The sequence below is a fragment of the Mycobacterium sp. 852014-50255_SCH5639931 genome (genome assembly GCF_001665605.1).
In the GTDB taxonomy this organism is placed as follows: Bacteria; Actinomycetota; Actinomycetes; order Mycobacteriales; family Mycobacteriaceae; genus Mycobacterium; species Mycobacterium paraffinicum.
In genome coordinates, this window is the sequence record NZ_LZSV01000010.1 from 1 (window position 1) to 113,334 (window position 113,334).

The following is a 113,334-nucleotide window of genomic DNA, read 5'->3' on the forward strand; positions in this document are numbered from 1 at the left end:
GGGGGGGCCCGGCCGTCCCCCCCCCCCCCCCCCCCCCCCCCCCCCCCCCCCCGCGGCCGGCCCCCCCCGGGGCGCCGGGCGGGGGTGGCGGCGGCTTGAACGGCGGACGGCGGATGGACGGAGCCGAGCGCTGGGCCTGCGGCACTGTGGCGGCCGCCCGATCGGCGTCGACGCGCCGAGGTGGCTGCGCCGGACTGACCGGCGGGCCCGGTGGCCCCGCCGACGGCGAAGGATGCTGAACGACTCCGCGAACCGAACCGCGGTTGCTCACACCTCCGGTATAACCGCTGAGGACCAGTCCGGAAACCACGAATTTGCGCCGACCGGTCCTAAGCTGGTCAAGCGTCGGGCAAATTCAGGCCGGCGTCAGCACAAAGCCACCCGCCGTTTGCCGAACCGGCCGGGATCACCCGAAGAAGGCGGCGGCGTCGTCGTAGCGACTCTCCGGCACCAGCTTGAGCTGGCGGACCGCATCGCCCAGCGCCACCCGCCCGATGTCCTGCCCCCGAAGCGACACCATCTGGCCGTATTCGCCCGCGTGCGCGGCATCGGCGGCGTTGACGCCGAACCTGGTGGCCAACACCCGGTCGTAGGCCGTCGGCGTCCCGCCGCGCTGGACATGGCCCAGCACGGTCACCCGGACGTCCTTGTTGATCCGCTTCTCCACTTCGGCGCCCAGCTGGGCCGCGACGCCGGTGAACTTCTCGTGGCCGAACTCGTCAATCCCGCCTTCGCGCAACGATATCGAGCCGGGGACGGGTTTCGCGCCCTCGGCGACCACGCAGATGAAGTGCGAATCCCCGCGCTGGAAGCGGCGTTTGACCAATCGGCACACCTCCTCGACATCGAAGGGCTGTTCGGGAATCAGCGTCATGTGCGCACCGGAAGCCAGGCCGGCGTTCAGCGCGATCCAGCCGGCGTGCCTGCCCATCACCTCCACCAGCATCACCCGCTGATGGGATTCGGCGGTGCTGTGCAGGCGGTCGATGGCTTCGGTGGCCACCGTCAACGCGGTGTCGTGGCCGAAAGTGACGTCGGTGCAATCGATGTCATTGTCGATGGTCTTCGGCACCCCAACCACGGGAACGTTCTCCTCGGACAACCAGTGGGCGGCCGTCAGGGTGCCTTCGCCGCCGATCGGAATGAGGACGTCGATGCCGTTTTCGTCCAGAGTCTGCTTGATCTGGTCGAGCCCGGCCCGCAATTTGTCGGGATGCACCCGGGCGGTCCCCAGCATCGTGCCGCCCTTGGCCAACAGCCGGTCATTGCGATCGTCGTTCTGCAGTTGGATGCGCCGGTTTTCCAGCAACCCGCGCCACCCGTCCTGGAAACCGACCACCGACGAGCCGTACCGGGCGTCGCAGGTGCGCACTACCGCCCGAATGACGGCATTCAGCCCCGGGCAGTCGCCGCCTCCAGTGAGAACTCCGATCCGCATGCCCTCATCTTGCCCTGCCCACCACTCGCACGGCGACGAAAGGTCAGATGGCGGATGGCAGCGGGCCGCGTGCGGCCTCGTAGGCGGCGCCGACCCGGTACAGGCGGTCATCGGCCAGCGCCGGCGCCATGATCTGCAGCCCGACGGGCAGGCCGTCGTCGGGCGACAACCCCGACGGCACCGACATGCCGCAGTGGCCGGCCAGGTTCAGCGGCAGCGTGCACAGGTCGAACAGGTACATCGCCAGCGGATCGTCGACCTTCTCGCCGAGCGCGAAGGCGGTGGTCGGGGTCGCGGGCGACACGACCACGTCGACGGACTCGTACGCCTTGTCGAGGTCGCGAGCGATCAGCGTGCGCACCTTCTGCGCCTGGTTGTAATACGCGTCGTAGTAACCGGCCGACAGCGCGTAGGTGCCGATCATGATGCGGCGCTTGACTTCCGGCCCGAAACCGGCGGCCCGGGTCAGCGCCATCACTTCCTCGGCGCTGTGCGTCCCGTCGTCACCGACGCGCAGCCCGTAGCGCATCGCGTCGAAGCGGGCCAGGTTGCTCGACACCTCCGACGGCAGGATCAGGTAGTAGGCGGCCAGCGCGTATTCGAAGTGCGGGCAGTCGACTTCGCTCACCTCGGCGCCCAATTCGGTCAGCTGGCCGACGGCCGCCTCGAACGAGGCCAGCACTCCCGGCTGGTAGCCGTCGCCGCGCAGCTGCTTCACGACGCCGACGCGCACGCCCTTGAGGTCACCCGCCGCACCCGCCTTGGCGCCCCCGACGACATCGGGCACCGCGGCGGCGACGGACGTGGAATCGCGGGGGTCGTGCCCGGCGATCACCTGATGCAGCAGCGCGGTGTCCAGCACCGTGCGCGCGCACGGGCCGCCCTGATCCAACGACGACGCGCACGCCACCAGCCCGTAACGCGACACCGTGCCGTAGGTGGGTTTGACGCCGACCGTCGCCGTCAGCGCCGCCGGCTGCCGAATCGAGCCGCCGGTGTCGGATCCGATGGCCAGCGGCGCCTGGAATGCGGCCAACGCCGCCGCGCTGCCTCCGCCGGACCCGCCGGGCACCCGGTCGAGGTTCCACGGGTTACGGGTGGGCCCGTAGGCGGAGTTCTCCGTCGACGAACCCATCGCGAATTCGTCCATGTTGGTCTTGCCGAGGATCGGGATGCCCGCGGCACGCAACCGCATGGTGATGGTGGCGTCGTAGGGGGAACGCCAGCCTTCGAGGATCTTGGAGCCGCAGGTGGTGGGCATGTCGACGGTGGTGAAGACGTCCTTGAGCGCGAGCGGCACCCCGGCCAGCGGCGACGGCAGCCGCTCCCCCGCGGCCACCGCCTCGTCGACCACGGCCGCCGCGCCCAGCGCCTCGTCGGCGGCCACGTGCAAGAAGGCGTGGTACCGGTCGTCGGTCGAGGCGATCTGGTCCAGGCACGCCTGGGTGACCTCGACCGACGACAGTTCCTTGGCGGCGATCCGGGCGGCCAGGGTCGCGGCGTCGGCGCGGATGACGTCGTTCACTCGCTGTCTCCCAGGATCTGCGGCACGGCGAAGCGGCCGTCGGCGGCCTCGGGCGCCTCGGCCAGCGCCTCCCGCTGGGTCAGGCAGGGGGTCGGCTCGTCCGGGCGGGTGACGTTGACGTCCTTGAGCGGGTTGTCGGTCGCTTCGACGCCGGTGACGTCGACCGCCTGCACCTGGCTGACATGGGTCAGGATGGCGTCGAGCTGGCCGGCGAAGCTGTCGAGCTCGCTATCGGTCAGCGCCAACCGGGACAGCCGGGCCAGGTGCGCCACCTCGTCGCGGGAGATCTGAGACACGACACGAAAGCCTAGCCGCGAGTGTGCGGGCGGGTTCAGGCCCGTTGGTTCTGCGCAGAAATGCAGTCCACGCATCGCTGTGTAACAGTGTTGGCCGTGCCGTCGTATCTGTTGCGCATCGAGCTGGTCGACCGCCCGGGCAGCCTGGGCTCCCTGGCCCTGGCGCTCGGTTCGGTGGGCGCCGACATCCTGTCGCTCGACGTGGTCGAGCGCAGCGCGGGGTATGCGATCGACGACCTGGTGATCGAGTTGCCGCTGGGGGCGATGCCGGACACGCTGATCACCGCCGCCGAGTCGCTTTCCGGCGTCCGGGTGGAGAGCGTGCGCCCGCACACCGGATTGTTGGAAGCGCATCGCGAGCTCGAGCTGCTCGACCACGTCGCCGCGGCGGGCGACAAGGCGTCGCGGCTGCAGGTGCTGGCCAACGAGGCGCCCAGGGTGCTGCGCGTCAGCTGGTGCACCGTGCTGCGCAGCACCGGCGATGAGCTGCAGCGCCTGGCCTTCAGCCCGGGTACGCCGGAGACGCGGGCGGATTCCGCCCCGTGGCTGCCCATCGAACGGGCCGCGACGCTGGACAGCACGGGCGAGTGGGTGCCGCAGGCGTGGCGCGACATGGACACCACGATGGTCGCCGCCCCGCTGGGCGATCCGCATACGGCGGTTGTGCTCGGCCGCCCGGGCCCGGAATTTCGGCCGTCGGAGGTGGCTCGCCTCGGCTATTTGGCCGGGATCGTGGCCACCATGCTGCGCTGAAGGCCGGCTACGCGGGCACCGGGTCCAGCAGGCTGTTGTAGATGGCGATGATCTTCTCGGTTTGCACGGATTGACGGCCGCTGTCGCGGTGTTCGGTGGCGACGCCGGACATTTCCCGCAATCGGTCGCGGTCCGAGGAGAGCGCACGAATCGCCGCCGCCAGTGCGGACGGGGACGGGTCGGCGGCCAGGATGCCTCCGCCTTCCGGAACGGTTTCGCTCAGCGCGGGGTCACAGTAGATGACGGGCGACGACATGGCCACCGCTTCCAGCAGGACGAGCCCCTGCGTGTCGAAATCGTATGAGGTGAACAGCAGCGCATCGCTCGATCCCATCGCGACCAGGCAGGCTTCGCGGTCGACCCGGCCGTGCAGGCGGATTCGGTGAGAGAGTCCGGCGGAGTGGATGAGTTTTTTCATCGACGCCTCGAGGTGGCCCTGGCCATAGATGTCGAGCGTGCAGTTGTCGACCTGGGCGACGGCCTCGATCGCTTCGAGAGCCCGCTTCTCCGACGATAGCCGCCCACACCAGACGAGTCGGAGCGGCTCGTCGTCCGACAAGGCGCCAACCACGGCCGTCCGGGCCCGGTCGACGACGTCATCGTCAAAGCCGTTGGAAATCGCCGATATTGGACGGGTCACCCCGCGTCTGGCCAGCGACCGCGCAAAATGCCGCGTCGGTGTGATCTGGTGGTCCACGGCTTGTGCGTTCGCAACCATGAACCGCCATGCCAGTCGGGAAGCCGCACTTTCCTTTTCGGGGGTCAGGTCGAATTCCTGCGCGAGGTATCGCTTTTGCACCCGACTGACCAACATCGCCAGGAAGAGCGGGGCCGGGGTGGCTTGCTCGAAATACGTGTCGTAGCGAGTGTGTTTGGTCTGAACCACCGGAACACCATGTCGGCGAGCGGCTTCCACGCCGGCTATCGCCACACCTAAGTCACCCTGGGTGTGCACGATATCGATGGGTCCGCGGCTGCCGAACGCCTCGTCGATGATCGCGCGATTCGCCTTGGAGGGCCACACCAGAACAAAGTCCTCATGCCTGCCCAATTTGCGCATGATCGGGTCGATGACGGGCACCGGCTTCAATTCGACGACGCAGGGGTCTGGATCGACCGCGCCGGGCATCGGTGCCGTGAAGACCGTGACCCGGTGCCCATACTGTTCGAGCGCACGACGCTGAGTGGCCACCGAAACCTGCGTCCCCCCGAGGCCGTCGGGGTGAAGATCGGTGAAAAGTGCGACATGCATGGGAGAACCTCGCGAAGAGTCGATTCGGGTGACGGTTGCCCATCGGATTGGTCGGCAACCTACGATCGCCCCGCCCGCTCTGCCACGAGGGAGACCAAGCGGTCGTCGGACGCATCCTACTGACCGGTCCGGCGACATCCACAGGGTGTGGCGCCGCGACGGTTGCGACCGCGCTAAATCAGCGCGCCTGCGAGTTCGATCGCGCCAGCACCGCATGGTCGTCGTCGTCCCACAGCAGCAGCTGTCGAACCGCCGGCCGCGGGCCATAGGGCCGCAGCATGGTGCTGGCCGGGCGAGGACGCACCCGCTGCGGCCACCAGAACCACCGCCCGAGAATTTTTGCGACAGAGGGTGTCATGAATGAGCGCACGATCAGCGTGTCGAACAGCAAGCCGAGGCCGATCGTCGTGCCGATCTGACCGAGAACCTGAAAACCGCTGAACACGAACGCACACATGGTGACGGCGAAGACGATGCCCGCCGAGGTGACCACCGATCCGGAGCCCGCCATCGCGCGGATGATGCCGGTGTTCAGGCCGGCTTGAATTTCTTCCTTGAAGCGTGAGATCAACAGCAGGTTGTAGTCGGATCCGACCGCCAGCAGCAGGATCACGGCAAGTGCGAGCACGACCCAATACAACTGGATGCCGAAGAGGTACTGCCACACCAGAACCGACAACCCGAACGAGGCGCCCAGCGACAGGGCAACGGTGCCCACGATGACAAGCGCGGCGATCAGGCTGCGCGTGATGATCATCATGATCAGCAGGATGAGACTCAGCGCGGCGAACGCCACGATCATCAGGTCGTACTTGGCGCCGTCCTGGATGTCCTTGTACGTCGAGGCGGTCCCACCGAGATAGATCCCCGCGCCCGCCATCGGCGTGCCCTTCAGGGCCTCGCGCGCGGCCTTGGCCATGGGATCGATGTGCGAAATGCCCTCTGGCGTCGCGGGATCTCCTTCGTGTGTGACGATCATGCGTGCGGCCTTGCCGTCGGGCGACAGGAACAGTTTCAGCCCGCGCTTGAAGTCGGGGTTGTTGAAAACGTCGGGCGGCAGGTAGAAGGTGTCGTCGTTCTTGGCGGCGTCAAAGGCCCGCCCCAACGCCGTCGCATTGTCGATCGCGGCCGCGGTCTGCGCGTAAATGCCGGACAGCGTGGCGTAATTGGCCAGCGTCAGATCGCGATTGGTCTGCTGGCTGTCAATCTGCGGAGGTATGAGCGCCACCAGTTTCGGCTGCAGCGCATCGAGCTTGTCGAGCGAAGCCGTGAGGCCTTCAAACTTTTCGGTGAGTTGGTCAATGCCGTCGAGCGCGTCGAAGAGTGATCGGAACGCGAAGCAGATGGGAATGTCGAAGCAATGCCTTTCCCAATAGAAGTAACTTCGCACCGGCCGGAAGAAATCGTCGAAGTTGGCGATCTTGTCGCGCAGATCCTGAATTGTGCCGAGAGTGTCGTGGAAGCTTTGCGTTTCGTCGTGCGTGGTGTTCGCCAGCTGCTGCTGCAATACGTATTGCTGTCGGAGGATGTTGATGGTTTTGTTCAGTTCATTGGCCTGCTTGAGCGCATCCTCGGCCCGATCTCGTTGATAGGTAAGGTTTTCCTGCTGCGCCGCGCTGGAATTGCTGACCACGAACGCGAGCGAGCTGTGGACCAGTGGGGTGCCCAAGGGACGGGTGATGGTCTGCACCTGCGCGACGCCGGGAACGTGAAATACCGCCTTGGCCACCTTGTCCAGGATGAGCATGCTTTCCGGGTTACGCATGTCGTGATCGGTTTCGACCATGAGCAATTCGGGCTCCAGCCGGGCCCGCGAGAAATGCTTCTCGGCGGCGGTGTAGCCGACATTCGCCGGTGCGCTGGCGGGCATGTAGGGACGAGTGTCATAACTGGTCTTGTATCCGGGCAAGGCGATCAGACCCACCAGGGCCAGCGCGCAGGCCGCGGCGAGAACGGCACCGGGCCAGCGCACGATGGCGGTGCCGATCCGCCGCCAGCCGCGGGTTCTGACCGCCCGCTTGGGGTCCAAGATGCCCACCCTGGCGCCCAGGGTGAGGATCGCAGGCCCCAGGGTGAGCGCGGCGAACAGGGCGACGAGGATGCCCAGCGCGGCAGGAATACCCAAACTCTGGAAGTACGGCAGCCGGGTGAAGCTCAGACACGCGACCGCGCCGGCCACGGTCAGCCCAGATCCCAGCACGATATGGGTGGTGCCGTGATACATGGTGTAGAAAGCTCTTTCGCGGTCTTCACCGGTTCCGCGCGCTTCCTGGTAGCGGCCGACGAAAAATATCGCGTAGTCGGTGCCCGCGGCAATCACTAAGAGCGTCAACAGATTCGTCGCATACGTCGACAACCCGATGACCCCGGCGTTCCCGAGAAATGCGACCAGGCCCCGCGCGGCCGACATCTCGATCAGGACCGTGGCGAGCACCAGCAGCGTGGTGAGCACCGAACGGTAGACGAAAAACAGCATCAGCGCGATCACACCGACGGTGATCGCGGTGACCTTCGCGGTTCCCTTGCTGCCGACATCGAACTGGTCGGAGATCAGTGGCGCCGCGCCGGTCACGTAGGCCTTGACGCCGGGCGGCGGCTTCATGCGCTCGACGATGTCGCGCAGCGCCCCGACGCCCTCGTTCGCCAACGCCGAGCCCTGATTACCGGCAAGGTTCACCTGCACGTAGGCGGCCTTGCCGTCGCTGCTCTGCGACCCCGCCGCGGTCAGGGTGTCGCCCCAGTAGTCCTGGACATGCTCGACGTGTTTTTTGTCCTGCTCGAGCCGGCGGATCATCTCGTCGTAGAAACGGTGCGCGTCTGCGCCGAGCGGCTTGTCGCCTTCCAGCACGATCATGGCCGAGCTGTCGGTGTCGAACTCGTGGAACTTTTCGCCGATGCGCTTGATGGCCTTGAGTGACGGGGCGTCGGGCGAGTTCAGCGCCACATTGTGCGTCTTGCCAACCTCTTCCAACTGCGGCACCGCGATGTTGGTGATCGCGGCCAGCGCCACCCAGAACAGCAGGATGGGCAATGCGAGCCGGCGGATGGTGCGAGGGACGCGGGCCCGCGACTGTTCGTGGTTGCTCATGGTGGATTCATCCAGACTTGTCCAGGCAGAAGGTGTAGGCGTCGGCTTTGTCAACGGTGCGTTGGTCTTTCACTTCCCCGTTGACGGTGATGCGGCAGCCGAGGCTGTCTCCGTTGCCCTGCGCGACGACGTTGCCGATGACCGCGGGCTCTGTTGTGGTGATCGTGAACGACCACGGCAACGGGGCGTCCTTGACTTGCTGCGGCTGGGCGTTGACATCAAGGTAGTTGATGGTCGCGGTTGCGCCAGGCCTGCCAAAGACCTCGAGCACCACCTGCTTGGGGTTGAACGGGACGATCTCGTTGGCCAGGCCGCTGTCGGCGGAGGTCTTGCTCTGGGAACCGAAGATTCCGTGCAGGCGATAGATGGCGAATCCCGCGAGCACAACGACCAGCACCGCCACCATCACCATCCACCCGCGTCTGACGAGGGCAGTCAACGAAATCCCCTTCACCCGTTCACCTTTCGATCATCGGGCGACACCATCACCCCCGAACCGACGGCGACTGCCGGCGGGACGGGCGTGATCGACAGGTATGACAGTACGGTACGGGACCGTACTGTACAAGAGACGCGAGCGTACACATTCCGTCTCGGCGGGTTAACCCCGCGTTACGCGGTGGTTCTGGTCAGACCCGGGATGAGGAACCCGTCGACTAGCGCTTGCACGGTGCGGCGGGTGGGTGGCCGGCCGGGGATGAGGGACCGGAAGATGAGGTACCCCGGCAACAGGTCCCAGAGTTCGTCGGTGATGACTTCCTCGCTGATCTCACCGCGGTCGACGGCCTGGTGCAGCACATGCTGAATCAGCGCCTTGCGCTGCTTGAGGAATTGCTCCTGCATAGCGTCGTTGAGCGCCGGGTGCCGCGACACCTCGACCATCACCGCGCGAATGGTGCTGGCGTGCTCGGTGCCGTGCTGACCGCACGTCTCCCCCAGGCTCAACAGATCGCCTCGCAGAGTGCCGGTGTTCGGCGGAAGCGCCACCTCGCGTACGCCTTCGATGAAGGCGGCCAGGACCAGCTCGGCCTTCGAGGGCCACCGCCGGTACACCGTTGCCTTGCTGGCGTGGGCGGCACCGGCCACGGCTTCGACGGTCAGTTGGTCATAGCCGTGTTCTTGCAGCAGCCGCAGGGTCACCGCCAGTATCTCGGCCTCGCGGGGTGACCACGGCGATGCCTGCGTGCACTCCTCGGCCGTCTGCGTCATAGCGCCCACGATAGGACCGGTACGGCGATGCGGGCCACTTTATGACCGGATAGCGGTGAGCGCCTGCTCGATGTCGGCGACCAGATCGTCGGTGTCTTCGATGCCCAGCGAGATGCGCGCGAACCCGTCGGCGACGTGATCGCCCCAGCGTGCGCGGCGGTCCACCGACGTGTGGAGGCCGCCAAAGCTGGTGGACGCGACGAGCAGCTCGCTGTTGTCGACGAGGGCGTGGACCGCGGCGGCGTCGGCCAATTCGACCGAGACCAGACCGCCGAACCGGCGCATCTGAACCATGGCCACGCGATGCGCCGGGTCTTCGGCCAACCCCGGGTAGCGCACCGCACGGACCGCGGGGTGGCGCGCCAACATCGTCGCCACCGCCCGGGCGTTCTGGCATTGACGCTCGAAGCGCAGACCGGCACTTGCCAAGCTGCGCAACAACAGCCAGGCCTCGAACCCGCCCAGGATCGCACCGGCGAGCAGCCGTTGGCGCTCCGCGCCGGCGAGCAACTCGGGATCGTTGGTGGCGACGTAGCCGGCCAGCAGGTCGCTGTGACCGGACAACGCCTTGGTGGCGCTGGCCACCACCGCGTCGGCGCCCAGCGACAGCGGCTGCTGCCCTAAGGGCGTGGCGGCGGTGTTGTCGACGATCAAGCGCGCGCCGCGGCCACGGCAGACGGCGGCCAACCGGTGCAGATCGATCACATCCAACGCCGGGTTGGTGGGAGTTTCGGCCAGCACCACGTCGGCGGCCGCGGCGGCGTCATAGATCTGCGAGCTCGATGCCTCGATGACGGTCACACCCGCGGGCGCCAGGTCTTCCCTGGCCAAGCGGCGCACTTGGTAGTAACCGTCGGCGGGCACCACCAGAGCCGATCCCGGCGTCACCAGCGCCCGCAGCATGGCGCCGATGGCCGCCATACCCGAGCCGAACACCAGCGCACCGGCCGCCCCTTCGAGCTGGGCGAGCGCCGACTCCGCTTGCCGCCATGTGGGATTCGAGCTGCGGCCGTAGCCATCCGACGCACCGGTTTCGTCGCTGGACAGGTGGTAGGTGGCGGCCAGCACCGCCTGCGGCGCCACCGGTTGCCCCGAAATCGCCTGCGGGCTGGCCGCTTTGAGGCTGCGGGTGGAATCGCCGTAGCGACCGCTCATCGGCCTAGTCCGCCGGTGCTTCCGGCGGACCCTCGGCCAACAGCTTCCGGAAGCCGTCCTCGTCGAGGACCGGCACGCCCAGCTCGATCGCCTTGTCGTACTTGGATCCCGGTGCATCCCCGGCGACGACGAAGTCGGTCTTCTTCGACACCGAACCGGCGGCCTTTCCCCCGCGCGCGATGATCGCCTCCTTGGCGTCGTCGCGCGAAAAACCGGCCAGCGAACCGGTGACGACAATCGTCAGCCCTTCCAGGGTGCGGGGCACGCTGGCGTCGCGCTCGTCGGCCATCCGCACCCCGGCGGCCCGCCACTTGTCGACGATCGCGCGGTGCCAGTCGACGGTGAACCACTCGGTCAGCGCGGCCGCGATCGTCGGTCCGACGCCCTCGACCGCGGCCAACCGCTCGGTGGACGCCGACATGATCGCCTCCAGGCTGCCGAATTCGGTGGCCAGTGCGCGCGCGGCGGTCGGACCGACATGCCGGATCGACAGCGCCACCAGGACCCGCCACAGCGCCACCGACTTGGCCTTGTCCAGGTTGTCGAGCAGCCTCCTGCCGTTGGCGGACAACGCGCCGGCCTTGGTCCGGAAAAGTTCGGTGCGCAACAGGTCTTCCTCGGTGAGGGTGAACAGGTCGCCCTCGTCGGCGATCACCCCGGCCTTCAACAGTGCGATGGCCGCCTCGTAGCCCAGCCCCTCGATGTCGAGCGCTCCGCGGCCGGCGACGTGGAAGACGCGCTCGCGCAGCTGCGCCGGGCAGCACCGGGCATTGGGGCAGCGGATGTCGGCGTCACCCTCCTTGGCGGGCGCCAGCGTGGTTCCACATTCGGGACACGTTGTGGGCATGACGAATTCGCGCTCGGACCCGTCCCGGAGGTCGACGACGGGACCGAGCACCTCCGGGATCACGTCGCCTGCTTTGCGGATCATCACCGTGTCGCCGATCAGCACTCCCTTGCGCTTGACCTCGGCGGCGTTGTGCAGGGTGGCCAGCCCCACTGTCGATCCGGCCACCTTCACCGGCGTCATGAAGGCGAATGGTGTGACGCGGCCGGTGCGTCCGACGTTCACCCGGATGTCGAGCAGCTTGGTCTGCGCCTCCTGGGGCGGATACTTGTACGCGACCGCCCAGCGCGGCGCCCGCGACGTCGTTCCCAGCCGGCGCTGCAGCGCAAAGTCATCGACTTTGACCACCACGCCATCGATTTCGTGGTCGATGTCATAGCGGTGCTCACCCCAATACCCGATCCGGTCCTCCACGGCGGCGAGGCCACGCACGCGCGCAGTCTCTTCGGCCACCGGCAGGCCCCAGGTTTTCAGCGCGGTGTAGGCCTCGTGCAGCGTCTTGGGTGCGAACCCGTCGGTGCGGCCGATGCCGTGACAGATCATTCGCAGCTTGCGCCGGGCGGTGACCGCCGGGTTCTTCTGGCGCAGCGAACCGGCCGCGCTGTTACGCGGATTGGCGAACGGTGCCTTGCCGTCCTCGACCAGGCTGGCGTTGAGCACCTCGAAATCGGCGAGCATGAAGAAGACCTCGCCACGCACCTCGAGCACGGCGGGAATCGGCAAATCGGCACTGGCAGTGAGCCGCTCGGGCACGTCGTCGATGGTGCGCGCGTTGAGCGTCACGTCCTCGCCCACCCGGCCGTCGCCGCGCGTGGCGGCCCGTTCCAGCCGGCCGTCGCGGTACACCAGCGACAACGCCACCCCGTCGATCTTGAGTTCGCACAAGTAGTGCGGCTCACGGCCGATCTCGTTCTCGACGCGGTTGCTCCAGGCGACCAGCTCGTCGCGGTCGAACACGTCGTCGAGGCTCAACATGCGCTCGAGGTGCTCGGCCTCGGTGAAGTCGGTGGCAAACCCCGCCCCGCCGACCAGCTGCGTCGGCGAATCCGGAACCCGCAGCTCCGGGTAACGGTCCTCCAGCGCGACAAGTTCGTTGAACATCTTGTCGAATTCGGCGTCGGAGACGATCGGCGCGTCCTTGATGTAGTAGCGGAACTGGTGTTCGCGGACTTCATCGGCCAGTTCCTGCCACTGTCGCCGGACCTCGGGCGCCACCGAATCAGCTTCTGGTGAGCTCACCCTCGCAGGCTATCCGAGAACGCCGACACTCCCGACTCAGTCCTCCACGTACGCCCGCAGCCGGTCCACCGCCGCATCCCACCGGCGCGACAACGCGGTGAGGTAGTCACTGGCCTGGGCCAAGGGAGCGGTCCGCACCGCCCAGACACGCTCGCGACCCCGCTTGCTGCTGGTCACCAAACCCGCCGACTCCAGTCGCTGCAGGTGTTTGCTGGCAGCCTGCCGGGTGACCGGGATGACGCCGGTGAGCTGCGATGTCGAGCTCGGGCCCAGATCGCAGAGCCGCACGATGATGCGCAGCCGGTTCGGATCACCGAGTGCGTCGAAGAGCGGCGCGCCCACGGCGACGCGACCACTCATTCGCGGGCTTCTTCCAGATACCTGCGCACCAGGCCCGACTGGATAGCCCACCCCTCGGCGTTGGCCTCGAACGAGGACGGGCGGCGCGCTTCGGGAATGTCTTCGAATCCGGATTCGGTGATGGTGAGCAGCACGCCATCGGGAGCCTCCGACAAGGTGAACTCGACCAGCGTGGTCGGCTCTCGCTCGTAGTCGACGTCCGGCTCGACGGCGAAGGGATGCCAGCGATAGGCGAACCGCCGCTGCGGCTCGACCGCGACGATGTGCCAGGTGCTTTTCACCCCGGCGTGCGGCTCCTGACGCTTGGCGACCTCGTCGTCGACCGTGGTCGGGCTGATCACCGCGGCGACCGAAGTCCCGGCGACGAATGGCCCGTCGAAGCGGACGCCGAACCAGCGGCCGAACTCGTCGGCGTCGCTGATGGCCCGCCATACCCGATCCAACGGTGCGCGCAGCGTCACGCTCTTCTCAATCCTCATACGCAACCTCCTGGTTGCCTATGAGTCCATCACGCCACCAGAAAAAGCGCAATATTTTGGTTGCCTTTCAGATGGCGTCGGGATCCTTGGCGAACGCCTCGGCCGCCTTGCGGGCCAGCTCGATCGCCAGGCGGGCCCACTCGGGCGTCGCACCGGCCAGGCCGCACGCCGGGGTGACGCCGATGCGGTCGCGCAACGCCGAGCGGGCGAAGCCGAGCCGATCCGTCACCGCAACGAGCGCGGCGGCCACCTCTTCGGTCGACGGCCGCCGTGGCGGTGCGCTGGCGGCAACCACACCCAGCATCACCGTGCGGCCCGATTCGACGAAGGCGGCGATACCGTCGAGATCCGTCGCGACCAAGGTGTTGGTGTCCACCGAAACCGCATTAAAGCTGCTGTCCTGCAACATCTTCCACGGCAGTTCCGGGGCGCAACTATGTAACAGCACCTCGCCTCCGACGGTGGCGACACAGGTGTCGAGCAGGGCGACGGCCACCGCTTCGTCGAGCGGGGCCACCGGGCTCAGCGCCGTCACACCGCCCAGCCGCCCGCCCAATGCCCTGGGCAGCGACGGCTCGTCGAACTGCACCACCACCGGTGTTTCGAGGCGGCGGGCCAGCGCCGCGCGATGGGCGGCGACGCCTTCGGCCAACGACGCCGCCAGATCCCGCACGGCGCCGGCGTCGGTGATCGCCCGGTGGCCGTTGGCCAGCTCGAGCTCGGCGGCCAGCGTGATCGGCCCGGGAGCCTGCACCTTGAGGACGCGGTCGGCACCGCCCAGGCCGGCTACCTCCCAGGCCTCTTCCAGTGCGTCCATGTCCTCCTCGAGGAGACTGACCGCGCGGCGGACGACCGCCCCCCGCCGAGCGGCAACGCGATAGCCGCGCGGCACGATGTCGATGGCCACATCGATCAGCAGCGCGCCGGCCCGGCCGAGCATGTCCGCACCCACTCCGCGGGCGGGCAGCTCGACGATGTGGGGCAGCCCGCCGGCCAGCTCCCCGACAACGACCTCGGCGGCCTCCCGGGGCTTGATGCCGGGCCACGACCCGATGCCGCTGCCGCTCGCGAAAACACTCACCCGCCCAACCGTATTCGACGCCACCTCGGACGCCCGTGGCCAGGGGTGTCTGCCGCGCGGCCGCACGGGTAGGTTCGACGCCAGAAGGGTGCGAAACGTGTCGCGGATGGCGAGATTGGCACGGCCGCTGCTGTGGTGCGGGGCAGTGGTGCTGGCTGCCGCGTGCACCCGGGTGGTGGACGGCGCGGCGGTGGCCGGATTCGGTGCCCCGCGCAGGGCCGTGCAGGGGGTCAATGTCGACACGGTCCTGCTGGACCAGTCGCGGATGCGCGCGATCACCGGCGCCGGCGAGCACCTCACGATCATCCCCTCCATGGACGGCACCAGCCTGGTTGACATCGACGCGCTCGCCGACACCACGCCGCACGAATGCCGATTCATCTACGCCGAGACGGCGACGTTCGGGCCCGAGGTCGAAGAGTTCCACAAGACGACCTTCCAGGACCCGCCCGACGGCGCGCTGATTTCTGAAGGGGCCGCGGCCTACCGGGACGCCGACACCGCACAGCGCGCGTTCGGCGCGTTGGTGAGCACGGTCGGGGACTGCGCGAACGACTCGTCCGGGCAGCAATACGTCGGCGACTGGACGGCCGACGCCGGTTCACTGCACCTGCGGCCGGGCGGCTGCGGCCGCGACTACCGGCTGCGTTCGGTGGCCATTCTGGAGGTCACGTTCTGCGGCTTTGCGCAATCGGTGTCCGACATCGTGATGACGAACATCGTCGCGAACGTGCCGAACTAGCGCGCGGTGTCGGCGATGATGGCGCTGCCGAGCACCTCGTCACCGTCCGAGTCGGGGCGGTACAGCACCAGCGTCTGACCGCACGCGACGCCGCGCAGCGGGGCGCGCAACCGCACGACCAGCTCGTCATCGACCAATTCCGCTACGGCACCTACGGTTTCACCGTGCGCCCGCACCTGCACCACGCACTCGACGGGACCAGACGGCGGCCGTCCCGCGGTGAAGACCGGCTCGCGCCCCCGCAACTCGCGTACGTCGAGGTCGGCCGCCTCTCCCACCCGCACGGTCGCGGTGTCGGCGTCGATGGCCGTCACGTAGCGCGGGCGGCCGTCGGGCCCCGGCCCGGCGATGCCCAGGCCTTTGCGCTGGCCGATGGTGAAGCCGTGCACCCCGTCGTGCTCGGCGAGCACCGCGCCGTCGGCGCCGACGACGGTGCCGCGGCGGACCGCGATGCGCTCGCCCAGGAATGCCCGGGTATTCCCGGAAGGGATGAAGCAGATGTCGTGGCTGTCCGGCTTTTCCGCGACCGCGAGGCCGCGACGGGCGGCTTCGGCGCGGATCTGCGCCTTGGGGGTGTCGCCGATCGGGAACGTGGCGTGGCGTAGCTGGTCGGCGGTCAGCACGGCCAGCACGTAGGACTGGTCCTTGTCGCTATCGACCGCTCGGCGCAGCCGCCCGCCGGACAGCCTGGCGTAGTGGCCGGTGGCCACCGTGTCGAAGCCCAGCGCAAGAGCTTTCGCCGACAGCGCCGAGAACTTGATCCGCTGGTTGCACCGCACGCAGGGGTTGGGCGTTTCGCCGCGCGCGTATGACGATACGAAGTCGTCGATCACGTCCGCCTGGAATCTTTCGGCGAAATCCCAGACGTAGAAAGGGATTCCGAGGACATCAGCGACGCGGCTCGCGTCCGAGGCGTCTTCTTTGGAACAGCACCCCCGCGAGCCGGTGCGCAACGTGCCGGGCGCGGTCGACAGCGCCAGGTGCACGCCGACCACGTCGTGCCCGGCGTCGACCATGCGGGCGGCGGCGACCGACGAGTCGACGCCACCGCTCATCGCGGCGAGGACCTTCACTTAAGGAGCTCCCGCGGCGGCCAGTGCGGCCCGGCGGGCGCGGTCCACCGCCGCGGGCAGCACCCGTAACACCGCATCGACGTCGGAGTCGGCACTGGTGTGCCCCAACGAAAGTCGCAAGGACCCGCGGGCGCTGGTCGGGTCGGCCCCCATCGCGAGCAACACGTGCGACGGCTGCGCGACGCCGGCGGTGCACGCAGACCCGGTCGAACACTCGATTCCGTTGGCGTCCAACAGCATCAACAGCGCGTCACCTTCACAACCGCGGAAGGTGAAGTGCGCGTTGCCGGGCAACCGCAGCGGGTCGCGGGCACCGTTGAGGCCGACGTCCTCGATGCCAGTCAGCACTCCCTCAATCAGGCGATCGCGCAACGCCCGCAGCCGCGCGCTGTTCGCCTCAAGGCCGTCCACCGCGATGCGGGCCGCAGCCGCCATGCCGACCGCGCCGGCGACATCGGCGGTGCCGGAACGAATGTCGCGCTCTTGTCCGCCCCCATGGGCCAGCGGCACACACGCCACGTCGCGGCGCAGCAGCAGCGCACCCACGCCGGGAGGACCGCCGAATTTATGCGCGGCCACGCTCATCGCCGAGAGCCCGCTGGCGGCGAAGGCCACCGGCAGCTGCCCCACCGCCTGCACGGCGTCGCTGTGCATCGGAACCCCGAATTCGGCCGCGACGGCGGCGAGCTCGGGGGCCAGCATGACGGTGCCGACCTCGTTGTTGGCCCACATCACCGACACCAGGGCGACGTCGTCGTGGCCGCGCAGCGCCTCGCGCAGCGCGGTCGCCGACACCGAGCCGTCGGCGGCGGTCGGCAGCCAGGTCACCTCGGCGCCTTCGTGTTCGACGAGCCAGTTCACCGAGTCCAAGACGGCGTGGTGTTCCACCTCGCTGGTGATGATGCGCCGATGGCGTGGTTCGGCGTCGCGGCGGGCCCAATAGATGCCCTTGACCGCCAGGTTGTCGCTTTCGGTCCCGCCCGCGGTGAAGATGACCTCGGACGGACGGGCGCCCAGCCGGTCGCCGATCAGCTCGCGCGATTCCTCGATGCGCCGCCTCGCCGTCCGGCCGCTGGTGTGCAGCGAGGACGCGTTGCCGACAGTGCCGAGCACCGCCGTCATCGCCTCGACGGCGGCGGGGTGCATCGGCGTGGTGGCCGCGTGATCCAGGTAGACCATGACGCGACCCACGATACCGGCTGGTCGAAGGGCCTCCGGAGTCGCTATTCGACTAGGAGGCCACCAGCACGGGCCCGAGACCAACCGTCCGGGTTGCTCCGACGCCCGCCACCGACTGGCAGCGGCTGGCCAGCGCTCGCCGATCGGTCCCCGGGAGCTGCAGAGATTCGACGTGCACCCGCGCCAGCGTGCGACGCCCGGCGAGCAGCCGGCGGATGGACCCGATCAGCGTCTCGTCGCCGACGAAGGCCGGCACGGTCGAGACGCTGCCGTCGACGTGGTGGTAGGCCAGCCGAAGCGGCTGCACCGGACGGCCGGCGTCGATCGCGGCCTGGAACATCGCCGGGTAGAACGCCCCACGGTCCCGCCCACACCAGGTGGTGCCCTCCGGGAAGCACACGACCGTCTGGCCGTCGTGCAGCCGGCGGGCGACGGTGTCCACCACGGCGGGCAGCCGCCGCAAACTGGACCGCTCGATCGGGATGATCTTGAGGATGCGGGCCACGATCCCCGTGGCGGGCCCGGTGAACATATCGGCCCGGGCGACGAACGAACCGGGCAACACCGACCCGATGGCGAAGACGTCGAGCCAGGACGTGTGCGGGCTGACCACCAAGACCCCGCGCAGGTTGCGTATCGGGCTGCCGGTGACCGTGATCCGGATTCCGAAACAGCGCAACACCATCCGGCAATAGATGCGCTGCACGCGGGTCCGGCCCGGCAGCGGCATCGCCAGCAGCACCACCCCCGGCGCCAGCAGCAGCGCCAGCATGACGCGAAGCGTCACCCGCAGCGCCACCAACAGCGGCGGCGATGCGGCCACCTCGCCGAGACTTACACAACCGGCGTCACACGATGCGCGCGGTAACCAGGAGTGCCCGGTGCGGGCGGGGGTGTTCATCGGTCGCCGCCTGCCAGCTGCGTGGCCGCCGACACCGAGCGCAGCCGCTTCAGATATCGGGTATCGGCCCGCCGCTTGTCCAGCAGGACGCAGAAGTCGCCCACCCCGAAGTCGGGGTCGTGCGCGGGCTCGCCGCACACCTGGGCGCCCAGCCGCAGGTAGCCGCGCATCAGCGCCGGGACCGACGGCCGTGTGGGGGCCGGAATGTCGTCGAGGGCCTTCCCGTCGATGATCACCGGCCGGTGCGGACGCACCCGGTACTGCGCCGGGGCGGCGTGCCGGCTCAGGATGAAGTCGCGGACGCCGCGGAGCTGACGGCCCGGCGCGCGGTTTTCCGGGTCGTCGGAATCTCCCCCGATGGGCACCGACACGCAGCCGGTCACGTAGTCGTAGCCGTAGCGGTCCAGGTAGGCCAGGATGCCCGCCCACATCAGCAGTACAACGGCGCCGTTGCGGTGACCCTCGCGCACCACCGCGCGTCCCATCTCCACCAGCGACGGCCTGAGCGGGTCGAAGGCACGGATGTCGAATTCCGTCGCGGTGTAGAGGCCTCCGGCCGCGATCGCGCCTGCCGGGGCCAGCATGCGGTAACAACCCACCAGCTCGCCGGTGTCATCGTCGCGGACCAGCAGGTGGTCGCAGTGCTCGTCGAACCTGTCAACGTCGCGTGGCTGGAAGTCGTTTGCCGGCAGTGCGAAGCCGGGCGTACTGGTGAACACGTCGTACCGGAGCCGCTGCGCGGCCTCGATCATGCTGGCGTCGGTGGACAGCAAGAGCGAGTAGCGGGGCCCGGCGGGCGAGCCGGCCACCGGGCTTTCCGGTTTGTCACTGGGTATGAGGACAGAAGCAATGCTCATGACACACAACGTGGCCGAGCCGATGAGCTAGTCGGCATCGGGGCCGTGACATGTCGGTGCACGTCAGATGACGAACTGTGGCGAAATCTGGGGTAAAGAAACAGCTGGTCAACGGCGGGGAAAACATTTGTCTAGCGGGTCATCTCCGACCGCGTGCGGGGTCAGGGATTCTGCAACGGCGCGCTCCAGCGGACGCGGGTGCCGCCCCCGGCCGGACTGGTGATCGCGCAATTGCCGCCGAGGTCTTTGGCGCGGCGGGCGATATCGTCCAGCCCGCCGCAGGAGTGCTGATCCAAGGCGGCGCCCCGCCCGTCGTCGGTGATCTCGATGAGCAGCTCATCGGTGACGGCGACCTCGACGGCGATAGTCGCGGCGCGCGAGTGCCGCACCGCATTGCCGAGCGCTTCGCTGACGACGGATTCGGCGGTTTCGGCGAGTTCGTCGCTGACCGCGGTCATCGTCCCCGCCATGCGCAGCGTTGTCCCCTCGTTGTCGTCGTCGGTGAGGCGCGCGAACGCGTCCTGAACGCGCTCGGCAAGACTGCGCCGCCGCGCCGGCGGGTGCTGCAGATCGAAGACCGTGCGCCGAATGTCGCCGATGACGGCCTGCAACTCGTCCACCGATTGGGTCACCCGCGCCGCGAGTTGCGGTGAGCGGAGGCGGGCGACGACGCCTTGCAGTTCCATGCCGACGGCGAAGACGCGGCTGATGACCTGGTCGTGCAGATCGCGGGCGATGCGTTCCCGATCGACCAATACGTTCAGATCCCGCGCGTTGCGTCGTTCGCTTGCCAGCGTGAGGGCGATCGCGGCATGGTCGGCGAAGTCACGAACGAGGTCGAGGTGCTCTTCGTCGAAGGGATGCGCGTCGGTGTTGCGCGCCACCACGATCACGCCCAGCGTCTGCTGGTCGGATCGAAGCGGCATCAAGATCGCGGGTCGCTCGCCGACGTCGGTGAACGCCGGGATGGGACGGCGGAACGTCTCGGTGAGCAGGGGGCGACCGGACCGAAACACCTCGCCAGTGGTGGATCCGTGGACCGGAACCTCCTGTCCCACAACCTCCTTGGCGTGCAGGCCGACCGCCGCGGACACCACCAAAAGGTCTACATCCTCGCTGGGTTGATCCGGGTCGGCCGGCACCAGGACGATCGCCTGCTCGGCTTCCGTCAGCTCCGCCGCCCGTTCGGCGATCAGTTGCAGTGGCGGCAGATCCGGGCGTGACTCCGAGAGCAGGGCGGTGCTGATCTCGCGGCTCGCGTCAGTCCAGCGGGCGCCCGCACGGACCCGGTCAAACAGCCGGGCGTTGTCGATGGCTACCGACGCCGCCGAGGCGAGCGCCCGCACCGTGACCTCGTCGGCCTCGCTGAAGGCGCGCCCGGGTCGATCGTCGGTGACATACAGGCTGCCGAACACCGCGCCGCGGATGATCACGGGCATTCCCAGGAAGGCGCCCATCGGTGGGTGGTGCTCGGGGAATCCAACGGCGGCCGGATGCTCGGACAACTGCGCCAGGCGCAACGGCTCGGTGCGGTCGCGGAGGGCGCCGAGCACCCCTTTGCCCACCGGCAGATGCCCGACCAACCGCACCGTGTCGGGATCCATGCCGCTGTGCACGAAGGACGCCAGGGTCCCCTCCGAACTCCACACCCCGATGGCCCCATAACGGGCGCCCGTCATACCTATCGCGGCGGCCAGGATGCGGTGCAACACCGCGTCGAGTTCAAGATCGGAGCCGATCTCGATCGCTACCTGCAGCAGCTGTCCCATCTGCTGACGCTCAGCGACCAGCTCGTCGAGTTGCTCGTGCATCCGGCTCAGATATTCGGGGCTACGCAACCCGAAAGCCGATTTACCCTCGTCTATCCGCATGTCCCGACCTCCCAGACTGGTGCCCGGTTGCCGGAGAGCTAAGTCGAAGCCCCAACTGAAAAAGTTTGCTGGGCTGGCCAATTCACCTTGGGGGCGGGCCTTGTTTCGCCGGTAGAAGCCACTCTAGCAGCCCAAAACCCGAAAGGTTCGATGTTGCTATGCGTTACGAATAGCCGTAACATGCCGTTATGGCCGCGCGCCGCTTGCAGTGCTGGGAGTGCGGCACGGCTTTTTACGGTCGTGCCGACGCCCGCTTTTGCAGTGGGGCCTGCCGACAGAAATCCCACCGCGCCGGCGCCCGGCGCCGCGCCGCCGAGGAGACGGTGCCCATGCCGGGCATGGCCGACGCCATCGCGCGGGCACGGGAGGCCCGCGAGTCGGCTCGCGTCGCGTGCGAACGCTCCAGGGCCGCGCGCGAAGCATTGGCAGTCGCCGCGGTGGCCCGGTCGAGCGCTGGCGACGAGCCGGCCCCGCGTCGGCGCTCCACGCCCGAGTGACACCGGCCCGATGTGACGGTGCGCGCAATCGCGTTGCGGCGCATCGCCGCAACGCTGACCGAGCAGCACACCGGGATCGATAGCGCGACGTGGACCGGCGCTGTCGAATTCGAGTTGATACGCGAGAGCCCCCGACACATTGGTGTCGGGGGCTCTTGGGCTAAGCGACTCAGCCCTTGCGTGCCTTGATGGCGTCGGTCAGCTGCGGAGCGACCTTGAACAGGTCGCCCACCACGCCGTAGTCGGCGATCTCGAAGATGGGCGCCTCTTCGTCCTTGTTGACCGCGACGATGGTCTTGGACGTCTGCATGCCCGCGCGGTGCTGGATGGCTCCCGAGATGCCCAGCGCGATGTAGAGCTGCGGCGACACCGTCTTGCCGGTCTGGCCGACCTGGAACTGGCCCGGGTAGTAGCCGGAGTCGACCGCGGCGCGCGACGCACCGACGGCGGCGCCCAGCGAGTCGGCCAGGGCCTCGACAACGCTGAAGTTCTCCGCGCTGCCGACCCCGCGACCACCGGACACCACGATCGTGGCCTCGGTGAGCTCCGGCCGGTCGCCGGCGACCGCCGGCTCGCGGGCCGTGATCTTGGTGGCGTTCTCGGCGGGCGCGGGTACCTCGACGGTCACCTGCTCGCCGGCGCCGGCCTGCGGCTCGGCGTCGATGGCGCCACCGCGCACCGTGATGACCGGGGTGTCGCCGTTGGCCTGCGACTCGACGGTGAACGCCCCACCGAAGATGGAGTGCACCGCCTTGTTGCCTTCCTGGACGCCGACCACGTCGACCAGCAGGCCGGATCCGATCCGGGCGGCGAGGCGGCCCGCGATCTCCTTGCCGTCCGCGTTGGCGGAAAGCAGGACGGCGGCGGGCGCGTTCGACTCGGCCAGCGCGGCCAGCACGTCGACCACCGGCGTAATCAGGTAGTTCTCGGCGTCGTCGGACTCGGCGACGTAGATCTTGGCGGCACCCGCCTCCTTCAACCCGTCCACCAGCGGCGCGGCCGTTCCGGGCTTGCCGACGACGACCGCGACCGGATCGCCCAGCGCGCGGGCGGCGGTGATCAATTCGGAGGTGACTTTCTTCAGTGCGCCTTCGGCGTGCTCAACGAGCACCAAAACTTCAGCCATGGTTTCTTCGCTCTTCTCGTCTGTGGGATGGGTGCTCGTCTAGATGATCTTCTGGCCAACCAGGTACTGGGAGATCTGGTTACCGCCCTCACCCTCGTCGGTGACCTTCTCACCCGCGGTCTTCGGCGGCTTCGGCGTCGACGACAGCACCGTCGACCCGGCGTTCTGAAGCCCGACCTCGTCGCTTTCGACGCCGATCTCGGCGAGGGTCAGCACCGTGACCTCTTTCTTCTTGGCGGCCATGATGCCCTTGAAGGACGGGAAGCGCGGCTCGTTGATCTTCTCGGTCACACTCACCACCGCGGGCAACGACGCCTCGAGCGTGAACACGCCGTCGTCGGTCTCGCGTTCGCCGGTGATCTTGCCGCCCTCGATGGACAGCTTGCGCAGGTGGGTCAGCTGCGGCAGGCCCAGGTACTCGGCGATGATGGCCGGCACGGCGCCGCCGGAGCCGTCGGTCGACTCGTTACCGGCGATGACGAGCTCGGTGCCCTCGATGGTGCCCAGCGCGCGCGCCAGCGCCCATGCGGTTTGCACCACGCAGGAACCGCGCATGCCGTCGTCCTTGAGGTGGACGGCCTTGTCGGCGCCCATCGACAGCGCCTTGCGGATCGCCTCGGTGGCGCGTTCGGGGCCTGCGGTCAGCACGGTCACCGAACCGTCGCCGCCCTCCCGCTCGCGAATCTGCAAGGCCTCTTCGACGGCGCGCTCGTTGATCTCGTCCAGCACCGCGTCGGCAGCCTCGCGGTCCAGCGTGTAATCGCCGTCGTTCAGCTTGCGCTCCGACCAGGTGTCTGGGACCTGCTTGATCAGGACCACGATGTTCGTCATGAGTGTGGTTCGTCCTCCTATTGAAGGAGCCTCGCAGCATTCGACCACGAGACTTTCAGTACGCGTTTAGCAGCGCACGGTCGTGTTACTACTCGGTAACTTTGTGCAGCCTGCATTCACACCATAGCGGGTCGTACTGCACGTTCTTGCGGCGTGTCTGCCCTCGGCGGCCGGGGGCGCCCGGCTCGCGGTTCGCGAATCCGACACTTCGCGTTAGCCTGCCTATGCGATGAGCGCAACCGTCCCCGACGACCCCCGACGCAGCCCCGGTGATCCCCCGCCGTCGGCTGACTCCGTGCTGACGTTGACGGGCGAGCGCACCATCCCGGATCTGGACGTCGAAAACTACTGGTTTCGCCGCCACCAGGTGGTTTACCAGCGGTTGGCCGGGCGCTGCGCGGGCCGCGAGGTGCTCGAGGCGGGCTGCGGCGAGGGGTACGGCGCCGATCTGATCGCCGGCGTCGCTCGCCGGGTGGTGGCCGTGGATTACGACGAGGCCGCGGTGGCACACGTGCGCGCGCGCTACCCGCGGGTGGAGGTGATGCGGGCGAACCTGGCCGAGCTGCCACTGCCCGACGCGTCGGTGGATATTGTGGTCAACTTCCAAGTCATCGAGCACCTGTGGGATCAGGCACAATTCGTGACCGAGTGCGCGCGGGTGCTGCGGCGCGGCGGGTTGCTGATGGTGTCCACCCCCAACCGGATCACCTTCTCCCCCGGCCGCGACACCCCGATCAACCCCTTCCACACCCGCGAACTCAACGCCGGCGAGTTGACCGAGTTGCTGGTCGACGCCGGCTTCCGCGAGGTGTCGGTCAGCGGGGTGTTCCACGGTCCGCGGCTGCGGGAGCTGGACGCCCGCCACGGCGGCTCGATCATCGAGGCGCAGATCGAGCTCGCGATGGCCGGCGCACCCTGGCCGGCCGAGCTGGCCGCCGACGTCGCCGCAGTGACGTGTGACGACTTCGAGATACTGGAAAGCGGCCGCCGTGACATCGACGACAGCCTGGATCTGATCGCAATCGCGGTAGCGCCGTGAGTAATTCGCATGAGCGGGTGCCCGGCATGTTCACCCTGGTCCTGCACACCCACCTGCCGTGGCTGGCACATCATGGGCGGTGGCCGGTCGGCGAGGAGTGGCTCTACCAATCCTGGGCGGCGGCCTATCTACCGCTGATGCGGGTGCTGACCACGCTGGCCGACGAGGACCGCCAGCGGCTGGTCACGCTCGGCGTCACTCCGGTGGTCAACGCGCAGCTCGACGACCCGTACTGCCTCGATGGCATGCATCACTGGCTCGCCAACTGGCGGCTGCGGGCGGCCGAGGCCGCCAGCGTGCGGTCCGCTCCCCGCTCAAAATCCGCCGGCTTCGCGTCATGCACACCGGAAGCGTTGCGCGACTTGGGCATTCGCGAATGCGCCGAGGCGGATCGGGCGCTGGACGAATTTGCCACCCACTGGCGGCACGGCGGCAGTCCGCTGTTGCGGGGCCTGATCGACGCCGGCACCGTGGAGTTGCTCGGCGGCCCGCTGGCTCACCCGTTCCAACCGCTGCTCGCGCCGCGGCTACGCGAGTTCGCCCTGCGCGAGGGGCTGGCCGATCCTCAGCAGCGGATGGCGCATCGCCCGACCGGAATCTGGGCGCCCGAATGTGCCTACGCGCCCGGCTTGGAGCACGACTACGCCGCCGCGGGTGTCACTCACTTCATGGTCGACGGCCCGTCGCTGCACGGCGATACCGCGCTGGGCCGGCCGGTCGGCGACACCGACGTGGTCGCGTTCGGGCGCGACCTGCAGGTCAGCTATCGGGTGTGGTCACCGAAATCGGGCTACCCGGGGCACGCCGCCTACCGCGACTTCCACACCTACGACCACCTCACCGGGCTCAAGCCGGCGCGGGTGACCGGCCGTAACGTGCCGTCGGAGGCCAAGGCGCCCTACGATCCCGAGCGCGCCGACCACGCGGTCGACAGCCATGTCGCCGACTTCGTCGACGTGGTCCGCAACCGGCTGACGAGCGAATCCGAGCGGATCGGGCGGCCCGCCCACGTGGTCGCCGCATTCGACACCGAACTGTTCGGCCACTGGTGGTACGAGGGCCCCACGTGGCTGCAGCGGGTGCTGCGCGAGCTGCCCGCCGCCGGTGTGCGGGTGGGAACGTTGAACGACGCCATCGCGGACGGATTCGTCGGGCGCGCAGTGCAATTGCCACCCAGTTCGTGGGGTTCGGGCAAGGACTGGCAGGTGTGGGCCGGCGACAAGGTGGCCGATCTCGTCCAGCTCAACAACGAAGTGGTCGACATGGCGCTCAGCACCGTCGACAAGGCGCTGTCGCAGCGGGCGTCGCTGGACGGGCCGCTCCCCCGCGACCACGTCGCCGACCAGATCCTGCGCGAGACCCTGCTCACCGTCTCCAGCGACTGGCCGTTCATGGTGAGTAAGGACTCGGCCGCCGACTACGCGCGGTACCGCGCCCACCTGCACGCCCACGCCACCCGCGAGATCGCGGGCGCGCTGGCGTCCGGCCGGCGCGACGCCGCCGGGCGGCTGGCCGACGGATGGAACCGCGCCGATGGACTTTTCGGCGCACTGGACGCGCGCAGGCTGCCCCGATGAGTGGGGCGACACCGTGAAAATCCTGATGGTGTCGTGGGAGTACCCGCCGGTGGTGATCGGCGGGCTCGGCCGGCACGTGCATCACCTGTCGACCGCGCTGGCCGCCGCCGGCCACGAGGTCGTCGTGCTGTCCCGCCAACCCACGGGCACCGACCCCAGCACGCACCCGTCGTCCGACGAGGTGGTCGACGGTGTCCGGGTGATCGCGGCCGCCCAGGACCCGCACGAATTCTCGTTCGGCGCCGACATGATGGCGTGGACGCTGGCGATGGGCCATTCCATGATCCGCGCCGGGCTGTCGCTGAAGAAGCGGGGCACCACCCGGTCGTGGCGTCCGGACGTCGTGCACGCGCACGATTGGCTGGTGGCCCATCCCGCGATCACACTCGCCCAGTTCTACGACGTGCCAATGGTTTCCACCATTCACGCCACCGAGGCCGGACGGCATTCCGGCTGGATCTCCGGTGCCATCAGTCGTCAGGTGCACGCCCTGGAGTCGTGGTTGGTTCGCGAATCCGATTCGCTGATCACGTGTTCGGCGTCAATGGGCGACGAGATCACCGAACTGTTCGGTCCGGGCCTGGCCGGAATCACGGTCATCCGCAACGGTATCGACGCCGCGCGCTGGCCGTTCGCCGAGCGGCGGGCGCGCACCGGTCCCGCCGAACTGCTCTACCTCGGGCGGCTGGAGTACGAGAAGGGCGTGCACGACGTCATATCCGCCCTGCCGCGGATCAGGCGCACCCATCCCGGGACCACATTGACCATCGCCGGCGAGGGCACCCAGCAGGAGTGGCTCGTCGAGCAGGCCCGAAAGCACCGCGTGCTCAAGGCAACTCGGTTCGCCGGGCACCTCGACCACGCCAAGCTGCTCGCGGTGCTGCATCGGGCCGACGTCGCGGTGCTGCCCAGCCACTACGAGCCGTTCGGGATCGTCGCCCTGGAGGCCGCCGCGGCGGGCACTCCGCTCGTGACGTCGAACATCGGCGGCCTGGGCGAGGCGGTGATCAACGGCCGGACCGGGGTGTCGTGTGCGCCCCGCGACATCACCGGGCTGGCCTCGGCCGTGCGGATCGTGCTCGACGATCCGGCTGCCGCTCAGCGCCGCGCCCGCGCCGCCCGCGAGCGACTCACCTCGGACTTCGACTGGAAAACCGTGGCCCGCGAGACCGCGCAGGTGTATCTGGCGGCCAAGCGCGCCGAACGGCAGCCGCGGGCGCGCATGCCCATCATCGAGAATCCCCTGCCGAACCGCTAACCTGCAGTATGGGGTTGGAATATTCGAGCGTGGTCGACGCGCCGATCGCCGACGTCTTCGCCTGGCATGCCCGCCCCGGCGCGTTCGCCCGGCTCTCGCCGCCGTGGCAGCCGATGCGACTGGTCACCGAGGCCTCGTCACTGAAGGACGGTCGGGCGACGCTGGCGCTACCGGGCGGCCTGCGCTGGGTCGCCGTGCACCAGGCGGGGGGCTACGACCCGCCGCGGCGCTTCGTCGACGCGATCGGTGGCGACGGCTTGGCCGCGCTGCCGGCACGAATGGCGGTGCGCTGGCGGCACACCCACGACTTCGAAGACGTCGGCGACGGCCGCACCAGGGTCATCGACAGGGTCGACACGCCGGTGCCCGGGTCATTGCTGCGCCCCATGTTCGTCTACCGGCACCGTCAGCTGGCCGACGATCTGGCCGCGCACCGGCTGGCCGCAGAGAATGGGCTGGCACCTGCGACGTTCGCGATCACCGGTGCGTCGGGGTTGGTGGGTTCGGCGTTGACGGCGTTTCTGAGCACCGGCGGCCATCGCGTCGTCCGGTTGGTTCGCCACGCCCCGCGGACCGACGACGAGCGGGAGTGGAATCCCGACGACCCCGACCCGGGACTGTTCGATCAGGTGGACGCGGTCATCCATCTGGCGGGCGCCTCGATCGCCGGCCGGTTCACCGAGAAGCATCGACAGGCCATCCGCGACAGCAGGATTGGCCCGACTCGCCGGCTGGCTGAAGCTGTGGGCCGCGGCCCACAGCGGCCGGCCGTGTTCATCTCGGCTTCAGCGATCGGGTTCTACGGATATGACCGCGGTGATGACATTTTGACCGAGGACAGCGACCGCGGCGAGGGCTTCCTCGCCGATCTCGTGGTGGATTGGGAGGCGGCGACCGCACCTGCGGCACAGGCCGGGGTGCGGGTGGTGCAGGTGCGCACCGGCATCGTGCAATCCCCACGCGGCGGCACGTTGAAGCTGATGCGTCCGTTGTTCAGTGCCGGCCTGGGTGGCCGGCTCGGCGACGGCAGGCAATGGCTCTCGTGGATCGGCATCGACGACCTGGTCGACATCTACCACCGCGCCCTATGGGACGAAGCCCTGGCGGGACCCGTGAACGCCGTTGCCCCTCAACCGGTTCGCAACAGCGAATACACCGCCACCCTGGCTCACGTCGTGCACCGGCCCGCGGTGTTCCCGGTGCCGGCGCTGGGGCCTCGGCTGCTGCTCGGCGAGCAGGGCGCCCGCGAGCTCGCGTGCGCCAATCAGCGAGTGACCCCGCAAAAGCTGACTGCCGCCGGGCACCGGTTTCGCCAGCCAGACCTCGACCAGGCCCTGCGTCACCTGCTCGGGCGCACCGGCTGAGGAAGAAGACCTACCGCTCTTGGGGCCTGATCAAGCCCAATCCGCGCGACTAGATGGTTCAATTTCTTAATGATCTCCGGTGCGCTGATCCGGCGCGCCCGTCGCACCAGCGCGGCCGCAATGTGCATCACCGCGGTGGCCGCCGCGATGCTTGCCCCGCGCCAGGCCCGCGCCGAATCCACGGAAGCGGACAGCACGACCGACGTCGCATGCGCAACCGAGACCCGGGCGGTTCCGACGACATGGTATTTCCCGAGCACGCCGCCGCTGGGATTGGTCTGGCTGCAGCACGGCTTCGTCGAGGGCGCGAAGGTCTGGTCCGCCTTCGCCGCCGAGGTCGCCGGCAGCGGCTACCTCGTGATGGCCACCAAGCTGTCCACCGTCAACCCCTTCGGCTGCACCGTGGAGCACCTCATCGACAACACGGGCTTCCTGAACAACATCGCCGATGTCCTTGCCCACAAAGACGATCCGAATGGCGCGTTGGCGTCGTCCTACGCGATGGCGGCCGCCAAGGCCGGCCGATCTGTCACGCCGCTACCCGAGAAGTTGGTATTCGTGGGGCATTCGGCAGGGGCCGAGGCCGTCGAATACGTCGCTGAGCGCCTGCACACGGCTTACCCGGACACCTTCGCCCAGATGCGCGGCATCGTCAGCGAAGACGGCGTGAAGTCGTTCCTGGGTTCCAATACCGACCAAGCGCTGGCAGGTCTGGCAGGCACCACGCTGCCTATCTACGCCACGGCGTCGCCCCATCTGCTGTGCAACTTTTTCCAACTCGGTACGAAGGCGATCGAACGGTTCCTGTCGGACCGGACATTTCATGGGGTGAAGATCGTCACCGGCGCGCACGGCGACGCGCTCGGCCCGTCGTCGCCGGCTTACGAAAACCTGGTGTGTGGCCGTCCGAAGCCGGGCAATGTCGCGGCGGTATGGGGCCTGACGCGAGGCTGGATCGCCGATATGTTCGCGGGCACACTGACACCCGATTTCTACCCGGGCGGAGGCTATTACACCGAACTCTTGACGGACGGCACCATCAGCACGCTGCCGTGACGGGTCAGGGCACCGGTCGGGCCGTAAGCGGCCCCGCGGATGCCTCACGGGCGACCGCGTCGACGAACGACCTCGAATCCAGGATCGCGCTCTGCGTGCCGGCTCCCTAGTTCGCGTCTCGGCCGTGACGGCTCCGCCGATAAGCCCGGGCCCGCAGATCGGCGAGCCACCGCGGGTGCAGGCTCACGCCGGGTGGAGTGTTGATGACGGGGTCGAACGATACGTCCCCCGCCCGTTCGGGGTCGATGACGCCGGTCAGCGTGAGCCGGCCCAGCGGTGTGAAATCGCCTGTGCCGCAAGCCTGATCGACTGACACCTCGATCTTGTCATGGTCGAACCGCTTGCGGACGCTGTCCAACGACAGGCCGGGGCCGTCGATCTCGCTCACGATCCGGGCCCTGAGCCACCAGTTTTCTCCCTGATAGTGCAGCGGCATCAGGGTGGTCAGAGTCTGACCGCTCCAGGAGATGGCCGGCCGCAGTGCCAGCGCCCGGGAAAGCACCCCTGAGCCCGAGGAAACGACCAGGATGTCCCACGGCCCGGGAGCCTGCGGCGGCGTTGACCGGAAGGCCAGGCCGATGAAGTCCGGCAAGGCGCCCGGGGTGCCCCCGGCCTTGGACACCCGCGCGACAATCTCGGACGACGAAATGGGCAGCCCCTGGCCGGAGGGCGCGAGACGTTCGAAGAAGCCGTCCGCCAGCACCCCGATGGGATGGAACAACCGTTTTCCCCGGATAGCGGAGCCCCACTGGAAGGGCGCCGCGACAAGATCGGAAACGTTCACCGGCGGCGGGTTCCCGTTTCCCGGCGAAGAAAACGCGGCGAGTTTCCGCTCGGGGCGTTGCTCTGGCCGAGCCGCAATGGTCCAGGGCGGTCACGCGGCCAGCCGACGTCCGATCATCCGCGCTTCACCGGGCGGTTGTTGCTGCTGATTCTGTGAGCGGCCGTCGATGTAGACCTGCTGCATGACCGCCTGCCACGACTCCATCTCGGGCACCGATCCCCATATTCCCTCGAACAACCCGACGATCACCGCCGAGTTGTCGTCCGTCAGCGCATAAACGGGACCGCCGAAGTCCCGGCTGTCCACGGCGACGTCAGCAATGATGAAGCGGCCACCGCTGACGGAGCTGATCGATCCGCACCACTGGCCGACCGCTCGGCGGAACTGGCACACCGGCAGCCCGGGTTGCGCGCGCAGGCCGGGCGATGACTTCAGTTGCCGGCCGGTCGGCAGCACGTCCGAGGCCGTCACGGACGCGCCAAGCGCAATGACTTCGTATTCGACGGGCAGCATCGCGCCGTTCGCCGCCGTGTCGTCGGCGGCCTGGCGGCGCGCGAGCACCACCGTTCCCACCGGGTTTCCGTCCCGGTCGGTGACCTCCGACGCTCCGCTCTCACATTGGCCGCTGGTCACCGCGACCCGCAGTCGGGGCTCCACCAGACCGACCATGCAAACCGTGCCGCCTTGCCGAATCTCCATACCGGGAAACACCGTGACGGCTTGATCGGCGCTCGCCGGGCTGGGGGATCCGACGACCATCACCGCAAACGCAAACGCGATCGCCAGGCGACCGCACCGGCAGCTGACCGCTTCCATTGGGCCACACCACCCCTCACGTAAGTCCGAGTGATTTTGCCGGACACGCTAATGAGCCGTGGATACCCGCCGGCAATGCCGTCAAACCGGCAAAAAGCCAGCTCGGAGGTCCCCCGATCAAGGCCGGGGCCCGCTTGCGTCGGCCTGGAATCGCTGCATCGCGTGGATCATCGCGCCGAGCACCCGATGGGCGGCCATCAAGTCCGCATCGGGCAGCTCCTCCAGGGCGACACGGGTGAGGGCGCCCAGCGGACTGAAGAAGGACCGGGCGGTGGCCAGGCCGGTTTCGCCATGACGCAGTACGACCTTACGACGATCGTCTGGGTGTGAATCGCGACGGATGTGTCCCGAATCGATCAACCGATCGACGAGGTAGGTGATGGCCGAACCGGACAGTCCCATCCGCTGGCTGAGATCACCCGAGGTCATCGGGCGCCCGGCGCCTTCTGCCACCATGACATACATCAATGCACGGAAGTCGTTGGGCCGCAGATGATGTGACATCGCGAACTGCCGACCGATCTGGTCGGATTCGGCTGATATCTCTCGCAGATCGGCAGAGATCAGCGACTCCAGCGCATCGCGGCTCCCGCGCTGCCCGTCAGCTTCCATAACACTGTGAGCATATCCCTGAACCGCCATACAGTTCAGTTCGTTAATGGTTAATTGACTGAAATGATCCTCGGTGACGACCTCGCCGGGAGCGCGAAGGGTTCACGACGATGCCGCTCCCGACTGGCGGACCGAGAAGAGTTTCAGTAAATTAATGTTTAAGTTATTGAAGGTGATGGGTAGGATCGTCCGAGGTTGAGAAGGGTCGATCGGAGCGGCTGCAGGGTTGCCGTAAGGCCGGTTTAACGCTCCGAGCAGCGGTGCTGACCGCGTGTGTTTGAGCCGATCTAGCCTGGGAATGCCAAGCCGTCCAGGAGGGAGCGCGTGGCCAAGATGGGTGCTTTGTCGTTGACACCCGCCACCGAGTCGCCGCTCATCGCGGCGGAACGGCCAGATATCCAGGACTTCGACGAATGGCGCTCGCACGTGCGGCACGCAGTTCTCGCCCACCTCGCCGACTTCGTCGCGCCACGGCGTCGCGAGCTCGACGACACGCGCGTCGATGCCGCGAGCGACATCCTGACGGCGTTCATCTCTGGCGGCAAATGCGTGCGATCGACGTTCGCGTACCTCGGATGGCTGTGCGGTGGCGCGCCCGGCGAATCCGCGTTGCGGGCGGCCGCCAGTTTCGAGTTGCTGCACGTGTTTGCGCTGCTGCAGGACGATGTCATGGACGGTTCGCCCGAACGGCGGGGGCGCCCCTCGGCACACCTTCAATTCGCCCAATGGCACCGCGAGCGCGGGTTATCCGGCTCAGCGCGGCGCTTCGGTGAATCGGCCGCCATCCTGCTGGGTGACCTCTGCCTGATCTGGTCCGAGCAGATGCTGCGCGAGAGCGGCGTCGAACCCGGGCGCCTGCAGCGGGCGTGGCCCCACTACGACACGATGCGCACCGAGCTGGCGATGGGTCAGTTCGGCGACCTGACGAGCGACGTCCGACACATGCCTACGCTGGACGCCGTGCTCGACGTGGCGCGGCGCAAGTCGGGTAACTACACCGTGCGGCGACCGCTGGAAATCGGCGCGGCGATGTCCGATTGCGACGATCGAACAATGACACGGCTGGGCCGGTACGGCGCCGACGTCGGGGAAGCGTTCCAGCTTCGCGACGACGTCCTCGGCATCTTCGGCTCGCCGGCGACCACGGGAAAGCCGTGTGCCGGAGACCTGCTGGAACGCAAGGCAACTAGCGTCGTGGTGACCGCACACCAGCTGGCCGATCCGACCACCCGCGCCGAAATGAACGAACTGATGAACGGCCACGTCCTCGACGACGATGCGCTCGACCGGTGGAAGGCGCTGATCGTCAAGACCGGGGCCGTCGCGATGATCGAGGAGATGATCAACGACCGGGTCGCGTCGGCGCGCGAACACCTCGGCGACGCACCGATCGAGGAGCCCGTCCGTGCCGGGCTGGACGAAATGGCGGCCGCGTGTACGGATCGCGCCGTATGAGTGCCACAAGTTTGGGAGCATGCTGATATGCGGACTGTCGGAGGACGCAGCGAGCAAGTGGTGGTGATCGGCGCCGGCCTGGCGGGCCTGTCCGCCGCGTTGCACCTGGCCGGACGGGGGCGGGCGGTCACGGTAGTTGAGCGCGAGCCGTGGCCGGGCGGCCGTGCCGGCCGGCTCGACATCGACGGCTACCGCATCGACACCGGGCCGACGGTGCTCACGATGCCGGACATCATCGATGAGACTTTGGCGGCCGTGGGCCGCAGCCGGTCGGGCCGGCTGGAGCTGCTGCCGCTTGATCCGGCCTACCGGGCGGTGTTCGCCGACGGCAGCGCGCTTGACGTGCACACCGATCCGGACCGGATGGCAACCGCCATCGAAGAGTTCGCTGGCTTCGGGCAGGCAGCGGGCTACCGGAGGCTGCGCGAGTGGCTGAAGCGGTTGTACCGGATCGAATTCGACGGGTTCATCGCCGCGAATTTCGATTCCCCGCTGTCGTTGCTCACGCCGCAGTTGGCGCGGCTGGCCGCGATCGGCGGGTTCCGCAAATGGGATCGCGTGGTCAGGCGCCACATCAGCGATCCCCGGCTGCAGCGGGTCTTCACGTTTCAATCGCTGTACGCCGGCGTGGCGCCGCGCAACGCTCTGGCCGTCTACGCGGTCATCGCCTACATGGACACCGTCGCGGGCGTGTTCTTTCCGCGTGGCGGTGTTCGCGCGCTCCCCGACGCCCTGGCCTCGGCGGCCGCCGAGGCCGGGGTCCAGTTCCGTTACAACGCGACGGTGACCGGGCTCGACCGCGTCGGAGGGCGGGTCAGCGCCGTGCGAACGGATCGCTTGGACCCCATCGCCTGCGACGCGGTGGTGCTGACCACCGAACTGCCGAAGACCTACGAATTGTTGGGCCGCACCCCGCGTCGCCCCGTGCGGCTGCGGCACGCGCCGTCGGCGGTCGTGGCTCACCTGGGCTGCCGCCGCGTCGCGTCGGACACGGCGCATCACACCATCCTCTTCGGTGACTCCTGGGATCAGACGTTCACCGACATCATCCGCGACGGACGGCTGATGCAAGACCCGTCGCTCCTGGTCACCCGCCCCACCGCGACCGATCCGACGCTGGCCCCCGACGGGCGCGATCTGCTGTACGTGCTCGCCCCGGCGCCGAACCTGGATCGCGGGAACATCGACTGGGGCAGCGTCGGCGATCTCTACGTCCACGACCTCATCGGCGATGTGGCGGCGCGGTTGTTGCCCGGGTTGCCCGACGATGCAACGGTATTGGACGTGGTCACACCCGCCGACTGGGCGCGGCAGGGCATGGCCGCGGGCAGCCCCTTCGCGCTGGCCCACACCTTCGGGCAGACCGGTCCGTTCCGGCCGGCCAACATGGTGCGCGGCGTCGAGAACGCGGTGCTCGCCGGGTCGTCGACCGTGCCCGGTGTCGGTGTGCCCACCACACTGATCTCGGGCCGGCTCGCCGCCGACCGCATCACCGGCCCGAATGCCGGGCGAGCCGACCGGATAGCGACACACCACGACATGGGAGCCGGGCTGACATGATCCGCAGCGAATTGGACGCGGCCGGAATCGATGATCCGCGCCTGCGTGCAGGGTATCGGCGCTGCCGCGAACTCAACGCCGCGCACGGGCGCACCTTCTTCTTGGCCACCCGGCTGCTGGCGCCCGACCAACGGCCGGCGGTGCACGCCCTTTACGGTTTCGCGCGCTACGCCGACGACATCCTCGACGACCTGGATCCCCAGCTGCGCACCGACATCCGCGCCCAACGACTCCAGCAACTGGCCGACCAGTTCTTTGCGGGCGGAGACCACCTGGACAATCCCGTGCTCGCCGCGGTGACCCACACCGCGCGCCGGTACCGGATCGGCACCGAGTTGTTCGACGATTTCCTGGCGTCGATGCGGATGGATCTCACGGTCACCGACTATCCGGACCGTAAGGCGCTCAACCTCTACATGCGCGGTTCCGCCGAAGCCATTGGGCTGCAAGTACTTCCCGTACTGGGGACGGTGGTGCCGGTCGAGGAGGCCGCGCCCTATGCCGCCGCGCTGGGCAGGGCATTCCAGCTCACCAACTTCCTGCGCGACATCGACGAAGACCTGCTGCGGCAGCGGGTCTACCTGCCGGCCGACGAACTCACCGCCCATGGCGTCGACCGCGAGCTGTTGACCTGGTGTCACGAACACCGCCGCACCGATCCGCGGGTCAAGGAGGCGCTGGCGGCTCAACACGAGATCACCCGGGAGACTTACCGTTTCGCCGCTCCCGGCATCGCGATGCTCAGCCCCCGTTCGCAACCGTGCGTCGCGGCCGCGGCAGCGCTGTACTCGGAAATCCTGGACCGCATCGAAGAAAGCGACTTCGCGGTCTTCAATCACCGGGCGACGGTCGGCAGGGCTCGACGACTGCGGGTCGCCGGCATCGGGCTGATACGGTCGTGGCGGGCGCGCAATGGTTCGCCCGGTGTTTCGGATCGCCCGGGGGCCGCATGACCGATCGCTGGCAATATCTGTTGGTCCTGGCCGCATGCCTGGCGATCACCGCGCCCCTGGAGATGTTCGGTCCCGGCGTCTACCGGCAATGGCGGCGGCTCGTGCAGGCGGTCTGGCCCGTGGCCGCGGTATTCCTGCTCTGGGACGAGATCGCCATCGCCGCGCACGTGTGGGCGTACAACCGCGCCTACATCACCGGCCTCAGCATCCCGTTCCATGTGCCGATCGAAGAGGTGCTGTTCTTCATCGTCATCCCGATATGCGCGCTGCTTACCTACAACGCCGTCAGCACCATTCTGGAAAGGGTCAACCGCCGATGACGGGAGTGGGCTACACCGTTCCGGCCGTGGCGGCCGTATTGGCCGTGATCGCACTGGAATTGGCGGTGCTGCGCACGGGGCTCTTCCGGCGGCCGGCCTACTGGCTGTCGATGCTGATCATTCTCGGCTTCCAGGTCCCGGTCGACGGCTGGCTGACCAAGCTCAGCTCCCCCATCGTCAGCTACGACGCTCGACACATCACCGGCCTGCGTTTCCCGTTCGACATCCCGGTCGAGGATTTCTTGTTCGGCTTCGCGCTGGCCACCGCCGTGCTGCTGGGATGGGAACGCCAACGTGCGCGTCGATGAGGCGGGTCCCACCCCCGACCAGTTGTCGGCCGCCTTCGATGCGGGAGCGACGGCCTACGACCGGCTGGTCGGCGCCAGCCCCGGTTACCACGACCAACTGCTGCTCTCCGCCCGCCGCATGCGAATCCGCGACCGCGGCAAGGGCTTACGGCTGCTCGACGTCGGGTGCGGCACCGGCGCCTCGACGGCCGCGCTGCTCGCCGTGGCACCCGAGGCCGACATCGTCGCCGTCGACGCTTCGCGGGGCATGCTCGACGCGGCGGAAGCGAAGGACTGGCCCCCGTCGGTGCGGTTCGTGCACACCCCCGTCGAGCAGCTGGCAGAGCACGGCATCACCGGACCGTTCGACGGCATCCTGGCCGCCTACCTGATTCGCAACCTCGCCGACCGGGACGGCCAATTGCGCAAACTCCGGATGCTGCTGCGGCCCGGCGCCACCCTGGCGGTGCACGAATACTCGGTGCGCGACTCCGCGGCCGCCACCCGAATCTGGCACGCCGTGTGCTGGGGCATCATCATTCCCGCCGGGTGGTGGCGCACCCGGGACACGGCGCTGTACCGCTACCTGTGGCGCAGCGTGCTGGAGTTCGACGGCGCAGCACGATTCCGTGCCCGCCTCGCCGATGCGGGCTTCACCGCGGTGCACAGCGAAACGATGCCCGGCTGGGAGGCCAACATCGTGCACACCTTCCTGGCGGATGCGCCATGACGGCCATCGGAACCGATCGACGGCGCGAAACACTACCCGCGACAACCGGATTGCCGGATGCGAGCGCGCTGGATTCACAACCCCGGGTGGTCGTCGTGGGCGGCGGCATCGCGGGCCTGACCGCCGCCACCGGACTGGCTGAACGCGGCGTCGCCGTCGAGGTGATCGAGCGCGAACCCTACCTCGGCGGCCGGGTGGGCGGCTGGACGGAGCAGCACGACGGGACCGGCCTCGCGATGAATCGCGGCTTCCACGCGTTCTTTCGGCAGTATTACAACCTGCGATCCCTGCTTGGGCGCATCGATCCGCAGTTGCGGATGCTCACGCCCGTCGCCGACTATCCGCTGATCGACGGGGCGGGCCGGCGCGACACCTTCCGGGGGCTGCCGCGGACCCCGCCGTGGAACGCGGTGGCCTTCGCGGCGCGCAGCCCGACCTTCCGGCTCCGCGACTTCCTGCAGATCGACGCTCGTGCGGCCGCGCCCCTGGCGGCGGTCTCGGTGCCGGGAATCTATGAGCGCCTCGACCACTTCGACGCCGCGACGTTCCTGAAGAGCATCCGATTCCCCGAGGCGGCAAGACATCTGGCGTTCGAGGTGTTCTCTCGCAGCTTCTTCGCCGACCCCTCGAAGCTTTCCGCGGCCGAGTTGGCGACCATGTTCCACATCTACTTCCTCGGGTCGTCCGAGGGCCTGATCTTCGACGTCCCCACGTCGAACTACGACAGCGCACTCTGGGAGCCGCTGCGGCGCTACCTCGAGGCGCGGGGCGTGCGCTTCCGGCTCGGCACTGGCGCCTCGCACATCGACACGGGGCCGTCGAAACCGTTCCGGGTGCAGACCGATTCGGGCGACCAGGTGGAGGCGGATGGCGTGGTGCTCGCCACCGACGTTGCCGGTCTGCAGCGCATCGTCGCGGCATCGACCGGCCTGGCCACCGACGACTGGCGCGCACAGATCGCACAGCTGCGCACCGCACCGCCATTCGCCGTGTATCGGTTGTGGCTCGATCGGTCCGTCGCCGCCCGACGGCCGGCGTTCCTGGGCACGGCCGGCCACGAACCACTGGACAACATCAGCGTGTTAGAGCGCTACGAACTTCAGGCCGCGGAATGGTCACGCGCTCGCCATGGGTCCGTCGTCGAATTGCATTCCTACGCCCTCGACGCCGCGCCGTCGCGCGCCGCCATGCTGCGCCAGCTGCACAAGATCTATCCGGAAACCGCGGCGGCGCAAATCGTTTGCGAGCGGCTGCTGCAACGCAACGATTGCCCGCTGTTTTCGCCCGGATCCTATGCGCACCGCCCCCCGGTGGTCACGCCGCAGCCCGGTCTGCTGTTGGCCGGCGACGCCGTCCGCATCGATTTGCCCGTCGCACTCATGGAGCGGGCCGCGACCACGGGATGGTGCGCGGCGAACCATTTGCTGGGAAGATGGGGGCTGGCCGGTCACCCGTTGGTCACGGTGCCCACCCGTGGCCGGTCACCCCTGTTGCGATGGCTCGCCAGCCGCGAAGGACCTGCCCAACGATGAAGATTCGTGAACAACTGCAACACCTGTTGCCGGCCACTCGAGCCAAAGACTGGCCGTTGCAGGTGATTTCGCGTACGCCGTGGGCCGAGCAGCCCCCGACCTATCGGGACGCACAACCGGCCATCATCGACGCCGCGCTGGAACGCGCCCTGAAAAGGCCCACCGGGAACTGGTTCGCGTTCGCAGGCAGCGCCGACGTGAGTCCGGGGCGGCCGTTCGGCGCCCGAGTCGCCGGAGTCGACGTCGTCGCCTGGCGCGACGAGGCACACCGGCTTTGTGTCGGGCCCCGCAGTTGCCCGCACCTGGGGGCCGACCTGGCCACCGGGACCGTGCACGCCGGCACACTGATCTGCCGATGGCACGGGCTGGCCCTGGACGGCCGCTCGGGTGAATTCGGCTGGAGCCCCTTGCCCAGCCACGACGACGGCACCCTGGTTTGGGTGCGGCTCGACGGCGTGGGTGGGGAGACCCCGTTGGAGGAGCCGGTGATCCCGGCCCGGCCGGCCGGTGACACCCTGGCCGCCGTCGCCCGCATGGTGGGCGTGTGCGAGCCCGCCGACATCATCGCCAATCGGCTTGACCCCTGGCACGGCGCATGGTTCCACCCGTACTCGTTCGCCCGGCTCGAAGTGCTCACCACGCCAACCGAACACATCGATCGCTTCTTGGTGGCGGTGACCTTCCGGATGGGCCGCCTGGGCGTTCCCGTTGTCGCGGAGTTCAGCTGCCCCGAGGCACGCACCATCGTCATGCGCATCGTGGACGGCGAGGGAACCGGCAGCACCGTGGAAACCCACGCCACACCGGTCGGTTCAGGCCCCGACGGGCGGCCACGCACCGCCGTGCTGGAAGCCACCATCGCGCATTCGGACCGTCCCGGGTTCAAGCGGGCGTCTCGGGCGGCGCCGCTGATCACACCGCTCATGCGTTTCGCGGCCGGCAGGCTCTGGCGCGACGATCTGGCCTACGCCGAGCGCCGCTACCAGGTGCGTGCCGGCCTCGGCTGACGGCTTGGCGATGCGAAGAGGGTATGCCGCCGCGGTCGTGGTGACGGTCGGCGTGCACCTCGCCTACCTGGCCTACGTGCCGGCAGGCGGCTTCCTGGCGCTGCGCTGGCCGCGAACCATTGCGCTCCACCGGGCGGCCGTCGCCTGGGGTGCCGCCGTCGTCGCGCTCAAGCTGCCATGCCCGCTGACATCACTGGAGTCATGGGCCCGTCGCCGCGCCGACATGGATCCGTTGCCCAGCACGGGGTTCGTCGACCGTTATGTCGCAGGGCTTTTCGTTCCGTCCGGCCGCATCGGTGTCGCACAGGCATTCGCGTTCCTGTCGGCGGCCGTCTCCTGGACGCTGTTCGCGAGACGCGTCAGCCGCTGAGGCCGGCCTGCGGCCGCGGCGCGCCGGCCCATGAAGGATCCGTGACGGGCGGCACCGCGTCGGGTTGACTCCGACGAGACTTGCGTTGCCACTTTCGTTGCCACAAAGCCCAAGTGAGCGCCGAAAGCAGAACGGCCGACACGATCAACGTCGGCCAGAGGGCCAACTGCGCAAGCCACAGGTCTCGTTGCAACCGCATCACCTTGCGCCGGCCGCGCCAGACACGCTGCGGTACCTCTTTCACAGTCATCGCAGGCCACGTACCCCAGAACCGACGGATTAAACGGCGGGGCACGAGACGATCGCGAGGTTCCAGCGTGTTTGGCCCACTGCGTGAGGGGCTAGTCACCAGCATGAGCACTGAGCCGCACGTTCCCTCCGAGCCGTCATCCCGATCGTTCACCCGGCTGGCGGCCGCCTGGTGGGCGCTCGTCGTCGGCTTGGTGATCTTGATCATTCTGCTTATCTTCGTCGCGCAGAACACGGAATCCATAACCGTCCACTTCCTTGGCTTCCACTGGAACCTGCCGGTCGGGGTGGGCTACCTACTGGCGGCGGTTGCCGGTGCGACCACGACGGTGCTCGTCGGCGCCGCGCGGATGATCCAGCTGCGCAGGGCGACCAAGAAGCATCTCAAGGCGGTTTGATCCCTGGCGGGCCGGCGCCTAAACCCTTGCTCGGCAAGCCATCACGAGTGGACCACCATGGCGATGCCGGATTTATTCCAGTAATTTAAATATTAAGTTAATTAAGCTATGGATGCCGGGTACGGGGATTCGGCCCCTATCCCAGGGGGAATGCCATAGCGACCGGTCGGGGAGGAAGCCATGGATCACGCAGACACGAGCGACGCCGTCGCCGAGGCGGTCGGCAAAGTCACCGAGGCCATGGAAACCGTCGAGCGCGCCCGGGGCCACCTGTACTCCTTCCACCAGCTGACCGGGCGGGCCGACCTGCAACTCGACGCCGCGGTCGCCCAGCTGTACGAGCTTGGCCACTCCGATCTGGCGCAACACATCAGCCGCGAACTGATCGGGCGCAACGTGTTACCCGGCCGGTGGACCTTTCAGGTCGTCGACGATTACGACGAGGGTTACTACCGGTGCTTCCGAGATGTCGAACGCCTGGTGCGTAGCCGGCTCACCGACGGTCGTCGCCACGCCTACGAAGCGCGGCTGAAGGAGCGCCGGCGCACGTCGGGGCATCCTGCCCACACCGCCACCCCCAACGACCAATCGGCTGAAGGAGCGAATTGATGCACTGCGTCGTGTTCGGGGCCACGGGATACCTGGGCACGCGGCTCATCCCCGAGCTGCTCGAGAACGGTCACACCGTGCGCGTGCTGGCCCGAGACCCCGCCAAGCTTGACGACGTCGCCTGGCGTGGCCGGGTGGACGTCGTTCAGGGTGACGTCATCGACGCCACCGCAGTGCGCCGGGCGCTGGAAGGCCAACAAGTCTTGTACTACCTGGTGCATTCGCTGATGCGCCCCGACTTCGTGGACTTCGACGAACGCGCGGCCCGCAATGTGGCCGAGTGCGCGCCCCAGGCGGGGTTGTCGCGGATCGTCTACGTCGGCGGCATCACGCCCGACGGGCAGAAGCTCTCCGATCATCTGGCCTCGCGCGCGCAAGTAGGGCGCCTGCTGAGAATTTCGGGCGTGCCCTCCGTCGAGTTGCGCGCGGCCGCCATCATCGGGGCGGGGTCGGCCAGCTTCGAGATGCTGCGGTACCTCACCGAGCGGCTTCCGCTCATCGTCGCACCGCGTTGGTTGCGTACCTGCGTCCAGCCCATCGCGGTGTGCGACGTGCTCTATTACCTGGTCCGCGCGGCGGAGCTGCCGGCGGAGGTGAACCGGCCATTCGACATCGGCGGGCCGGACCGCTTCACCTACACCGAAATGATCCGCAAGTACGCCGTGATCGCGGGCCTGCCCAGGCGGCCCGCGGTGCCGGTGCCCTTATTGAGCCCCCGGCTGTCGGCGCCGTGGGTCGACTTGCTCACCCCCATTCCTCGCCAACTGGCCTTCTCGCTGATGGCGTCGCTGGAAAACGACGTGGTGTGCGCCAACCACGACATCGCCCGGTACATACCCGATCCCGACAGCGGACTGATGCACTACGAGGAGGCCGTCGAACTCGCCCTCGCGCACGTGCGCGAAAAAGATCTGCGCACCCGGTGGTCGCGCGCCGACATGAACGGTGCACCTTCCCAGCCGCTGCCCACCGATCCGCAGTGGGCCGGCGGATCGCTGTATGAGGATGTGCGTCAACGCAATAGCAGCACCGATCCCGAAACGCTATGGCGGGCCATCCAAACGGCCGTCGCCGAGCGCAACTGGTCGGCGTTTCCGTTGGAATGGCCCCTGCGCGGCTGGATCAACGGCGCGCTGGGCGCCGTCCGGTTTCTGCGCCGGCCGCTGGACGGGCAGCAGTTACATGAGGGCGAGGCCCTGGACTGGTGGCGGGTGGAGCGCATCGACACGCCGCGGCTGGTCCGGTTGCGCGCCGATATCCCGTTGCCGGGTCGGCTCTGGCTGGAGCTGTCCGCGCGCCCCGACGGCAATGGCGGCTCCCAGTACCGCCAGCGGGCGTTGTTTCAGCCGTATGGCCTTGCGGGGCAGCTTTTTTGGAACGCGTCGGCACCCTACCGCGACGTGGTGTTCGGCGGCATCGCCCGCGATGTCACCGCGAAGGCGCGCGGTGGCGTAAGGCCCGCGGCGGCTCCGTCGCGCTGTTGAAAGGAGAAGCGACATGGGTGACAAGAAATTTCACGAGGGCGACAAGGTTGAGTGGCGGAGCCACGGCAACACCGTCCGGGGAACGGTCGAGGGCGAAATCACCTCGGACACCGAGGCTGCCGGACGCACCGTGCGGGTCTCCGAAGACGAGCCGCAGTACAAGGTCCGCAGCGACAAGACGGGCGCGGACGCGGTGCACAAGCCCGGCGCGCTGCGCCCCCGGGGCTGAGGTCACCGATGGCCGACGATGACGAGGAGACCACCTGGGACCGCTTCCAGGGGACGGCCAACATGACCGCTCGCGAGCTGGAGAAGTGGCTTCGCTGATGAACTGGGGTCACGACCCGACCAGGTCCTGAACCCCCCGCTCGGTCGGTGTATTCACCGGCCAATCGGGTGTAAATACGAGACACTTGGCGGGGTAAGCGGGCCGCGCGCGGCGGTCGCCGATACGCTGAGCGGCGAATCTTGCAGAAGGACACAGGTAAGTGACCAAGCGCGGCGCCGCTGATCGGCGACTAGACCGAGCCGAACTCGAGAAGTTGATGTCGGCCGACATGCGCGCACTCACAGCGCAATCGGACCGCATCGGACGGCACTTCGCCCGCCAGCACGATGTCGGCGGCACCGACTTGCACGCCTTGCTGCACATCATGGTCGCCGAAACCGCCGGGACGCCGCTGACGCCGGCGCAGTTGCGCCAGCGGCTGGACGTGTCCCCCGCCGCGATCACCTACCTGGTCGACCGCATGATCGACTCCGGCCACCTGCGGCGCGAGCCCGATCCCGTCGACCGGCGCAAGACGCTGCTCCGCTACGAAGAGCCGGGCATGGCGTTGGCCCGCTCGTTCTTCACCCCGCTGGGCGCGGAACTGCGCGCGGCCCTCGCCGACCTGTCCGACCGCGATCTGGCCGCCGCACACCGGGTTTTCCTGGCGATGATGGAGGCGATGTCCACCTTCGAATCGCAATTCGAGGCGGCGACCCCCAAGCCGTCGGCGAGCGAAGCCAAAAGCGCGCCGGCCAAGGGCCGGCGCCGGTCGGTGAGTAAGACCGGCGATCGCCCGACCTAACGCACCGGCCGCCGGGCCGCCGGGCCGAGCACCCGCTGCTCGATCAGGTCCGCCCCGCGCTGCACACCTCCGGTCGCGGCGAACCCGGCGGCCACGCGGCGCGCGCCGTCCGCCATCGTCATCGCCGCGCGTACCTTCGCCCTCAGCCGCGCCACGGTGAGGTGTTTGGCCGCCAGGCGGGTGCCGCAGCGAGCGACCTCGACGCGCCGGGCGACTTCGGCCTGGTCCCGCGCGAACGGCACCACGCAGACGGGTACGCCGCGGTCGAGGGCTTTCAGCGTCGTTCCCATCCCCCCGTGCGTGATGGCGCAGCTGGCGCGCTCCAGCACCGCCCCGTGGGGGACGAAGCGGCATATGGTCGCGTTGGGTGGCCGCGGAAGATCGGGGGGTATGCCCGCGGGGAACGTCGCCACCACGTGGACGGGCTCATCGGCCAGCGCCCGCAGCGCGGTCCGCCCCAGGGCGGCGTCCGACTGTTTTATCGAGGACGTGTTCACCAGCACCACCGGGCGCTCGATGGCGGCGACCCACTCCGGCGTGGCCCGCTGAGCGGGTTCGAATACACACGCGCCGATGTGGTGAACCAAACCGGCCCAGCCGGGGTGCCGATACTCGAAGGGCTCGCCACCGACGGCCAGCAGCAGCGGCGCGCGCCGCACGAAGTCGTCGACCGAGGCGACCGGCGGCACCCCCAGCCCGGTGCGAATGGCGTTGACTCGCGGCAGCATTGGCCGGTCGAACAGGTGCCGGACGATCGGTCGCACCGAGGCGTCCCGGAAGTCGCCGACAATGCCGGGAAGCGGTCGAAAGCCCGGACCGAAGGGCGGAACGCCACGGGACCGCAGGTACGGCGTGAAGGGCGAGAACACCAGCCATGGGATGCTTCCGGCATCCGCGGCCGACATCGCCCCCCAGCAGTTCGCGTCCACGATGATCGCATCCGGCCGGACCGCGTCCACCGCGCGCCGCAGGTCCTCGACTTCGAGCACCGCGCGCCGGCAGAGCACGTCGATGGTTAACTTCAACACTTCCAAGGCGTTTCGGGCCCGCCAATCCTCGCCGACGATCGCCTCGATGTCCGGGGCGACGGGCTCGGCGTGCACACCGACCCCGCACATCGTCGCGACGCCGGCCGCCATGGTGCGGGCGTGAACCTCGTGACCGCGGGCGGCGAGCTCGGCCAGCAGCGCCCCGACCGGCAGCAGGTGCCCGAGGGCCGGCGACCCGTAGGCCAGTATCACCGCCATGTCACACGCCGCTACGAGACTGGCGCGAGCTCGACGGCGCGCAACCCGGAAAGGCTTGCGACACCGCAGCCATGCAGGCAGACGCGAAGCTCGTCGATGAACGGCTGCAGCCAATCGACAACGGCCGCAGCGGAATCGATCGCGGCCGGCAGCAGCGGCCGAGCCACCGCCACGACGTCGGCGCCCAACGCGATCGCCTTGGCCGCGTCCATACCCGTGCGGATACCGCCCGAAGCCACCAGCGGGATCTCCGGCAGCACCTCCCGCACCTCCACGATCGCCGTGGCGGTCGGGATGCCCCAATCCGCCAGGTGCGGGTACCGCAGCTCGCCGTAGCGGACGAACTGCTCGACCCGCGACCATGACGTGCCGCCGGCGCCCGCGACGTCTATCCCGGAAACCGGCAAGTCCCCTTCGGCCCCAACGAGTTCCGCGGCCGCCACGCCGCCGATCCCGTGACCGACCTCCTTGAGCAGGACGGGGCAATCTATCGCGTCGGCCACACCCCGCAGCCTGGCCAACGACCCCGAGAAGTCCGTGTCACCGTTGCTCTGCATCGCTTCCTGCAACGGATTGGTGTGCACCGCAAGCGCATCGGCGCCCACCCGATCGAGAGCCTTCGCGAGCTCGGGCACGGCGGCCTCGGTCAGCTGGGCCAGGCCGATGTTGCCGAACAGCAAGACATCCGGGGCCACATCACGAACGGTGAAGCTGGCCGCCGCGCGCTCACCGAGCGCGCTGTCGAGCATTATCCGCTGCGAGCCGAGCATCATCCCGACGCCAAGCTGTTGAGCGGCGACGGCCAAATTCCGGTTGATGGTGCCCGACAACTCGGCGCCGCCGGTCATCGCTCCGATCAGAATCGGCGACCGCAGGTTCGCACCGAAGAATTTGGTGGACAGGTCGATGTCGCCGAGGCTGGTCTGGGTCAGCGCGTTGTAGGGCAGCTGGTAGCGCTCCAGCCCCGTACTGAGCTGCTCGTAGTTGACCTGCTCACCGAGGCACACGTCGATGTGCCGCCGTTTGCGAGTGGTCAGCGGCCCGCGGTCGGCCGTCACAGCGGGCACCCCGGCGCGACGAACCCCCGGCCCCTCACATCCATAATGTTCATAGTGCCCCTTGTTGCGTGCCGTCGGCGCCCGAATGCGTGACGATGCGTAATTTCAGTTGATTAATGTTTAATATACTGAAAGACTTTGATCCGTGGTGTGGGATGGCATGGCCGCAGCCCTGACGGGACGGCGCTCGTGGCTGTTCGCGCTGGGTGCGGTGCTGCTCGGCATCGGTTTCATGGTGGTCGTCGGCGCAAACGGGGCGGCGGGCCAGGCGCCGTTGTCCGTGCCGACGACGTCCGATTCGGCCAGGGTCGACGCCATGGCCCGCCAGTTTCCCGGCGGGGACCACGTTCCGTTGATCATGGTCGTCAGCCGCACCGACGGCGCCGCGCTCGCCCCCGCCGACATCACCGCCGCACAGGCGGCCCGCGACCGCATGCAGGCCGCCATACGGCCGGACGGTGCCGCCGTGCCGGCGCAGGTGTCGGCCGACGGCAAGGCGACCATCGGGGTGGTGCCCGTCAGCGCCGATCTGTCGGGCCTCACCCTGAGCGACGCGGTCGCCAACCTGCGCAAAACCGCTTCCACCGGCCTGCCGGCGGAGCTGCAGGTCCACGTCACGGGCGGCCCGGCGTTCGGCGCCGACATCGCCGGCGCATTCACCAATGCCAACGTCACCCTGCTCGCGGTGACGGCCTCGGTGGTGGCACTGCTGCTGATCGTCACCTATCGCTCCCCGGTGCTATGGCTGCTGCCCCTGCTGGTGGTCGGGTTCGCCGACCGGGTCGCCGCGGCGCTGGGTACCGCCGTGGCGTCGCTGACCGGGCTGAGCTTCGACGGCGCCACCTCCGGAATTACCAGTGTCCTGGTGTTCGGCGCGGGCACCAACTACGCGCTGCTGTTGATTTCGCGCTATCGGCAGGAGCTTCGGCACGCAAGCGAACATCGAGACGCCTTGCGCCGCGCGGTGCGGATGGCCGGCCCCGCGATCGTCGCCAGCAATGCCACCGTGGTGCTGGCGTTGCTCACCTTGCTGTTCGCCTCGACGCCGAGCACACGCAGCCTGGGCGCGCTGGGGGCGTGCGGACTCGTGATCGCCGCGGTGTCGGCCCTGGTGATACTGCCACCGCTGCTGGGACTGTGCGGTCGTCGATTGTTCTGGCCCTTCATTCCCCGCCCCGAGGACAACCCGACCACGGATTCCGGTGCCTGGCATCGCGTCGGGGAGTGGGTGAACCGGCGTCCGGCGCTGGTCGCGGTCGTCGCGATCGCCGGTCTGGCGGCCCTTGCCACCGGCCTAATGGGCACGCGCATCGGTTTGTCGCAGACCGAGCAGTTCCGGGTGCACGCGGATTCGGTGGCCGGTTACGACATTGTGGCCGCGCATTTTCCGGCCGGCCTGGCCAACCCCACGCTCGTCGTCGCTCCCACCGACCCGCGGGTGCCGCAGGCCATCAAGGCGACCCCCGGCGTGATCTCGGCGACCGATTCCGGCCACTCGGCGTCCGGGCTGGCCAAATGGTCGGTGGTGATCGACGCGCCGCCATCATCCGATCGGGCATTCAATACCATTGCCGCGCTGCGTGATACGACCAAGTCCGCCAACCCGGCGGCGCTGGTGGGCGGAGCGGATGCGCAGGCACTCGATGTTCGCAACGCGGCCACCCACGACCGGCATCTGCTGATCCCGGCGATTCTTGCGGTCATCCTCGTCGTGCTCTATGTTCTGCTGCGCTCCGCACTTGCGCCGCCCACGCTGCTCGCGGCGACGATCCTCGGGGCGCTGGCCGCGCTCGGCCTGGGCGGATGGGCCAGCAGCCACGTTTTCGGCTTTCCGGCGCTGGACAACAGCACGCCGCTGTTCGCCTTCCTGTTCCTGGCCGCCCTCGGGGTGGACTACACCATCTTTCTGGTCACCCGCGCGCGCGAGGAGTCCGCGCGGCGCGGCGCGCGTGCCGGGATGGTCGCGGCGGTGTCGGCCACCGGCGGCGTCATCACCAGCGCGGGAACCGTGTTGGCCGCCGTCTTCTGCGTGCTCGGCGTGCTGCCGCTGATCGTGCTGACCCAGCTGGGAATCATCGTCGGCCTGGGCATCCTGCTGGACACCTTCGTGGTCCGCACACTGGTCATCCCCGCGCTGTTCGCCGTCATCGGTGACCGTATCTGGTGGCCCGCCGCACCGAAACCCGCCAAAGCCGTTGCAGCGCAAGTCGAATATCAACACGAACGGAGCACGCCGTGAACAAGTCAACTCTGGCCGCGACAAGCCTCGCCGTCGCCGTCGCCGGCGGATCCGGAAGCATCGCGAGCGCCAAGGCCGTTTCCAGCTGGTACGCGCGGCTGCGCAAGCCGCCGTACCAGCCCCCCAACGCCGCCTTCCCGGTGGCGTGGACCACCCTTTACGGCGACATCGCGGTTACGTCCGCCGTGGCCATCGACCGGTTTCGCGCGGCGGGACAACACGACAAGGCACGCGGCTACGCCGCGGCGCTCGGGCTCAATCTTGTTCTCAACGCCGCATGGAGCTGGCTCTTCTTCCGTTTCCACAAACTCGGCGCGTCCGCGGTCGGTGCCGCCGCCCTGACGGCCAGCAGCGTCGACCTCGCGCGTCGGACCGCGCAAGCCGACCCGCGGGCCGGACTGGCCCTGTCGGCGTACCCGCTGTGGTGTTCCTTCGCGACCGTCCTGGCGACCCATGTTTGGCGGTTGAACCGCTGAGGAAACCATCGGATCATGCCGACCCTCTTATGGTTTCGCCGCGACCTGCGGCTGGGTGACCATCCGGCGCTGAATGCCGCGGCCGACGACGGCGAAGTGCTCGCCTGTTTCGTGCTCGATCCGAAGCTCGAGGCTTCCTCCGGCCGGCGCCGCCTCCAGTTCCTGGGTGACTCGCTGCGACAGCTGCGTGACGACCTGGATGGCCGGCTACTGGTGGCCCGTGGGCGGCCCGACAAGGTGATCCCGCGCATCGCCGGGGAGATCGGTGCGTCGGCCGTGCACATCTCCGAGGATTTCGCGCCGTACGGCAAGCGCCGTGACGAAAAGGTTTGTGCCGCATTGGATTCCGTTCCCCTGGTGGCCACCGGATCGCCGTACCTGGTCTCGCCGGGCCGGGTCACCAAGAAGGACGGCACCCCCTACCAGGTGTTCACCCCGTTTCTGCGCCAGTGGCGCGAGTCCGGCTGGCGGGCACCGGCGAAATCGAGCGCCGGCTCCGCGCGCTGGCTCGATCCGGCGGAGCTGCCGTTCGAGCAAGCCGAAATCCCGGATCCCGGCGCCGAACTCGACATCGCTGCCGGCGAGGCCGCGGCCCGCAAACAGTGGAAGTCGTTCGTGGACAACGGGTTGCAACGCTACGCCGAGGAACGTAATCGGCCCGATATGCACGGCACCAGCCGGATGTCGGCGTACCTGAAGTTCGGCAGCGTCCATCCACGCACCATGGTCGCCGATCTCGACCTCCGTCACGACGGGGCCCAGGCTTATGTGCGCGAGTTGGCGTTCCGCGACTTCTACGCCGATGTGCTGCATCACCGGCCGGCCAGCGCCTGGCGCAATTGGAACAGCCAGTTCGACGGCATCCGTACCGACACGGGTTCCGACGCGAAACGCCGCTTCGAGTCCTGGAAGGCCGGCGAAACCGGCTTCCCGATGGTCGACGCCGGGATGCGTCAACTGCGCGAGACCGGCTTCATGCACAACCGGGTGCGGATGATCGTCGCATCGTTTCTGGTCAAAGACCTGCACCTGCCCTGGCAGTGGGGCGCCGAGTGGTTCCTGGATCAGTTGGTCGACGGGGATATGGCAAACAACCAGCATGGGTGGCAGTGGTGCGCGGGCTGCGGTACCGATGCCGCGCCGTACTTTCGGGTGTTCAACCCGACCACCCAGGGCGAGAAGTTCGACCCGTCCGGGGAGTACATCCGGCGGTGGGTTTCCGAGCTCCGATCGGTCGACGACGCACACCTGCGCAAGGGCGACCGGCCGGCCGACTACCCGGCGCCGATGGTCGACCACGGCGCCGAGCGCGCCGAAGCGCTGCGGCGCTACCAGAGCATCTGAGCCACGGGCCGGCTCGCTCAGCAACGAATTGTCGCCTGTGTGAATGTTTGCTCAATCGCCTACCCGGAGCTAGTTGGCATGCAATTATCAGCCGATTCACAGTTGTCAAGCCGCCCGGGAGGCATTAATGACGCACTTCATCGTTCGGACGTTGCTGGTCTCCGGTGCCGCCGCGGGGTTGCTGGCCGGCGTCAGCGCCTGCTCGTGTTCCGTGGGCTCGTCGCACACGGTCAGCAAGAGCGATGTGGCCGGCCAGATCACCTCGAAGCTCACCGACGCCGCGGGCAACAAGCCCGATTCGGTGACCTGCCCGAACGATCTGCCGGCAAAGGTTGGGGCGCAACTTAATTGCGAGATGAAGGTCAAAAACCAGACGTTCAATGTCAACGTGACCGTGACGAGCGTGAACGGCAATGACGTCAAGTTCGACATGGCCGAGACGGTCGACAAGAACCAGGTCGCCAGCATCATCAGCAACAAGCTGGCCCAACAGGTGGGCAGGCGACCGGACGCGGTGACCTGCCCCGACAACTTGAAGGGCGTCCAGGGCGCGACGCTACGGTGCCAACTCGTCGACGGCAACGACAAATACGGCATAGCGGTGACCGTCACCAACGTCGACGCCGGCGACGTCAACTTCGATTTCAAGGTCGACGACCACGCTGAGCCGGCTGCCTAGCGGTGATCGCGAGCGCGGCGAAGCCGGGCGCTGCGGGTCACCGCCGGCTGCCTAGCGGTGATCGCGGGCGCGGCGAAGCCGGGCGCTGCGGGTCACCGCCGGCTGCCTAGCCAACTTTCTAGCGCGCAGCCTTCTTGCGCTCGATGTCGGCCAGCGCCGCGGCCAGTTCCGCGCGCTGGGCGGCCGAGCTCTCCCAGGCGAGCTGGCGGTTCTTGACCACCTTGGCCGGCGCGCCGACCGCGATCGAGTAGTCGGGGATGACACCGCGGACCACGGCGTGTGACCCCAGCACGCAGCCGCGCCCGATGGCCGTGCCGCGCAGCACCGTCGCCTTCACCCCCACCCAGGTGTCGGGCCCGATCCGCACCGGCGACTTCACGATGCCCTGGTCCTTGATCGGCAGGTTGATGTTGTCCATGCGGTGGTCGAAGTCGCAGACGTAGCACCAGTCGGCCATCAGGACCGAATCGCCGAGCTCGATGTCGAGGTAGGCGTTGATGACGTTGTCGCGGCCCAGCACCACCTTGTCGCCGAACCGCAGCGAGCCCTCGTGGGCACGGATCGTGTTCTTGTCGCCGATGTGCACCCAGCGACCGATCTCCAGCTGCGCGAGTTCGGGCGTCGCGTGGATCTCCACGTCCTTGCCCAGGAAAACCATCCCCCGGGTGATGATGTGCGGGTTGGCGAGCTTGAACTTCAGCAGCCGCCAATAGCGCACCAGGTACCAGGGTGTGTAGGCGCGGTTGCGCAACACCCATTTCAGCGACGCCAGCGTGAGGAACTTGGCCTGGCGCGGGTCCCGCAGGTTCGATCCACGCCAGCGGCGATGGACCGGCGCGCCCCACATGCTCGTCATGGCCGGACAGCCTAGCGATCAACCGCGCCGAGATCTCCACGGGTTACCCTCACCTGTACTCGATCGCTGCCCATGCCGACGTCCGCGGAAAGGATCTGGGGAATCCAAGTGCGTGCCCGACATCTGCTGCGTGGGCTTCGGCGTTGGTCATCCGCGCTGCTGGCCGCCGCGATCACGATGGGGCTCGGCGGCTGCGCCAACACCGACTCGTGGGTGGAGGCGTCAGCGTCGGCCGGTTGGCCCGCGCAATACGGCGACGCTGCCAACAGCAGCTACACCGGCACCAACGGCGCCACCAAGCTGGCGCTGGGGTGGACGCGCTCCGTCAAGGGGAGCTTGGCCGCGGGCCCGGCGCTGAGCGCGCGCGGCTACCTGGCCCTCAACGCGCAGACGCCGGCCGGATGTTCGCTGATGGAGTGGGAGAACGACCACAACGGCCGGCAGCGCTGGTGCGTGCGGCTGTTCCAGGGCGGCGGCTTTGGGGGACCGCTCTTCGACGGGTTCGACAACCTCTACGTCGGCCAGCCCGGGGCGTTCCTCTCCTTCCCGGTGACGCAGTGGACGCGATGGCGGCAGCCGGTGATCGGAATGCCCGCGACGCCGCGGTTTCTCGGACACGGGCAGCTGCTCGTGGCGACGCACCTGGGTCAGGTGCTGGTCTTCGAGGCGCACCGCGGCGCGGTGGTCGGCAGCCCGATGGATCTGGTCGACGGCGTCGATCCAACCGACGCGACGCGCGGGCTGGCCGATTGCGCGCCGGCGCGGCAGGGATGCCCGGTGGCAGCCGCACCCGCTTTTTCGGCGGCCAGCCAGATGGCGGTGCTCGGCGTCTGGCAGCCGGGCGCCCCGGGCGCGGGGCTGGTCGGGCTGAAGTATCACCCAGGGCAGACCCCGCTGCTGTCCCGGGAGTGGACCAGCGACGCCGTCGGGGACGGTGTCATCGCCAGCCCGGTGCTGTCCGCCGACGGGTCGACCGTCTACGTCAACGGCCGCGACCAACGACTGTGGGCACTGCACGCCGCCGACGGGAAAGTGAAATGGTCGGCGCCGCTGGGATTCCTGGCACAGACGCCGCCCGCGGTCACGCCCGACGGCCTCATCGTGGCGGGCGGCGGGCCCGACACCCGGCTGGTGGCATTCAAGGACGCGGGCGATCACGCCGATCAGGCGTGGCGCCGCGACGACGTCGTCCCGCTGTCGTCGTCGAGCCTGGCCGGCGCCGGCGCCGGGTACACGGTCGTCAGCGCCCCGGCCGCAAACGGCGCGCCCGGTATGTCGCTGCTGGCCTTCGATCCGGGTAATGGCCACACGCAGGGCAGTTATCCGCTTCCGGCAGCCACCGGCTATCCGGTGGGGGTCGCGGTCGGCACCGATCGCCGCGTGGTGGCCGCGACCAGCGATGGCCAGGTGTACGGTTTCGCACCGGCATGACCGGGCCATACTGAGCCCATGGCCACCGATGACGACGAGATGCAGGGCGCTGTCGCCGCCTACTCCGGAAAAAGCGAGCGCAACCTGGCGGTGGACCGCACCGCGACCATTGTGCTGCTCGCCGTCCACGCTTTCCTGGTCGCCGTCACAATCGGCGTGCTGAGCCTGTTCGTCATGGGCACCGACCCGTGCGGCTCCCAGAAGTGCGGCGACCCGGCATGGATCGATCGCGCCATGTTCCTGGGTCTCGGCGGCGGCGCCGTCGTCTTCGTCATCGCCCTGGTGGTCGCCATCCGCCGCCTCACCCGGCGCCGCACCGCGTTCTTCGTTCCGCTGCTCGGTTGCCTCGCGCAGGTGGCGCTGGCCGTCGGCGCCGCGGCGATGGAGACACTGGCCGGGCCGGTCTAGCTGTCAGAGCGCTAGCGGCGGGACGGCGTTGCGGGGCACCTCGGCTTGGACCGGCCCGGCAAACGCCGGCAGCATCTCACCGGGCGCGAAGTAGAAGATCAGCTGGTCGTCGGTGATGGCAAAGTTCTGATAGTGCGTCGGATCGTGACCGGTCGAGGGGAAAATGGTTGCGCCCAAAGGGGTTTGGCGTGCCAGGTCGCGCTGCACGACCGGGAAGATGCTGTCCAGCGGCGTGGTACCCGGCGCAAACAGGTTGTCGAAGGTGATGGGCTGCTTCTTCCCCAGGTTGTAGTTGAACGCCTTGTACCAGATGGAGGGGTGCGACCCGCCGAGGTCCTGGAAGAGCTTGAGCACCACGCTGCGGGTGTTGTGCGGCGGCTGACCGGAGCTGCGTTGCTCGGTGGTCGCCTCCAATTGGTAGGGCTGATCGCGCGACCCGGAGCTCTGCGCGACGTTGACGAAACCGTCCCGGTTTTGCGTGATGTAGTCGGTCAGCGCCTGCTCGTCGGGATAGTCGGCGGGAAACACCATGTTGAGCATGTAGGTGGGGCCGGTGGCGCGCACGCGGCACATCTGGCCGTCCTCCACGGTGCCGCCGACGCTGGCGCACGACGGTGGGGCGGCGGCGGCCGGCCAGCCCAACAGGGCCGCCGATGCGAGCACCACTGCCGCTATCAGATAACGCATCCTTCTATTGTCCTTGCAGATTAGGCGGGGCTGGCGCCTCCAAGAGCGATCCCACCAGCCTACCGCGAGGGCCTGCATACGAACGCCGTCGCGCGACCGGCGGCCCCCGACCCGATGCGCGTGATGACCACGGACAGCGGCCGGCTACCGCGCAGCCGCATCCGTCGCCGCAGCGCGTCGGGGTCGACCCGTACTCCGCGAACCAGGACCTCCAGCGTCCCGCAGTCCAGCCCTGACAACGCCTGGCGGAGCCGTCGCTCGTCGAACGCCAGCCGCTCGAGCACCTCGAAGCCGCGGACCGCCGCCGGCAGTGAGTCCCCCGACAGGTAGGCGATGTCGGGGTCGAGTTGCCACAGCTCGTGCCGCGCCGCGTAATGGCGAACCAGCCCCGCCCGGACCACCGCACCGTCGGGATCGACTATCCATCGCCCGGCCGGCCGCACCGGGCAGTCGTCCGGGTCGGTGTCGGTGATCTGCTCGCCGCGATCGAGGACGCTGGCCCGCCGGCGAACACCGCCCTGTCCCAGTCCGCGCGACCACAGGCACGCCTCCCGCACCGCGCCGCGATAGGACGTCACCTCGATCTCGCCATCGAAGTCGAGTCGGCTCACTTCGTCGAAGTCTATTCCGGGAGCGCACTTTACGACGAGATCGCGATCCTGATAGGTGTCGATCAAGGCACCGAGGCCCGGCCGGTAGTCATCGACGCGGAAGCGGCGGCGCCCGCCGCCACGTCGCGCCGGGTCCACGAGCACCGCGGCGTCGCGGGTCACCGGCACCAGCGCATCGGCGCGGCAGAGATCGGCCGCCCCGCCCAGGTTGTGCCGGGCCATCGCCAGCCGCACCGCATCGATGTCGCTGCCTACCGCCCGGACCCCGACCCGGCGCAGCGCGGCCAACTCGGTGCCGATCGAACAGGTCGCGTCGTGCACGACGACTCCCGCCTCGGCGAGCCGCCTGGCGCGGTGCAAAGCCACCGGCGCCGCGGTGGCCTGCTGCAGCGCCTCATCGGTGAAAAGCCATTCTGACACCGGGATTTCGGAGCCCAGCCCGCTCAACTTCTCGGCGGCGCGCCGGCGCAGCAACGTCGTCTCCACCAACACCGCCGCCCGGTCGCCGAACCGGGCACGCACCGCGGCGACATCGGTCACCCGGGTGGCGTCGGTCAGCTCGAGGTCGGCGACCTCCGCCAGCGCCGCGGCGCCCGATTCCGACCGCAGATAACGGACGTCCCCGGCGCCGAACGTGAGGCCGTCACTCAGGAGGGCTTGACCCCGGTGATCATCACGTTGTAGAACCAGCCCTTCGGCGCCAGGTGGCGCATGACGTTGGCGTCGAGCCAACTCAGTGTCTTCCAGCTGGTGAACGCGAACCTCGCCCAGCCCCAGCCGAGCCGCCCGGGCGGCACCGCGCATTCGAACGTGCGCAGGGGCCAGCCCAGCATCGCGGCGGTGAATTCCACGGTGGCCGTTTGAACTTCGGCCGCACCGGCGTCGACGGCGAGCCGCTCCAGGTCGCCCGGGGTGAAGGTGTGGAGGTCGACGAGGGCCTCCAACGCCGCGGCGCGGGAGGATTCGTCGAGTTCGGCCTGCGGTCGCCGCCAGCCGTCCAGACCGGGCAGCTTGGTGACGTTGGTGGCGACGCGCCAGGTCAGGGTCGACAACGTGCGGGCGTAGGTGTCGCCGACGGTGGTCGGCTCGCCGGCGAACACGAACCGGCCGCCCGGCCGCAGCACCCGGACGACCTCCCGCAGCGCCAGCTCGACGTCGGGGATGTGGTGGAGCACGGCGTGCCCGACTACCAGGTCGAAGGTGTTGTCGTCGTACGGAATGCCCTCGGCGTCGGCGACCCGGCCGTCGATGTCCAGCCCCAGCGACTGCCCGTTTCGGGTGGCGACCTTGACCATCCCGGGCGACAGGTCGGTGACCGATCCGCGGCGGGCGACCCCGGACTGGATCAGGTTGAGCAGGAAAAACCCGGTGCCACAGCCTAATTCGAGGGCCCGATCGTAGGGGAGCTCGCGTTGCACCTCGTCGGGCACGATGGCGTCGAAGCAGTCCCGCGCGTAGTCCACGCAGCGCTGGTCGTAAGAGATCGACCACTTCTCGTCGTAGGACTCCGCTTCCCAGTCGTGGTAGAGGACCTGGGCCAGCTTGCTGTCATGCCGGGCGGCTTCCACTTGCTCGGCTGTGGCATGCGGGTTGGGAACGGCATCGGTCGAACTCGTCGTCATGCAGGGCAGCCTAACGGGCGCCGGATTCGGAGTCGTCTTCACCGCTGCCACCAGCGGCGAACACGTCGACGTAGCGGCGCCGCTCGGCGGCGGCCCGGTCGGCCGGACTCAGCTCGAACACGTCGTTGATGCCGGCCTTCGCGGCGGCCAACGCGTGCCGCGGGCCGTCGAGGAAGCGGCGCGCCCAGCCCGCGGCGGCGTCGTACACGTCGTCGGGGGCTACCATCTCGTCGATCAGGCCCAGCTCCAGCGCCTCCTCGGCGTCGAAAAACCGGCCGCTGAACACCAGTTCCTTCGCCTTGCTCGCCCCGGCCGCACGGGTCAGCCGGGCCATGCCGTCACCGCCGGGGATGAGGCCTGCCAGGACCTCCGTCGCGCCGAACTTCACGTTGTCACCGCTGACGCGCCAATCGGCGGCCAGGGCCAACGTCAGCCCGGCGCCCAGCGCGTATCCGGTGATCGCGGCAACGGTCGGCTTCGGGATCCGCGCGACGGCGTCGATGGCCTGCTGCCGCGCCCGGGCAGCCGTCTCGGCCTCCGGTCCGGTCAGCGTCCGCAGTTCGGGCATGTCGTCGCCGGCCGAGAAAATCTCGTGGCCGCCGAACAGGATGACCGCTGCCACGTCGTCGCGCTCCCCCAGTTCGGCGGCCGCGGAGACGATCTCCCGGTAGAGCTGGCGGGTCATCGCGTTCGTCGGCGGTCGCGACAGCAGCAGCATGGCCAGCCCGGCGTCTCGCGAGCCGTCGCTGACCACGGTGCTGACGAACTCGCTCAATGCCGCCACCCCATCCCGCCGGCTTCGCGTGCTTGGTGGTAGCGGCCCGAGTCGAAGAACTCGAAGACCCAGTTGTCGCCCTGGATCTCCAGGTGCGGCTGCACCGTGACGATCTGCCGTTCGACGGCCAGCACTTCCGCGACGGTCCGCCCCGCCAGCGAATCCAGCTGAGTCCACGTCGGCGGCAGCAGAAAACAGCGGCCGGCTGAGAAGTCGTCGATGGCGGCCTGCGGCGTGGTCCAGCCGGCGCGGTCGGATTCGGTGTTCTCGCCATCGGCCCGCTGCCCGTGCGGCAGGGCGCCCACAAAGAAGTAGGTGTCATAGCGCCGGGTGCGCTCGGCTTCGGGGGTGACCCAGTTGGCCCACGGCCGGAGCAGGTCGGAGCGCAGCTCGAGGTTCTCCCGGCGCAGGAAATCCGCGAACGACAACGTGCCGTCGGCGAGCGCGCGGCGGGCGTCGGCGTACACCGAGGCGTCGCCGACGATACCGTCCGGGTCGCCCGCGGGCCCCGCGAACAGCACCCCGGATTCCTCGAAGGTCTCCCGGGCTGCCGCGCAGACCAGCGCCTCGGCCAGGTCGGGCTCGATGCCGAACCGCTGCGCCCACCACTGGGGCGGCGGGCCGGCCCACGCGATGTCGGCGTTGCGGTCGCGGTCATCGACGCCGCCGCCGGGGAACACCATCGTGCCGGCCGCGAATTCCATCTTGGCGTGCCGGCGCATCAGGAAGACGGCGATCCCGCCCGGGTCGTCGCGGACCAGCATCACGGTCGCCGCGGGGCGCGGCACCAGTGGGGTCTCTTCGTTTGGTGACGTCATAGCTGCCTCCGGTGGGCTGCGCGGGTGCGGACGCGGCGGGCGAAATAGCGCCCGTCGACGACGTCGAGGGCGATCGACTGGCCGAACGCGGTGGACAGGTTCTCTGAGGTCAGGACGTCGGTCAGCAGCCCCGCGGCGACCACCTTTCCTTCGGACAGCAGCATGCAGTGGCTGAAGCCAGGCGGGATCTCCTCGACGTGGTGGGTGACCAGCACCAGCGCGGGCGCGTCGGGGTCGGCCGCGAGGTCGGCCAGCCGCGCCACCAACTCCTCGCGCCCACCCAGGTCCAAGCCGGCGGCCGGTTCGTCGAGCAGCAGCAGCTCCGGATCGGTCATCAAAGCGCGGGCAATCAACACCCGCTTGCGCTCGCCTTCCGACAGCGTTCCGTAGCTCCGGTCCGCGAGGTGCTCGGCGCCCAGGCTCTCCAGCATGTCGATGGCCCGGCGGTAGTCGACGTCCTCGTAGCGCTCCCGCCAGCGGCCCAGCACCGCGTAACCGGCCGAGACCACCAGGTCGCGCACCACCTCGTCGGTGGGCACCCGCTGCGCCAGGGCCGACGAACTCAGACCGATCCGGGAGCGCAACTCCGACACGTCGACCCGGCCCAGCCGCTCGCCGAGCACGAAGGCCGCGCCCGACGAGGGGTGCTCGGCGGCCGCGGCAATCCGCAGCAGCGACGTCTTGCCGGCCCCGTTCGGGCCGACGATCACCCAGCGCTCGTCGAGTTCGACCGCCCAATCCAACGGCCCGACGAGGGTGTGGCCGCCGCGCCGCAGCGACACCTTCCTGAAGTCGATCAGCAGATCGGGGTCGGCTGCCTCACTCATCTGGTCGGCTCCACCCCCGGATTCTCTCGAATCCTCGAGGCTCACCTCCGGCGTCCGTTTTTGGGCACCCGACCATCGTGCCGTACCGGGGCCGCTACTCGTCGGGCGGGATCTCCACCCTGCGGACCTCCCCGTCCACCGCGTCGGCGGCCTCGATTTCGCCGCGGGTCACGCCCAGCAGAAACAACACCGTGTCCAGGTACGGGTGGCTAAGCGAGGCGTCGGCCACCTCTCGCAACGCCGGTTTGGCGTTGAACGCTATCCCCAGCCCGGCCGCCGCGAGCATGTCGATGTCGTTGGCGCCGTCGCCGACGGCGACGGTCTGCGCCATCGGAACCCCGGCCCGCTCCGCGAACTCCCGCAGCGCCGCGGCCTTGCCCGCGCGGTCGATGATGGGGCCGACGACCCGCCCGGTGAGTTTGCCGTCGACGATCTCCAGCTCATTGGCGGCGACGTAGTCCAGCATCAGCTCCTCGGCCAACGGCTCGATGATCCCCCGGAAGCCGCCGGACACTACACCGCAGTGAAAACCCAAGCGCCGCAACGTCCGCAGCGTGGTCCGGGCCCCGGGCATCAGCTCCAGCTGATCGGCGACCTCGCCGATCACGGTGGCCGGCAGACCCGCCAGGGTGGCCACCCGCTGTTCGAGCGACTGCGCGAAGTCCAGCTCGCCCCGCATGGCTGCGTCGGTGATGGCGGCGACCTTCCCCTCAGCGCCCGCCCGAGCGGCCAGCATCTCGATCACCTCGCCCTGCACCAGCGTCGAGTCCACGTCGAACACGATCAGCCGCTTGGCCCGCCGCTCCAGGGTGTAGTCCTCGACGGCCACGTCGACGCGCTTCTCGGCGGACACCTGGTTCAGCGCCGTCCGCAGCACGGCTTCCGACCCCGACGGCACCGAGACCCGCAGTTCCAGGCCGGTCACCGGGTAGTCGGAGACACCGCGGATGAGGTCGATGTTGACCCCCAGGCCGGCCACCGCCCCGGCCACCGCGCCGAACGCGCCGGCGGTGATGGGCCGGCCCAGCACGAAGATGGTGTGCGTCGAGGGCTCCCGGATGATCTCCACGTCGTCGCTGTGCTCGATGCTGACGTCGAGGCCCACCCCGCGGATGGCCGATTCGACGTCACGGCGAAACTCGGGGCTGTCGGCGACGTCCGCGGGACAACACACCAGCACGCCCAGGGTCAGGCGGTGTCGAATCACCACCTGTTCGACATTGAGCAGCTCGACGCCGTGCCCGGAGAGCGCCTCGAACAGGGCCGAGGTGACGCCCGGTTGGTCCACTCCGGTGACGGTGATCAGCACCGACACCTTCGGTGGTGTGCTCACCCCCGACTCAGCCGCTACTGCTCAGGGGTCGAGCGATCGGGCTCGGTCCGCGGACCGAATCCCTTCGGCGATTCGAGAGCCGTGGCGTGGCGCCCCACATGCGCCTCGGCACGCAGCCGCTCCACCATGTGCGGGTAGTGCAGCTCGAAAGCCGGTCGCTCCGAACGGATCCGGGGCAGCTCGGTGAAGTTGTGCCGCGGCGGCGGGCAACTGGTCGCCCACTCCAGCGAGTTGCCGTAACCCCACGGGTCGTCGACGGTCACGACCTCGCCATAGCGCCAGCTCTTGAATACGTTCCAGACGAACGGGAACATCGACGCGCCCAGGATGAAGGCGCCGACCGTCGAGGCGATGTTGTACGGCTGGAAGCCATCCGAGGGCAGGTAGTCGGCGTAGCGGCGGGGCATGCCCATGTCGCCGAGCCAGTGCTGCACCAGGAAGGTGGTGTGGAAGCCGATGAAGGTCAGCCAGAAGTGCAGCTTGCCCAGCCGCTCGTCGAGCAGCCGGCCCGTCATCTTCGGGAACCAGAAGTAGACGCCGGCGAACGTCGCGAACACGATCGTGCCGAACAGCACGTAGTGGAAGTGCGCGACCACGAAGTAGGTGTCGGTGACGTGGAAGTCCAGCGGGGGGCTGGCCAGCATCACGCCGGTCAGACCGCCCAGCAGGAAGGTCACCAGGAAGCCCACCGAGAACAGCATGGGGGTCTCGAAGGTGATTTGCCCCTTCCACATCGTGCCGATCCAGTTGAAGAACTTGATCCCGGTGGGCACCGCGATCAGATACGTCATGAACGAAAAGAACGGCAGCAGAACGGCTCCGGTGGCGAACATGTGGTGCGCCCACACCGCCACCGACAACGCGGCGATCGACAGCGTCGCGTAGACCAGGGTGGTGTAACCGAATACCGGCTTGCGGGAGAACACCGGGATGATCTCGGTGATGATCCCGAAGAATGGCAAGGCGATGATGTACACCTCGGGATGGCCGAAGAACCAGAACAGGTGTTGCCACAGCAGCACCCCGCCGTTGGCCGCGTCGTAGACGTGGGCCCCTAGATGTCGATCGGCGGCCAGCCCGAACAGCGCGGCGGTCAGGATCGGGAACGCGATCAGGATCAGGATCGACGTTACGAGGATGTTCCACGTGAAGATCGGCATCCGGAACATGGTCATGCCGGGTGCGCGCATGCACACCACGGTGGTGATCATGTTGACAGCACCCAGGATGGTGCCCAGACCGGCGACGATCAGGCCCGTGATCCACAGGTCTCCCCCGGCGCCGGGCGAGTGGACGGCGTCGGATAGCGGCGTGTAGGCGGTCCAGCCGAAGTCGGCGGCCCCACCCGGGACGATGAAGCCGGCCGACGCGGTCAGACCGCCGAACAGGAACAACCAGAACGAGAAGGCGTTCAGCCGCGGGAAAGCCACGTCGGGCGCGCCGATCTGCAGCGGCAGCACCAGGTTGGCGAACCCGAACACGACCGGCGTCGCGTAAAGCAGCAGCATGATCGTGCCGTGCATGGTGAACAGCTGGTTGTACTGCTCATTCGACAGGAACTGCAGTCCCGGCGCGGCCAGCTCGGTGCGCATCAACAGGGCCATCAGTCCGCCGATGAAGAAGAAGACGAAGCAGGTGACCGTGTACATGATGCCGATCATCTTGTGATCGGTGGTGGTGATCAGTTTGTAGACGAGGTTCCCTTTGGGGCCGGTCCGGTCCGGGTACGGACGAACGGCCTCGAGTTCTCCCAAGGGGGGCGCTTCGGCTGTCAACAGCTTCTCCAAACATCCGGATAGGACAGGGGCCCAAAAACAGAGCTGACACGAATCTTAACCGTCGATCATGCCGACGTCAGGGCTGGTCCTACAAACTGTCGTAAACGGCTCGGCGGCGCGGCGTGTCGGTTCGGAGTGCCGGGCTGCGCGCGGGCGGGTGTTAGCGTCTGACGCGTGCTTTTCGGCGTGACCCGACCCGCGTCCCTGCGCGCGGCCGCCGCGCTGGCGGCGGCGGTCGCCGTCGCATGCAGCGGCTGCGGATCCGGCAAGCCCGGGACCAACGCGCCGACTCCGACGCTGGTCACCCCCACCACCCAGATCGCCGGGGCGGGCGTGCTCGGAAACGACCGCCGCCCCGACGAGTCGTGCGCACGGGATGCCGCCGCGGCCGATCCGGGGCCGAAGACCCGGCAGGCCCACAACGCGGCCGGCGTCAATCCGGACGTGGTGCAGGTGCCCGCCGAGCCTCAGCGCATCGTGGTGCTCTCCGGAGACCAGCTCGACGCCCTGTGCGCGCTCGGCCTGCAATCGCGGGTGGTCGCCGCCGCGCTGCCGGACGGGTCCTCGAGCCAGCCCGCCTACCTGGGCAGCGCTGTGCGCGGCGTGCCCGGTGTCGGTACCCGCAGCAACCCGGACCTGGCCGGCATCGCGGCCACCCACCCCGACCTCATCCTGGGCTCGCAGGAGTTGACGCCCAGGCTGTATCCGCAACTGGCCGCGATCGCCCCGACGGTGTTCACCGCGGCCCCCGGCTCCGCCTGGGAAGAGAACCTGCGCGGCGTGGGCGCCGCGACGGCGCGCGGTGCCGCGATGGACGCGCTGCTCAACGGCTTTTCGCAGCGGGCCAGCGACGTCGGCGCCAGGCATGACGCGTCCCACTTCCAAGCGTCCATCGTGCAGCTGACCACCGACACGATCCGGATCTACGGCACCAACAACTTCCCGGCCAGCGTGCTGGGCGCCGTCGGGGTGGACCGGCCGGCAGCCCAGCGGTTCACCGACAAGCCGTACATCGAGATCCGCGCCGCCGACGACGACCTGGCCAAGAACCCGGACCTCTCCGCCGCCGATGCCGACGTCGTCTATGTGTCGTGTGCGTCACCGGCGGCCGCCCAGCGCGCCGCCACCGTGCTGGACAGCAACCCGTGGCGCAAGCTGTCCGCCAACCACGACAACCGCGTCTACGTCGTCAACGACGAGCTGTGGCAGACCGGCGAGGGCCTGGTCGCGGCCCGCGGCATCGTCGACGACCTTCGCCTGGTCAACGCCCCCATCAACTAGCGCGCGGGCGCGCGGGTACCCCGGCCCTAAGGTGATAACGAGCGGCCCCCGGTGGCCCGGGACCATTACCTTAGCTAAACTTTTTGCAGACGCAACCACATCGAAGAGGGATATCCATGAGCACTGTTTCGGCATACGCCGCGACCTCGGCGACCGAACCGTTGACCAAGACCACCATCGAGCGGCGTGATCCCGGCCCACACGACGTAGCGATCGACATCAAGTTCGCCGGGATCTGCCACTCCGATATCCACACCGTCAAGGCCGAGTGGGGCACGCCGAACTACCCCGTCGTGCCCGGCCATGAGATCGCCGGCGTCGTCTCCGCGGTCGGCTCCGAGGTCACCAAGTACAAGGTCGGCGACCACGTCGGCGTGGGCTGCATGGTGAACTCCTGCGGCCAGTGCAGCAGCTGCAAGGCCGGGCTCGAGCAGTACTGCAAGCCGGGCGCGACCTTCACCTACAACTCCATCGACAAAGACGGCACGCCGACGCAGGGCGGCTACAGCCAGGGCGTCGTCGTCGACGAGAACTTTGTGGTCCGCATCCCCGACTCGCTGCCGCTGGACAAGGCGGCGCCGCTGCTGTGCGCGGGCGTCACGCTGTTCTCACCGCTGCGGCACTGGAAGGCCGGCGAGGGCACGCGGCTGGCGATCATCGGCCTCGGTGGCCTGGGGCACATGGGCGTCAAGCTCGGCGCGGCGATGGGCGCCGAGGTGACCGTGCTGTCGCAGTCGCTGAAGAAGATGGAGGACGGCCTGCGGCTGGGCGCCAAGCACTACTACGCCACCGCCGACCCCGACACCTTCAAGAAGTTGCGGAACAGCTTCGACCTGATCCTGAACACCGTCTCGGCGAACCTGAAACTCAACGACTACCTGAGCCTGCTCGACGTCGACGGCACCCTCGTCGAATTGGGCATTCCCGAGCACCCCATGGAGGTGGGGGCGTTCCCGCTGGCGCTGGCGCGGCGCAGCCTCTCCGGGTCGAACATCGGCGGAATCGCCGAAACCCAGGAAATGCTGGACTTCTGCGCCGAACACGACGTGACGCCCGAAATCGAGCTGATCGAGCCGGATTACATCAACGAGGCCTACGAGCGCGTCCTGGCGAGCGACGTTCGCTACCGCTTCGTCATCGACATCTCGAAGCTATGAGGCGACCTCGGACGGTTCATCGGGCGCGCAGTCGCGGGCGATGACTTCGGCCGCCTCCGCGTGCTCGTCGTCGGGAACGACCTCGCTGACGTCGATGCCGGCCAGCGGCCATCCGGCCGCGGCCAACGTGGCGGCCACCCGGATGATGTTTTCCTTGCCGGCGTCGAATTGCGTCATGTCGGAGATGAATTCGGCGATTTCGTCGCGATCGATCGGGTGATCGATGGTCTCCGGAGACCCTTCCTGCGCGGTGATGTGGCGCACCACCTCGCGGATCTGGTCTTCGGTCAGCGGTGTGCTGCGCAGCAATGCCATCAGCGGCACGCGGTCCGGGCCGGGGACGCCGTTCGGGTAGCCGACCTGCAGCCACTGGATCACTGAACGGCAGAAATGGTGGCGGTGATCCTTCTCGGAGGATGCGGTTTTCGTCACCTGAACAGTGTCAGGCAGTCGCATCGCCGGCGCTAGCGAGCCGTCGCTCCGTCTCCACAATTCACAAGCCGTTCATTGCCCGAACATGTCCGGGTCGGGCGCGGCGCCCGAGGTTAAATGGCCCGTCTTGTCGTTGCCCATCCCTACGATCGAGGCGTGCTCAAGGCGCTCGTCGTGCTCCCGTTGGCCTGCGGCGTGGTCGTCGGCGTCGTCGACCACAGCCCCGGGATGGGTTTCGTGGCGTTTTACCTGATGCTGCTGCTCGAGGTGCTGGTCGGGTGGTCAACCAACCGTCAATGGCCGCGCGGGGGACGGGCCGTATTCGCGGCCGTTGACGCGATGGACGGGGTGGAGTTCGAGGGCTACGTGGCCGCCCGCCTGCGCCGCGCGGGCTGGCGGGTCGCGTTCACGCCGCCAGTCGGCGACTACGGAGTCGACCTGATCGCGGAAAAGGACGGCCACTCCGTGGCGGTCCAGTGCAAGCGCTACGGCAAATCGGTGGGCGTCGCCGCCGTCCAGCAGGTGGTCTCCGGCGCCCGCCACCATGGGTGCGCCAGGAGCATCGTGGTGAGCAATCAGGAATTCACCAGGGCCGCAAAGCAATTGGCGCATACCCACGGCTGCCAGTTGATCGGCCGCAAAGTATTGCAGGCCTGGGTGCCGGCGCCGGCATCGAGCGCCAAAAATCCTGCGGGAAGAAAATCGGCCCAGCCGGTGTCTGAATAGAAGATCGGGCCGGCCCCAGTCCCTCCCCCCCGACGTGTGCGGCCGGCCCGATTCTCAACAACCTGCGGTTTTAGAAGTCCCAGTCCTCGTCCTCGGTGACGACGGCCTTGCCGATCACGTAGGACGAACCCGAACCGGAGAAGAAGTCGTGGTTCTCGTCGGCGTTGGGTGAGAGCGCCGACAGGATCGCCGGGTTCACGTCGGTCTCGTCCCGCGGGAACAGCGCCTCGTAGCCGAGGTTCATCAGCGCCTTGTTGGCGTTGTAGCGCAGGAACTTCTTGACGTCCTCGGTCAGCCCGACCTCGTCGTAGAGGTCCTGGGTGTACTCCACCTCGTTGTCGTAGAGCTCGAAGAGCAGCTCGTAGGTGTAGTCCTTGAGCTCGGCGCGTTTGGCCTCGTCGACCAGCGCCAGCCCACGCTGGTACTTGTAGCCGATGTAGTAGCCGTGCACAGCCTCGTCGCGGATGATCAGCCGGATCATGTCGGCGGTGTTGGTCAGCTTGGCCCGGCTCGACCAGTACATCGGCAGGTAGAAGCCGGAGTAGAACAGGAAGCTCTCCAGCAGCGTGGAGGCCACCTTGCGCTTGAGCGGCTCGTCGCCCTTGTAGTACTGCATGACGATCTCAGCTTTTCGCTGCAGGTTGGGGTTCTCCTCCGACCAGCGGAAGGCGTCGTCGATCTCGGCGGTCGAGCACAGCGTGGAGAAGATGTTGCTGTAGCTGCGCGCGTGCACCGACTCCATGAACGCGATGTTGGTGTAGACGGCTTCCTCGTGCGGCGTCAGCGCATCCGGGATGAGGCTGACCGCGCCGACCGTGCCCTGGATGGTGTCCAGCAGCGTCAGCCCGGTGAACACCCGCATCGTCAGCTGCTTCTCGCCGGGCGTCAGCGTTGCCCACGACGGGAGGTCGTTGGACACCGGCACCTTCTCGGGCAGCCAGAAGTTCCCGGTCAGCCGGTCCCAGACCTCGGCGTCCTTCTCGTCCTGCAGCCGGTTCCAGTTGATCGCCGAAACGCGGTCAATCAGCTTCATGTTTTCGGTCACCAGAACCCCACTTCACCCGCCGTTTTGCCTGAGGGACGTCAGGCTCCAAACACTACCCCTGGGGTACGACAACGGAGCGGAACACAAGTACTTGTGTTTGCGTGTCGCGGACACACCCCGCATTCATTTGGACTCCCCTCCCAGTATCCACCCAGGACCGCACGCAGGATGTACCATTTGGTACATGATTACCGAAGACAGTGTCGAGATCGATGCGTCGCCGCAGCTGGTGTGGGATGTCTTCAGCGACGTGGAGCGCTGGCCCGAGTGGACCGCCTCGGTGACGTCGCTCGTCGGACGGGACGGCCCCGCGCTCGGGGTCGGCAAGCGGTTCACCATCAAGCAGCCCGGCATGTCGAAGCTGGTCTGGAAGGTCACCGAGATCGATCCGGGAGCGTCATGGACCTGGGTGCAACGCTCCCTCGGCGTGCGGGTGAGCGCCCGGCACGACGTGCTCCCGCAACCCGGCGGCCGGACCCTGGTGCGCCAGCAATTGGATCAGCGCGGTCTGCTCGGAGCGCTGGTCGGGCGACTGATGCTCAACAAGACCAAGCGATTCCTGGAACTCGAGGCGCAAGGACTCAAGGCCCGGTCTGAGCAACTCAGCCGCGCCAATGGCTCGCACACCTGACTCGCTGCGGCGCGGCGAACTACTGCATGCCCTGTTCGACGAGTTCGCCGCGAACGGCATCGGCAACCGCTCGCTCCGCGATGTCGCGGCCGCGGTCGGCACCAGTCATCGAATGTTATTGCACCACTTCGGTTCTCGAGAAGATCTGCTGATCGCGGTCGTGGAGGAGGCCGAGCGCCGCCAGATGGCCATGGTCCCCGACTTGCCCACCGATCCGGCCGAGGGCTTCGCCGCCATGTGGGCCGACCTTCGCCGCCCGGACCTGCGCCGGCTGGAGCGGCTCTTCTTCGAGTGCTACTCGCGCGCGGCCCAGGGCGAAAAGCCTTTCACGCGAATGGTTCCCGGGGCGGTCGATGGCTGGCTGCGTGAGGTCGAGAACGCCGCCGCCGGCGCCCCTTATGACGGCGCGATGGCGAGGCTGGGGCTGGCCGTCACCCGTGGCCTGCTGCTGGACCTGGTCGCCACAAACGACGAGGCCGGCGTCGACGCGGCCGCGGCCGCTTTCGCGAAGCTGCTACGCGGACACGGCCCAACGGTTGGCGCGTGACGGCGGGCGCCAAACGATCGATGCCTCAGTCGGTGGTGTAGACGATCAGCACGTCGGTTCTGGCCCTGCGGGAGACCTCGGATGGGACCGATCCCAGCAGCCGCCCGGCAACGCTGCCGAGCCCGACGTTGCCGACGACGAGCAGGTCGGCCTCGATCTCCTCGGCGAGCTGCACCAGCGCATTGATGGGAGCGCCGACGATCGGCTTTTCCTCGACGTTCGTGGCCCCGGCTCGGTGCGCCCGCTCCCTGGCGTTCTGCAGGATCGCGAAGAAAGGGGCCTCGCCCACCGTGCGGTAGTCCTGACCGTGGTCGCTTCCCGGTGGGATCGCGTAGCGGCCCTTTTCCACGGGAACGGGAAGGTGCGCGGTCGCAACGATCAATTTCGCGCCGTGATGCGCAGCGATCGCGGCTGCGCGGTCCACCGCACGCAGCGACGAATCCGAGCCATCGGTGCCGACCACAACGGTCTGGTAGGCAGTCATTTCCCCTCCCAGTGTAAAACCAGACGGCGGCTCAACAACCCGTTCAGAGAGGAATTCGTGGATAGCGCCGAGAGCCCGCCTCGGGCCATGCCTGCCCGTCAGCTCAGCCCTGCGCGGCCGCCGCCAAGCGCTTGGCGCCTGACCCGTTGCCGAAGAACTCGTACTCCTCCGGCTTGACCGAGCGGGTGTCCCGCCAGTACTCCCAGGTGTAACCGCCCCACAGCACCGTGTTCTTGCCGTGCTCGTCGAGATACCAGCTGGCGCAACCACCGCTGTTCCACACCGACGGCCCCAGCCTGCGCTGCAACTCGTCGTTGAAGGCGTCCTGCGCGGCGCGCGTCGGTGCCAGCGCCTGCACGCCCAGCTTGTCGCAGGTCTTGATCGCGCTGGCCACGTAGCGAATCTGGGACTCGATCATGAACACCACCGAGTTGTGCCCCAGGCCGGTGTTCGGTCCCAGCAGGAAGAACAGGTTGGGCATGTCGGCGACGGTGATGCCGCGGTGGGCGGCGATGCCCTCCCGGTTCCAGCGGTCCACCAGGTCCTCACCGTTGTGGCCCTTGATCTGGACGTAGGTGTAGGAGTCGGTGACGTGAAATCCGGTGCCGTACACGATCACGTCGACCTCGCGCTCTTTGCCGTCGGCGGTGACGATCCCGGTGGGCGTGATCCGCGCGATGTGATCGGTGATCAGCTCGGTCTTCGGGTCCGCGACCGCCCCGTAATAGGTGGAGGAGTTCAGAATTCGCTTGCAGCCGATGCGATAGTGCGGGGTCAGCTTGCGACGCAGTTCGCGATCCTTGACCGACCGGCGGATGTTGTATTTCACGTAGGCTTCGATGAACTTCAGCGCGTTGGGGCGCTTGGTCATCCCGACGGCCAGCGCCTCTTGACCCCAATAGATCGCCACACGCACCAGCGCCCGCAGGCCGGGGACGTTCGCCATGGCCCGGCGCAGCGCCGCGGGAATCTCGGGGTTGGAGCGCGGCACCACCCACGGCGGAGTGCGTTGGTAGAGCTGAAGTTCGGCGACCTGCCCGACGATCTCCGGCACGATCTGGATCGCGCTGGCGCCGGTCCCGATCATCGCCACCCGCTTGCCGGTCAAATCGACACTGTGGTCCCATTCCGCGGAATGGAAAGCGGGACCGCGGAATTCGTCGCGCCCCTCGATGTCGGGCAGGGACGGGATGTGCAGCGCCCCCGCACCGGAGATCAGGAACTGCCCGACGAATTCGCGGCCGTCTTCGGTGAACACATGCCAGCGTTGCTCGTCGTCGTCCCAGTGGGCCCGATCGACGTGCGAGTTGAACTCGATGTAGCGGCGCAGGCCGTATTTCTCGGTGACGCCCTTGAGGTAGTCCCAGATCTCGGGCTGATAAGAGAACGGGTTCTTCCAGTCGGGCTTGGGCTCGAAGGAGAACGAATACAGGTGCGACGGGATGTCGCAGGCGCAGCCTGGGTAACTGTTGTCGCGCCAGGTGCCGCCGACGTCGGTGAACTTCTCCAGGATCACGAAGTCCACGCCTTGCTGCTGCAGCTTGATCGCCATGCCCAGGCCGGAGAACCCGGTCCCGATGATGATGGCGCGCGCATGCACGGGCTGGTGTGCGGATGTCGGTTCGGCGTGTGTCACTACGTCGGTCACGGTGGATCGAATCTTCCTGTTAGCTCCCCGAATACCCAGTACCCAGGGTATCGAATGGCACGAGTGTTGACGATCGCCGGAACGATGTCAACGTGCCAAAGGTCCTCAGCTCGCCGCGGGGTTGCTGGGAACCACGCTGTGAACCGGCTGGTCGGGGTCCATCGCGATGCCGAGCACCTCGGCGGTGCCGACGATGACCCCCACCATGATGGTCGTCAGGTGGGCGACGAACTGGTCGCGCGGCATGCGGCGAGCGCTTTGCGGGTCCGGGCCCAGCCACCACTCGGTGGCCGATGCGGCCGAGCCGAAGGCCGCGTGCGCGGCCAGCTCGAACGCCGCGTGGTCGAGCTCCATCTCGCGCAGCTCGTCGTCGAAGAGGTCGGCCATCGCCAACGTGATGCCGCGGCCCTCGTTGAGGATCTGGGGGCTGGCCGAGGAGCGGCCCTGGATGAACACCCGCAGCACGTTGGGGTGCTGATCGACGAGGCCGACGTACTCGTCGACGGCGCGACGGATCACCTCGCGCGCCGAGTCGGTCTTCAGGTCGACGGACGGGAAGATCGCCGTCCAGAGCATGTCGCGCAGGCGTTCCCCGATGGCCTGGAATAGATCGGACTTGTCGTGGAAATGCCGGTAGATCTTCGGCTTGGCGGTGCCGGCCTCCTCGGCGATCTCCCGCACGCTCAGCTCGGGCCCTAGCCGGTCGATGGCGCGAAACGCCGCATCCACGATCTCGCCGCGCACCTTCTTGCGATGTTCGCGCCACCGCTCGCTGCGCGCGTCGACCTTGGCCCCCGGCGGCTTGACGCTGGGGTGGGGTGGTCGCGGAATTCTCACCACGTCAAGCACCATACCCCTCTGGGACCGCCCTGAGCCGCTGACCTGGGCAGACTGCGCGCCAGGCACCGGACGCGGCGATCAGAGCATGCAGGACACGCAGCCCTCGACCTCGGTGCCCTCCAAAGCCATCTGCCGCAGCCGGATGTAGTACAGCGTCTTAATGCCCTTGCGCCAGGCATAGATCTGCGCCTTGTTCACGTCGCGGGTGGTCGCGGTGTCCTTGAAGAACAGCGTCAGCGATAGCCCCTGGTCCACGTGCTGGGTGGCCGTGGCGTAGGTGTCGATGACCTTCTCGTACCCGATCTCGTAGGCGTCCTGGAAGTACTCCAGGTTGTCGTTGGTCATGTAGGGCGCCGGGTAGTAGACGCGGCCGATCTTGCCTTCCTTGCGGATCTCCACCTTGCTGGCGATCGGGTGGATCGAGCTGGTGGAGTGGTTGATGTAGGAGATCGAGCCGGTCGGCGGGACAGCCTGCAGGTTCTGGTTGTAGATGCCGTACTCCTGCACCGACTCCTTCAGCCGCTTCCAGTCGTCCTGAGTCGGGATCCGGATGTCCGCGTCGGCGAAGAGCTGACGCACCTTCTCGGTCTGCGGCTCCCACACCTGCTCGGTGTACTTGTCGAAGAACTCCCCCGACTTGTACTTCGACCGCTCGAAACCGCCGAACGCCCTGCCCCGTTCGATGGCAATGCGGTTCGACGCCCGCAGCGCGTGGTAGAGCACCGTATAGAAGTAGATGTTGGTGAAGTCGATGCCTTCCTCGGACCCGTAGAAGATGCGCTCCCGGGCGAGGTAGCCGTGCAGGTTCATCTGACCCAGCCCGATCGCGTGGGATTCGTTGTTGCCCTGCTCGATCGAGGGCACCGACGTGATCGACGTCTGATCACTCACCGCGGTCAGCGCGCGGATCGCCACCTCGATGGTCTGCGCGAAGTCGGGCGAGTCCATCGCCTTGGCGATGTTCAGCGACCCGAGGTTGCACGAAATGTCCTTGCCCACTTTGGAATACGACAGGTCGTCGTTGAACTCCGACGGTGTGGACACTTGCAGGATCTCCGAGCACAGGTTCGAGTGCGTGATCTTGCCCTCGATCGGATTGGCCCGGTTCACCGTGTCCTCGAACATGATGTAGGGGTAGCCCGACTCGAACTGCAGCTCAGCCAGCGTCTGGAAGAACTCCCGCGCTTTGATCTTCGTCTTGCGGATGCGCGCGTCGTCGACCATCTCGTAGTACTTCTCGGTCACCGAGATGTCGGCGAACGGCACCCCGTAGACCCGCTCGACGTCGTACGGCGAGAAGAGGTACATGTCCTCGTTCTTCTTGGCCAGCTCGAAGGTGATGTCGGGAATCACCACGCCCAGGCTCAGCGTCTTGATCCGGATCTTCTCGTCGGCGTTCTCGCGCTTGGTGTCCAGGAAGCGGTAGATGTCGGGGTGATGCGCGTGCAGGTACACCGCGCCGGCCCCCTGGCGCGCCCCGAGCTGGTTGGCGTAGGAGAACGAATCCTCGAGCAGCTTCATGATCGGGATGACGCCCGAAGACTGGTTCTCGATGTTCTTGATCGGCGCGCCGTGCTCACGAATGTTGGTCAGCAGCAACGCGACTCCCCCGCCGCGCTTGGAAAGCTGCAGGGCGGAGTTGATCGATCGCCCGATCGACTCCATGTTGTCCTCGATGCGCAACAGGAAGCAGCTCACCGGCTCCCCGCGCTGCTTCTTGCCCGAGTTCAAGAACGTCGGGGTGGCCGGCTGGAAGCGGCCGTCGATGATCTCGTCGACCAGCTTCTCGGCCAGTCCGGTGTCGCCGGCGGCCAGGGTGAGCGCCACCATGACCACGCGGTCCTCGAAGCGTTCCAGGTAGCGCTTACCGTCGAACGTCTTCAGCGTGTAGGAGGTGTAGTACTTGAACGCGCCGAGGAACGTCGGGAACCGGAACTTCTTGGCGTACGCGCGATCCAGCAGCTCCTTGACGAAGTTGCGCGAATACTGGTCGAGAACCTCACGCTCGTAATAGTTTTCACGGATCAGGTAGTCGATCTTCTCGTCCTGATTGTGGAAGAAGACCGTGTTCTGGTTGACGTGCTGCAGGAAGTACTCGCGGGCCGCCAGCACGTCCTTGTCGAATTGAATCCTGCCGTCGGCGTCGTACAGGTTCAGCATCGCGTTGAGCGCGTGGTAGTCCGTCTCCCCGGGCAACGTGTGCGCGCCGGACGTTACAGGCTCTGCAGTGACGGTTGGTGGCACGTCTGTTCCTTCCAGAATTCTTCCAGACCCGCACGGACGGCTTCCACGTCGTCCGGGGTTCCCATCAATTCGAAGCGGTAAAGGTACGGAACGCCGCATTTGCGTGAGATCACGTTGCCCGCATAGGCGAATTCGGCGCCGAAGTTGTTGTTGCCCGCGGCGATGACGCCGCGGATCAACGACCGGTTGTGCTCGTTGTTCAGGAATGCGATGACTTGCTTGGGGACATAGCCGCCGGCATTCAGGTCCGGGGTGGCCCGGCCACCGCCGTACGTGGGCAGTATCAGCACGTACGGCTCGTCGACCTCGATGCGGCCATGCAGCGGTATCCGCGTGGCGGGAACCCCCAGCTTCTCCACGAAGCGGTGGGTGTTCTCCGACACGGAGGAGAAATAGACCAGTGGCGATCGCAAGCGCGGCGGTGGGGGCACCTCCCGCTCGCGGGGGACCGGGCGAAGCGGGTCGCCACTCATCCAGCTTGGGTTGCGCGACTGCACCGCAACCTCCTTACCTAACGTCCGCCGCTAACTGCTCAGGCGCTGAGCGCCGATTCCGCGATGGCCTTGATGCGGTCCGGCCGGAACCCCGACCAGTGGTCGCTTCCCGCCACCACGACGGGGGCCTGCAGGTAACCCAGCGCCATCACGTAGTCGCGCGCCTCGTTGTCCAGCGTGATGTCGACCTTCTCGTAGCCGATGCCCTGCTTGTCCAGAGCCTTGAACGTGGCGCTGCACTGCACACATGCCGGCTTGGTGTACACGGTGATGGTCATAGAAGCCGCTCCTTTGCGGAAGGTGGGACTTGTACGGACTGGCAACTACTCGGGTACTGCAACGAACTCTGTCCTCGCTGTGTTACAGCGGCCCGTCAAGTCCCCCGATTCCCGTCCTGCGGCCGTCGGGGTCGAATGACCTATCGAGCCGATTTCGGGTGGTGAACCAGGCCCCGGTCGGGCTGGTGAACCTGGGATCTGCCGGTGCTCGAAACACTACACCTAGTGGCTGACAAGATATCGAGATACAAGATGTTCGGAATAACATTTCTGAAATTCGCTGGTCGTAAGCACTCTGAACGACACACGCCCGGCGTGTCGCAGGTCACATTCCTCGCCTAAGTCATCCATACGAACGGGTATATCACCGACCACCGACAACTCCCCGTCGGCGCTGGCCCGGTCCCCCAACCCGCCCCGCCGCCAGCAAAGCCGCCAGCTGGGGCTGGCGGCTTCTGCTATCCGGTTACAGCAACCTCGCTGGTCGTCCGGCGGCCGGCTTGTTGACTTCCGCCAATCAGTCGACTTCGGCGATCAGTTTCCCGACGACATCGCGTACATTCCCCGAGAGCTCGGCGTGCTCCGCGGGCGCCTTGCCTTCCAGGGTTTTGAACGGCACCGAGAGCTTGATCGACTCGACCACGCGGGCGCCGGCAATCCCGAACGACTTGCGGGTTTCGTCGTGCGCCCAGACCCCGCCGTATTGGCCGAAAGAGCCCCCGATGACCGCCAGCGGCTTGCCCTTCAGCGCGCCGTCGCCGAACGGGCGGGACAGCCAGTCGATCGCGTTCTTGATGACGGCCGGGATGCTGCCGTTGTATTCCGGAGTGACCACCAGCGCGGCGTCGGCCTCGGCCGCCGCGGTGCGCAGGGCCGTCACCGGCCCCAGCGGCGGGGCGTCGGCAGTCATCGCTTCGTCGATCTCCTCGTTGTAGAACGGCAGCTCCCCGAGCCCTTCGAAGATCGTGATGGTGACGTCGCCCGGCGCGACGTCGGCTGCCAGCTGGGCGATCTGTCGGTTCACCGAGGCCGCCCGAAGGCTCCCCACCAACGCCAAGATTTTGGTTGCCACTGTTGCAGTTCCCTTCGGTTGTCGGTTTCCATCCTCGCACCCCCTAACCGGACTAAGGTCCGATTTATTCCGACGGCCGGCGCTAAAGTGCAGTCATGATCGAGCGGCTGGACTCGTTGCCGTTGTCTGCCCCGCAGGTGGTGCACCAGGAGCGGGGCGACGCGGCGCGCAACCGGGCGCTCTTGCTCCAGGCTGCCCGAAACCTGATCGCCGAGCGCGGCGCCGACGCGGTCACCATGGACGACGTTGCCGCCGCCGCCGGCGTCGGCAAAGGCACGGTGTTCCGCCGATTCGGCAGCCGCGCCGGCTTGATGATGGTGCTGCTCGACGAGGACGAGCGAGCCAGCCAGCAGGCTTTTCTATTCGGGCCGCCCCCGTTGGGGCCCGACGCTCCACCGATCGACCGGCTGGTGGCGTTCGGCCGGGAGCGAATCTGCTTCGTCCATGCCCATCACGAACTGCTCTCGGAAGCCCACCGCGATCCCCAGACTCGCAACAGCGCGCCGGTCTTGGTGCACCACACCCACATCCGGGTGTTACTCCAGGCGGCCCATACCACCGGCGATCTCGACGTCCAGACCGATGCGCTGCTCGCTCTGCTCAATGTGAACTACGTCGAGCATCAGCTCAACGATCGCGGCCATACTCTCCAGACCCTCGGCAATGCCTGGGAAAGCTTGGCGCGCAAGCTCTGCGGCCGCTGATGAGCCCGGCCTGGGTGCTGCACGTCGACCTCGATCAGTTTCTGGCGTCGGTGGAGTTGCGCCGCCACCCCGAACTGGCCGGGCTGCCGGTCATCGTCGGCGGCAACGGCGACCCGTCCGAGCCCCGCAAGGTCGTCATCTGCGCCTCCTACCAGGCCCGCGAGTTCGGCGTGCACGCCGGGATGCCGTTGCGGGCCGCCGCGCGCCGCTGCCCCGATGCGACGTTTCTGCCCTCGGATGCGGCCGCTTACGCCGCGGCGTCCGAGCAGGTGATGGGGCTATTGCGAGATTTGGGGCATCCGGTCGAAGTGTGGGGCTGGGACGAGGCGTATGTCGGGGTGGCGGCGGCCGATCCGGCCGCCGTGGCCGAAGAGATTCGCTCGATCATCTCGTCGGAAACCGGGCTGTCCTGTTCGGTCGGAATCAGCGACAACAAGCAGCGCGCCAAGATCGCGACCGGGTTCGCCAAACCGGCGGGCATCTTCACGCTCACCGATGCGAACTGGATGACCCTGATGGCGGATCGCCCGGTCGACGCACTGTGGGGCGTTGGCCCCAAGACGACGAAAAAGCTTGCCACACTGGGAATCACGACGGTGTGGCAGCTCGCGCACAGTGATGCCGAGCTGCTCACTTCCGTGTTCGGCCCGCGCACCGGCCTGTGGCTGCTGCTACTGGCCAAGGGCGGCGGTGATACCAGCGTCAGCGCCGAGCCGTGGATTCCGCGCTCCCGCAGCCACGTCGTCACCTTCCCGCGCGACCTCACCGATCGCACCGAAATGGATTTGGCCATAACACAACTGGCCGAACAGGCGTTGGCGGACGTGCTCTTGTCAGGCCGGATCGTGACGCGGGTGGCGGTTACCGTACGAACCGCGACGTTCTACACCCGCACCAAAATCCGCAAGCTGGCGGCGCCCACCACCGATCGCGACACCATCGTCGCTGCGGCGCTGCGCCTGCTGGACCTATTCGAGCTCGACCGCCCGGTCCGGCTGCTCGGGGTGCGCCTCGAACTGGCCATGCCGGACTAGCGGCGCCGGGGCCGGCCGCAGCGCGCGGGTGAAGATGACGTTGACCTGCCGCATCGCCACGCTGTAGGGCCACCAGGCCAGCCGCTTGAAGGCGTACAGCGCCCGGATGTCCGGTGAGGTGTAGATCAGGTAGCGGTTCTTGGCCACCCCGGCCAAGATCTTCTCGGCCGCCTTCTCCGGCGAGACGGCGTGGCCGCTGAACCGGTTCACCCAGCGCGCGACCTTGGGGTCTTCGCGGTCCACCCCGGCGATCTCGACGGTTTGGACCAGTGGGGTGTTCACCGCTCCCGGCACCACGACCGACACCCCGATGCGGTGGCGGGCCAGGTCGAAGCGCAGCACCTCCGACAGGCCGCGCAGGCCGTACTTGCTGGCGCTGTAGGCGGCATGCCACGGAAGCGCGACCAACCCGGCCGCCGACGACACGTTGACCAGGTGCCCGCCGTTGCGGGCGGCCACCATCGGCGGCACGAACGATTCGATGACGTGGATCGGACCCATCAGGTTGATCGCGATCATCTTGCTCCACTGATCGTGCGTCAGCCGGTCGACGGTGCCCCAGGCGGACACTCCCGCGATGTTGAGCACGACGTCCATGCTCGGATGGTCGCGGTGGACGTCGGCGGCGAACGCCGCCACCTGGTCGTAGTCGGCGATGTCGAGGGCGCGATGTGCGGGCACCTGGGCGCCCAGCGCGCGGGCGTCGGCCACGGTGAGCTCGAGGCCCTCCCGGTCACGGTCGGTCAGATAGAGTTCGGCGCCCTGTGCGGCCAGCCGCAACGCGGTGGCCCGCCCGATGCCGCTGGCCGCGCCGGTGACCAGACACCGCTTGCCTGCGTAATACCCCTGCTGCCCCATTGCCGTGACGATACCGGCGGTAACGCCCTACGGGCGCCCGCCCCACAGCGCGTGGAGCCACAACCGCTCGAGCACGCGCACGCGGCGGTCGCGATCGCTGTCACGGCCGGCCAGGATGGGGTCGCCGGTCAACATCAACGCGGTGGTACCGGCCAGGGTGCGGATCAGTGTCGGCAGGTCGTCGCTGATCGGGCTGGCGGTCCCGGCCTTCATCTCGGCCTCGACGATGGCGACGATCTGACCGAGCACCACCTCGAATTGTTGATCCATGAGGTTGCGGATCTCGACGTCGGTGTTGCGGGCCTCGTTGCAGGCGGTCATCACCGGGTCGTTGTGCGCATAGACGGCCGCCGCGCTGCCGACCATGCGCTCGGCGAACTGCTCCGGCGACTCGCCCGGCTGACGAGGGGCGAAATCCTGGGTTAGCTCTTCGAGTTCCTCGGCGGCCTCGGCCATCAGCTGGGCGAGTACGGCGTACTTGGAGTCGAAGTAGAAGTAGAAGCCCGACCGGGCCACCCCGGCCCGGAGGCTGATGGTGCTGACCGACAGCTCCGCGAATGGCTTCTCCTGCAGCAGTTCCCGGACCGCCTGCAGGATCGCCTGGCGCTGCTTGTCGCCGCGCCGTTGCCCGCCCGGCTCCGGAGTGGCGGCGTGGCTGCTCATTCCCTGACCTTGCACCACGCCGGTCAAAAAGCAAACTTGACAGCCGTCAAGTTTTTTCCGAAGGTTATAAGACAGTGACGGCTGTCACCTCGGAGGGAACGCAAAGGAGCGTCTATGACCGCCACGATCAGCACCCCGCAGTACCTGCTGGACCAGGCGCGGCGCCGGTTCACCCCGACGCTGAACACCATCCCGGGGATGGGTGCGGTCGAAAAGCGTCTGCTCAGCCGCGACTGGGAAACCAAGGTGCTGGCCGAACCGCCCGCCGGCAGCGGCCTCAAGCCCGTGCTGGGTGACGCCGGCCTTCCAATCCTCGGGCACATCATCGAGATGTTCCGGGGCGGACCCGACTACGCATTGCATCTGTATCGCACCCGCGGCCCCCTGCACTTCCTCGACTCGCCCATCATGCCGGCGGTGACCGCGCTGGGCCCCGACGCCACCCAGGCCGTGTTCTCGAACAAGAACAAGGACTTCTCGCAGAAGGGCTGGCACCCGGTGATAGGGCCGTTTTTCAACCGCGGCCTGATGATGCTGGATTTCGACGAGCACATGTACCACCGGCGCATCATGCAGGAGGCCTTCACCCGCACCCGACTGACCGGCTACGTCGAGCACATCGACCGGGTGGCCAGCGACATCGTCGCCAACTGGCCGACCAACGACGCGCGGTTCCTGTTCCACCCGGCGATGAAGGAACTCACCCTCGATGTCGCGTCCTTGGTGTTCATGGGGCACGAGCCGGGCACGGACCACGACCTGGTGACCAAGGTCAATCAGGCGTTCACGATCACGACGCGGGCGGGCGGCGCGATCATCCGGCAGCCCGTTCCGCCGTTCAAGTGGTGGCGCGGGCTGCGGGCCCGCAAGCTCCTCGAGGACTACTTCATCGAGCGGGTGAAGGAGCGCCGCAACGCCACCGGCAATGACATGCTCACGGTGTTGTGCCACACCGAGGACGACGACGGCAACAGCTTCACCGACGAAGACATCGTCAACCACATGATCTTCTTGATGATGGCCGCCCACGACACGTCGACGTCGACGACCACCACCATGGTGTACAACATGGCCGCGAACCCGGAGTGGCAGGAGCGGGCCCGTGAGGAGTCGGCGCGGCTCGGCGACGGCCCGCTGGACATCGAGGCGCTGGAGAAGCTGGAGACGCTCGAACTGATCATGAACGAGTCGCTGCGCATGGTGACGCCGCTGCCGTTCAACATGCGGCAGGCCGTGCGCGACACCGAGCTGCTCGGCCACTACATCCCAGCCGGGACCAACATCACCATCTGGCCCGGCATGAACCACCGGCTGCCCGAATTGTGGACCGACCCAGACAAATTCGATCCCGAGCGCTTCGCCGAGCCCCGCTCCGAGCACAAGAAGCACCGCTACGCCTTCGCGCCGTTCGGCGGCGGCGCGCACAAGTGCATCGGCATGGTGTTCGGTCAGCTGGAGGTCAAGACCGTCGTGCACCGGCTGCTGCGACGCTACCGGCTGGAGCTGGCCCGGCCGGGCTATCAGCCGCACTTGGACTACGGCGGTATGCCGATACCGATGGACGGCATGCCGATCGTGCTGCGCCCGCTGTAGGCGAGGCCGAACGCGTCAGGCGATCAACCGGTTGGCGCAGGCGATCACCGCGCGCAGTGCCGACTGCGTCGAATCGTCCGACCAGCCCATCGCCCACTCGTCGCGGGCGCCGTTGCTGCCGCAGACGAAGGTCGCGGTGTACCCGCCTGATCGCAGCTGGTGAAATTTGAGGATTTCCACCGGGATTGCGCGCTCGTGCAGCATCGCGCTGAGCGCCGCGATCGGGCCGCCGGCTGCGGCGGTTGAGGTTCTGATGTGGTCGCCGACGGCGATCGTGGCCCGGAAGTGGCGGGGCTGCGGCCCCCGCCGTCGGTGGGTATCGCTGCACGCCCAGTTGCCGAGGCGGATCGGGCCGGCCGTGTGACCGTAGGTCGCGACGAAACGCTCCCAGGACATCGCGTCGGCCTGTTCCCGCAGACCGCGGGGTAGCGGCGCACCGAACTGCTGGTTGAACCACACCGTGGCGGCGCACTGGCTGGCTTGGTTACTGGACGGGTTGAGCCGCTCGGAAAGAGTCATCGCGCCGGTCTTCTTCGGTCGAAAGGAGTGACCGACGGCAGTAGCTTCCGACCCACAGCGGGGGTCGGTCTAGGTCAGACCCCGCTGCGGGTGCTAGCTACTACGACACGATCGAGAAGACGCACGAGCGACGACATTAGCCGCATACGGCCCTGACGTGCAAGTTCCCCTCCGCCGGTATAACGCGTCAGCCGGTCTCGAAATTACTCACAAATTTTGGTTTACTCATGTCGAACAGCGGGTATTGGTTCGGGGCATCCGTTCGTTGAACGGATGTGCAATTACTCCCCTCGGAAAGAATTGATGAAAGAAGGCTCATCATGAAGGAACGCACCATGAAATCCCTGAAAGTTGCCGCTGCGGGCGCGGGGCTGATCGCGGTATTGGTGCTACCAACTGGATGTGCTTCATCCGCGGCCGGAAGCGGCGGACTCGTCGGCGGAAGCAGTTCCGGGACCTGCGTGGCCGGGATCTGCATCTAGCTTATTGCGGGCAACCCTAGGAACCGCAGCGTGGGGGACGGTTCCCTGGGGTTGCTTGCGTTCACCCCGTCGGCCCGACCGACGGATCGAGCCGTAGATACGCCTGAATCGTCGTGCCGCTGGCGGTCGTGTGGGTGCGCACCAGGTCCGAGATGGCGTTGACCAGGTACAGCCCGCGGCTGGCGGGGCCGCACGGCCCCGGGTCCATCCGGCCCACCAGCGGATCGTCGAAGCAGCCGGTATCGCGAGCCTCGCACACCAAATAGCCGTCGTCCCGCCAGAAGGCGAGCTGGCACGCGCCGTCGGTGTACATCAGGCTGTTGCTCGCCAGCTCGGTCGCCACCAATTGCAGGTCCTCGATACCGTCCTGGGACAACCCGATCCACCCGGCGTAATTCGTGGCGAACGAACGCGCTGGGCTGAGGTCCGACGACTTTTTGACCAGGTAGGTGACGGCCCCCGGATTGCCGGGCAGCGGCCGGTTGCAGCGCTGCAAGGCGGCGTCGGGCGCGTAGTCGGCGCTGCGTTGCAGCGCGTCGCCGTTCCAAAGCAACGGGTGCGTCGCTCGGGCGTCCGCCAGCACGTCGTCGTCGAGGCGGCTCCCGTCGTAGAGGCACAAACCGGTCACCTGGTAGCCGTCCATTGCTCCGTTGACCAGCGCCTCGTGCTCCACGCAGGCGACCAGTTCTTCCGCGGTGCGGCCGGGCCAGGCGACTTGAGTGACGATCCGCACCCGCTGGTCGGGGTGGTCGTCGACGAAAGCCCCCTCCATTGCCATCAGCCGGCTCGGGTTGCGGGCGACCTCGGTGATGTCGACCATCTGCAGATCGGCCGACGACTCGCCCGTGCCCAGCGCGTCGTGGAGTAGCGCCAATTCTTCCGACGGCACGGCGACCATTACGGCCTCATCCATCGCCAGCCCGTCGCTGACGAAGCGGGTCACGAAGTCCAGGTACTCCTGCTGGGATTGGTAGATGAGTGCCGAATGGAGGAAGCCGAGCTTTCCAATTTGGGTGCCCGCCGTCACTCCAGCACTCTCGCTCTCGATCACAAATGCCAACCCCCTGCTGGACCGGCCGTTCACTTCCTCCCTCCCCAGTACCCCCGACGGGCCTTCGCTATACCGCGCTGCAGATCACATCTGAGAACTACAGCCACCAGGACGCGGCGGCGTCCAGATGGCGCCGCACGCGATAGCGGGCCAGGCTCTCGTCACCCGCCTCGATGGCGTCCACGATCCGCAGGTGAGCGTGGTGGACGGCCAGGACGTCCGCCCAGGTCGGCGGCGCCTGCCCGGTGCTCGACCAGTGCCGCCGGAACAACTCGACGATGATGCGCAGGAACAGGTCCAGGAGCGAGTTGCCCGCCAGCTGGGCCAATCCGACGTGGAACCGGAACTCCTCCACGGCGGCGTCGGCGACGTCGCCGGGCGTTTCGTCGACCTCCGACCGATGGGCGGACAGGAAGGCGGCCACCTCGGATTCGCCGCGCCGCTTGACGGCCTTGGCGACGTTGTCGATCTCGATGGCATCCCGGACGCAACGTAAGTCCTCGCGGCTCGGGTCGCGGTACTGGAGGTACAGGGCGATGGTGTCAATGCTTGCCTGCGCCTGGGGTGTGGCGATGACGAGCCCGCCGCCGGGCCCGCGGCGCATGTACGCGATCGAGTGGTATTCGAGCAGTCGCACCGCTTCGCGAAACACCGCGCGGCTCACCCGATAGCGCTCGATGAGGGCCGTCTCGGTGCCGAAGACCGAACCGACCTTCCAACCGCCGGCGGCGATGTCGTCGCCGATCGTGGCCGCCAGCATCTCCGCCAGCTTGCCGCGGGGTACCTCGATGTTGAGCGGCCGCGGCCTGCGTCGTCTACTCGCGTTGCCGGGGTGATGGTGCTGCAGCCAGGCGGTCACGGCCTCGACGTGTCGTTCGCTGAGCGTCTTGGCCCGCGCCGAGTCGCCGGACGTGACGGCCGCGACGATCTCGGAGTGGTCGACGTGCATCCGGTCGACCGCCTCGATGGCCTCGCTGGCCGTGTCCGTCCGCGACTGCAGGGCGTAGCGGGTGGTGAGCCGCATCAGCACGTCGATAAACAGTTGCAGAACAGGGTTTTTCGATTGCTCCGCCAGGGCGATGTGGAACTCGTCCCGCGGTGTCGGCAGGCCGGGCTTCCACTGTTCCTCGCCCCGCAGCACGGCCCGCAGCCGAGCGATGCCCGCTTCGTCGATTCGTTCGGCGGCCAGCGAGGCCGCCAACGGCTCGAGCACCAGCCGCGCATTGAGCAGGTCGCCGAGCGTCGTGCCGAGGTATTCGAGATAGATGACGACGGCGCGGGTGGCGGGGCCGGCATCGGGCTCGCAGATGATCAGCCCGCCGCCCGGCCCGCGGCGCATCCGGGCCACCTGATGGTGCTCGACGAGCCGGACGGCCTCGCGCAGCACCGAACGACTCACCCCGAAGCGCTCCTGCAGAGCGTGTTCGGAGCCCAGCGATTCGCCGGTGGCCCAGCCGCGGCGGACGATCTCGGCCTCGAGGTCCCGCGCGATCTTGGAAGCCAGTTTGTTCCCGAGACCAGTGCTCATGTCAGGCCCAACGGCGTTTTGGCGCAAGCCTTTTCAGCATGTGAGCAACATGCAGCCGGCGACGGGGCCGCCCCCGACGGAAACGACGCCGACGTCCGGGCGCTGCGACACCTGCCGCTCCCCCGCCTCGCCGCGCAACTGCAGGCAGCCCTCGTGCAACGCCCAGTAGCCGTGCATGCGCCCGGCCGAGAGTTGGCCGCCGTAGGTATTCAGCGGAAGTTCGCCGTCGCGGGCGATTCGGGCGCCGCCTTCGACGTAGGGCCCGGCCTCGCCGTCGCCGCAGATTCCCAGGGCTTCCAGCCAGGCCAAGGTGAGATAGGTGAACCCGTCGTAAAGCTCGGCGACCTTGAGGTCGGACGGTTTCAGGTCGGTCCGCGACCACATCTGCGCCGCCGCATCCGACATCGCCATCTTCGGGTAGTCGTCGCGGTGGAACCAGCCGCCGGCGCCGTCGGACCCGCCGATCGCCTCCACCGCCACCGCGCGGTGCGGGCAGTCACGCGCGTACTCGGCATGCGAGACCACCACCGCGATCGAGCCGTCGATCGGCACGTCGCAGTCCAGCAGCCCGAACGGCGTGGATACCGGCCGTGCGCTGAGGTAGTCGGCCATGGTCATCGGGTCGCGGTACACGGCGCGCACATTCAGCGCGGCGTTGCGCCTGCCGTTGAGCGCCACCCAGCCCAGCTGCTGTTTGGTGGTCCCGTACAGCTCCATGTGGCGCCGGCAGTTGAGCGCCAGCCAGTTCGCGGCAGAGTAGGCGTTGGCCGCGACCAGATCGTTGACGTCGTCCATCGCGCCGACGGCGGGCCGTTCTGCACCCTCCGGCGCCTCGAACATCCGCGCCAGCGCGGGCGCGGGCGCATTCTCCTGCGGCTTGACGGGGACGGTGCCCCCGAGCATTTGGATGGTCCGGTACACCACCACGTGGCGGGCGCGACGCTCGGCGACTGCGCGGCACGCCGACATCACCGGGCTGAGCAAGCCGCCGGTGCCGAAGCCGGCTCCGCAATCCGCCGCCTCGATCCGCAGCTGGGCGTTGACGTCCGCGGCGGGGGTGTCACCCAGCGTCGCGATGCCGTCGACGTCGGACGGGACCAACCCGGCGTCCTCGATGGCGGCCCGCACCGATTCCATGGTCAGGTCCAGACCCGGGATGCCGCTGCGGCGACCGATCCGCGAGATGCCGATGCCGGACAGGATCGCGTCCTTCTCGAAATGCGTCATGCACACCGCCCGTCAGCCCACAGCCCCGCATCGGATCAATTGAGTGTACTGTATTCGTCGTGCCGGACGAGCCGCTGCTCATCGAATATTGCGACCATTGCGCGCGTTGGGTGCATCCCGCGGCCGGCGAATGCCGCACGTGCGGTGGCCCGCTGGTAGCGCGGCCGGTTTCCGGCCGCGGCACGGTGTTCACCTATACGGTCAACCATCACCCGTATAACCCGGAGATTCCCGTCCCGTACGTGATCGCCATCGTCGAACTCGCCGAGCAACAGGGTCTCCGGGTGGCCGCCGACATTGTTGACTGCGAACCCGATTCGGTCAGGTGCGGCATGACCGTCGACCTTCGGCCGGAAAAGGGCAGCGGCGGGGCGCCGTTGTTCGCACCCGTCTGACGCGTGCTAGTTGATCAGCGGGTCGCGCGGCATACCGAGGATCCGCTCGGCGATCTGATTGCGGGTGACCTCCGAGGTGCCGCCGGCGATCGCCATGCCGCGCGCTCCCATCGCCAGCCGGCCCACCACCGCGCCGGGCCCGTCCATGAGTGCGACCTCCGGTCCGGCCAGCGCCGCCCAGATCGCGGCGCCGTCCACCATGTGTTCGGCCAGCTTCAGCTTGGTGATGTTGCCTTCCGGGCCGGGCCCGGCTCCCTCGACGCTGCGCGCGGCGCGGCGCAGGTTCAGCAGCCGGAGCGCGTGATCGTCGGCGAGGAAGGATCCGATCCGAATCGGCGCGCCCGCCAAGCGATCCGACTGCTGCTGAGCGAGCTGCACCAGGGTGGACGCCAAGCCCTCGTAGAACGATCCGCTGCCACCGATGCTCACTCGCTCGTTGCCCAGCGTCGCACGGGCGACCGTCCACCCCGAGTTGGGCGTCCCGACGACGTCCTCGTCGGGAACGAACACGTCGTTGAAGAACACCTCGTTGAATTCCGAGCCACCGGTGATCTGCCGCAACGGCCGCACCTCGACGCCCGGGCCCTTCATGTCGATGATGACGGTGGTGATGCCGGCGTGCTTAGGAGCTTCCGGGTCGGTGCGGACGGTGGCCAGGCCGCGCGCGCAATACTGGGCCCCGCTGGTCCAGACCTTCTGCCCGTTGATCTTCCAGCCGCCGTCCACCCGGGTGCCGCGGGTCCTGACCGATGCCGCGTCGGAGCCGGCCTCGGGTTCGGAGAACAACTGGCACCAGATCTCCTCTTGGCGCAGCGCCTTTTCCACGAATCTCTCGATCTGCCAATCGGTTCCGTGCTGGATCAGGGTCAGGATCACCCACCCGGTGATCGAGTAATCGGGCCGCTTGATGCCGGCCGCTCGGAACTCCTCCTCGATCACCAGCTGCTCGACCGCGTCGGCGGCGCGACCCCACGGCTTGGGCCAGTGCGGCATGACGTAACCCGTCTCGATCAGCTTGTCGCGTTGCGCTGTTTTGTCCAGGGCGGCGATCTCGGCGGCGTCGGCATGGATCCGGGTGCGCAATTGTTCGGCCTCGGGCGGCAGATCCAGGCTGTTCTCCCGCTTGGCGCCGGCGGCCGTGCGCTCGAAGACATCCCGGGCCGGCGCGTCACCGCCGAACAGCGCCGCGATCACCAGCGCGCGGCGCAGATGCAGATGCGCGTCGTGCTCCCAGGTGAAACCGATGCCGCCATGCACCTGAATGTTCAGCTCAGCGTTGCGTGCATAGGCGGGGAAAGCCAGGGCCGCGGCGACCGCGGCGGCCAGCTGGAACTGGTTTTCGTCCTCGGACGCCGCGCGCGAGGCATCCCACACCGCTGCGACCCCGGCCTCGGATGCCACCAGCATGTTCGCGCAATGATGCTTCACCGCTTGGAAAGTGGCGATGGTGCGCCCGAACTGCTGCCGCACCTTGGCGTAGTCCACGGAGGCGTCCACGCAGTCCGCCGCGCCACCCACCGCCTCGGCGGCCAGCAGCGTCCGCGCCCGGGCCAGCGCCGATGCCCGCGCGCCCACCACGACGTCGTCGGCGCTGACGTTCACGTTCTCCAGTCGGACCCGTCCGGAGCGCCGGGTCGGGTCGAAGTTGTTCGGCACCTCGACCGACACGCCGGCGCGATCGCGCTCCAGCAGCAGCACGTCTTCGCCCGCGGTGATCAGCAGCAGCTCGGCCAGCCCGGCGCCGAGCACGATTCCGGCGTCACCGTCGGCGATCCCGTTTTTGAGTTGCACCTCGCCGTTCAGGCCGATGCCCGCGGTGACGGTCCCGTCGATCAGCCCGGGCAGCAGCCGCGACTTCTGTTCGGCGCTACCGTCTTTGGCGATCACTGCCGAGGCGATGACGGTCGGCACGAACGGCCCGGGCGCGACGGCGCGGCCGAGTTCCTCGACCACCACCACGAGTTCGGGCAGACCGAAACCGGATCCGCCGTATTCTTCGTCGACGTGCAGGCCGAGCCAGCCCAGCTCGACGAGGTTCTGCCAGAACGGCGGCCGGGATTCCTCGGCGGCGTCGAGCAGGGACCGCGCCGCCCAGCGAGCCTTCTGCGAGGTCAGGAACCCGCGCGCGACCTCGGCGAGTTCACGGTGGTCGTCGGTCAGTGCGATACCCATGAGGGGCCCTCCTCGCTACCGGCTGGGTAGCCGGCCCCGCTTCGAGGGGAAGCGGGGCGGCTGCCTAAAGAGTGTACTTAATGCGAGGAGGGCGACCCGTGGGGGTGGCTACTTGGGCGCGAACCGCTGTCCGGCGTCCAGCCGCAGGCACTGGCCGTTGAGCATCGGGTTCTCCACGATGGCCGCCACCAGCTTGGCGTACTCGATCGGCCTGCCGAGACGCTTGGGGAAGGCGGCGTCCTTGGTGAGCGCCGACGCGAATTCGTCCGGAATCCCCTGTGTCAATCCGGTGGCGAACAGGCTGGGTGCGATCGCCAGCACACGAATTCCCAGGGAGCCCAGGTCGCGGGCCATGGTCAGGCACATGCCGGCGATGCCGGCCTTGGCGGCGGTGTAGGCGACCTGCCCGATCTGACCCTCGAAGGCCGCGATCGAAGCGGTGTTGATGATGACCCCGCGCTCTTCGTCCTCGGGCTCGTTCTTGGCCATGTGCGCGGCGGCCAGCCGGCTGATGTTGAAGGTGGCGATCAGGTTGAGATCGATCACTGATTGGAAGGACTCGAGGTCATGGGGGCCGGACTTGGTCATCGTCCGCTTGGCAATGCCGCCGCCCGCGGTGGTGATGATGACGTGCAGGCCGCCCAGTTTGTCGACGGCGGTCTGCAGCGTCTCCTCGGTGCCCTTGAAGTCGGTGACGTCGACCGGATAGAACGCCCCGCCGATGGCTTCGGCCACGGTCTTGCCGTCGGAACCCTCGCGGTCGAGGATGGCGACCTCCGCCCCGCGCTCGGTCAGCAGCTCCGCGGAGGCACGACCCATCCCCGACGCGCCGCCGATGACGACGACCTTCTTCCCGTTGATCTCCATCCGGACCCTTCCTTTCGGGTTGTCAGATCTCTTGCAATCTGTAACGTTACGTAGGCACGCTAGCGTGTCCGTCGGGGAGGGTTGTCGGCGAGCCATGCCAAGCTGATTTCGTGCTCCTTCTCGACGTCGCGACGACCTCACTTGACGTGGGCGGCACATCGTCACGGCTGAGCAAGGTCGCCCACATCGCCGACCTGTTGCGCCGCGCGGCGGCCGACCCCGACGGGGTCGCGATCGTGGTCTCCTGGCTGTCGGGTGAGCTGCCCCAGCGCCAGATCGGGGTGGGCTGGGCGTCGTTGCGGTCGCGGCCGGCGCCGGCGTCGCAGCCGACGTTGACCGTCGCCGGTGTGGACGCCGGCTTCTCGGAGATCGGGGCGGTGTCGGGCAAGGGCTCGCAGGCGCGGCGTGCCGAACTCGTGGCGGGACTGTTCGCCGCCGCGACCGACACCGAGCAGGCCTTCCTGGTGCGGTTGCTCGGCGGGGAGCTGCGCCAGGGCGCGCTGGCGGGGATCATGGCGGACGCGGTGGCCAGGGCCGCCGACATCCCGGTCGCGTCGGTACAACGCGCCGCAATGCTGGGCGGGGACTTGCCGGCCGTGGCGGCCGCCGCCCTGGGCGGCGGGACCGGGGCGCTTGACGCGTTCGCCCTGCGGGTCGGCCGGCCGGTCGGCCCGATGCTGGCGCAGACCGCCACCGGAGTGGCCGATGCGCTCGAACGCCACGGCGGCACAACCATTTTCGAGGCCAAGCTGGACGGCGCCCGGGTGCAGATCCACCGGGCCGGTGACGAGGTCACCGTCTACACCCGAAGCCTTGACGACGTGACCGCCCGGCTGCCCGAGGTGGTGGATGCGACGCTGGCCCTGCCGGTGCGCGACCTCATCGCCGACGGTGAGGCGATCGCGCTGCGGCCCGACAACTCCCCGCACCGCTTCCAGGTCACCGCGTCGCGGTTCGGCCGATCGGTCGATGTGGACGCGGCCCGTGCGGCGCAACCACTTTCGGTGTTCTTCTTCGACATCTTGCACCGCGACGGCGCCGACCTGCTCGACGCGCCGACCGCCGAGCGGCTGGCCGCCCTGGACGCGCTCGTGCCGGCCGCGCAGCGGGTGGACCGGCTGCTGACCTCCGACCCCGCCGCCGCCGCGGGCTTCCTGGACGCGACACTGGCCGCCGGCCACGAAGGCGTGCTGGCCAAGTCGCCGGACGCGCCGTATCAGGCGGGCCGGCGCGGGGCCGGCTGGCTGAAGGTCAAGCCGGTGCACACGCTGGATCTGGTGGTGCTCGCGGTGGAATGGGGATCGGGGCGCCGAAGCGGCAAGCTCTCCAACATCCATCTCGGGGCGCGCGACCCGGCCACCGGTGAATTCGTCATGGTGGGAAAGACTTTCAAGGGAATGACCGACGCCATGCTGGACTGGCAGACCGCGCGGTTCAGCGAACTCGCCGTCAGCGGAACCGACGGTTACGTCGTGCGGTTGCGGCCCGAGCAGGTGGTCGAGGTGGCGTTGGACGGCGTCCAGAAATCCTCGCGCTACCCCGGCGGTGTGGCGCTGCGGTTCGCCCGGGTGGTGCGCTACCGCGACGACAAAGGCCCGGCGGAGGCCGACACGATCGATGCCGTGCGGGCGCTGTATTAAGTCGAGCGCTGTTCTTCTTCCGCGCGTAGGGTTTCCGCCGTGGCAGTGAAAGCGCGCGACGACGACGTCAGCTACATCCACACCGACGACGAGCTACCCCCCGTGGCGATCGTCGACCGCTCCCCCATCACCGTCCGGCACAAGATTGTGTTCGGGGCCGTCGCCGTGATCGGTGCGGTCGCCTGGGCGATCATCGCGTTCGCGCGCGGCGAGGCGGTCAACGCGGTCTGGTTCGTGGTCGCGGCGATCTGCACGTACCTCATCGGCTTCCGGTTCTACGCCCGGCTGATCGAGATGAAAATCGTCCGCCCGCGCGACGATCACGCCACGCCGGCCGAAGTGTTCGAGGACGGCACCGACTATGTGCCCACCGACCGGCGGGTGTTGTTCGGTCATCATTTCGCCGCCATCGCCGGAGCCGGACCACTCGTCGGCCCGGTGCTCGCCGCGCAGATGGGCTATCTGCCCTGCAGCATCTGGATAGTCATCGGCGCCGTGTTCGCCGGCGCGGTGCAGGATTACCTGGTCTTGTGGATCTCCACCCGGCGGCGGGGACGTTCCCTGGGCCAGATGGCCCGCGACGAACTCGGCGCCACCGGCGGCGCGGCCGCCCTGGTCGGGGCGTTCGTCATCATGGTGATCATCATCGCGGTGCTGGCCCTAGTGGTGGTGCGGGGCCTGGCCCAAAGCCCCTGGGGCGTGTTCTCCATCGGCATGACCATCCCCATCGCCCTCTTCATGGGGTGCTACCTGCGGTTCCTGCGGCCCGGGCGGGTCGCGGAGGTGTCGATCATCGGTTTCGTGCTGCTGATGCTGGCCGTGGCCTCCGGCAACTGGGTCGGTGAAACACCTTGGGCCGCAACGTGGTTGAGCATCTCGCCGGTGACGGTTTCGTGGCTGATCATCGGCTACGGTTTCCTGGCTTCGGTGCTGCCGGTCTGGCTGCTGCTGGCCCCACGTGATTATCTCTCCACATTCATGAAGGTCGGCGCCATCGCCCTGCTCGCGGTCGGCATCTGCCTGGCCCGCCCGCTCATGCAGGCACCCGCGATCTCGCGGTTCGCCGCCAGCGGCGACGGGCCGGTGTTCCCCGGCTCGCTGTTCCCCTTCCTGTTCATCACCATCGCGTGCGGTGCGCTGTCCGGATTCCACGCACTGATCTCGTCGGGGACGACGCCCAAGCTGCTGGAGAAGGAAAGCCAGATGCGGTTCATCGGGTACGGCGGCATGCTCACCGAGTCGTTCGTCGCCGTCATGGCCCTGATCAGCGCATCGATCCTCGACCAACACCTGTACTTCGCACTCAACGCCCCGGCCGCGCAAACCGGCGGCACCGCGGCCACCGCCGCCGACTACGTCAATCGGCTCGGCCTGTCGGGGGCCCCGGCGACCGCGGACCAGCTCACCAGGGCCGCAGCCGGCGTGGGAGAAAAGTCGATCGTGTCGCGCACCGGCGGAGCCCCGACGCTGGCGGTCGGCATGTCGGAGGTGTTGCAGCGGGTCTTCGGCGGGCTGGGTCTCAAGGCGTTCTGGTATCACTTCGCGATCATGTTCGAGGCGCTGTTCATCCTGACCGCCGTCGACGCGGGCACCCGCGTCGCGCGGTTCATGCTGTCCGACGCACTCGGCAACCTCGGCGGCCCGCTGGCCAAACTGCGCAACCCGAGCTGGCGGCCGGGCGTCTGGCTCTGCAGCCTCGCCGTGGCCGCGGCCTGGGGCAGCATCCTGCTGATGGGCGTGACGGATCCGCTGGGCGGTATCAATACCCTGTTTCCGCTGTTCGGCATCGCCAACCAGCTGCTGGCCGCCGTCGCGCTGACCGTCATCACCGTGATCGTCATCAAGAAGGGCCTGCTCAAGTGGGCGTGGATTCCCGGGAGTCCGTTGCTGTGGGACTTGGCGGTCACGCTCACCGCGTCGTGGCAGAAGATCTTCTCGGCGGATCCCAATGTCGGTTACTGGACGCAGCACTTCCAATACCTCGCGGCGAGAAACGCCGGCAAGACGTCGTTCGGGTCGGCCAAGAACGTTCATCAACTCGACGACGTCATCAGGAACACCTTCATCCAGGGCACGCTGTCGGTTCTGTTCGCGCTTGTCGTCGTCATCGTGGTGATCACCGGGGTGGTCGTCGCGCTGGGCGCGATGCGCGGCGCGGGCAGGCCGCTGACCGAGGATGAGCCGGTGCCGTCGAAGCGGTTTGCGCCGTCGGGTCTCATCGCCACCGCCGCCGAGCGGGAGTTGCAAAAACGATGGGACGCGCCGGCCAAAAAGGTCGTGTCGAACTCCCCAGCGCGGTCCTAAGATTGCGCGATGAGAGTCGGCATCGACTTTGGCACCACACACACTGTCGTTGCGGCCGTCGACCGAGGCAACTACCCCGTCATCTCGTTTGACGGCGTCGACGCGTGGCCGTCGATCGTCGCGGCCAACGCCGCCGGGGACTTGCGGTTCGGCGCGGAGGCCGCCGCCGTCCGCCACGACCCGGGGTGGTCGGTGTTGCGATCGTTCAAACGTCTGCTCAACGAGGCCGGGCCCCAAACCGAGGTGAGCCTGGCCGGCCGCAGCCATCGACTGGCCGACCTCCTCACCGGCTTTCTGGCACAACTCAAGAGCGACTTGCTGCGCCACTCCAACGCCAGCCTCACCGCGGGGGAAACCATCGAGGCCGCAATCAGCGTGCCGGCCAACGCCTCGAGTGCCCAGCGCCTGCTGACACTGGACGCCTTCGTCGCGGCGGGGTTCCACGTCGTCGCGCTACTCAACGAGCCGTCGGCCGCGAGCCTGGAATACGCGCACCGGTACCGCTCCACCATCACCGCCAAACGGGAATACGTCCTAATCTATGACCTGGGCGGCGGCACCTTCGACGCGTCGCTGCTCAAGATGACCGGGCACGCGAACGAGGTCGTCATCAGTGAGGGCATCCAGCGGCTGGGCGGCGACGACTTCGACGAGGCGATCGTCGACCTCGTCCTGGCCGGTTCGCGGCTCTCCGGCGTCAACGCCGCGGCCCGCGATCTGCTGCGGGAGGAGTGCGCCGCCCGCAAAGAGGCCGTGGGGCCGCAGACGCGCCGCTTCCTGGTGGACCTGTCGGGCGTCGACGGGGTGGACCGGCCCCCGTTCTCGTGTCCGGTCGACGACGTCTATGCGGCCTGCGCGCCGCTGGTCGACAAGACGATGAAGCTGCTCGAACGCGTCCTGCACAACCCGGCGCCGGGCGGCACCGACGTGACCTGGTCGGAGGTTGCCGGCATCTACGTCGTGGGCGGCGCCGGCAGCTTCCCGCTCGTTTCGCGGATGCTGCGCACCGCCTTCGGCGACAAGCGGGTCAAACGCTCACCGCACCCCTTCGCGGCCACCGCCATCGGCCTGGCCGTCTTCCTCGACAAGGAATCCGATTTCGCGCTCTCCGAACGCTTCTCGCGCAACTTCGGCGTTTTCCGCGAGGCCGAGGCGGGCGCCGGTGTCGTCTTCGACCCGATCGTGTGCAAGGACGTCTCATTGCCCGCCGATGGGCACACCCCGCTGGTGGTGAAGCGGACCTACCGGGCGGCGCACAACATCGGCCACTTCCGGTTCGTCGAGTGCAGCCGCCTGGTCAACGGCCGGCCAGACGGCGACGTGACGCCCTACGATCCGGTGCTGTTCCCGTTCGACCCGGCCCTGCACGGGCGCGACGACCTCGGGCGCCAGCCGGTCGGCCGGTGGCGGGACGGGCCCGATGTCGAGGAGCGCTATGTCATCGCGCCCAGCGGCGCGGTCGAAGTGACCCTGACGACGCAGCCGGCCGGGTTCAAACGCACCTTCCGCCTGGAGCGCCGCGCCTCCGCGAGCGCGTGACGCCGCCATGGAGCTGTACGAAGTCATGCGGACGACTTTCGCGGCACGCGACTTCACCGACGACGACCCGGTGCCCGACGAGGTGTTGTGGCGCATCTTCGACAACGCCCGGTTCGCCCCGAGCGGAGGCAACCGGCAGGGCGCCCACATCACCGTGGTGCGTGACCCGGACACCCGTCGCCGCCTCGCCGAGCTGGGCGTGACGGCAGCCCGGCGCTACTTCGCCCAGCTGCAGGCGGGTGAAAACCCTTGGAATTCAATCCATCCCAGCGGCGTGCCGCAGGACGTCATCGACCAGACCGAGATCCCCGACACCTTCGTCGCGCCAATCGCGAAAGCGCCGGTCGTTCTTGTTGTTTCGGTCGACTTGACCGTCGTCGCATCCATCGATCAGGACCTGGACCGCGTCGGCCTGGCCGGCGGCGCGTCGGTCTACCCGCTGATCTGGAACATTCTGCTGGCCGCCCGCAGCGAGGGGTACGGCGGCACCATCACAACCATGGCCATCGCGGCCGAGGACGAGGTCCGCCGGCTGCTGGGAATCCCCGACCTGCACGCGCTCGCCGCGGTTGTGCCCCTGGGCAAACCGGTGCGCCAGCCGACCAAGCTGCGCCGCCGCCCGGTCGCGGAATTCATCACTCGCGACCGCTTCGACGGTCCGGCATTCGAGGGCTGAGGGGCTGTCCGTCCCTATTCGATGACATCGGCATAGATGTCCAAAAGCCGGAACCTTGTCGCATCGAGATGCTCTCCGAGAACCGCGATCACACGCTTCTGCAGCTCGTACCCCAGTTCGTGGTCCTCTTCGCACTTGCCGCGCAGGCATTTGCCGTCGAAACCGATGGCGCGCGTCGTCTCGACCGCACGCGCGTCGAACCGCCAGTTGTACGGTGGCACCAACCACGACCATCCAAGGATGTCTCCGTCTCCGAGCGTCTGCACCGTCAAGCTGCCACGGCCCAGAGCGGGGGTTTCGAGCGCGATCCTGCCGGCGCGGATGAGGTAGAAGTGATCAGCGGGCTGGCCCTCGCGGAAGATCAACTCACCCGCGCTGAAGCGCAGGTTTGCCGCACACCCGACCGCCAACTGCACATAGCGCGGGTCCATCCCGCGGAAGAACGGGTGTCTGGCCAGAACGCCCTCTAGCGTCCTCACTAACTGTTTCCTTCACCGGTGCCGATTAATTGCTTAAGACGGACGATAGTTGATTATGAAGCCCCACGTTCGGCGATCGAAGAGAAGAATCGCCACGGCATAGCCCCGTACTGCGTCTCGGCGAGAAGGAGCCATCCGCATGTCCACCTGGTTCATCACCGGCTGCTCGACCGGACTCGGTCGAGCGCTCGCCGAGGCCGTCATCGGGGCCGGTCACAACGCCGTCGTCACCGCGCGCGATGTCAAGAAGGTCGCCGACCTGGCCTCGGCCGCGCCCGAGCGGGTACTCGCCGTCGTCCTCGACGTCACCGCCCCCGCGCAGGTCGCCTCGGCGGTGCGCGAGGCCCACGACCGTTTCGGCGTCCCGGACGTCCTGGTCAACAATGCCGGCTACGGTTACCGCGCCGCCGTGGAAGAAGGCGACGACGCCGACGTGCGCACGCTGTTCGAGACGCACTTCTTCGGCACCGTCGCCATGATCAAGGCCGTCCTGCCCGGCATGCGGGCACGCCGCAGCGGCGCGATCGTCAACATCTCCTCGATCGGCGCAACGGTGACTCCGGTGGGCTCCGGCTACTACGCGGCGGCCAAAGCCGCCATCGAAGGCATGAGCGGCGCGCTGCGCGGTGAGCTTGCCCCGCTGGGCATCTCGGTGACCATCGTCGAGCCCGGCGCGTTCCGCACCGATTTCGCCGGGCGCTCGCTCGTCCAGTCGGCCACCGTCATCGACGACTACGCGGACACCGCCGGCCAACGCCGCAAGGAGAACGACACCATGCACGGCAACCAGGCCGGTGACCCCGCCAAGGCGGCCACCGCAATCATCGCGGCGGTCGAGTCGAGCGAGCCCCCAGGATTCCTGCTGCTCGGCCCCGACGCCCTGGCCTTCTACCGCTACGTCGCGGACGCCCGCTCCGGCGAGATCGCGAAATGGGAACAGCTCACGAGCGGCACTAACTTCGGACCGTAACCTGCTGTCGCAGCTTGTTTTTCGCGAGTTTTCCGGTCGGGGTCCGGGGCAGGTCGTCGACGAACTCGACCGAACGGGGCGCCTTGTAGTGGGCGATCCGGTCGCGGACATAGTCGACGAGATCTGCTGAGAGGGAATCGGTTCCACTCACCCCGGGCACCAGCTGCACGAACGCTTTGACCTCCTCACCCATCTCGGGGTGAGGCACGCCGATCACGGCGACATCGAGCACCGCGGGGTGCAGGGCCAGGGCGTTCTCGACTTCCTGCGGGTAGATGTTGACCCCGCCGGAGATGATCATGAACGACTTCCGGTCGGTGAGGTAAAGGAAGCCGTCGGGGTCGACGTAACCGAGGTCGCCGACGGTCGTCCAGAATGGATGTTGCGGGTGGCAGGCCGCGGCGGTTTTGTCGGGATCGTTGTGGTACACGAACGGTAGATGGTCGCGTTCGAAGTACACCGTGCCGACGGCACCGACGGGCAACTCGTTTCCATCGTCATCGCAGATGTGCAGCGCCCCGAGCACGCTTTGCCCCACCGAACCGGCGTGGGTGAGCCACCGCTCGGAGTCGATGAACGTCAAGCCGTGCGCCTCGGTCGAGCCGTAGAACTCGTAGATGATCGGGCCGAGCCAGTCGATCATCGCCCGTTTGACATCGATCGGGCAGGGCGCGGCGGAGTGCATGAGCATCCGCAGGCTCGACAGGTCATAACGGCGCCGGATGGTCTGATCCAGTTTGAGTAGCCGGATGAACATGGTCGGAACCAGCTGCGCGACGGTGACCCGGTAGTGCTCGATGTAGCGCAGGGTGGCTTCGGCGTCGAACTTGTTGGCCAGCACCACCGTTCCACCGAGCGCCTGCACCATGCCGCACCATCGCAGGGGTGCGGCATGGTAGACGGGCGCCGGAGACAGATAGACGTCGGTGGCTTCGATCCCGTAGAAATGGCTGGCCATGGCCAGGATCGGATCTCCCGGTTCGTCGATCCGCCGGTCTGGCAGCGGCGGCTTGACACCCTTCGGGAATCCCGTTGTGCCGGAGGAATACAGCATGACGGCGCCCGACGGTTCGGCTTGCAGGCGGGGGCCGGCCTCGGCGAGAGCGGTTTCGTAGCAATCGAAACCGGGAACGTCGCCGCCGAACGCCAGGCGCAGGCCGGCGCCGTCGGCCTGCGCGGCGACTTCGGCGGCGAGGGCGGCCAGCGCAGCCGACGCGATCAGCGCGCGTGCACCCGAGTCACGCACGATGTAGCCGGCCTCCTGCGCCGTGAGGTGGTGATTGACGGCGGTGATGTACAGGCCGGATCGTTGCGTCGCCCAGTACACCTCGAAGGCTTCCGCGGCGTTGTCGGACAGCAGTGCGACGACATCGCCACGGCGGAGCCCGGCGTCGTGCAGCACCCGCGCCAGCGAGGCGGAGTTGTCGTCGAGTTGCCGGTAGGTCAACACCTGCCCGGTCTCGGCGAGGACGACGGCGGGGCGATGAGGACCACCGTCTGCGTGGGTACCCGGGTACATCGATCAGGCGGTCGCCGCGGCCGACACGACAACGGGATAAACCCGCTTGGCGCGGTCATTGGTCATGTCGACATGCACGAACTTTTGCTCGGTGTACTCGTCGAGGGCACCGGGCCCGAGCTCGCGCCCCAGACCGCTTTGCTTCATGCCGCCGAAGGGGAACATCGCATTGACCATGTGCCAGTCGTTGATCCACACCGTTCCGGATTCCAACTCGCGGGCGATCGCCAGCGCGCGTTCATTGTCTGTGCTCCACACCCCCGCGGACAGTCCGTACTCGCTGTCGTTGGCGATCGCGGCCGCCTCGGCGTCGTCTGCGCATTTGATCACCACGAGCACCGGCCCGAAGATCTCCTCCCGGGCCACCCGCATGTCGTTGGTGGCGCCGGTCAGGATCGTGGGCGCGACCCAATGGCCGTCGGCGAGTTCGGACTCGGTGGGGACCGTGCCCTGGAATGCGATCTTGCAGCCCTCCTCTTGCCCCAGCGCGATGTACTTCTCCACTCGGGCTTTCTGTTTGGCGGAAATCAGCGGGCCAACGTCGGTGGTCGGGTCCATCGGATTACCCACGACGAGCGTGGACGCGCGGGCGACCAGCCTTCGCACGAACTCGTCGTGAATTGACGCGTGCAGCACCAGCCGGGTGCCGGACTCGCAGGCCTGCCCGCACATCAGCAAGAATCCGAACAGCGTGCCGTCGACCGCCAAATCCAGGTCGGCGTCGTCGCAGACGATGTTGGCGCCCTTGCCACCCAACTCGAGGGTGACCCGCTTGACGTTGGCGGCGGCGGCGCGCATCACGGTCTTACCGACTTCGGTTGAGCCGGTGAAGGCTACCTTGCGCACATCGGGGTGCTCGGCGAGCCGGGCGCCGACCACGGGCCCCGGCCCGGTGATCACGTTCAGCACACCCGCCGGCAGCCCGACTTCGTCCGCCGCCCTGGCCAATTCGAGCAACGTCAGCGGAGTCTGGTCGTCGGGCTTGAGCACGATCGTGTTGCCGGCCGCCAATGCGGGCCCCAGCTTCCATACCGCCAGCAGCAACGGGAAGTTCCACGGCACGATGCCGGCGCACACACCCACCGGCTCGCGACGAAGAACGCCGGCGGCCAGCGTGGGCGCTTCGATCAAGGCTCCGCTCTCCTCGAACGCATACGAGCGCGCCAACGACGCGAAGTATTTCAGGTGGGCGATCGAGTAGCCCAGGAGAAAAGCGCCCGCGGACCGTGCGGTTGCACCGTTTTCGCGTACCTGCAGGACCGTCAACTCGTCGAACCGCGCGGCGAGGTTGTCCGCGATCGCATCGAGGATGCGGGCGCGTTCCGCCGCGGGCGTCAACCGCCAGACGCCGGAGGCATGTGCAGCCTTTGCCGCCGCGACGGCCTCGTCGGCCATAGTCACATCGCCCCGCGCAACGGTCGCAACCAATCGGTTCGTCGCGGGATCGCGCACCTCCAAGCTGCTTGACGCGTCGCGCCACCGCCCGTCGATGTACATCGGGTAGTGCGGAATGTCAGTCATGTCTTCCTTGCCTCTAGTCATCGGGTCCGGCGGCGCCAATGTGCGAAACTCCTCCATCGGCCGGCGGCGTGGTGCGCGGCGCTGACCCCGGCCGGGATGCCCAGCGGGGCAGCGATAATGACGACGATGGTGATGAGGCTCATGGCCGCTTCAGAACCGGATCAGCCCGCGGAGATTGACCCCGGCGTGCAGGTCGGCGTAGCCGGTGTTGATCTCGTCGAGGGTGTATTCCCGGGTGACGAGCTCGTCGAGCTTCAGCCGCCCGGCGCGGTACAGGTCGAGCATTCGGGGTATGTCGTGCCGGGGATTGGACGATCCGAAAAGCGAACCGCGAACCTGCTTTTCGTACAGGGTCAAATCGAAGAGCGACATGGCGACGGACGTGTCGGTCGGGTGCGGGATCGCGGTCATCACCACCCTGCCGCGCTTGCCGACCAGGCTCAGCGCCTGAGCCACATACGCGCCTTCAGCCGTGTCGGTGCTGACCACGCAGACGTCAGCCATCTGGCCGCGCGTCAGGTCGGTGATCAGGGCTTGGGCCTCGTCGACCGTCGCCGCGGTGTGGGTGGCGCCGAACTCCAGTGAACGGCCCCGCTTGTACTCCACGGGATCCAGCGCGACGATCACGCGTGCCCCAGAGATCCGCGCGCCTTGCACCGCGTTCATGCCGATCCCGCCCACACCCATGACCACCACGGTGTCGCCGTCACGCGCTTCGCCGGTGCGCACCATGCTGCCGTAGCCGGTGGTGACGCCGCACCCCACCAGGGCGGCGGTGTCCAGCGCGGTGGAAGGATCGACCTTGATCACCGATGCCAGTGGCACCACCGTGTATTCGGAGAACGTTCCCAGCACGCACATTTGACCCAGCGCTTGGCCTTTCGCGTGGAATCGGAAGGTGCCGTCGAGTTGCGGTCCCGCGATGATGGCGGCGCCGAGCACGCACAGGTTGCTCATGCCACGCGAACACGGTTCGCAGCGGCCGCAGGCGGGGATGAAGCTCAGCGCAACTGAATCGCCTTCGGCGACTTCGGTGACACCCGGGCCGACATCGACGACGACGCCGGCGCCCTCATGCCCACCGACGACCGGTAGCTGCATCGGCATGTCGCCGGTGATCAGGTGGTCATCGGAGTGGCACAGCCCGGCGGCGGCCATCTTGACCAGGACCTCGTTCTCCTTAGGCCCGTCGAGGTCGACCTCTTCGACCTCCCACTTCTGGTGCAGCCCCCACAGCACCGCTGCTTTCGTTTTCATCGAAAACTCCTTGAATTCAGCGCTTCTCGGGTGTCCAGGTCGCCGGCAGGCTGTTGACACCGTTGATGAAGTTGGCCAGCGCGTAGTTGGGCTGCGGCGCCGAGATATCCGGGATGCGCGTGTAGACCTCGGTCAGCAACGCCTTGAGCATGGTGCGTGCCAGCGCCGCGCCCAGGCAGAAGTGCGGACCGCCACCACCGAAGGCGATGTGCGGATTCGGGTTTCGCAGGATGTTGAACGAGTGGGGGTCTTCGAAGACGTCCTCGTCGCGGTTGCCCGAGTAGTACCACAGCACCACCTTGTCGCCGGCCTTGATCTCCGAGCCGCGCACGGTGATGTCCTGGGTGGCGGTGCGGCGCATGTGCAGCAGCGGCGACCCCCAGCGCAACACCTCCTCGACGGCGGTGCCGACCCGGCCCTCGACGTCCTCGACGAGCAGCGCGCGCTGGTCGGGGAATTTCGAGAGGGCGGCGATGGCGTGGGCCGAGGCGTGCCGCGTGGTGTCGTTGGACGCGACACCCATCAAAACGAAGAAGGCCTTCAGCTCGTCGTCGGTCATCTTCTTGCCGTCGAACTCGGCCTGCACCATCCAGGTCATCAGGTCGTCGCCGGGGTTGGCCCGCCGCTCGGGGATCAAGACGGTCGCCACGGCGTGCAGGTCCATCACGGCGCCCATGAACAGTTCGAGTTCGCTCTGCTCGCCGCGGATGTTCGGGTCTGTCCAGCCCACGAGCCGCTGCGCGGCGCTGACGGCCTGGTCACGCAGTTCGCCTTCGGGCAGGCCGAAGAAGCTGCCGAAAATGCGGCCGGGCAGCTTGACCGACACGAGTTGCACGAAGTCACCCTCACCCAGGTGCGCCATCTCGCTGACCAGGTCATGGGCGTGGCCGCGGATCCAGCCTTCCAAGCGGCGAACGTTCTTGGGCTTGAAGGCCTCCGTCGTGATTCCGCGCAGCTGGGTGTGCCGCGGGGCGTCCATGGCGATGAACGACTGGGCGATCTCCACCGCCTCGGGGGCGAAGTCCTCCATGGTGATGCCCTGCGCCGAGGAGAAGATCTCCGGGTGGCGGCTGGCCATCCGGATGTCCTCTTGTTTGGTCAGCGACCAGAAGCCCCTGGTGTTGAGCTCGGGGGGCAGCAGATCCGACTCCGCGGGGCGGCTCCACGGCACGGGGTTCTCCGCGCGCAGGACGGCGAAGGCGGCGTCCCGCTCTTCGGGGGGTTTCGCCCAGAACTCGCGGGCGCTCAGGTCGATGTCTTTATGGGTAGGCGCGGTCGTGGGTGCGGTGGTCATTGGGGAGCCCTTTCTGGCGGTGGGCAGTGGTGCACGTCACCGCGGTTAAACCCATGCTGGTCAGCGCGGTGGCGGCGCGGCACAGGCGCGAGTGCCAAACACTGGCCTGCGCGGGCCAGCGCATGGAACCGGCGATCAGGCCACCGGTGCGCGGAAGGTGGCGACCAGGCCGCCACCGTCGCGCGCGGCGAAGTCGACCCGGCCGCCCATCGCTTCGGCGATCTGCTGCACAATCCACAGGCCGAGCCCGGCGGTGCCACGTTGGCCGCCGACGCTGACGTACTTGGTGGTCAGCTCGCCCAGGCTGTCAGCCGGGATGCCCGGCCCGCGGTCGGCCACGGTGCAGACCAACTCGTCGCCTTCCCGCGAGCACGTGACGTCGACCGGTTCCCGCCGGCCGTGCCGGGAGGCGTTCTCCAGGAGGTTGGTCAGCAGCCGGCGCAGCCCTTGGGCGTTCACGGCCACGGCGCCGACGTCGCCGCTGACGCTCAGCCGCAACCGCGGCGCCGCCAGACCGACAGCGTCGGCGGCGGCAACGATGAGGTCGGCCACGTCGACGCGACGGACCCGGCCAGTCGAGAATGTCGGGCGGCGACTCAGCGCGACGTCGGAGAGCGCGTCGAGCATGTCGGCGAGGTGGTGGACGTGGCGGGCCACCAGATGCAGACTGGTTTCCCGGTCGGCCTGCGACATTGCCCGCTGCGAAGTCAGTGCCTCGGTCAGCGCCTCCAAAGACGTCACGGGAGTGCGGAATTCGTGCACCAGCACCTGAAGTCCGTCCTGTTGCGACTGGTATGAGCGCAGCAGGCGCGCCCGCAGGTCGCGTTCCTCTTCGGCGGCGGCGTGTTCGGCCTCGGCCTCTACCAGCGCCCGCACCCGGGAGCGGTGTTCGCGTTCGGCGAGCGCGGAGAGCCCCGCGGTGATGATCGCGACGAAGATCAGATACACCGCCGACCACCCCGCCTGTAGGGCCGGAGCCGCGGCGACCGGAAGTCTGGGCGACGACGTCAGCGCCACCGGAACATAGGCGGCACCCAAAAGGATTGCGACCAACAAGGTTTCGCTGAATGACAGCCGCGCCGCCGAGGCGATGACGGCCAGCGCCAGCACCGCGACCACCGGGCTGTAGACGCCGCCGCTCAAGGCGATGAGCGCCAGCGTGAACGCCGAATCGAAGCCGGTTACCAGCCACGAGTACCGGGTGCGCCGCACCTCCAGCTGCGGATAGGCCATCACGACGGCCGCGTAAAGCATCGCGGCGCCCAACACCGCGACCGTGGCCGCGGTGTGCTGCCGGACCCACTGGGGTCCGATCGCCAGCAGCACGCCGATTGAGATGACCACGGCGACCCGTACCGCGACGACGGTGCGGGCCAGCCCGTAGTCCTCGCCGTCGAAGTCCGACGTTGTTCGATCGAGCGGTCTCACCCAGCTGACCATAGAGTTTGGGTTAGCATCGCGGCAATGACTCGCTCGCCGTACGTCGTGGTGATCGTGGACGACCATGAGCTGTTTGCGCAGGGCCTGGCCCTGTTGCTCACCCGCGAATGGGGCGAACTGTTCACCGTCGGCGGCCAGACGACGTACGTGGAAGAGGCCGCCGACCTGGTGGCCCGCTGCGACGCCGATGTCGCGATCATCGACCTGTCGATGCCGCCCCTGGGCGGGGTCGCCGCCATCCGGCACATCAAGGCGCGCCACCCGAAGACCCGGATCCTGGCGCTTTCGGGGACCGACGACCTGGGGCTGGCCGAAGAGGCGTTGCGGGCCGGAGCCGACGGTTTTCTGCCCAAAACCGCCAGGCCGGAGTCGCTGGCGGGGCCGCTATGGACGATTGCGGAGGGGTTGCGGGTCGTCGACGGCGCCCTGCTCGATGCGCTGCTGAGCAACACCCGCAAGCCGCCGTCCGAGCTGCTGAACAGCCTCAGCGCGCAGGATTTCCAACTGTGGACGCTGCTCGCGACGGGCATGGAGACCGGCGACATCGCCCAGCGGATGCTGGTGTCGGAGCGCACCGCCAAACGCATGGTCGCCGCGCTGCTGCACAAACTTGGAGTCAACAACCGCATCGCCGCTGCCGCCCTGGCCGGGCGCTACCGGTTGCTCGATGACGTCGCCGAAACCGGCCGGATCAGTTGAGGATCCGGATCGCCTGCGCGGGGCACATCGCGGCCGCCCGAATCACCCGTTCGCGGTCGGCTTCGGGCGGGTCCGGCTCGAGCACCACCACCTGTTCGGCACCGTCGGGAATGTCGAACACGTCGGGGGCGGCCAGCAGGCACTGCCCATGCCCCTCGCACAGGTCGTAGTCGACGGTGATGCGCATGACCGCCAGTATCGGCCCCTCAGGGGCACCGCGGACGGTCCGCACGCGCCAGATGTGGCCTGGCCGGGCCAGCTAGTCCAGGGCCTTTCAGCCCTAGGCGGACGACGCAGCATCTGCCCATTCTGGAGACCCTTAGCGTTCCCTTCCTGAGCCGAAAACCCGATCATGACCACTACCCGCACTCAGACCGCCTCGTCCCTCGAGCCGCCCGCCGTCACAGAACAGCGCATACGCGAACTCGACGCGATCGTCGGCGCGGCGGCCCAGGCTGCCCGAGAATTCCGCAAGCTCGACCAGCAGCAGGTCGATGCGATCGTCGAGGCCATGGTGCGCGCGGGGGTACGCGCCGCCGGCGAACTGGCGAGCATCGCGATCGAGGAGACGGGTTTCGGCGTCTTCGAGGACAAAGTCGTCAAGAACTATGTGGCCACCGAGTTCCTGCACGACTATCTGCGCGGCAAGAAATCGGTGGGAGTCATCGACGAGGACGTCGAACACAACATCGCCCACGTGGCCGAGCCGATCGGGGTCGTGCTGGGCATCACCCCGGTGACCAACCCGACCTCGACGGTGCTGTTCAAGGCGATCGTCGCCGCCAAGACTCGCAACGCGATCCTCTTCCGGCCGTCACCGTATGCGGTGCGCTGCTGCGAACGCAGCCTCGAAATCCTCCGCACCGCGGCCGAAGCGGCCGGGATGCCGCCCGGGGCGCTGCAGGTCATTCCCGATGCCGCGCACGAGGTGACGCACTACCTGTTCAAGCACGCCGGAGTCGATTTCATATGGGTGACAGGCGGACCGAAGATCGTCGCCCTGGCGAATTCGGCCGGAAAGCCCGGGCTGTCCGTCGGTCCCGGCAACGCGCCCATCTACGTTCACAAGACGGCCGACCTGAAAGGTGCGGTCGTCGACATCTTGATCTCGAAAACCTTTGACTCCTCGGTCATTTGCCCGGCCGAACAAACCTGCATCATCGACGACGAGGTATACGACGAGGTGATCGCCGAGTTCGAGCGGATGGGCGCCCGAGTGCTCACTCCCGGCGAGGCCACGGCGGTGGCGGAGTTCGCCTTTGGCTGCGGCGACAAGATCGCGCACGAGGCGGTTGGGCAGAAGGCGTCGGAGCTGGCCGCCCGAGCCGGCTTCAGCGTGTCGCCGACCGTGAAGGTGCTGCTGGCACAGCTACCTGCCGACCTGGATGAACTCGCTTCGCATCCCCTGTTGCAGGAGAAGCTGATGCCGGTGCTCGGCGTGGTGCGCGCACGCGGCGTACAGCACGCCATCGACGTGGCCGTCCTGGTCACCGAGCACGGGGGGCTGGGTCACACGTCGGCGGTGTACGCCAACGACGAGGACGTCATCGAGGCATACGGTCTGGCGGTTCGCACGGGCCGCATCCTGGTGAACGCGCCCACTGCGGTCGGAGCCCTCGGCGGGGTCTACAACAACCTGACACCGACGTTCTCGCTGGGTTGCGGCACCTGGGGCGGGTCCAGCACGACGGAGAACGTCAACTATCTGCAACTGCTGAACATCAAGACCGTCTCGCGGCGCCGCACCCCGCCGCAGTGGTTCCGTGTCCCGTCCAACACCTACTTCAACGAAGGCGCACTGGACAACTTGCGCGATCTCGACTGCGAAACCGTCGTGGTGATCACCGACGTCCCGACCGAAGAGCGCGGCGTGGTCGAGGTGCTGCGCGGCAAGTTGCGCGCCCCACACGTGCAGGTGTTCAACGAGGTGACACCGGAGCCCGACGAGAGGACCATCCGCCGTGGTGTCGCGATGCTGCAGCGGGTCCAACCCGATCTGCTGGTCGCCGTGGGCGGCGGCTCGGTGCTGGACGCCGGCAAGGCGATCCGCCTGTTCTACGAACACCCGGAAAAGAGCCTCGACGAGTTGACGATGCCGTTCCTCGACCCGCGCAAGCGCGTGGCCGACTATCCGGTCGACCGCCATCGCGTCCAATTGGTTGCTGTCCCAACCACATCGGGTACCGGATCGGAAGTCTCGCCGGCGGCGGTGTTGACGGTGCGCGGAAAGAAGGAGACGCTCGTCGACTACAGCCTGGTGCCTGACCTCGCGGTCGTCGACCCGGTCCTCACCTCGTCGATGCCGCAGACGCTGACCGCCGACACCGGCATCGACGCGCTGACCCATGCGCTGGAGGCGGCCGTCTCGATCTTCGCGTCGCCGTATACGGATGCGTTGTGCGCCCAGGCGGCGCGACTGATCTTCGATGCGTTGCCGAGGGCATACGACGACCCCGGCGACCTTTCGGCGCGCACTGACATGTCCAATGCGGCAACCCTTGCCGGGCTTGCCTTTTCGAACGCGTTCGTCGGGACCAATCATGCGCTCGCCCATGCGGTCGGGGCGAGATTCGAGATCCCGCATGGCCGGGCGAACGGTATTTTCCTGCCGCACGTGCTGCGCTACAACGCAAGTCTGCCCAGCAAGTTCATGCCCGCGCCGGGTTATTCCGCCTACGTGGCCCCGGACAAGTACGCGCAGCTCGGTCAGCTGATCTTCGGCGGCCATGAGCCGCACGAATGCCGCGACCGGTTGTTTCATGGGGTCGATGATCTGCTGAACCGACTGAACATGCCACGATCGGTGCGCGAGTGCGGCGTCGACGAGGAGGAGTACCTAGGGGCGCTACCGGCGTTGGCGATGACGGCTTTCGAGGACCTCAGCAACCGCACGAATCCGCGGATGCCCTTGGTGAGCGAGATCTCCGCTTTGCTTCGGGTGGCCTTCTACGGCGATGCCGAAGCACAACCTCAGCCGCGCAGCTGAGGCATTGAGGCCAACCATATCCTCCCGCACCCAACCACCGGATCTCCCAAAACCAATATGCTGCAGAAACTTTCGTCACCGAGCTAGGACAGATTGGAGTACCGATGTGCTCGACGTCGGATTCTCCTCGGCAGCTCTCGCTTTTACGGGATCTTTCTTGCGATCCGTTTGGCGATCTGAGCACCCCGATCGTCGATGTGGTCGGCGCAGGCGCTCACGTCGACGACAATGTTGTTCGCGGTCGTCAACGCCCGCTGGCACGCCCAACCCTCCACACCTTCTTCTTGAACCCGAGTTATCGCCAAGACGCCGTCCTCGACGCTGGCCTTACTCAGCGACCAGTAATGGGGGTTCGGGTCGCCGGGGTCGTGCAGATCGACACGCCGGTTATCGCAGTTGGCCCAGCCGGTCACCTGGCTTGCATAGAAGTCATGGGCGGCCAAAGCCCCAGGAAACGCCACCACCGCCTGGTAGGCGATGTGGTCCGCACGATCGCGGTGGTCCTTGAGTTCCTGAACGCGCACAGCTGTCCAACCGCTGCCTTGGTAGGAGTACTCCTGCGCTTCGGCCCAAACCAAGCATCCATCCTCGAGGGGAGGATTGGTGTACATCGTGTCGGCGGAAGCCACGACTTCCAGGTGAGCATCCATGATGGAGCCAACATCGCCGGTATCGAGCAGCAATCCAGACAGCGCGCCGGTCGGCAGTGGTTGCGGGGCATGACCCAACGTCGGAGCCGCAACCACCCTCCCGTCGGTCATCACGGTGCATCCCGCTGTCAGCGCGGACAGCACCAGGATCGACAACGCAAGCCACTTGCCCGCTGACCTCATCGGCCTATTTCACCGCACCGCCGCATGGTCACCAAGCCTATGCGGGTGCGCGCGAGAATCGCTTCGCCGACTCGGAGAATAGAGTTCTCCACGATCGAGAGACGGATTACTATGACCGTGTCCTGTCAGCTACCGCGCCCGAACGATGGGAGTCGTCATCGACGCCTCGATCCTCGATGCGGTACGCGCGCCGCGCGGCCGAGGCCGCCCCGACGGAGGACCGCACGCCCCACATTGGCGGGCCGTGTCTGTTCGCTGCCGCACCGCGCGGGCCGAGCGGACGGGCTTCAACACGGCGACCATCATCGAGCGGGTGTGAGCGTGCCGAGCGCGCTGGAGCTCGATCGGCCGTGCGACGGTGTCGTTGTGCTGCGCCTGAACCGCCCGAAGCAGCTCAACGCCATCAACGAGGCGATGCAAGCCGAATTGCGCCAGACGCTGGCCGATTTGGCCACCGACCGCTCAGTGCGCGCGGTGGTGCTGACCGGCGCGGGGCGAGGCTTTTGCGCCGGCATCGACGTGCGGGACTTCGGCCCATCGATGCTGGAGGCCACCGCACCCGCGCTGGAGCGGATGCGCTTCCAGGAGCAGATGGCGGGCCTGGTGGAAGCCGTCCGTGCGCTGCCGCAACCCGTGATCGCCGCGGTCAACGGCCCCTGCGTCGGGGCCGGCCTCGCGCTATGCTTGGCGGCCGACATCCGAATCTGTTCGCAGAGCGCGTCATTCGGCAACGCCGCCATCCTGCTCGGACTCTCCGGCGCCGAGATGGGCATGAGCTACCACCTGCCGCGCATCGTCGGCACCAGCGTGGCCGCCGACTGGATGCTCACCGGGCGCACCGTGTCGGCCGCCGAAGCCGATCGGCGCGGCCTGGTCAGCGAGGTCGTCGAGCCGGATCGGTTGGCGGAGCGGGCCGTAGAGTTGGCGTCGCTGATAGCCGGCCATTCTTCCCTGGGCGCGCAACTGACCAAGCGGGCCCTCCAGGTCAACACCGACGCGGCGAATCTCTCGGCGGCGCTCGAGCTGGAGAACCGCAACCAGGTGATCTCGCACGCCACCGACGAGGCCGCCGAGCGCCGCAAGAAGTGGACGTCGTGACGGAGTCAGCAACCTAGAAAGGACGCCGCATGGCGTGGGACTTCTCCACCGATCCCGAGTGGGCACAGCAACTCAAGTGGGTCGAGGACTTCGTGCGCGAGGAGTGCGAACCGATCGACCTGATCGTCAAGGAGTCGCACGACCTCAGCGATCCGGTCCGCCAGGCCCTGATCCCGCCGCTGCAGGAGATCGTCAAGGACCGCGGCCTCTGGGCCACCCACCTCGGTCCGCACCTGGGCGGCCCGGGCTATGGTCAGGTGAAACTGGCGCTGCTCAACGAGATTCTGGGTCGGTCGGAATGCGCGCCGATCGTCTTCGGCTCTCAGGCTCCCGACTCGGGCAACAGCGAAATCCTGGCGCACTACGGCACTCCGGAGCTCAAGGCCCGCTACCTTGAGCCGCTGCTCGACAATCGGATCGTGTCCTGCTTTTCGATGACCGAGCCGCAGGGCGGGGCCGATCCGAAGGTATTCCGCACGACCGCTGTACCCGACGGGAATCACTGGGTCATCAACGGCGAGAAGTGGTTTTCGTCTTTCGCCTCGATGGCTTCTTTCATCATCGTGATGGCCATGACCGACCCCGACGCGCCGCCGTACCAGCGTTATTCGATGTTCGTCGTTCCCGGCGATACCCCCGGCATCAACGTGCTGCGCGACGTCGGCCTGGGCTATCAGCCGGTGGGCGGCGGGCGCGAGGGCTATGTCCGCTATGAGAACGTGCGCGTGCCGGCCGATCACATGCTGGGTCCGCGGGGTGGCGCCTTCGTGGTCGCGCAAACCCGCCTGGGCGGCGGGCGGATTCACCACGCGATGCGCACCGTCGGGCTGGTCCGCCGGATCTTCGACATGCTCTGCGAGCGGGCGGTGTCGCGGTACACCCAGGGTGAGGTGCTGTCCAACAAGCAACTCGTTCAGGAGATGATCGCCGACTCGTGGATGGAGATCGAGGCCTTCCGGCTGCTGACGCTGCAGACCGCATGGAAAATCGACCAATTCAACGATTACAAGGCGGTGCGGGCGGATATCTCGGCGGTCAAGGCGATGATGCAGAAGGTGCTGCACGACGTGTCGTCGCGGGCGCTGCAACTGCACGGATCACTGGGCACCACGCACGAGATGCCGTTCGTGCAGTACCTGGTGGAGTCGTTCGTGCTGGGGCTTGCCGACGGGCCGACCGAGGTGCACAAGGTGACGCTGGCCCGCTTGCTGTTGAAGGACCGCGAGCCGGCGCCCGACCTGTTCCCGTCCGAGCACCTGTTGCGGTTGCGCGCGGCCGCGGAGGCGAAGTTCGCCGACAGGCTGGCCGGCATCCCCCGCGGTTAAACCGATTTGGTGACGCCGACGTACGACAGCACCACGTCGGACAGGTCGGTCATCCGGGTCAGCACCGCATAGGAGCGGATGAACGACTGGCCCACGCACCCGTCGATTTTGATGTGGAAGTTGCTGATCATGACCCAGGGATTGGCACCCTTGAATTGTTTCTTGATCACCGGCACGGTGAGGACGAGGCCGGGTTTCATGCCGATGCTCATCACGCCGTTCATCGGAGTCGAAACAAACGGCAGCAGGGGCGGCAACGTACCGGTGGTGTCGAAGGTGGGGCTGACGCCCGGGATGATGCCGACACCGCCCTCCATGATCACGCCGTTGGAGGTACTCATATCGATCCCGCAGCCGATCTGATAGCCCACTTCCAGGACGCCGTGGGGCTCTTCCGATCCTCTCAGCGAGCCGACGTAGATGCCGCTCGCCATGTATTCGCGCGACGCGACGGAGGTGGTCAGCGGTGCCACCGGAACCTGCGCCTCGTCCTTCGCGCCCAGCCCCAGGGTCCAGCCGTCTGGGGTGTTGAGGATGACGGGGGGATTCGAGGGCACCGCTCCCCCGGCTGGTGCCGAAGCTGCAGCGGCAGGCTCGATCTCGGGACCGTCATCGGGATCAGCGGTCGCCGCCGGCGCCGTGACCACAGACATAACGAGGCAAGCGGCGACCACCAGCGCGCGACGAACGACCACGGCAACCGGCCTCACGCACGCCAACGTACGCACGTGCCGTTTCGAGTCGCGAAATTTGCTGGCGGCCGATCAAAGTTGTTGCGTCTTTGTGACTCTTATGCGATATGGACGCCGAAGGTAGAATTGAGCCCTGTTAGCCGGCGGTTCAGGCAGACGACGGAAGGGCCGTGACGATGAAACCTAGATTTGCTGCTCTACTTATCGTGGGTTTGACGGCCCTTGCTGCCTTGACGGGCGGCACCGGAATGGCGGTGGGAATAGCGCTCGCGTCCCCCGACCCGGGCCAGGTGGACGACATCCCGACGATCGACGAATGGCAGATCCAGTTCCCGACCACAATGACGAACCCATACGAAGATTCAGTCGGCTCGTCAGGTGACTGGGGTGGCGTCGGAATGTGGTGCCAAAATCTCCACGCCAACTGCAGCTGATCGGGTGCCCCGTTAATCCAGCAGTGCCCGCGCCCGATCCAGCAGCCTCGGGAGCGTTGCCGCCATGTCTTCGAATTCCTTTCGCGGTGTGCGCCTGCGCCGATTGTGTTTGACGATCAGCGACCACGTCGCCGCCGACTTGAAGCACGCCAGCGCGCTGAACCAGGCCAAGTCCGTGACCTCGCGGCCCAGCTCTTCCTGGTAGATCTCGGCGAGCTCACCGACGGGCGGCACCATTCCCGCCGAGCCCGCAACGCGCCGGTACGTGTCCGGGTCGCAGTTGATGAGAAACCAGCCGGCGTCGATACGCGGATCACCCACCGACCAGATTTCCCAATCGATTACCGCGTTGATGCGGGGTCCGGTGGCCATCAGGTTGCCCAGCCGGAAATCGCCATGCACCACGCTCGGCCTGATAGCCGTTGGCGCGCAACCCAACAGCGCGTCACGCACCCCCGGCCAATCGGGCGCCAGCGCCGCGTCGACGGTCTGCAGCGTGTCGGACCACCGCCGAACCTCGGCGACCGCGTCGACGATCGGTTCACCGCCCAGCCCTAGCTCACTCGGTGACAGACCGTGCAACGCGGCCATGGCCCGGCACGCGTTGCGATACCGATCGGGAAGACCGGGGGATCCGGAACCGCCGTCGAAAAGCGGTTCGACACAGTCGCCATCGACGCGTGACATCACGAACAAGGGCGGCGTGTGCGGCGGTTCTCCCCTGTCCTCCCACAGCACCTCGGGCACCGGAACCCGCGTCCCGGCAAGGGCTTTGATGATGCGTGCCTGCCGGAGTACGTCGCGATGCGCGACGGGCTCGACACCGGGCGGAGCAACCTTGATCACCACCGGTCGGCCATCCAGGGCGCCGCCGAACGTGAGGCTGGAGGCACCCCCGGACAGCGGCGAGACGCCGGTCACCCCGGCGCCGTCCAGTCGTCGCCGCAACTGGCCCGGCTCGAGCTCGGCCATTCAGCCGGCGGGCTTGGTCCAGCCGACCTCGGCGAGGAAGGGCTGGGTGTGCGCGATGCGGCCGGTCAGGGTCTTCGGGTCACCGGTACACAGCCGATAGGCCGTCTCGGTGATCAGTTCGATGTCCTCGGTATCGGTCTTGGCCAGGTCGAGGGTGCCGGCTCCCGGCGTGGCCACCGGATTGCTGGGAGCGGCGGCGTTGACGGCGATCCCGTCGTCATACAGCTCGGCCGCAAGGCTTTTCGTCAACCGGTTGAGCGCGGCCTTGACCGTCCCGTAGATCCCGAAGCCCGCGGTGCGGTCGAACTCCGAGAACGGCGGCCCCGGAGGCAGATCGCCGCCCACCGAGGTCAGGTTCAGGATCCAGCCCCGCCCACGTTCGCGCATCGCCGGAATCGCCAGTTGGCTCAACTGCAGTGGGCCGAGAACATGCATCTCCATCATCAGGCGGGCCCGTCGTTCGGGAAACGCGTCCAGGGGCCGCAGGAAGGTCACCGCCGCGTTGTTGACCAGGATGTCCGGGGCGCCGACAGCGCCGACCACCTCCGCGAAAAGCCGTTCACGTTCCGCGGACTGGGACAGGTCGGCTTGGACCGCGACGGCCTTCCCGCCGGCGGCCACCAGCTCGTCCAGGGTTTGACTCAGCGACCCTTCGTATTTGGGGTCGGGGTCCATCGTGCGGGCGGTCAGCGCGACCGTGGCACCTCGCGCGGCGAGCCGTGCGGCGATCGCCTTGCCCAGCCCCCGGCTGCTGCCGGTGACGAGGGCCACCATCCCTTCGCACCGTCGGTCAACGCCCATCATCGGCCTCCTACGGAAATGGCTTCTCCGTATCAGAGAATGCCATTATCGCCCGTCGAGGGGAAGTGCCGTCTGCGCAAGGCGTCGATCGAGTAGTTCCCGCCGCCCGTGAACACCAGCAGCAGGAAAGCGAAGCAGAAGAGGATCGCCAACCCGCCGCCATTGCCCGCCGGCGGATCGGCGACGGGCCAGAGCGCTTGCGGCTGATGGATCCAGAAATACGCGACCGCCATCTCGCCTGAGGCCACGAACGCGACGGCCCGGGTGAACAGGCCGGTCGCGATCAGCAGACCCGCGACGACTTCGATCAACCCCGCGTACCAGCCGGGCCAGGAACCGAACTCGACGCGAACGGGCGACGG

At 67.8% G+C, this 113,334-nt stretch carries 109 protein-coding genes (1 of these 109 only partly in view); 46 read left to right on the top strand and 63 right to left on the bottom strand.

The features are described from left to right. Positions 1-406: 406 nt before the first annotated feature. The 3 genes from A5758_RS04515 to gatC are packed head-to-tail and all read right to left on the bottom strand — an operon-like array spanning position 407 to position 3,259. Entirely contained in the window at positions 407-1,438 is a 1,032-nt protein-coding gene (locus tag A5758_RS04515; protein WP_067737089.1) for an ATP-dependent 6-phosphofructokinase, read from the bottom strand. A 43-nt stretch (positions 1,439-1,481) separates the two neighbouring features. Continuing rightward, complete coding sequence (gene gatA, locus A5758_RS04520) at positions 1,482-2,963, bottom strand: Asp-tRNA(Asn)/Glu-tRNA(Gln) amidotransferase subunit GatA (RefSeq protein ID WP_067737092.1); 1,482 nt, start codon at positions 2,961-2,963, stop codon at positions 1,482-1,484. Beyond that, positions 2,960-3,259 carry an Asp-tRNA(Asn)/Glu-tRNA(Gln) amidotransferase subunit GatC gene (gatC, locus tag A5758_RS04525; RefSeq protein WP_067737096.1) on the bottom strand — a complete coding sequence of 100 codons (300 nt, stop codon included), beginning with the start codon at positions 3,257-3,259 and terminating at the stop codon, positions 2,960-2,962. The genes gatA and gatC overlap by 4 nt, the downstream gene beginning before the upstream one ends. Positions 3,260-3,355: 96 nt before the next feature. Between gatC and A5758_RS04530 the strand changes: the two genes are divergently transcribed. Beyond that, positions 3,356-4,012: an amino acid-binding protein gene (locus tag A5758_RS04530; RefSeq protein WP_156622499.1), complete on the top strand. Its 657-nt coding sequence runs from the start codon at positions 3,356-3,358 to the stop codon at positions 4,010-4,012. Positions 4,013-4,019: 7 nt separating this feature from the next. Here A5758_RS04530 and A5758_RS04535 read toward each other — a convergent pair whose 3' ends face one another. The 9 genes from A5758_RS04535 to A5758_RS04575 all read right to left on the bottom strand — a co-directional run bounded on the left by A5758_RS04535 (position 4,020) and on the right by A5758_RS04575 (position 14,722). Further along, positions 4,020-5,264, bottom strand: a complete 1,245-nt coding sequence (locus A5758_RS04535) for a glycosyltransferase (protein ID WP_067737099.1) — start codon at positions 5,262-5,264, stop codon at positions 4,020-4,022. A 178-nt stretch (positions 5,265-5,442) separates the two neighbouring features. Then, positions 5,443-8,352 carry an RND family transporter gene (locus A5758_RS04540; protein WP_067737102.1) on the bottom strand — a complete coding sequence of 970 codons (2,910 nt, stop codon included), beginning with the start codon at positions 8,350-8,352 and terminating at the stop codon, positions 5,443-5,445. Between the two features lie 7 nt (positions 8,353-8,359). Continuing rightward, positions 8,360-8,791 carry an MmpS family transport accessory protein gene (locus tag A5758_RS04545; protein WP_369816383.1) on the bottom strand — a complete coding sequence of 144 codons (432 nt, stop codon included), beginning with the start codon at positions 8,789-8,791 and terminating at the stop codon, positions 8,360-8,362. A 173-nt stretch (positions 8,792-8,964) separates the two neighbouring features. Continuing rightward, entirely contained in the window at positions 8,965-9,561 is a 597-nt protein-coding gene (locus tag A5758_RS04550) for a TetR/AcrR family transcriptional regulator (protein ID WP_067210797.1), read from the bottom strand. Positions 9,562-9,600: 39 nt separating this feature from the next. Then, positions 9,601-10,716, bottom strand: a complete 1,116-nt coding sequence (locus A5758_RS04555) for a cystathionine gamma-lyase (protein ID WP_067737108.1) — start codon at positions 10,714-10,716, stop codon at positions 9,601-9,603. A 4-nt stretch (positions 10,717-10,720) separates the two neighbouring features. Further along, positions 10,721-12,802 (bottom strand): NAD-dependent DNA ligase LigA, encoded by a 2,082-nt coding sequence (ligA, locus tag A5758_RS04560; protein WP_067737112.1) that lies wholly within the window; start codon positions 12,800-12,802, stop codon positions 10,721-10,723. A 36-nt stretch (positions 12,803-12,838) separates the two neighbouring features. Beyond that, a complete protein-coding gene (locus A5758_RS04565; protein WP_067737115.1) occupies positions 12,839-13,162 on the bottom strand; it encodes a helix-turn-helix transcriptional regulator in 324 nt (107 codons plus the stop codon). Beyond that, positions 13,159-13,641, bottom strand: coding sequence for an SRPBCC family protein (locus tag A5758_RS04570; protein ID WP_067737117.1), 483 nt, complete (start codon positions 13,639-13,641; stop codon positions 13,159-13,161). The genes A5758_RS04565 and A5758_RS04570 overlap by 4 nt, the downstream gene beginning before the upstream one ends. A 67-nt stretch (positions 13,642-13,708) precedes the next feature. Next, positions 13,709-14,722: a methionine synthase gene (locus tag A5758_RS04575; RefSeq protein ID WP_067210778.1), complete on the bottom strand. Its 1,014-nt coding sequence runs from the start codon at positions 14,720-14,722 to the stop codon at positions 13,709-13,711. A gap of 106 nt (positions 14,723-14,828) precedes the next feature. On the opposite strand from A5758_RS04575, the gene A5758_RS04580 reads away from it, so the two are divergent. Continuing rightward, on the top strand, positions 14,829-15,464 hold the full coding sequence (locus A5758_RS04580) for a sensor domain-containing protein (protein WP_067210775.1): 636 nt from the start codon (positions 14,829-14,831) through the stop codon (positions 15,462-15,464). On the opposite strand, the gene mnmA is transcribed toward A5758_RS04580, so the two are convergent. The 5 genes from mnmA to A5758_RS04605 form a co-directional block, all read right to left on the bottom strand. Then, positions 15,461-16,537 carry a tRNA 2-thiouridine(34) synthase MnmA gene (mnmA, locus tag A5758_RS04585; protein WP_067737120.1) on the bottom strand — a complete coding sequence of 359 codons (1,077 nt, stop codon included), beginning with the start codon at positions 16,535-16,537 and terminating at the stop codon, positions 15,461-15,463. The genes A5758_RS04580 and mnmA overlap by 4 nt on opposite strands. Next, entirely contained in the window at positions 16,538-17,716 is a 1,179-nt protein-coding gene (locus A5758_RS04590; protein ID WP_067737122.1) for a cysteine desulfurase family protein, read from the bottom strand. A gap of 52 nt (positions 17,717-17,768) precedes the next feature. Beyond that, positions 17,769-18,617 (bottom strand): 1-acyl-sn-glycerol-3-phosphate acyltransferase, encoded by an 849-nt coding sequence (locus tag A5758_RS04595; protein ID WP_067737125.1) that lies wholly within the window; start codon positions 18,615-18,617, stop codon positions 17,769-17,771. After that, complete coding sequence (locus A5758_RS04600; RefSeq protein ID WP_067210760.1) at positions 18,614-19,474, bottom strand: GNAT family N-acetyltransferase; 861 nt, start codon at positions 19,472-19,474, stop codon at positions 18,614-18,616. The genes A5758_RS04595 and A5758_RS04600 overlap by 4 nt, the downstream gene beginning before the upstream one ends. 161 nt (positions 19,475-19,635) lie before the next feature. Continuing rightward, positions 19,636-21,285, bottom strand: a complete 1,650-nt coding sequence (locus tag A5758_RS04605; RefSeq protein WP_231987232.1) for a GAF domain-containing protein — start codon at positions 21,283-21,285, stop codon at positions 19,636-19,638. 248 nt (positions 21,286-21,533) lie between these two features. On the opposite strand from A5758_RS04605, the gene A5758_RS04610 reads away from it, so the two are divergent. Next, positions 21,534-21,842, top strand: coding sequence for a hypothetical protein (locus tag A5758_RS04610; RefSeq protein WP_067737131.1), 309 nt, complete (start codon positions 21,534-21,536; stop codon positions 21,840-21,842). A 169-nt stretch (positions 21,843-22,011) separates the two neighbouring features. Here A5758_RS04610 and A5758_RS04615 read toward each other — a convergent pair whose 3' ends face one another. Together A5758_RS04615 and A5758_RS04620 are read right to left on the bottom strand one after the other, a co-directional pair. After that, positions 22,012-22,968, bottom strand: a complete 957-nt coding sequence (locus A5758_RS04615) for an electron transfer flavoprotein subunit alpha/FixB family protein (RefSeq protein WP_067737136.1) — start codon at positions 22,966-22,968, stop codon at positions 22,012-22,014. A gap of 39 nt (positions 22,969-23,007) precedes the next feature. Then, entirely contained in the window at positions 23,008-23,799 is a 792-nt protein-coding gene (locus A5758_RS04620) for an electron transfer flavoprotein subunit beta/FixA family protein (RefSeq protein ID WP_067210745.1), read from the bottom strand. A gap of 229 nt (positions 23,800-24,028) precedes the next feature. Between A5758_RS04620 and A5758_RS04625 the strand changes: the two genes are divergently transcribed. The 5 genes from A5758_RS04625 (at position 24,029) to A5758_RS04645 (ending at position 30,093) form a co-directional block, all read left to right on the top strand. Beyond that, entirely contained in the window at positions 24,029-24,838 is an 810-nt protein-coding gene (locus A5758_RS04625) for a bifunctional 2-polyprenyl-6-hydroxyphenol methylase/3-demethylubiquinol 3-O-methyltransferase UbiG (RefSeq protein ID WP_067737139.1), read from the top strand. Between the two features lie 26 nt (positions 24,839-24,864). Further along, positions 24,865-26,415: a glycoside hydrolase family 57 protein gene (locus tag A5758_RS04630; RefSeq protein WP_156622507.1), complete on the top strand. Its 1,551-nt coding sequence runs from the start codon at positions 24,865-24,867 to the stop codon at positions 26,413-26,415. 13 nt (positions 26,416-26,428) lie between these two features. Continuing rightward, positions 26,429-27,673, top strand: coding sequence for a glycosyltransferase family 4 protein (locus A5758_RS04635; RefSeq protein WP_067737513.1), 1,245 nt, complete (start codon positions 26,429-26,431; stop codon positions 27,671-27,673). Between the two features lie 8 nt (positions 27,674-27,681). Continuing rightward, positions 27,682-29,037, top strand: a complete 1,356-nt coding sequence (locus A5758_RS04640; protein WP_067737142.1) for a TIGR01777 family oxidoreductase — start codon at positions 27,682-27,684, stop codon at positions 29,035-29,037. A gap of 120 nt (positions 29,038-29,157) precedes the next feature. Further along, on the top strand, positions 29,158-30,093 hold the full coding sequence (locus A5758_RS04645) for an alpha/beta hydrolase (protein ID WP_156622500.1): 936 nt from the start codon (positions 29,158-29,160) through the stop codon (positions 30,091-30,093). Between the two features lie 106 nt (positions 30,094-30,199). On the opposite strand, the gene A5758_RS04650 is transcribed toward A5758_RS04645, so the two are convergent. The 3 genes from A5758_RS04650 to A5758_RS04660 all read right to left on the bottom strand — a co-directional run bounded on the left by A5758_RS04650 (position 30,200) and on the right by A5758_RS04660 (position 32,305). After that, positions 30,200-30,877 (bottom strand): phosphodiesterase, encoded by a 678-nt coding sequence (locus tag A5758_RS04650; protein WP_067737148.1) that lies wholly within the window; start codon positions 30,875-30,877, stop codon positions 30,200-30,202. A 90-nt stretch (positions 30,878-30,967) separates the two neighbouring features. Then, complete coding sequence (locus A5758_RS04655; protein WP_067737151.1) at positions 30,968-31,693, bottom strand: hypothetical protein; 726 nt, start codon at positions 31,691-31,693, stop codon at positions 30,968-30,970. Between the two features lie 117 nt (positions 31,694-31,810). Then, on the bottom strand, positions 31,811-32,305 hold the full coding sequence (locus tag A5758_RS04660) for a MarR family winged helix-turn-helix transcriptional regulator (protein WP_082939582.1): 495 nt from the start codon (positions 32,303-32,305) through the stop codon (positions 31,811-31,813). Positions 32,306-32,638: 333 nt separating this feature from the next. On the opposite strand from A5758_RS04660, the gene A5758_RS04665 reads away from it, so the two are divergent. The 14 genes from A5758_RS04665 (at position 32,639) to A5758_RS04735 (ending at position 44,332) form a co-directional block, all read left to right on the top strand. Further along, entirely contained in the window at positions 32,639-33,760 is a 1,122-nt protein-coding gene (locus A5758_RS04665; protein WP_082939593.1) for a polyprenyl synthetase family protein, read from the top strand. Positions 33,761-33,787: 27 nt separating this feature from the next. Beyond that, entirely contained in the window at positions 33,788-35,320 is a 1,533-nt protein-coding gene (gene crtI, locus A5758_RS04670) for a phytoene desaturase family protein (RefSeq protein ID WP_067737158.1), read from the top strand. Further along, on the top strand, positions 35,317-36,273 hold the full coding sequence (locus A5758_RS04675; RefSeq protein WP_067210713.1) for a phytoene/squalene synthase family protein: 957 nt from the start codon (positions 35,317-35,319) through the stop codon (positions 36,271-36,273). Before crtI ends, A5758_RS04675 begins: the two co-directional genes overlap by 4 nt. Next, a complete protein-coding gene (locus A5758_RS04680) occupies positions 36,270-36,593 on the top strand; it encodes a lycopene cyclase domain-containing protein (protein WP_067737161.1) in 324 nt (107 codons plus the stop codon). Before A5758_RS04675 ends, A5758_RS04680 begins: the two co-directional genes overlap by 4 nt. Then, on the top strand, positions 36,590-36,901 hold the full coding sequence (locus A5758_RS04685; RefSeq protein WP_067210706.1) for a lycopene cyclase domain-containing protein: 312 nt from the start codon (positions 36,590-36,592) through the stop codon (positions 36,899-36,901). Before A5758_RS04680 ends, A5758_RS04685 begins: the two co-directional genes overlap by 4 nt. Continuing rightward, positions 36,888-37,610: a class I SAM-dependent methyltransferase gene (locus A5758_RS04690; protein ID WP_067737164.1), complete on the top strand. Its 723-nt coding sequence runs from the start codon at positions 36,888-36,890 to the stop codon at positions 37,608-37,610. Before A5758_RS04685 ends, A5758_RS04690 begins: the two co-directional genes overlap by 14 nt. Further along, positions 37,607-39,142, top strand: a complete 1,536-nt coding sequence (locus tag A5758_RS04695) for an FAD-dependent oxidoreductase (RefSeq protein ID WP_067737167.1) — start codon at positions 37,607-37,609, stop codon at positions 39,140-39,142. The genes A5758_RS04690 and A5758_RS04695 overlap by 4 nt, the downstream gene beginning before the upstream one ends. Then, on the top strand, positions 39,139-40,149 hold the full coding sequence (locus tag A5758_RS04700; protein WP_067737171.1) for a DUF5914 domain-containing protein: 1,011 nt from the start codon (positions 39,139-39,141) through the stop codon (positions 40,147-40,149). The genes A5758_RS04695 and A5758_RS04700 overlap by 4 nt, the downstream gene beginning before the upstream one ends. Positions 40,150-40,159: 10 nt before the next feature. Continuing rightward, positions 40,160-40,519: a DUF2784 domain-containing protein gene (locus tag A5758_RS04705; protein WP_067737518.1), complete on the top strand. Its 360-nt coding sequence runs from the start codon at positions 40,160-40,162 to the stop codon at positions 40,517-40,519. Positions 40,520-40,872: 353 nt separating this feature from the next. Continuing rightward, positions 40,873-41,166 carry a lipopolysaccharide assembly LapA domain-containing protein gene (locus tag A5758_RS04715; protein ID WP_067210689.1) on the top strand — a complete coding sequence of 98 codons (294 nt, stop codon included), beginning with the start codon at positions 40,873-40,875 and terminating at the stop codon, positions 41,164-41,166. A 180-nt stretch (positions 41,167-41,346) separates the two neighbouring features. Beyond that, entirely contained in the window at positions 41,347-41,775 is a 429-nt protein-coding gene (locus tag A5758_RS04720; RefSeq protein WP_067210686.1) for a hypothetical protein, read from the top strand. After that, positions 41,775-43,259, top strand: a complete 1,485-nt coding sequence (locus A5758_RS04725; RefSeq protein WP_067737177.1) for a DUF2867 domain-containing protein — start codon at positions 41,775-41,777, stop codon at positions 43,257-43,259. The genes A5758_RS04720 and A5758_RS04725 overlap by 1 nt, the downstream gene beginning before the upstream one ends. Positions 43,260-43,272: 13 nt before the next feature. Further along, positions 43,273-43,488 carry a DUF2945 domain-containing protein gene (locus A5758_RS04730; RefSeq protein WP_067737180.1) on the top strand — a complete coding sequence of 72 codons (216 nt, stop codon included), beginning with the start codon at positions 43,273-43,275 and terminating at the stop codon, positions 43,486-43,488. A 259-nt stretch (positions 43,489-43,747) separates the two neighbouring features. Then, positions 43,748-44,332: a MarR family winged helix-turn-helix transcriptional regulator gene (locus A5758_RS04735; RefSeq protein ID WP_067737183.1), complete on the top strand. Its 585-nt coding sequence runs from the start codon at positions 43,748-43,750 to the stop codon at positions 44,330-44,332. Here the strand turns inward: A5758_RS04735 and A5758_RS04740 are convergent. Further along, positions 44,329-45,579, bottom strand: a complete 1,251-nt coding sequence (locus tag A5758_RS04740; RefSeq protein ID WP_067737186.1) for a glycosyltransferase — start codon at positions 45,577-45,579, stop codon at positions 44,329-44,331. The genes A5758_RS04735 and A5758_RS04740 overlap by 4 nt on opposite strands. 11 nt (positions 45,580-45,590) lie before the next feature. Beyond that, on the bottom strand, positions 45,591-46,637 hold the full coding sequence (gene fni / locus A5758_RS04745; protein WP_067737188.1) for a type 2 isopentenyl-diphosphate Delta-isomerase: 1,047 nt from the start codon (positions 46,635-46,637) through the stop codon (positions 45,591-45,593). 160 nt (positions 46,638-46,797) lie between these two features. On the opposite strand from fni, the gene A5758_RS04750 reads away from it, so the two are divergent. From A5758_RS04750 to A5758_RS04765, 4 genes are all read left to right on the top strand, one after another. Then, positions 46,798-48,876, top strand: a complete 2,079-nt coding sequence (locus tag A5758_RS04750; RefSeq protein WP_082939583.1) for an MMPL family transporter — start codon at positions 46,798-46,800, stop codon at positions 48,874-48,876. Next, the gene (locus A5758_RS04755) at positions 48,873-49,352 is read left to right on the top strand and encodes a TspO/MBR family protein (protein WP_067737193.1); all 480 of its coding nucleotides are present in this window, start codon (positions 48,873-48,875) and stop codon (positions 49,350-49,352) included. The genes A5758_RS04750 and A5758_RS04755 overlap by 4 nt, the downstream gene beginning before the upstream one ends. Positions 49,353-49,367: 15 nt before the next feature. Then, the gene (locus tag A5758_RS04760; RefSeq protein WP_067737196.1) at positions 49,368-50,696 is read left to right on the top strand and encodes a deoxyribodipyrimidine photo-lyase; all 1,329 of its coding nucleotides are present in this window, start codon (positions 49,368-49,370) and stop codon (positions 50,694-50,696) included. Between the two features lie 127 nt (positions 50,697-50,823). Further along, positions 50,824-51,375 (top strand): DUF4333 domain-containing protein, encoded by a 552-nt coding sequence (locus A5758_RS04765; protein WP_067737199.1) that lies wholly within the window; start codon positions 50,824-50,826, stop codon positions 51,373-51,375. 118 nt (positions 51,376-51,493) lie between these two features. On the opposite strand, the gene A5758_RS04770 is transcribed toward A5758_RS04765, so the two are convergent. Next, on the bottom strand, positions 51,494-52,231 hold the full coding sequence (locus A5758_RS04770) for an acyltransferase (RefSeq protein WP_067210645.1): 738 nt from the start codon (positions 52,229-52,231) through the stop codon (positions 51,494-51,496). Between the two features lie 177 nt (positions 52,232-52,408). On the opposite strand from A5758_RS04770, the gene A5758_RS04775 reads away from it, so the two are divergent. Together A5758_RS04775 and A5758_RS04780 are read left to right on the top strand one after the other, a co-directional pair. Then, positions 52,409-53,662 carry a PQQ-binding-like beta-propeller repeat protein gene (locus A5758_RS04775; protein ID WP_067737522.1) on the top strand — a complete coding sequence of 418 codons (1,254 nt, stop codon included), beginning with the start codon at positions 52,409-52,411 and terminating at the stop codon, positions 53,660-53,662. An 18-nt stretch (positions 53,663-53,680) separates the two neighbouring features. Beyond that, complete coding sequence (locus A5758_RS04780) at positions 53,681-54,070, top strand: DUF6264 family protein (RefSeq protein WP_067737203.1); 390 nt, start codon at positions 53,681-53,683, stop codon at positions 54,068-54,070. Between the two features lie 3 nt (positions 54,071-54,073). Here A5758_RS04780 and A5758_RS04785 read toward each other — a convergent pair whose 3' ends face one another. The 8 genes from A5758_RS04785 to ctaD all read right to left on the bottom strand — a co-directional run bounded on the left by A5758_RS04785 (position 54,074) and on the right by ctaD (position 62,518). Continuing rightward, the gene (locus A5758_RS04785) at positions 54,074-54,757 is read right to left on the bottom strand and encodes an esterase (protein WP_067737206.1); all 684 of its coding nucleotides are present in this window, start codon (positions 54,755-54,757) and stop codon (positions 54,074-54,076) included. Positions 54,758-54,816: 59 nt separating this feature from the next. After that, a complete protein-coding gene (locus A5758_RS04790; RefSeq protein ID WP_197503769.1) occupies positions 54,817-56,019 on the bottom strand; it encodes a class I SAM-dependent methyltransferase in 1,203 nt (400 codons plus the stop codon). After that, a complete protein-coding gene (locus A5758_RS04795; protein ID WP_067737208.1) occupies positions 56,016-56,990 on the bottom strand; it encodes a class I SAM-dependent methyltransferase in 975 nt (324 codons plus the stop codon). The genes A5758_RS04790 and A5758_RS04795 overlap by 4 nt, the downstream gene beginning before the upstream one ends. A gap of 10 nt (positions 56,991-57,000) precedes the next feature. Continuing rightward, a complete protein-coding gene (locus tag A5758_RS04800; protein ID WP_067210824.1) occupies positions 57,001-57,765 on the bottom strand; it encodes an enoyl-CoA hydratase in 765 nt (254 codons plus the stop codon). Next, entirely contained in the window at positions 57,762-58,583 is an 822-nt protein-coding gene (locus tag A5758_RS04805) for an NUDIX domain-containing protein (RefSeq protein WP_067737211.1), read from the bottom strand. Before A5758_RS04805 ends, A5758_RS04800 begins: the two co-directional genes overlap by 4 nt. Then, complete coding sequence (locus A5758_RS04810) at positions 58,580-59,410, bottom strand: ABC transporter ATP-binding protein (protein ID WP_067737214.1); 831 nt, start codon at positions 59,408-59,410, stop codon at positions 58,580-58,582. The genes A5758_RS04805 and A5758_RS04810 overlap by 4 nt, the downstream gene beginning before the upstream one ends. 94 nt (positions 59,411-59,504) lie before the next feature. Continuing rightward, positions 59,505-60,743: a phosphoserine phosphatase SerB gene (gene serB / locus A5758_RS04815; RefSeq protein WP_067737217.1), complete on the bottom strand. Its 1,239-nt coding sequence runs from the start codon at positions 60,741-60,743 to the stop codon at positions 59,505-59,507. A 14-nt stretch (positions 60,744-60,757) separates the two neighbouring features. Continuing rightward, positions 60,758-62,518, bottom strand: coding sequence for a cytochrome c oxidase subunit I (gene ctaD, locus A5758_RS04820; protein ID WP_067210920.1), 1,761 nt, complete (start codon positions 62,516-62,518; stop codon positions 60,758-60,760). Between the two features lie 207 nt (positions 62,519-62,725). Between ctaD and A5758_RS04825 the strand changes: the two genes are divergently transcribed. Beyond that, a complete protein-coding gene (locus tag A5758_RS04825) occupies positions 62,726-63,802 on the top strand; it encodes an iron-siderophore ABC transporter substrate-binding protein (protein ID WP_156622509.1) in 1,077 nt (358 codons plus the stop codon). A 116-nt stretch (positions 63,803-63,918) separates the two neighbouring features. Beyond that, complete coding sequence (locus A5758_RS04830; protein ID WP_067737223.1) at positions 63,919-64,959, top strand: NAD(P)-dependent alcohol dehydrogenase; 1,041 nt, start codon at positions 63,919-63,921, stop codon at positions 64,957-64,959. On the opposite strand, the gene A5758_RS04835 is transcribed toward A5758_RS04830, so the two are convergent. Beyond that, positions 64,954-65,391 carry a DUF3349 domain-containing protein gene (locus A5758_RS04835; protein WP_067210862.1) on the bottom strand — a complete coding sequence of 146 codons (438 nt, stop codon included), beginning with the start codon at positions 65,389-65,391 and terminating at the stop codon, positions 64,954-64,956. The two genes, A5758_RS04830 and A5758_RS04835, sit on opposite strands and share 6 nt — an antisense overlap. A 156-nt stretch (positions 65,392-65,547) precedes the next feature. On the opposite strand from A5758_RS04835, the gene A5758_RS04840 reads away from it, so the two are divergent. Beyond that, positions 65,548-66,117 (top strand): restriction endonuclease, encoded by a 570-nt coding sequence (locus A5758_RS04840; protein WP_067210867.1) that lies wholly within the window; start codon positions 65,548-65,550, stop codon positions 66,115-66,117. 70 nt (positions 66,118-66,187) lie between these two features. Here the strand turns inward: A5758_RS04840 and nrdF are convergent, their stop codons facing one another. Next, positions 66,188-67,162: a class 1b ribonucleoside-diphosphate reductase subunit beta gene (gene nrdF / locus A5758_RS04845; protein ID WP_170826133.1), complete on the bottom strand. Its 975-nt coding sequence runs from the start codon at positions 67,160-67,162 to the stop codon at positions 66,188-66,190. A gap of 184 nt (positions 67,163-67,346) precedes the next feature. Between nrdF and A5758_RS04850 the strand changes: the two genes are divergently transcribed. Continuing rightward, entirely contained in the window at positions 67,347-67,793 is a 447-nt protein-coding gene (locus tag A5758_RS04850; protein ID WP_067737226.1) for an SRPBCC family protein, read from the top strand. Continuing rightward, positions 67,777-68,340: a TetR/AcrR family transcriptional regulator gene (locus tag A5758_RS04855; protein ID WP_067737228.1), complete on the top strand. Its 564-nt coding sequence runs from the start codon at positions 67,777-67,779 to the stop codon at positions 68,338-68,340. The genes A5758_RS04850 and A5758_RS04855 overlap by 17 nt, the downstream gene beginning before the upstream one ends. A gap of 25 nt (positions 68,341-68,365) precedes the next feature. Here the strand turns inward: A5758_RS04855 and A5758_RS04860 are convergent, their stop codons facing one another. The 7 genes from A5758_RS04860 to A5758_RS04890 form a co-directional block, all read right to left on the bottom strand. Then, entirely contained in the window at positions 68,366-68,824 is a 459-nt protein-coding gene (locus A5758_RS04860; protein ID WP_067737231.1) for a universal stress protein, read from the bottom strand. Positions 68,825-68,927: 103 nt separating this feature from the next. Beyond that, positions 68,928-70,472 carry an NAD(P)/FAD-dependent oxidoreductase gene (locus A5758_RS04865; protein ID WP_067737234.1) on the bottom strand — a complete coding sequence of 515 codons (1,545 nt, stop codon included), beginning with the start codon at positions 70,470-70,472 and terminating at the stop codon, positions 68,928-68,930. Positions 70,473-70,577: 105 nt separating this feature from the next. Next, entirely contained in the window at positions 70,578-71,312 is a 735-nt protein-coding gene (locus A5758_RS04870) for a TetR/AcrR family transcriptional regulator (protein WP_156622501.1), read from the bottom strand. Between the two features lie 78 nt (positions 71,313-71,390). Beyond that, complete coding sequence (nrdE, locus tag A5758_RS04875) at positions 71,391-73,556, bottom strand: class 1b ribonucleoside-diphosphate reductase subunit alpha (protein WP_067737239.1); 2,166 nt, start codon at positions 73,554-73,556, stop codon at positions 71,391-71,393. Then, positions 73,526-74,053, bottom strand: a complete 528-nt coding sequence (gene nrdI / locus A5758_RS04880; RefSeq protein ID WP_231987225.1) for a class Ib ribonucleoside-diphosphate reductase assembly flavoprotein NrdI — start codon at positions 74,051-74,053, stop codon at positions 73,526-73,528. The genes nrdE and nrdI overlap by 31 nt, the downstream gene beginning before the upstream one ends. Positions 74,054-74,088: 35 nt before the next feature. Next, complete coding sequence (gene nrdH, locus A5758_RS04885; RefSeq protein WP_067737242.1) at positions 74,089-74,328, bottom strand: glutaredoxin-like protein NrdH; 240 nt, start codon at positions 74,326-74,328, stop codon at positions 74,089-74,091. A 517-nt stretch (positions 74,329-74,845) separates the two neighbouring features. Further along, a complete protein-coding gene (locus A5758_RS04890; RefSeq protein ID WP_067737245.1) occupies positions 74,846-75,400 on the bottom strand; it encodes an NAD(P)H-dependent oxidoreductase in 555 nt (184 codons plus the stop codon). Between the two features lie 95 nt (positions 75,401-75,495). Between A5758_RS04890 and A5758_RS04895 the strand changes: the two genes are divergently transcribed. Then, a complete protein-coding gene (locus A5758_RS04895) occupies positions 75,496-76,104 on the top strand; it encodes a TetR/AcrR family transcriptional regulator (RefSeq protein WP_067210894.1) in 609 nt (202 codons plus the stop codon). Further along, positions 76,104-77,138 carry a DNA polymerase IV gene (locus tag A5758_RS04900; protein WP_067737248.1) on the top strand — a complete coding sequence of 345 codons (1,035 nt, stop codon included), beginning with the start codon at positions 76,104-76,106 and terminating at the stop codon, positions 77,136-77,138. Before A5758_RS04895 ends, A5758_RS04900 begins: the two co-directional genes overlap by 1 nt. Here A5758_RS04900 and A5758_RS04905 read toward each other — a convergent pair. Together A5758_RS04905 and A5758_RS04910 are read right to left on the bottom strand one after the other, a co-directional pair. Further along, entirely contained in the window at positions 77,073-77,996 is a 924-nt protein-coding gene (locus tag A5758_RS04905) for an SDR family oxidoreductase (protein ID WP_067737251.1), read from the bottom strand. The genes A5758_RS04900 and A5758_RS04905 overlap by 66 nt on opposite strands. A gap of 27 nt (positions 77,997-78,023) precedes the next feature. Next, positions 78,024-78,659 (bottom strand): TetR/AcrR family transcriptional regulator, encoded by a 636-nt coding sequence (locus A5758_RS04910; protein ID WP_067737255.1) that lies wholly within the window; start codon positions 78,657-78,659, stop codon positions 78,024-78,026. Between the two features lie 114 nt (positions 78,660-78,773). Between A5758_RS04910 and A5758_RS04915 the strand changes: the two genes are divergently transcribed. Further along, entirely contained in the window at positions 78,774-80,252 is a 1,479-nt protein-coding gene (locus A5758_RS04915) for a cytochrome P450 (protein WP_067737257.1), read from the top strand. A gap of 15 nt (positions 80,253-80,267) precedes the next feature. Here A5758_RS04915 and A5758_RS04920 read toward each other — a convergent pair whose 3' ends face one another. From A5758_RS04920 to A5758_RS04935, 5 genes are all read right to left on the bottom strand, one after another. Next, a complete protein-coding gene (locus tag A5758_RS04920; protein ID WP_067737260.1) occupies positions 80,268-80,771 on the bottom strand; it encodes a homocitrate synthase in 504 nt (167 codons plus the stop codon). Positions 80,772-80,958: 187 nt separating this feature from the next. After that, the gene (locus A5758_RS25620; RefSeq protein ID WP_156622502.1) at positions 80,959-81,249 is read right to left on the bottom strand and encodes a hypothetical protein; all 291 of its coding nucleotides are present in this window, start codon (positions 81,247-81,249) and stop codon (positions 80,959-80,961) included. Positions 81,250-81,314: 65 nt separating this feature from the next. After that, on the bottom strand, positions 81,315-82,304 hold the full coding sequence (locus tag A5758_RS04925; protein ID WP_067737263.1) for a sensor histidine kinase: 990 nt from the start codon (positions 82,302-82,304) through the stop codon (positions 81,315-81,317). Between the two features lie 97 nt (positions 82,305-82,401). After that, the gene (locus A5758_RS04930; protein ID WP_067737266.1) at positions 82,402-83,832 is read right to left on the bottom strand and encodes a FadR/GntR family transcriptional regulator; all 1,431 of its coding nucleotides are present in this window, start codon (positions 83,830-83,832) and stop codon (positions 82,402-82,404) included. 33 nt (positions 83,833-83,865) lie between these two features. Beyond that, positions 83,866-85,059 carry a thiolase family protein gene (locus tag A5758_RS04935; RefSeq protein ID WP_067204509.1) on the bottom strand — a complete coding sequence of 398 codons (1,194 nt, stop codon included), beginning with the start codon at positions 85,057-85,059 and terminating at the stop codon, positions 83,866-83,868. 59 nt (positions 85,060-85,118) lie between these two features. On the opposite strand from A5758_RS04935, the gene A5758_RS04940 reads away from it, so the two are divergent. Continuing rightward, positions 85,119-85,454 carry a Zn-ribbon domain-containing OB-fold protein gene (locus A5758_RS04940; protein ID WP_067737269.1) on the top strand — a complete coding sequence of 112 codons (336 nt, stop codon included), beginning with the start codon at positions 85,119-85,121 and terminating at the stop codon, positions 85,452-85,454. A gap of 6 nt (positions 85,455-85,460) precedes the next feature. On the opposite strand, the gene A5758_RS04945 is transcribed toward A5758_RS04940, so the two are convergent. Both A5758_RS04945 and A5758_RS04950 read right to left on the bottom strand, forming a co-directional pair. Then, entirely contained in the window at positions 85,461-87,626 is a 2,166-nt protein-coding gene (locus tag A5758_RS04945; RefSeq protein ID WP_067737272.1) for an acyl-CoA dehydrogenase, read from the bottom strand. A gap of 108 nt (positions 87,627-87,734) precedes the next feature. Further along, entirely contained in the window at positions 87,735-88,493 is a 759-nt protein-coding gene (locus A5758_RS04950) for an SDR family NAD(P)-dependent oxidoreductase (protein ID WP_067204519.1), read from the bottom strand. 110 nt (positions 88,494-88,603) lie between these two features. Here A5758_RS04950 and A5758_RS04955 point away from each other — a divergent pair, with 110 nt between their 5' ends. From A5758_RS04955 to A5758_RS04970, 4 genes are read left to right on the top strand one after another with little or no spacing between them, the layout of a single operon-like run. Then, complete coding sequence (locus tag A5758_RS04955; RefSeq protein ID WP_067737275.1) at positions 88,604-90,133, top strand: ATP-dependent DNA ligase; 1,530 nt, start codon at positions 88,604-88,606, stop codon at positions 90,131-90,133. 39 nt (positions 90,134-90,172) lie between these two features. Then, positions 90,173-92,437, top strand: coding sequence for a carbon starvation CstA family protein (locus tag A5758_RS04960; protein ID WP_067737278.1), 2,265 nt, complete (start codon positions 90,173-90,175; stop codon positions 92,435-92,437). A 9-nt stretch (positions 92,438-92,446) separates the two neighbouring features. Further along, on the top strand, positions 92,447-93,976 hold the full coding sequence (locus A5758_RS04965) for an Hsp70 family protein (RefSeq protein ID WP_067204525.1): 1,530 nt from the start codon (positions 92,447-92,449) through the stop codon (positions 93,974-93,976). A gap of 7 nt (positions 93,977-93,983) precedes the next feature. Continuing rightward, on the top strand, positions 93,984-94,652 hold the full coding sequence (locus A5758_RS04970) for a nitroreductase family protein (protein ID WP_067737281.1): 669 nt from the start codon (positions 93,984-93,986) through the stop codon (positions 94,650-94,652). A 14-nt stretch (positions 94,653-94,666) separates the two neighbouring features. On the opposite strand, the gene A5758_RS04975 is transcribed toward A5758_RS04970, so the two are convergent. Then, positions 94,667-95,131 (bottom strand): cyclic nucleotide-binding domain-containing protein, encoded by a 465-nt coding sequence (locus tag A5758_RS04975; protein ID WP_067204530.1) that lies wholly within the window; start codon positions 95,129-95,131, stop codon positions 94,667-94,669. Positions 95,132-95,270: 139 nt separating this feature from the next. Between A5758_RS04975 and A5758_RS04980 the strand changes: the two genes are divergently transcribed. Continuing rightward, positions 95,271-96,101 (top strand): oxidoreductase, encoded by an 831-nt coding sequence (locus tag A5758_RS04980; protein WP_067737284.1) that lies wholly within the window; start codon positions 95,271-95,273, stop codon positions 96,099-96,101. On the opposite strand, the gene A5758_RS04985 is transcribed toward A5758_RS04980, so the two are convergent. The 5 genes from A5758_RS04985 to A5758_RS05005 all read right to left on the bottom strand — a co-directional run bounded on the left by A5758_RS04985 (position 96,085) and on the right by A5758_RS05005 (position 103,120). Beyond that, the gene (locus A5758_RS04985) at positions 96,085-97,620 is read right to left on the bottom strand and encodes an AMP-binding protein (protein ID WP_067737287.1); all 1,536 of its coding nucleotides are present in this window, start codon (positions 97,618-97,620) and stop codon (positions 96,085-96,087) included. The two genes, A5758_RS04980 and A5758_RS04985, sit on opposite strands and share 17 nt — an antisense overlap. Before the next feature lie 3 nt (positions 97,621-97,623). After that, positions 97,624-99,141, bottom strand: a complete 1,518-nt coding sequence (locus tag A5758_RS04990) for an aldehyde dehydrogenase (protein WP_067737290.1) — start codon at positions 99,139-99,141, stop codon at positions 97,624-97,626. Positions 99,142-99,291: 150 nt separating this feature from the next. After that, a complete protein-coding gene (locus A5758_RS04995) occupies positions 99,292-100,398 on the bottom strand; it encodes an NDMA-dependent alcohol dehydrogenase (RefSeq protein WP_067737293.1) in 1,107 nt (368 codons plus the stop codon). Between the two features lie 16 nt (positions 100,399-100,414). Beyond that, entirely contained in the window at positions 100,415-101,692 is a 1,278-nt protein-coding gene (locus tag A5758_RS05000; RefSeq protein WP_067737296.1) for a cytochrome P450, read from the bottom strand. A 135-nt stretch (positions 101,693-101,827) separates the two neighbouring features. Next, positions 101,828-103,120, bottom strand: a complete 1,293-nt coding sequence (locus tag A5758_RS05005) for a sensor histidine kinase KdpD (protein ID WP_231987226.1) — start codon at positions 103,118-103,120, stop codon at positions 101,828-101,830. Positions 103,121-103,156: 36 nt separating this feature from the next. Here A5758_RS05005 and A5758_RS05010 point away from each other — a divergent pair, with 36 nt between their 5' ends. Further along, positions 103,157-103,831, top strand: coding sequence for a response regulator transcription factor (locus tag A5758_RS05010; protein ID WP_197503758.1), 675 nt, complete (start codon positions 103,157-103,159; stop codon positions 103,829-103,831). Here A5758_RS05010 and A5758_RS05015 read toward each other — a convergent pair. Next, on the bottom strand, positions 103,824-104,018 hold the full coding sequence (locus A5758_RS05015) for a ferredoxin (RefSeq protein ID WP_066952295.1): 195 nt from the start codon (positions 104,016-104,018) through the stop codon (positions 103,824-103,826). The two genes, A5758_RS05010 and A5758_RS05015, sit on opposite strands and share 8 nt — an antisense overlap. Before the next feature lie 165 nt (positions 104,019-104,183). Here A5758_RS05015 and adhE point away from each other — a divergent pair, with 165 nt between their 5' ends. Further along, entirely contained in the window at positions 104,184-106,817 is a 2,634-nt protein-coding gene (gene adhE / locus A5758_RS05020) for a bifunctional acetaldehyde-CoA/alcohol dehydrogenase (protein ID WP_067737302.1), read from the top strand. Positions 106,818-106,960: 143 nt separating this feature from the next. Here the strand turns inward: adhE and A5758_RS05025 are convergent, their stop codons facing one another. Then, positions 106,961-107,650, bottom strand: coding sequence for a sensor domain-containing protein (locus A5758_RS05025; RefSeq protein WP_067737304.1), 690 nt, complete (start codon positions 107,648-107,650; stop codon positions 106,961-106,963). A 315-nt stretch (positions 107,651-107,965) separates the two neighbouring features. Here A5758_RS05025 and A5758_RS05030 point away from each other — a divergent pair, with 315 nt between their 5' ends. Both A5758_RS05030 and A5758_RS05035 read left to right on the top strand, forming a co-directional pair. After that, the gene (locus A5758_RS05030) at positions 107,966-108,748 is read left to right on the top strand and encodes an enoyl-CoA hydratase/isomerase family protein (protein WP_067204558.1); all 783 of its coding nucleotides are present in this window, start codon (positions 107,966-107,968) and stop codon (positions 108,746-108,748) included. Positions 108,749-108,777: 29 nt separating this feature from the next. Continuing rightward, positions 108,778-110,073: an acyl-CoA dehydrogenase family protein gene (locus A5758_RS05035; protein WP_067737307.1), complete on the top strand. Its 1,296-nt coding sequence runs from the start codon at positions 108,778-108,780 to the stop codon at positions 110,071-110,073. Here the strand turns inward: A5758_RS05035 and A5758_RS05040 are convergent. The 4 genes from A5758_RS05040 to A5758_RS05060 form a co-directional block, all read right to left on the bottom strand. Continuing rightward, the gene (locus tag A5758_RS05040; protein ID WP_231987227.1) at positions 110,070-110,768 is read right to left on the bottom strand and encodes an MspA family porin; all 699 of its coding nucleotides are present in this window, start codon (positions 110,766-110,768) and stop codon (positions 110,070-110,072) included. The two genes, A5758_RS05035 and A5758_RS05040, sit on opposite strands and share 4 nt — an antisense overlap. Positions 110,769-111,211: 443 nt before the next feature. After that, complete coding sequence (locus A5758_RS05050; RefSeq protein ID WP_067737313.1) at positions 111,212-112,171, bottom strand: phosphotransferase family protein; 960 nt, start codon at positions 112,169-112,171, stop codon at positions 111,212-111,214. Then, positions 112,172-112,945, bottom strand: a complete 774-nt coding sequence (locus tag A5758_RS05055; RefSeq protein WP_369816384.1) for an SDR family NAD(P)-dependent oxidoreductase — start codon at positions 112,943-112,945, stop codon at positions 112,172-112,174. Positions 112,946-113,004: 59 nt separating this feature from the next. Continuing rightward, on the bottom strand, positions 113,005-113,334 hold the 3' portion of the coding sequence (locus tag A5758_RS05060; protein ID WP_067737316.1) for a DoxX family protein. It continues 123 nt past the right edge of the window; only the last 330 of its 453 coding nucleotides appear in the window; the start codon falls outside the window, past its right edge; its stop codon occupies positions 113,005-113,007.

Excerpts from the sequence above, each read along its gene's own strand:
- A5758_RS04515 (WP_067737089.1), bottom strand. The coding sequence starts at position 1,438 with ATGCGGATCGGAGTTCTCACTGGAGGCGGCGACTGCCCGGGGCTGAAT.
- A5758_RS04535 (WP_067737099.1), bottom strand. The coding sequence starts at position 5,264 with ATGCATGTCGCACTTTTCACCGATCTTCACCCCGACGGCCTCGGGGGG.
- A5758_RS04540 (WP_067737102.1), bottom strand. The coding sequence starts at position 8,352 with ATGAGCAACCACGAACAGTCGCGGGCCCGCGTCCCTCGCACCATCCGC.
- A5758_RS04550 (WP_067210797.1), bottom strand. The coding sequence starts at position 9,561 with ATGACGCAGACGGCCGAGGAGTGCACGCAGGCATCGCCGTGGTCACCC.
- A5758_RS04555 (WP_067737108.1), bottom strand. The coding sequence starts at position 10,716 with ATGAGCGGTCGCTACGGCGATTCCACCCGCAGCCTCAAAGCGGCCAGC.
- A5758_RS04565 (WP_067737115.1), bottom strand. The coding sequence starts at position 13,162 with ATGAGTGGTCGCGTCGCCGTGGGCGCGCCGCTCTTCGACGCACTCGGT.
- A5758_RS04570 (WP_067737117.1), bottom strand. The coding sequence starts at position 13,641 with ATGAGGATTGAGAAGAGCGTGACGCTGCGCGCACCGTTGGATCGGGTA.
- A5758_RS04580 (WP_067210775.1), top strand. The coding sequence starts at position 14,829 with ATGGCGAGATTGGCACGGCCGCTGCTGTGGTGCGGGGCAGTGGTGCTG.
- A5758_RS04590 (WP_067737122.1), bottom strand. The coding sequence starts at position 17,716 with ATGGTCTACCTGGATCACGCGGCCACCACGCCGATGCACCCCGCCGCC.
- A5758_RS04595 (WP_067737125.1), bottom strand. The coding sequence starts at position 18,617 with ATGAACACCCCCGCCCGCACCGGGCACTCCTGGTTACCGCGCGCATCG.
- A5758_RS04600 (WP_067210760.1), bottom strand. The coding sequence starts at position 19,474 with ATGAGCATTGCTTCTGTCCTCATACCCAGTGACAAACCGGAAAGCCCG.
- A5758_RS04605 (WP_231987232.1), bottom strand. The coding sequence starts at position 21,285 with ATGCACGAGCAACTCGACGAGCTGGTCGCTGAGCGTCAGCAGATGGGA.
- A5758_RS04610 (WP_067737131.1), top strand. The coding sequence starts at position 21,534 with ATGGCCGCGCGCCGCTTGCAGTGCTGGGAGTGCGGCACGGCTTTTTAC.
- A5758_RS04615 (WP_067737136.1), bottom strand. The coding sequence starts at position 22,968 with ATGGCTGAAGTTTTGGTGCTCGTTGAGCACGCCGAAGGCGCACTGAAG.
- A5758_RS04620 (WP_067210745.1), bottom strand. The coding sequence starts at position 23,799 with ATGACGAACATCGTGGTCCTGATCAAGCAGGTCCCAGACACCTGGTCG.
- A5758_RS04625 (WP_067737139.1), top strand. The coding sequence starts at position 24,029 with ATGAGCGCAACCGTCCCCGACGACCCCCGACGCAGCCCCGGTGATCCC.
- A5758_RS04630 (WP_156622507.1), top strand. The coding sequence starts at position 24,865 with ATGTTCACCCTGGTCCTGCACACCCACCTGCCGTGGCTGGCACATCAT.
- A5758_RS04640 (WP_067737142.1), top strand. The coding sequence starts at position 27,682 with ATGGGGTTGGAATATTCGAGCGTGGTCGACGCGCCGATCGCCGACGTC.
- A5758_RS04645 (WP_156622500.1), top strand. The coding sequence starts at position 29,158 with ATGTGCATCACCGCGGTGGCCGCCGCGATGCTTGCCCCGCGCCAGGCC.
- A5758_RS04655 (WP_067737151.1), bottom strand. The coding sequence starts at position 31,693 with ATGGAAGCGGTCAGCTGCCGGTGCGGTCGCCTGGCGATCGCGTTTGCG.
- A5758_RS04660 (WP_082939582.1), bottom strand. The coding sequence starts at position 32,305 with ATGGAAGCTGACGGGCAGCGCGGGAGCCGCGATGCGCTGGAGTCGCTG.
- A5758_RS04665 (WP_082939593.1), top strand. The coding sequence starts at position 32,639 with ATGGGTGCTTTGTCGTTGACACCCGCCACCGAGTCGCCGCTCATCGCG.
- crtI (WP_067737158.1), top strand. The coding sequence starts at position 33,788 with ATGCGGACTGTCGGAGGACGCAGCGAGCAAGTGGTGGTGATCGGCGCC.
- A5758_RS04675 (WP_067210713.1), top strand. The coding sequence starts at position 35,317 with ATGATCCGCAGCGAATTGGACGCGGCCGGAATCGATGATCCGCGCCTG.
- A5758_RS04680 (WP_067737161.1), top strand. The coding sequence starts at position 36,270 with ATGACCGATCGCTGGCAATATCTGTTGGTCCTGGCCGCATGCCTGGCG.
- A5758_RS04685 (WP_067210706.1), top strand. The coding sequence starts at position 36,590 with ATGACGGGAGTGGGCTACACCGTTCCGGCCGTGGCGGCCGTATTGGCC.
- A5758_RS04695 (WP_067737167.1), top strand. The coding sequence starts at position 37,607 with ATGACGGCCATCGGAACCGATCGACGGCGCGAAACACTACCCGCGACA.
- A5758_RS04700 (WP_067737171.1), top strand. The coding sequence starts at position 39,139 with ATGAAGATTCGTGAACAACTGCAACACCTGTTGCCGGCCACTCGAGCC.
- A5758_RS04705 (WP_067737518.1), top strand. The coding sequence starts at position 40,160 with ATGCGAAGAGGGTATGCCGCCGCGGTCGTGGTGACGGTCGGCGTGCAC.
- A5758_RS04715 (WP_067210689.1), top strand. The coding sequence starts at position 40,873 with ATGAGCACTGAGCCGCACGTTCCCTCCGAGCCGTCATCCCGATCGTTC.
- A5758_RS04720 (WP_067210686.1), top strand. The coding sequence starts at position 41,347 with ATGGATCACGCAGACACGAGCGACGCCGTCGCCGAGGCGGTCGGCAAA.
- A5758_RS04725 (WP_067737177.1), top strand. The coding sequence starts at position 41,775 with ATGCACTGCGTCGTGTTCGGGGCCACGGGATACCTGGGCACGCGGCTC.
- A5758_RS04730 (WP_067737180.1), top strand. The coding sequence starts at position 43,273 with ATGGGTGACAAGAAATTTCACGAGGGCGACAAGGTTGAGTGGCGGAGC.
- A5758_RS04740 (WP_067737186.1), bottom strand. The coding sequence starts at position 45,579 with ATGGCGGTGATACTGGCCTACGGGTCGCCGGCCCTCGGGCACCTGCTG.
- A5758_RS04750 (WP_082939583.1), top strand. The coding sequence starts at position 46,798 with ATGGCCGCAGCCCTGACGGGACGGCGCTCGTGGCTGTTCGCGCTGGGT.
- A5758_RS04760 (WP_067737196.1), top strand. The coding sequence starts at position 49,368 with ATGCCGACCCTCTTATGGTTTCGCCGCGACCTGCGGCTGGGTGACCAT.
- A5758_RS04765 (WP_067737199.1), top strand. The coding sequence starts at position 50,824 with ATGACGCACTTCATCGTTCGGACGTTGCTGGTCTCCGGTGCCGCCGCG.
- A5758_RS04770 (WP_067210645.1), bottom strand. The coding sequence starts at position 52,231 with ATGACGAGCATGTGGGGCGCGCCGGTCCATCGCCGCTGGCGTGGATCG.
- A5758_RS04775 (WP_067737522.1), top strand. The coding sequence starts at position 52,409 with ATGGGGCTCGGCGGCTGCGCCAACACCGACTCGTGGGTGGAGGCGTCA.
- A5758_RS04780 (WP_067737203.1), top strand. The coding sequence starts at position 53,681 with ATGGCCACCGATGACGACGAGATGCAGGGCGCTGTCGCCGCCTACTCC.
- A5758_RS04785 (WP_067737206.1), bottom strand. The coding sequence starts at position 54,757 with ATGCGTTATCTGATAGCGGCAGTGGTGCTCGCATCGGCGGCCCTGTTG.
- A5758_RS04795 (WP_067737208.1), bottom strand. The coding sequence starts at position 56,990 with ATGACGACGAGTTCGACCGATGCCGTTCCCAACCCGCATGCCACAGCC.
- A5758_RS04805 (WP_067737211.1), bottom strand. The coding sequence starts at position 58,583 with ATGACGTCACCAAACGAAGAGACCCCACTGGTGCCGCGCCCCGCGGCG.
- A5758_RS04810 (WP_067737214.1), bottom strand. The coding sequence starts at position 59,410 with ATGAGTGAGGCAGCCGACCCCGATCTGCTGATCGACTTCAGGAAGGTG.
- A5758_RS04830 (WP_067737223.1), top strand. The coding sequence starts at position 63,919 with ATGAGCACTGTTTCGGCATACGCCGCGACCTCGGCGACCGAACCGTTG.
- A5758_RS04850 (WP_067737226.1), top strand. The coding sequence starts at position 67,347 with ATGATTACCGAAGACAGTGTCGAGATCGATGCGTCGCCGCAGCTGGTG.
- A5758_RS04855 (WP_067737228.1), top strand. The coding sequence starts at position 67,777 with ATGGCTCGCACACCTGACTCGCTGCGGCGCGGCGAACTACTGCATGCC.
- A5758_RS04860 (WP_067737231.1), bottom strand. The coding sequence starts at position 68,824 with ATGACTGCCTACCAGACCGTTGTGGTCGGCACCGATGGCTCGGATTCG.
- nrdH (WP_067737242.1), bottom strand. The coding sequence starts at position 74,328 with ATGACCATCACCGTGTACACCAAGCCGGCATGTGTGCAGTGCAGCGCC.
- A5758_RS04895 (WP_067210894.1), top strand. The coding sequence starts at position 75,496 with ATGATCGAGCGGCTGGACTCGTTGCCGTTGTCTGCCCCGCAGGTGGTG.
- A5758_RS04900 (WP_067737248.1), top strand. The coding sequence starts at position 76,104 with ATGAGCCCGGCCTGGGTGCTGCACGTCGACCTCGATCAGTTTCTGGCG.
- A5758_RS04905 (WP_067737251.1), bottom strand. The coding sequence starts at position 77,996 with ATGGGGCAGCAGGGGTATTACGCAGGCAAGCGGTGTCTGGTCACCGGC.
- A5758_RS04910 (WP_067737255.1), bottom strand. The coding sequence starts at position 78,659 with ATGAGCAGCCACGCCGCCACTCCGGAGCCGGGCGGGCAACGGCGCGGC.
- A5758_RS04915 (WP_067737257.1), top strand. The coding sequence starts at position 78,774 with ATGACCGCCACGATCAGCACCCCGCAGTACCTGCTGGACCAGGCGCGG.
- A5758_RS04920 (WP_067737260.1), bottom strand. The coding sequence starts at position 80,771 with ATGACTCTTTCCGAGCGGCTCAACCCGTCCAGTAACCAAGCCAGCCAG.
- A5758_RS25620 (WP_156622502.1), bottom strand. The coding sequence starts at position 81,249 with ATGCAGATCCCGGCCACGCAGGTCCCGGAACTGCTTCCGCCGACGAGT.
- A5758_RS04930 (WP_067737266.1), bottom strand. The coding sequence starts at position 83,832 with ATGAGCACTGGTCTCGGGAACAAACTGGCTTCCAAGATCGCGCGGGAC.
- A5758_RS04935 (WP_067204509.1), bottom strand. The coding sequence starts at position 85,059 with ATGACGCATTTCGAGAAGGACGCGATCCTGTCCGGCATCGGCATCTCG.
- A5758_RS04945 (WP_067737272.1), bottom strand. The coding sequence starts at position 87,626 with ATGGGTATCGCACTGACCGACGACCACCGTGAACTCGCCGAGGTCGCG.
- A5758_RS04950 (WP_067204519.1), bottom strand. The coding sequence starts at position 88,493 with ATGGAGATCAACGGGAAGAAGGTCGTCGTCATCGGCGGCGCGTCGGGG.
- A5758_RS04965 (WP_067204525.1), top strand. The coding sequence starts at position 92,447 with ATGAGAGTCGGCATCGACTTTGGCACCACACACACTGTCGTTGCGGCC.
- A5758_RS04970 (WP_067737281.1), top strand. The coding sequence starts at position 93,984 with ATGGAGCTGTACGAAGTCATGCGGACGACTTTCGCGGCACGCGACTTC.
- A5758_RS04980 (WP_067737284.1), top strand. The coding sequence starts at position 95,271 with ATGTCCACCTGGTTCATCACCGGCTGCTCGACCGGACTCGGTCGAGCG.
- A5758_RS04985 (WP_067737287.1), bottom strand. The coding sequence starts at position 97,620 with ATGTACCCGGGTACCCACGCAGACGGTGGTCCTCATCGCCCCGCCGTC.
- A5758_RS04990 (WP_067737290.1), bottom strand. The coding sequence starts at position 99,141 with ATGACTGACATTCCGCACTACCCGATGTACATCGACGGGCGGTGGCGC.
- A5758_RS04995 (WP_067737293.1), bottom strand. The coding sequence starts at position 100,398 with ATGAAAACGAAAGCAGCGGTGCTGTGGGGGCTGCACCAGAAGTGGGAG.
- A5758_RS05000 (WP_067737296.1), bottom strand. The coding sequence starts at position 101,692 with ATGACCACCGCACCCACGACCGCGCCTACCCATAAAGACATCGACCTG.
- A5758_RS05010 (WP_197503758.1), top strand. The coding sequence starts at position 103,157 with ATGACTCGCTCGCCGTACGTCGTGGTGATCGTGGACGACCATGAGCTG.
- A5758_RS05015 (WP_066952295.1), bottom strand. The coding sequence starts at position 104,018 with ATGCGCATCACCGTCGACTACGACCTGTGCGAGGGGCATGGGCAGTGC.
- adhE (WP_067737302.1), top strand. The coding sequence starts at position 104,184 with ATGACCACTACCCGCACTCAGACCGCCTCGTCCCTCGAGCCGCCCGCC.
- A5758_RS05025 (WP_067737304.1), bottom strand. The coding sequence starts at position 107,650 with ATGAGGTCAGCGGGCAAGTGGCTTGCGTTGTCGATCCTGGTGCTGTCC.
- A5758_RS05035 (WP_067737307.1), top strand. The coding sequence starts at position 108,778 with ATGGCGTGGGACTTCTCCACCGATCCCGAGTGGGCACAGCAACTCAAG.
- A5758_RS05050 (WP_067737313.1), bottom strand. The coding sequence starts at position 112,171 with ATGGCCGAGCTCGAGCCGGGCCAGTTGCGGCGACGACTGGACGGCGCC.
- A5758_RS05055 (WP_369816384.1), bottom strand. The coding sequence starts at position 112,945 with ATGGTGGCCCTCGTCACCGGCAGCAGCCGGGGGCTGGGCAAGGCGATC.